Source organism: Metallosphaera cuprina Ar-4 (assembly GCF_000204925.1).
In the GTDB taxonomy this organism is placed as follows: domain Archaea; phylum Thermoproteota; class Thermoprotei_A; order Sulfolobales; family Sulfolobaceae; genus Metallosphaera; species Metallosphaera cuprina.
The window spans coordinates 1095761-1210264 of record NC_015435.1 but is presented as its reverse complement, the minus strand read 5'-3'; the positions used below and the strand labels follow the sequence as shown (position 1 = coordinate 1210264).

General features: G+C 44.7%; 114 protein-coding genes, 2 tRNA genes and 2 pseudogenes (2 of these 118 only partly in view). 52 read left to right on the top strand and 66 right to left on the bottom strand.

From position 1 onward, the window contains the following. On the bottom strand, window positions 1–257 hold the 5' portion of the coding sequence (locus MCUP_RS06245; protein ID WP_013737936.1) for a hypothetical protein. 238 nt of this gene lie to the left of the window's left edge; the window shows 257 of its 495 coding nt (coding positions 1–257); it begins with the start codon at window positions 255–257; its stop codon lies beyond the left edge, outside the window. 330 nt (window positions 258–587) lie between these two features. Then, window positions 588–1703, bottom strand: coding sequence for an MFS transporter (locus MCUP_RS06240; protein WP_013737935.1), 1116 nt, complete (start codon window positions 1701–1703; stop codon window positions 588–590). Window positions 1704–1966: 263 nt separating this feature from the next. Between MCUP_RS06240 and MCUP_RS06235 the strand changes: the two genes are divergently transcribed. The 8 genes from MCUP_RS06235 (at window position 1967) to MCUP_RS06210 (ending at window position 8849) form a co-directional block, all read left to right on the top strand. After that, window positions 1967–3403 (top strand): MFS transporter, encoded by a 1437-nt coding sequence (locus MCUP_RS06235; RefSeq protein ID WP_013737934.1) that lies wholly within the window; start codon window positions 1967–1969, stop codon window positions 3401–3403. 41 nt (window positions 3404–3444) lie between these two features. Then, window positions 3445–4146, top strand: a complete 702-nt coding sequence (locus MCUP_RS06230) for a hypothetical protein (protein WP_013737932.1) — start codon at window positions 3445–3447, stop codon at window positions 4144–4146. Between the two features lie 199 nt (window positions 4147–4345). Next, on the top strand, window positions 4346–5443 hold the full coding sequence (locus MCUP_RS06225; protein WP_013737930.1) for a DUF8744 domain-containing protein: 1098 nt from the start codon (window positions 4346–4348) through the stop codon (window positions 5441–5443). After that, window positions 5421–6029 carry a helix-turn-helix domain-containing protein gene (locus tag MCUP_RS06220; RefSeq protein WP_048057543.1) on the top strand — a complete coding sequence of 203 codons (609 nt, stop codon included), beginning with the start codon at window positions 5421–5423 and terminating at the stop codon, window positions 6027–6029. Before MCUP_RS06225 ends, MCUP_RS06220 begins: the two co-directional genes overlap by 23 nt. Window positions 6030–6229: 200 nt before the next feature. Next, window positions 6230–6385 (top strand): eL24 family ribosomal protein, encoded by a 156-nt coding sequence (locus tag MCUP_RS09875; protein ID WP_013737928.1) that lies wholly within the window; start codon window positions 6230–6232, stop codon window positions 6383–6385. Window positions 6386–6414: 29 nt separating this feature from the next. Continuing rightward, window positions 6415–7767, top strand: a complete 1353-nt coding sequence (gene merA / locus MCUP_RS06215; protein WP_013737927.1) for a mercury(II) reductase — start codon at window positions 6415–6417, stop codon at window positions 7765–7767. A 330-nt stretch (window positions 7768–8097) separates the two neighbouring features. Further along, a complete protein-coding gene (locus MCUP_RS10030; RefSeq protein WP_158305261.1) occupies window positions 8098–8235 on the top strand; it encodes a hypothetical protein in 138 nt (45 codons plus the stop codon). Between the two features lie 50 nt (window positions 8236–8285). After that, window positions 8286–8849 (top strand): class I SAM-dependent methyltransferase, encoded by a 564-nt coding sequence (locus MCUP_RS06210; protein WP_013737926.1) that lies wholly within the window; start codon window positions 8286–8288, stop codon window positions 8847–8849. A 26-nt stretch (window positions 8850–8875) separates the two neighbouring features. Here the strand turns inward: MCUP_RS06210 and MCUP_RS06205 are convergent, their stop codons facing one another. Next, complete coding sequence (locus tag MCUP_RS06205; RefSeq protein WP_013737925.1) at window positions 8876–9391, bottom strand: SLOG cluster 4 domain-containing protein; 516 nt, start codon at window positions 9389–9391, stop codon at window positions 8876–8878. A 432-nt stretch (window positions 9392–9823) separates the two neighbouring features. Here MCUP_RS06205 and MCUP_RS06200 point away from each other — a divergent pair, with 432 nt between their 5' ends. Next, the gene (locus tag MCUP_RS06200) at window positions 9824–10942 is read left to right on the top strand and encodes an MFS transporter (protein WP_048057756.1); all 1119 of its coding nucleotides are present in this window, start codon (window positions 9824–9826) and stop codon (window positions 10940–10942) included. On the opposite strand, the gene MCUP_RS06195 is transcribed toward MCUP_RS06200, so the two are convergent. Then, on the bottom strand, window positions 10928–14710 hold the full coding sequence (locus MCUP_RS06195) for a S53 family peptidase (RefSeq protein ID WP_048057542.1): 3783 nt from the start codon (window positions 14708–14710) through the stop codon (window positions 10928–10930). The two genes, MCUP_RS06200 and MCUP_RS06195, sit on opposite strands and share 15 nt — an antisense overlap. 454 nt (window positions 14711–15164) lie before the next feature. Next, window positions 15165–15662: a hypothetical protein gene (locus MCUP_RS06190; RefSeq protein WP_013737921.1), complete on the bottom strand. Its 498-nt coding sequence runs from the start codon at window positions 15660–15662 to the stop codon at window positions 15165–15167. 199 nt (window positions 15663–15861) lie between these two features. On the opposite strand from MCUP_RS06190, the gene MCUP_RS06185 reads away from it, so the two are divergent. After that, a complete protein-coding gene (locus tag MCUP_RS06185) occupies window positions 15862–16143 on the top strand; it encodes a hypothetical protein (protein ID WP_013737920.1) in 282 nt (93 codons plus the stop codon). Here the strand turns inward: MCUP_RS06185 and MCUP_RS06180 are convergent. Continuing rightward, window positions 16140–16925 (bottom strand): MBL fold metallo-hydrolase, encoded by a 786-nt coding sequence (locus tag MCUP_RS06180; RefSeq protein WP_013737919.1) that lies wholly within the window; start codon window positions 16923–16925, stop codon window positions 16140–16142. The two genes, MCUP_RS06185 and MCUP_RS06180, sit on opposite strands and share 4 nt — an antisense overlap. 394 nt (window positions 16926–17319) lie before the next feature. Between MCUP_RS06180 and MCUP_RS06175 the strand changes: the two genes are divergently transcribed. After that, a tRNA-Glu gene (locus tag MCUP_RS06175) sits at window positions 17320–17411 on the top strand. Window positions 17412–17827: 416 nt separating this feature from the next. Continuing rightward, a complete protein-coding gene (locus tag MCUP_RS06170) occupies window positions 17828–19081 on the top strand; it encodes a radical SAM family protein (RefSeq protein WP_013737917.1) in 1254 nt (417 codons plus the stop codon). A gap of 539 nt (window positions 19082–19620) precedes the next feature. Here MCUP_RS06170 and MCUP_RS06165 read toward each other — a convergent pair. From MCUP_RS06165 to MCUP_RS06150, 4 genes are all read right to left on the bottom strand, one after another. Then, on the bottom strand, window positions 19621–21660 hold the full coding sequence (locus MCUP_RS06165) for a type IA DNA topoisomerase (protein ID WP_013737914.1): 2040 nt from the start codon (window positions 21658–21660) through the stop codon (window positions 19621–19623). 4 nt (window positions 21661–21664) lie between these two features. Beyond that, window positions 21665–22507 carry a CBS domain-containing protein gene (locus tag MCUP_RS06160; RefSeq protein ID WP_013737913.1) on the bottom strand — a complete coding sequence of 281 codons (843 nt, stop codon included), beginning with the start codon at window positions 22505–22507 and terminating at the stop codon, window positions 21665–21667. Between the two features lie 81 nt (window positions 22508–22588). Beyond that, window positions 22589–24547, bottom strand: coding sequence for a protein kinase domain-containing protein (locus tag MCUP_RS06155; RefSeq protein ID WP_048057541.1), 1959 nt, complete (start codon window positions 24545–24547; stop codon window positions 22589–22591). A gap of 100 nt (window positions 24548–24647) precedes the next feature. Then, the gene (locus MCUP_RS06150) at window positions 24648–25418 is read right to left on the bottom strand and encodes an Lrp/AsnC family transcriptional regulator (protein ID WP_013737911.1); all 771 of its coding nucleotides are present in this window, start codon (window positions 25416–25418) and stop codon (window positions 24648–24650) included. Between the two features lie 133 nt (window positions 25419–25551). On the opposite strand from MCUP_RS06150, the gene MCUP_RS10080 reads away from it, so the two are divergent. The 4 genes from MCUP_RS10080 (at window position 25552) to MCUP_RS06135 (ending at window position 27749) form a co-directional block, all read left to right on the top strand. Next, entirely contained in the window at window positions 25552–25698 is a 147-nt protein-coding gene (locus MCUP_RS10080; protein ID WP_013737910.1) for a hypothetical protein, read from the top strand. 63 nt (window positions 25699–25761) lie between these two features. Beyond that, entirely contained in the window at window positions 25762–27009 is a 1248-nt protein-coding gene (locus MCUP_RS06145; protein WP_013737909.1) for a 3-isopropylmalate dehydratase large subunit, read from the top strand. After that, a complete protein-coding gene (locus MCUP_RS06140) occupies window positions 27006–27491 on the top strand; it encodes a 3-isopropylmalate dehydratase small subunit (protein ID WP_013737908.1) in 486 nt (161 codons plus the stop codon). Before MCUP_RS06145 ends, MCUP_RS06140 begins: the two co-directional genes overlap by 4 nt. 57 nt (window positions 27492–27548) lie before the next feature. Continuing rightward, the gene (locus MCUP_RS06135) at window positions 27549–27749 is read left to right on the top strand and encodes a hypothetical protein (RefSeq protein ID WP_013737907.1); all 201 of its coding nucleotides are present in this window, start codon (window positions 27549–27551) and stop codon (window positions 27747–27749) included. On the opposite strand, the gene MCUP_RS06130 is transcribed toward MCUP_RS06135, so the two are convergent. Together MCUP_RS06130 and MCUP_RS06125 are read right to left on the bottom strand one after the other, a co-directional pair. Further along, on the bottom strand, window positions 27735–28886 hold the full coding sequence (locus MCUP_RS06130) for a pyridoxal-phosphate-dependent aminotransferase family protein (protein ID WP_013737906.1): 1152 nt from the start codon (window positions 28884–28886) through the stop codon (window positions 27735–27737). The two genes, MCUP_RS06135 and MCUP_RS06130, sit on opposite strands and share 15 nt — an antisense overlap. A 165-nt stretch (window positions 28887–29051) precedes the next feature. After that, window positions 29052–29756 carry a hypothetical protein gene (locus tag MCUP_RS06125; RefSeq protein WP_237697970.1) on the bottom strand — a complete coding sequence of 235 codons (705 nt, stop codon included), beginning with the start codon at window positions 29754–29756 and terminating at the stop codon, window positions 29052–29054. 129 nt (window positions 29757–29885) lie between these two features. Between MCUP_RS06125 and MCUP_RS06120 the strand changes: the two genes are divergently transcribed. Further along, window positions 29886–30515, top strand: a complete 630-nt coding sequence (locus tag MCUP_RS06120; RefSeq protein ID WP_013737904.1) for a sulfocyanin-like copper-binding protein — start codon at window positions 29886–29888, stop codon at window positions 30513–30515. 22 nt (window positions 30516–30537) lie between these two features. Here MCUP_RS06120 and MCUP_RS06115 read toward each other — a convergent pair whose 3' ends face one another. After that, window positions 30538–30894: a hypothetical protein gene (locus MCUP_RS06115; RefSeq protein WP_013737903.1), complete on the bottom strand. Its 357-nt coding sequence runs from the start codon at window positions 30892–30894 to the stop codon at window positions 30538–30540. Window positions 30895–31032: 138 nt separating this feature from the next. Here MCUP_RS06115 and MCUP_RS06110 point away from each other — a divergent pair, with 138 nt between their 5' ends. After that, complete coding sequence (locus MCUP_RS06110) at window positions 31033–31512, top strand: hypothetical protein (RefSeq protein ID WP_013737902.1); 480 nt, start codon at window positions 31033–31035, stop codon at window positions 31510–31512. On the opposite strand, the gene MCUP_RS06105 is transcribed toward MCUP_RS06110, so the two are convergent. The 11 genes from MCUP_RS06105 to MCUP_RS06055 all read right to left on the bottom strand — a co-directional run bounded on the left by MCUP_RS06105 (window position 31509) and on the right by MCUP_RS06055 (window position 43733). Beyond that, entirely contained in the window at window positions 31509–31940 is a 432-nt protein-coding gene (locus MCUP_RS06105) for a hypothetical protein (RefSeq protein ID WP_013737901.1), read from the bottom strand. The two genes, MCUP_RS06110 and MCUP_RS06105, sit on opposite strands and share 4 nt — an antisense overlap. Then, entirely contained in the window at window positions 31903–32778 is an 876-nt protein-coding gene (locus MCUP_RS06100) for an SPFH domain-containing protein (protein WP_013737900.1), read from the bottom strand. The genes MCUP_RS06105 and MCUP_RS06100 overlap by 38 nt, the downstream gene beginning before the upstream one ends. A gap of 309 nt (window positions 32779–33087) precedes the next feature. Next, window positions 33088–33561: a hypothetical protein gene (locus tag MCUP_RS06095; RefSeq protein WP_013737899.1), complete on the bottom strand. Its 474-nt coding sequence runs from the start codon at window positions 33559–33561 to the stop codon at window positions 33088–33090. 29 nt (window positions 33562–33590) lie between these two features. Then, window positions 33591–34508 carry a mechanosensitive ion channel family protein gene (locus MCUP_RS06090; RefSeq protein WP_048057540.1) on the bottom strand — a complete coding sequence of 306 codons (918 nt, stop codon included), beginning with the start codon at window positions 34506–34508 and terminating at the stop codon, window positions 33591–33593. A gap of 33 nt (window positions 34509–34541) precedes the next feature. Beyond that, a complete protein-coding gene (locus MCUP_RS06085) occupies window positions 34542–34946 on the bottom strand; it encodes a DUF2299 domain-containing protein (protein WP_013737897.1) in 405 nt (134 codons plus the stop codon). Next, on the bottom strand, window positions 34946–35530 hold the full coding sequence (locus MCUP_RS06080) for an HAD family hydrolase (RefSeq protein WP_013737896.1): 585 nt from the start codon (window positions 35528–35530) through the stop codon (window positions 34946–34948). Before MCUP_RS06080 ends, MCUP_RS06085 begins: the two co-directional genes overlap by 1 nt. Then, window positions 35527–37002: a 4Fe-4S binding protein gene (locus MCUP_RS06075; protein WP_013737895.1), complete on the bottom strand. Its 1476-nt coding sequence runs from the start codon at window positions 37000–37002 to the stop codon at window positions 35527–35529. The genes MCUP_RS06080 and MCUP_RS06075 overlap by 4 nt, the downstream gene beginning before the upstream one ends. After that, complete coding sequence (locus MCUP_RS06070) at window positions 37002–37655, bottom strand: TorD/DmsD family molecular chaperone (protein WP_013737894.1); 654 nt, start codon at window positions 37653–37655, stop codon at window positions 37002–37004. The genes MCUP_RS06075 and MCUP_RS06070 overlap by 1 nt, the downstream gene beginning before the upstream one ends. 16 nt (window positions 37656–37671) lie before the next feature. Next, window positions 37672–38502, bottom strand: a complete 831-nt coding sequence (locus MCUP_RS06065) for a 4Fe-4S dicluster domain-containing protein (protein ID WP_048057752.1) — start codon at window positions 38500–38502, stop codon at window positions 37672–37674. Window positions 38503–38523: 21 nt separating this feature from the next. After that, entirely contained in the window at window positions 38524–42828 is a 4305-nt protein-coding gene (locus tag MCUP_RS06060) for an oxidoreductase (protein ID WP_013737892.1), read from the bottom strand. Window positions 42829–42872: 44 nt separating this feature from the next. Further along, window positions 42873–43733 carry a tetratricopeptide repeat protein gene (locus tag MCUP_RS06055; protein ID WP_013737891.1) on the bottom strand — a complete coding sequence of 287 codons (861 nt, stop codon included), beginning with the start codon at window positions 43731–43733 and terminating at the stop codon, window positions 42873–42875. A gap of 132 nt (window positions 43734–43865) precedes the next feature. On the opposite strand from MCUP_RS06055, the gene nrfD reads away from it, so the two are divergent. After that, complete coding sequence (nrfD, locus tag MCUP_RS06050; protein WP_048057539.1) at window positions 43866–44936, top strand: NrfD/PsrC family molybdoenzyme membrane anchor subunit; 1071 nt, start codon at window positions 43866–43868, stop codon at window positions 44934–44936. 18 nt (window positions 44937–44954) lie between these two features. Here the strand turns inward: nrfD and MCUP_RS06045 are convergent, their stop codons facing one another. The 3 genes from MCUP_RS06045 to MCUP_RS06035 all read right to left on the bottom strand — a co-directional run bounded on the left by MCUP_RS06045 (window position 44955) and on the right by MCUP_RS06035 (window position 47617). Then, window positions 44955–45857 carry a hypothetical protein gene (locus MCUP_RS06045; protein ID WP_013737889.1) on the bottom strand — a complete coding sequence of 301 codons (903 nt, stop codon included), beginning with the start codon at window positions 45855–45857 and terminating at the stop codon, window positions 44955–44957. Next, window positions 45858–46487 carry an IclR family transcriptional regulator gene (locus MCUP_RS06040; protein ID WP_013737888.1) on the bottom strand — a complete coding sequence of 210 codons (630 nt, stop codon included), beginning with the start codon at window positions 46485–46487 and terminating at the stop codon, window positions 45858–45860. Between the two features lie 128 nt (window positions 46488–46615). After that, window positions 46616–47617: a potassium channel family protein gene (locus MCUP_RS06035; protein ID WP_013737887.1), complete on the bottom strand. Its 1002-nt coding sequence runs from the start codon at window positions 47615–47617 to the stop codon at window positions 46616–46618. Window positions 47618–47791: 174 nt separating this feature from the next. Between MCUP_RS06035 and MCUP_RS06030 the strand changes: the two genes are divergently transcribed. From MCUP_RS06030 to MCUP_RS06020, 3 genes are read left to right on the top strand one after another with little or no spacing between them, the layout of a single operon-like run. Beyond that, window positions 47792–48766: an ABC transporter substrate-binding protein gene (locus MCUP_RS06030; protein WP_048057538.1), complete on the top strand. Its 975-nt coding sequence runs from the start codon at window positions 47792–47794 to the stop codon at window positions 48764–48766. A gap of 1 nt (window position 48767) precedes the next feature. After that, window positions 48768–49745, top strand: a complete 978-nt coding sequence (locus tag MCUP_RS06025; RefSeq protein WP_013737885.1) for a FecCD family ABC transporter permease — start codon at window positions 48768–48770, stop codon at window positions 49743–49745. Beyond that, window positions 49726–50382, top strand: coding sequence for an ATP-binding cassette domain-containing protein (locus MCUP_RS06020; protein ID WP_013737884.1), 657 nt, complete (start codon window positions 49726–49728; stop codon window positions 50380–50382). The genes MCUP_RS06025 and MCUP_RS06020 overlap by 20 nt, the downstream gene beginning before the upstream one ends. Here the strand turns inward: MCUP_RS06020 and MCUP_RS06015 are convergent. The 3 genes from MCUP_RS06015 to MCUP_RS06005 all read right to left on the bottom strand — a co-directional run bounded on the left by MCUP_RS06015 (window position 50377) and on the right by MCUP_RS06005 (window position 53943). Further along, the gene (locus MCUP_RS06015) at window positions 50377–51990 is read right to left on the bottom strand and encodes a PQQ-binding-like beta-propeller repeat protein (RefSeq protein ID WP_013737883.1); all 1614 of its coding nucleotides are present in this window, start codon (window positions 51988–51990) and stop codon (window positions 50377–50379) included. The genes MCUP_RS06020 and MCUP_RS06015 overlap by 6 nt on opposite strands. 112 nt (window positions 51991–52102) lie before the next feature. After that, window positions 52103–52471, bottom strand: coding sequence for a vitamin K epoxide reductase family protein (locus MCUP_RS06010; RefSeq protein WP_013737882.1), 369 nt, complete (start codon window positions 52469–52471; stop codon window positions 52103–52105). Between the two features lie 5 nt (window positions 52472–52476). Next, on the bottom strand, window positions 52477–53943 hold the full coding sequence (locus MCUP_RS06005) for a 4Fe-4S binding protein (RefSeq protein ID WP_013737881.1): 1467 nt from the start codon (window positions 53941–53943) through the stop codon (window positions 52477–52479). Between the two features lie 156 nt (window positions 53944–54099). Here MCUP_RS06005 and MCUP_RS06000 point away from each other — a divergent pair. From MCUP_RS06000 to MCUP_RS05995, 3 genes and pseudogenes are all read left to right on the top strand, one after another. Beyond that, window positions 54100–55089 (top strand): annotated as a pseudogene (locus MCUP_RS06000) (hypothetical protein); the annotation flags it as partial. Window positions 55090–55092: 3 nt separating this feature from the next. Further along, window positions 55093–55908, top strand: a pseudogene (locus MCUP_RS10210) (hypothetical protein); the annotation flags it as partial. Window positions 55909–55945: 37 nt separating this feature from the next. Continuing rightward, on the top strand, window positions 55946–56815 hold the full coding sequence (locus MCUP_RS05995; RefSeq protein WP_013737879.1) for a DUF929 family protein: 870 nt from the start codon (window positions 55946–55948) through the stop codon (window positions 56813–56815). A 370-nt stretch (window positions 56816–57185) separates the two neighbouring features. On the opposite strand, the gene MCUP_RS05990 is transcribed toward MCUP_RS05995, so the two are convergent. The 15 genes from MCUP_RS05990 to MCUP_RS05925 all read right to left on the bottom strand — a co-directional run bounded on the left by MCUP_RS05990 (window position 57186) and on the right by MCUP_RS05925 (window position 67734). Further along, window positions 57186–57398, bottom strand: a complete 213-nt coding sequence (locus MCUP_RS05990) for an SWIM zinc finger family protein (protein WP_013737878.1) — start codon at window positions 57396–57398, stop codon at window positions 57186–57188. A gap of 3 nt (window positions 57399–57401) precedes the next feature. Beyond that, window positions 57402–57749 (bottom strand): hypothetical protein, encoded by a 348-nt coding sequence (locus MCUP_RS05985; protein ID WP_237697969.1) that lies wholly within the window; start codon window positions 57747–57749, stop codon window positions 57402–57404. Beyond that, on the bottom strand, window positions 57742–58047 hold the full coding sequence (locus tag MCUP_RS05980; RefSeq protein ID WP_013737876.1) for a hypothetical protein: 306 nt from the start codon (window positions 58045–58047) through the stop codon (window positions 57742–57744). The genes MCUP_RS05985 and MCUP_RS05980 overlap by 8 nt, the downstream gene beginning before the upstream one ends. Before the next feature lie 109 nt (window positions 58048–58156). Next, on the bottom strand, window positions 58157–58948 hold the full coding sequence (locus tag MCUP_RS05975) for an Lrp/AsnC family transcriptional regulator (protein WP_013737875.1): 792 nt from the start codon (window positions 58946–58948) through the stop codon (window positions 58157–58159). Window positions 58949–59207: 259 nt separating this feature from the next. After that, window positions 59208–59840 carry a hypothetical protein gene (locus MCUP_RS05970; RefSeq protein WP_013737874.1) on the bottom strand — a complete coding sequence of 211 codons (633 nt, stop codon included), beginning with the start codon at window positions 59838–59840 and terminating at the stop codon, window positions 59208–59210. 18 nt (window positions 59841–59858) lie between these two features. Next, a complete protein-coding gene (locus MCUP_RS10185) occupies window positions 59859–59993 on the bottom strand; it encodes a hypothetical protein (protein WP_013737873.1) in 135 nt (44 codons plus the stop codon). Between the two features lie 96 nt (window positions 59994–60089). Further along, window positions 60090–60917 (bottom strand): twin-arginine translocase subunit TatC, encoded by an 828-nt coding sequence (gene tatC / locus MCUP_RS05965; RefSeq protein WP_013737872.1) that lies wholly within the window; start codon window positions 60915–60917, stop codon window positions 60090–60092. Beyond that, the gene (locus MCUP_RS05960; RefSeq protein ID WP_048057537.1) at window positions 60901–61254 is read right to left on the bottom strand and encodes a twin-arginine translocase TatA/TatE family subunit; all 354 of its coding nucleotides are present in this window, start codon (window positions 61252–61254) and stop codon (window positions 60901–60903) included. The genes tatC and MCUP_RS05960 overlap by 17 nt, the downstream gene beginning before the upstream one ends. A 26-nt stretch (window positions 61255–61280) precedes the next feature. After that, the gene (locus MCUP_RS05955; protein ID WP_013737870.1) at window positions 61281–61577 is read right to left on the bottom strand and encodes a twin-arginine translocase TatA/TatE family subunit; all 297 of its coding nucleotides are present in this window, start codon (window positions 61575–61577) and stop codon (window positions 61281–61283) included. Window positions 61578–61730: 153 nt separating this feature from the next. Further along, window positions 61731–62315 carry a hypothetical protein gene (locus tag MCUP_RS05950; RefSeq protein ID WP_013737869.1) on the bottom strand — a complete coding sequence of 195 codons (585 nt, stop codon included), beginning with the start codon at window positions 62313–62315 and terminating at the stop codon, window positions 61731–61733. A 270-nt stretch (window positions 62316–62585) separates the two neighbouring features. After that, window positions 62586–63611 carry a glycosyltransferase family 2 protein gene (locus tag MCUP_RS05945; RefSeq protein ID WP_013737868.1) on the bottom strand — a complete coding sequence of 342 codons (1026 nt, stop codon included), beginning with the start codon at window positions 63609–63611 and terminating at the stop codon, window positions 62586–62588. A 43-nt stretch (window positions 63612–63654) separates the two neighbouring features. Continuing rightward, window positions 63655–64308 (bottom strand): hypothetical protein, encoded by a 654-nt coding sequence (locus MCUP_RS05940; protein ID WP_013737867.1) that lies wholly within the window; start codon window positions 64306–64308, stop codon window positions 63655–63657. 2 nt (window positions 64309–64310) lie between these two features. Beyond that, window positions 64311–65033 carry an SDR family NAD(P)-dependent oxidoreductase gene (locus MCUP_RS05935; protein ID WP_013737866.1) on the bottom strand — a complete coding sequence of 241 codons (723 nt, stop codon included), beginning with the start codon at window positions 65031–65033 and terminating at the stop codon, window positions 64311–64313. 15 nt (window positions 65034–65048) lie between these two features. Next, the gene (locus MCUP_RS05930; protein WP_013737865.1) at window positions 65049–66992 is read right to left on the bottom strand and encodes a thioredoxin domain-containing protein; all 1944 of its coding nucleotides are present in this window, start codon (window positions 66990–66992) and stop codon (window positions 65049–65051) included. Between the two features lie 133 nt (window positions 66993–67125). Next, a complete protein-coding gene (locus MCUP_RS05925; RefSeq protein ID WP_013737864.1) occupies window positions 67126–67734 on the bottom strand; it encodes an InlB B-repeat-containing protein in 609 nt (202 codons plus the stop codon). 198 nt (window positions 67735–67932) lie between these two features. On the opposite strand from MCUP_RS05925, the gene MCUP_RS05920 reads away from it, so the two are divergent. Further along, window positions 67933–68775, top strand: coding sequence for a hypothetical protein (locus MCUP_RS05920; protein WP_237697968.1), 843 nt, complete (start codon window positions 67933–67935; stop codon window positions 68773–68775). 53 nt (window positions 68776–68828) lie between these two features. Here the strand turns inward: MCUP_RS05920 and MCUP_RS05915 are convergent, their stop codons facing one another. Next, window positions 68829–70109 (bottom strand): hypothetical protein, encoded by a 1281-nt coding sequence (locus tag MCUP_RS05915; protein ID WP_013737862.1) that lies wholly within the window; start codon window positions 70107–70109, stop codon window positions 68829–68831. A 297-nt stretch (window positions 70110–70406) separates the two neighbouring features. On the opposite strand from MCUP_RS05915, the gene MCUP_RS05910 reads away from it, so the two are divergent. Both MCUP_RS05910 and cutA read left to right on the top strand, forming a co-directional pair. Continuing rightward, complete coding sequence (locus tag MCUP_RS05910) at window positions 70407–70772, top strand: DUF2203 domain-containing protein (RefSeq protein WP_013737861.1); 366 nt, start codon at window positions 70407–70409, stop codon at window positions 70770–70772. A gap of 108 nt (window positions 70773–70880) precedes the next feature. Continuing rightward, the gene (gene cutA / locus MCUP_RS05905; protein ID WP_013737860.1) at window positions 70881–73067 is read left to right on the top strand and encodes a glyceraldehyde dehydrogenase subunit alpha; all 2187 of its coding nucleotides are present in this window, start codon (window positions 70881–70883) and stop codon (window positions 73065–73067) included. 74 nt (window positions 73068–73141) lie between these two features. On the opposite strand, the gene MCUP_RS05900 is transcribed toward cutA, so the two are convergent. Then, on the bottom strand, window positions 73142–74539 hold the full coding sequence (locus MCUP_RS05900) for a SelD-related putative sulfur metabolism protein (protein ID WP_373419055.1): 1398 nt from the start codon (window positions 74537–74539) through the stop codon (window positions 73142–73144). 165 nt (window positions 74540–74704) lie between these two features. Here MCUP_RS05900 and MCUP_RS05895 point away from each other — a divergent pair, with 165 nt between their 5' ends. Together MCUP_RS05895 and MCUP_RS05890 are read left to right on the top strand one after the other, a co-directional pair. Beyond that, a complete protein-coding gene (locus MCUP_RS05895) occupies window positions 74705–75106 on the top strand; it encodes a rhodanese-like domain-containing protein (RefSeq protein ID WP_013737858.1) in 402 nt (133 codons plus the stop codon). Between the two features lie 108 nt (window positions 75107–75214). Beyond that, window positions 75215–75838: a phosphoribosyltransferase gene (locus tag MCUP_RS05890; protein WP_013737857.1), complete on the top strand. Its 624-nt coding sequence runs from the start codon at window positions 75215–75217 to the stop codon at window positions 75836–75838. 17 nt (window positions 75839–75855) lie between these two features. Here MCUP_RS05890 and prf1 read toward each other — a convergent pair whose 3' ends face one another. Then, window positions 75856–76923, bottom strand: coding sequence for a peptide chain release factor aRF-1 (gene prf1 / locus MCUP_RS05885; protein ID WP_013737856.1), 1068 nt, complete (start codon window positions 76921–76923; stop codon window positions 75856–75858). A gap of 373 nt (window positions 76924–77296) precedes the next feature. Between prf1 and MCUP_RS05880 the strand changes: the two genes are divergently transcribed. Then, window positions 77297–77381: transfer RNA gene (locus MCUP_RS05880), tRNA-Leu, on the top strand. Between the two features lie 2 nt (window positions 77382–77383). On the opposite strand, the gene MCUP_RS05875 is transcribed toward MCUP_RS05880, so the two are convergent. Both MCUP_RS05875 and MCUP_RS05870 read right to left on the bottom strand, forming a co-directional pair. Further along, window positions 77384–78127, bottom strand: a complete 744-nt coding sequence (locus MCUP_RS05875; protein WP_013737855.1) for a sulfite exporter TauE/SafE family protein — start codon at window positions 78125–78127, stop codon at window positions 77384–77386. 31 nt (window positions 78128–78158) lie between these two features. After that, window positions 78159–78851: a mechanosensitive ion channel domain-containing protein gene (locus tag MCUP_RS05870; protein WP_013737854.1), complete on the bottom strand. Its 693-nt coding sequence runs from the start codon at window positions 78849–78851 to the stop codon at window positions 78159–78161. 346 nt (window positions 78852–79197) lie between these two features. On the opposite strand from MCUP_RS05870, the gene MCUP_RS05865 reads away from it, so the two are divergent. Genes MCUP_RS05865 through MCUP_RS05855 form a run of 3 tightly spaced genes read left to right on the top strand, consistent with a single transcriptional unit; the run spans window position 79198 to window position 81349 of the window. Next, window positions 79198–79737, top strand: coding sequence for a DUF998 domain-containing protein (locus MCUP_RS05865; RefSeq protein ID WP_013737852.1), 540 nt, complete (start codon window positions 79198–79200; stop codon window positions 79735–79737). Then, on the top strand, window positions 79734–80165 hold the full coding sequence (locus MCUP_RS05860; RefSeq protein WP_013737851.1) for a UCP014422 family protein: 432 nt from the start codon (window positions 79734–79736) through the stop codon (window positions 80163–80165). The genes MCUP_RS05865 and MCUP_RS05860 overlap by 4 nt, the downstream gene beginning before the upstream one ends. A gap of 23 nt (window positions 80166–80188) precedes the next feature. Then, window positions 80189–81349 (top strand): amidase, encoded by a 1161-nt coding sequence (locus MCUP_RS05855; RefSeq protein WP_048057746.1) that lies wholly within the window; start codon window positions 80189–80191, stop codon window positions 81347–81349. On the opposite strand, the gene ppcA is transcribed toward MCUP_RS05855, so the two are convergent. Next, window positions 81338–82867 (bottom strand): phosphoenolpyruvate carboxylase, encoded by a 1530-nt coding sequence (gene ppcA, locus MCUP_RS05850; protein WP_013737849.1) that lies wholly within the window; start codon window positions 82865–82867, stop codon window positions 81338–81340. The two genes, MCUP_RS05855 and ppcA, sit on opposite strands and share 12 nt — an antisense overlap. Window positions 82868–82922: 55 nt before the next feature. Here ppcA and MCUP_RS05845 point away from each other — a divergent pair, with 55 nt between their 5' ends. Further along, complete coding sequence (locus MCUP_RS05845) at window positions 82923–83357, top strand: peroxiredoxin (protein ID WP_048057745.1); 435 nt, start codon at window positions 82923–82925, stop codon at window positions 83355–83357. Here MCUP_RS05845 and MCUP_RS05840 read toward each other — a convergent pair. Then, entirely contained in the window at window positions 83347–84840 is a 1494-nt protein-coding gene (locus tag MCUP_RS05840) for a bifunctional ADP-dependent NAD(P)H-hydrate dehydratase/NAD(P)H-hydrate epimerase (protein WP_013737847.1), read from the bottom strand. The genes MCUP_RS05845 and MCUP_RS05840 overlap by 11 nt on opposite strands. A gap of 242 nt (window positions 84841–85082) precedes the next feature. On the opposite strand from MCUP_RS05840, the gene MCUP_RS05835 reads away from it, so the two are divergent. From MCUP_RS05835 to nurA, 5 genes are all read left to right on the top strand, one after another. Continuing rightward, window positions 85083–85628 (top strand): hypothetical protein, encoded by a 546-nt coding sequence (locus MCUP_RS05835; RefSeq protein ID WP_013737846.1) that lies wholly within the window; start codon window positions 85083–85085, stop codon window positions 85626–85628. Window positions 85629–85705: 77 nt separating this feature from the next. Then, window positions 85706–87184 carry a DNA double-strand break repair helicase HerA gene (gene herA, locus MCUP_RS05830; RefSeq protein ID WP_013737845.1) on the top strand — a complete coding sequence of 493 codons (1479 nt, stop codon included), beginning with the start codon at window positions 85706–85708 and terminating at the stop codon, window positions 87182–87184. A gap of 4 nt (window positions 87185–87188) precedes the next feature. Continuing rightward, window positions 87189–88337, top strand: coding sequence for a DNA double-strand break repair protein Mre11 (gene mre11 / locus MCUP_RS05825; RefSeq protein WP_013737844.1), 1149 nt, complete (start codon window positions 87189–87191; stop codon window positions 88335–88337). After that, window positions 88334–90913 carry an AAA family ATPase gene (locus MCUP_RS05820; RefSeq protein WP_013737843.1) on the top strand — a complete coding sequence of 860 codons (2580 nt, stop codon included), beginning with the start codon at window positions 88334–88336 and terminating at the stop codon, window positions 90911–90913. The genes mre11 and MCUP_RS05820 overlap by 4 nt, the downstream gene beginning before the upstream one ends. After that, window positions 90910–91899 carry a DNA double-strand break repair nuclease NurA gene (gene nurA / locus MCUP_RS05815; protein ID WP_013737842.1) on the top strand — a complete coding sequence of 330 codons (990 nt, stop codon included), beginning with the start codon at window positions 90910–90912 and terminating at the stop codon, window positions 91897–91899. The genes MCUP_RS05820 and nurA overlap by 4 nt, the downstream gene beginning before the upstream one ends. 104 nt (window positions 91900–92003) lie before the next feature. Here nurA and MCUP_RS05810 read toward each other — a convergent pair whose 3' ends face one another. From MCUP_RS05810 to MCUP_RS05800, 3 genes are all read right to left on the bottom strand, one after another. Continuing rightward, the gene (locus MCUP_RS05810; protein ID WP_013737841.1) at window positions 92004–92627 is read right to left on the bottom strand and encodes a class I SAM-dependent methyltransferase; all 624 of its coding nucleotides are present in this window, start codon (window positions 92625–92627) and stop codon (window positions 92004–92006) included. After that, complete coding sequence (locus MCUP_RS05805; RefSeq protein WP_048057534.1) at window positions 92620–93084, bottom strand: hypothetical protein; 465 nt, start codon at window positions 93082–93084, stop codon at window positions 92620–92622. Before MCUP_RS05805 ends, MCUP_RS05810 begins: the two co-directional genes overlap by 8 nt. 263 nt (window positions 93085–93347) lie before the next feature. Next, complete coding sequence (locus MCUP_RS05800; RefSeq protein ID WP_013737839.1) at window positions 93348–94157, bottom strand: CBS domain-containing protein; 810 nt, start codon at window positions 94155–94157, stop codon at window positions 93348–93350. Window positions 94158–94320: 163 nt separating this feature from the next. On the opposite strand from MCUP_RS05800, the gene MCUP_RS05795 reads away from it, so the two are divergent. Then, on the top strand, window positions 94321–94725 hold the full coding sequence (locus tag MCUP_RS05795) for a Fur family transcriptional regulator (protein WP_013737838.1): 405 nt from the start codon (window positions 94321–94323) through the stop codon (window positions 94723–94725). Here the strand turns inward: MCUP_RS05795 and MCUP_RS05790 are convergent. After that, a complete protein-coding gene (locus tag MCUP_RS05790) occupies window positions 94706–95623 on the bottom strand; it encodes a nucleoside hydrolase (RefSeq protein WP_048057533.1) in 918 nt (305 codons plus the stop codon). The genes MCUP_RS05795 and MCUP_RS05790 overlap by 20 nt on opposite strands. 158 nt (window positions 95624–95781) lie before the next feature. Here MCUP_RS05790 and MCUP_RS05785 point away from each other — a divergent pair, with 158 nt between their 5' ends. Next, complete coding sequence (locus MCUP_RS05785; RefSeq protein ID WP_048057744.1) at window positions 95782–97536, top strand: archaea-specific SMC-related protein; 1755 nt, start codon at window positions 95782–95784, stop codon at window positions 97534–97536. A 50-nt stretch (window positions 97537–97586) separates the two neighbouring features. Here MCUP_RS05785 and MCUP_RS05780 read toward each other — a convergent pair whose 3' ends face one another. The 3 genes from MCUP_RS05780 to MCUP_RS05770 all read right to left on the bottom strand — a co-directional run bounded on the left by MCUP_RS05780 (window position 97587) and on the right by MCUP_RS05770 (window position 99610). Next, window positions 97587–97913, bottom strand: a complete 327-nt coding sequence (locus MCUP_RS05780) for a hypothetical protein (protein ID WP_013737835.1) — start codon at window positions 97911–97913, stop codon at window positions 97587–97589. Window positions 97914–97945: 32 nt separating this feature from the next. Further along, on the bottom strand, window positions 97946–98440 hold the full coding sequence (locus MCUP_RS05775; protein WP_013737834.1) for a CBS domain-containing protein: 495 nt from the start codon (window positions 98438–98440) through the stop codon (window positions 97946–97948). Window positions 98441–98638: 198 nt separating this feature from the next. Then, window positions 98639–99610 carry a metallophosphoesterase family protein gene (locus MCUP_RS05770; protein ID WP_048057532.1) on the bottom strand — a complete coding sequence of 324 codons (972 nt, stop codon included), beginning with the start codon at window positions 99608–99610 and terminating at the stop codon, window positions 98639–98641. Window positions 99611–99794: 184 nt separating this feature from the next. Between MCUP_RS05770 and MCUP_RS05765 the strand changes: the two genes are divergently transcribed. Beyond that, the gene (locus MCUP_RS05765) at window positions 99795–100424 is read left to right on the top strand and encodes a 2,3-diphosphoglycerate-dependent phosphoglycerate mutase (protein WP_013737832.1); all 630 of its coding nucleotides are present in this window, start codon (window positions 99795–99797) and stop codon (window positions 100422–100424) included. Here the strand turns inward: MCUP_RS05765 and MCUP_RS05760 are convergent. Both MCUP_RS05760 and MCUP_RS05755 read right to left on the bottom strand, forming a co-directional pair. After that, a complete protein-coding gene (locus MCUP_RS05760; protein WP_013737831.1) occupies window positions 100377–101090 on the bottom strand; it encodes a D-aminoacyl-tRNA deacylase in 714 nt (237 codons plus the stop codon). The two genes, MCUP_RS05765 and MCUP_RS05760, sit on opposite strands and share 48 nt — an antisense overlap. A gap of 38 nt (window positions 101091–101128) precedes the next feature. Beyond that, window positions 101129–102007, bottom strand: coding sequence for an NAD(P)/FAD-dependent oxidoreductase (locus tag MCUP_RS05755; protein WP_048057531.1), 879 nt, complete (start codon window positions 102005–102007; stop codon window positions 101129–101131). 220 nt (window positions 102008–102227) lie between these two features. Here MCUP_RS05755 and trxA point away from each other — a divergent pair, with 220 nt between their 5' ends. The 6 genes from trxA to MCUP_RS05725 all read left to right on the top strand — a co-directional run bounded on the left by trxA (window position 102228) and on the right by MCUP_RS05725 (window position 105996). Further along, complete coding sequence (trxA, locus tag MCUP_RS05750; protein ID WP_013737829.1) at window positions 102228–102638, top strand: thioredoxin; 411 nt, start codon at window positions 102228–102230, stop codon at window positions 102636–102638. Window position 102639: 1 nt separating this feature from the next. After that, on the top strand, window positions 102640–103272 hold the full coding sequence (locus MCUP_RS05745; protein ID WP_013737828.1) for a hypothetical protein: 633 nt from the start codon (window positions 102640–102642) through the stop codon (window positions 103270–103272). A gap of 94 nt (window positions 103273–103366) precedes the next feature. Then, the gene (locus tag MCUP_RS05740; RefSeq protein WP_013737827.1) at window positions 103367–103744 is read left to right on the top strand and encodes a cupin domain-containing protein; all 378 of its coding nucleotides are present in this window, start codon (window positions 103367–103369) and stop codon (window positions 103742–103744) included. 77 nt (window positions 103745–103821) lie between these two features. Continuing rightward, window positions 103822–104070 (top strand): sulfurtransferase TusA family protein, encoded by a 249-nt coding sequence (locus tag MCUP_RS05735; RefSeq protein ID WP_013737826.1) that lies wholly within the window; start codon window positions 103822–103824, stop codon window positions 104068–104070. A gap of 62 nt (window positions 104071–104132) precedes the next feature. Continuing rightward, window positions 104133–104825 (top strand): TIGR00266 family protein, encoded by a 693-nt coding sequence (locus MCUP_RS05730; RefSeq protein WP_013737825.1) that lies wholly within the window; start codon window positions 104133–104135, stop codon window positions 104823–104825. A gap of 79 nt (window positions 104826–104904) precedes the next feature. Continuing rightward, window positions 104905–105996, top strand: coding sequence for a radical SAM protein (locus MCUP_RS05725; protein WP_013737824.1), 1092 nt, complete (start codon window positions 104905–104907; stop codon window positions 105994–105996). A 3-nt stretch (window positions 105997–105999) separates the two neighbouring features. Here the strand turns inward: MCUP_RS05725 and MCUP_RS05720 are convergent, their stop codons facing one another. Next, a complete protein-coding gene (locus MCUP_RS05720) occupies window positions 106000–106380 on the bottom strand; it encodes a hypothetical protein (protein WP_013737823.1) in 381 nt (126 codons plus the stop codon). A 344-nt stretch (window positions 106381–106724) separates the two neighbouring features. Here MCUP_RS05720 and MCUP_RS05715 point away from each other — a divergent pair, with 344 nt between their 5' ends. Next, a complete protein-coding gene (locus tag MCUP_RS05715) occupies window positions 106725–107663 on the top strand; it encodes a DUF973 family protein (protein ID WP_013737822.1) in 939 nt (312 codons plus the stop codon). Here MCUP_RS05715 and MCUP_RS05710 read toward each other — a convergent pair. Both MCUP_RS05710 and MCUP_RS05705 read right to left on the bottom strand, forming a co-directional pair. Beyond that, window positions 107660–108469 (bottom strand): cation diffusion facilitator family transporter, encoded by an 810-nt coding sequence (locus tag MCUP_RS05710; RefSeq protein ID WP_048057530.1) that lies wholly within the window; start codon window positions 108467–108469, stop codon window positions 107660–107662. The two genes, MCUP_RS05715 and MCUP_RS05710, sit on opposite strands and share 4 nt — an antisense overlap. A 73-nt stretch (window positions 108470–108542) precedes the next feature. Further along, window positions 108543–108950, bottom strand: a complete 408-nt coding sequence (locus tag MCUP_RS05705; protein WP_013737820.1) for a hypothetical protein — start codon at window positions 108948–108950, stop codon at window positions 108543–108545. A 148-nt stretch (window positions 108951–109098) separates the two neighbouring features. Here MCUP_RS05705 and MCUP_RS05700 point away from each other — a divergent pair, with 148 nt between their 5' ends. Beyond that, window positions 109099–110088, top strand: coding sequence for an alcohol dehydrogenase catalytic domain-containing protein (locus MCUP_RS05700; protein WP_013737819.1), 990 nt, complete (start codon window positions 109099–109101; stop codon window positions 110086–110088). Here MCUP_RS05700 and thiC read toward each other — a convergent pair. Beyond that, on the bottom strand, window positions 110085–111386 hold the full coding sequence (gene thiC / locus MCUP_RS05695; protein ID WP_013737818.1) for a phosphomethylpyrimidine synthase ThiC: 1302 nt from the start codon (window positions 111384–111386) through the stop codon (window positions 110085–110087). The two genes, MCUP_RS05700 and thiC, sit on opposite strands and share 4 nt — an antisense overlap. Before the next feature lie 142 nt (window positions 111387–111528). On the opposite strand from thiC, the gene MCUP_RS05690 reads away from it, so the two are divergent. Further along, entirely contained in the window at window positions 111529–112965 is a 1437-nt protein-coding gene (locus MCUP_RS05690; RefSeq protein ID WP_013737817.1) for an MFS transporter, read from the top strand. Between the two features lie 63 nt (window positions 112966–113028). Here the strand turns inward: MCUP_RS05690 and malA are convergent, their stop codons facing one another. Beyond that, a protein-coding gene (gene malA, locus MCUP_RS05685) for an alpha-glucosidase MalA (protein ID WP_013737816.1) crosses the window boundary here: on the bottom strand, window positions 113029–114504 show its 3' portion. 522 nt of this gene lie beyond the right edge of the window; only the last 1476 of its 1998 coding nucleotides appear in the window; the start codon falls outside the window, past its right edge; the stop codon is at window positions 113029–113031.

The window sequence follows — 114504 nt, the reverse complement described above, 5'->3', positions numbered from 1 at the left end:
ATCTCGTGTAGCTTGTTTAGCTTAGAGTTAAGGCTGGAGATCTCAGCCAATATTAGGTCAAACTTGTCTAAGTTTGGGGCATATCCCTTACTTCCCTTAAGGTTGAAAGACTTGACTTTCCCTTCCCTCTCTAATCTCTCTAACGTTTCAACAAGCTCGGACCGACTTTCAAACTTCCTTCTAAGCTTGGAGAGCGAAACTGGTTTACCGTTGTATAGTCTCTGGATCGTAGCTAAAACTTCGTCATCTCTGATCATGAACCTAGTATTAGAGCCAATCCTTTAAATAAGGTCCGGGTGAGTATTACGACGTAAGTGCTTAGGGTGAGAAGACCGTGTGAGCTCGAAATTCAAGCTAACACCGAATCGAAAGTTAAGTCGCTTACACGTATCGGTCTTCTCAGCTGATGGTACACCTATCAGGGCGCATCTACTGCTCTACTTACCTTTGAAAAGCCTTTAACCTTCAGAACTCCTCAACGCGTTTAATCCTCATGAACGAACTCTATGACCCACGTAGGTGATCTCAACGGCTGGAACTCAACGTCGACTCAAAGAGTTTAATCTAGCGAACGAGCCCTTCTAAAGTCAGTTCCTCTTGTTTATCTTCACGGTCTCTGGAAGGCCTATCACAGATATCAAAACCAAAAGGGATGAGATTAATAGAGCTGCGCCCAGGTCATCCTTTAATCCAAAGGGCATGAGTAAAACTAAGCTAACGCCAAAGCCCCCTCCTACCAATCTGCCAAGGAAGAAAACTGCGTTTGTCCAAGTGGCTCTGGTCTCAGGGGGGAAAACCTCACTCATCCAAACACCGAAGTAAGCGAAGAAGGAGGACCCTATCATCAACGCAATGATGGTCAAGGCGATGAGGATAGAGTTTAGACTAACTAGCATCACAATAGAGAACACAATCGAGATAGCTACGAAGACGAATGTGGTTTTCTTTCTTCCTAAACTGTCTGAAACCCTCCCTGCGAGAGTGAAGCTTATCATCCCTAGTATGAGAGCTATGGAAAGGATCAGAAAGGAATCAACTTTAAGCATGGATAGTACGGTGAAGGAGAGGGAGACCAAGGGAACTATGAACAGGAAGGATCCCACTGCGAATATTGAGCCTAGTATCACGGTCCTTATCAGATCTCTTGATGTGGACCCACGATAACTCCTATTCCTCCATCTGGACTCAGGTATGAGGAACCACAAGGCGAAGGAAAGGCAGGATATTAGGCCGAGAGAAAGGAAGTAAGCGTTAACGTTCTTGAAAAGGATAGCCCATATGAGACCAATGAGACCACCAATAAAGTACAACCCTTGCATTAAACTTCCTACGAGTCCTCTATATCTCGGAGGCGCTAACTCAGCAGCGTAAGCGTAGCTTAGTCCGTTCTCCCCGTTCACACCGAAGCCTATGATGAACCAAATCAAGTAAAGAAGAGGGAGCTCTCTTATCGCTATGTTCATGATGAGCGGTATCGTAAAGAGGAAAATTGAAATAAGTAGGGACATCCTTCTGCTCCACCTATCAGCTAGCATAGAAAGTAGCACACCTCCTATTGCCCCACCTATCCAACTCATGGGCACTGTGAAGTACACGCTACGGCCGTAAAGCGAAGCTAAGGTCGGCAGTACAAAGCTTATGGAGTAAACAGAGAGGGCTGCCAAAAGGAATATTAGAAGCAAGGAGACGATAGACTTTAACATAGCTAGATAATTGTTAGCCTTAAAAAAAGGATTTCTGATAAGACATCTATATCCGAGAGAACTTAAGTCTTACCTTTCGGTCTTCTCAGTTGATGGCCTATCATGGCCCATACGAAATCCAACCCCTAGCTTACCTCACGGTTCGTAAATGAAATCTTCGAACTTTTACTGGGCCGGAAGAACGTCATGGGACATTAACCTGATCATCAAAAGGTTAACAGTTTAACGATAAATGATTTAACCATATCAACAACTATATATCTATGAGTAGATCAATAGTTTTGCTAATACTTGTTTTAGGTACTTTAATGGCTGCGGTTGACTCCACGGTTGTCTTACTGGCCTTACCTACAATCACTACCGATCTGAGGACCAACCTTGATCTCACAATTTGGACGATCTTAATTTACCTTTTGGTAGTAGCCGTTATGACGACTCAGCTGGGTCGGATTGGAGATCTCCTCGGGAGGTCAAGGATGTACAACTTAGGATTCGGGATCTTCACTTTAGGTTCAGCGCTTTGTGGCCTATCGCCTACAGCGGAGGCGTTAGTTGCTTTTAGGGCAATACAAGCGTTAGGTGCTTCCATGCTTCAGGCCAACTCAGGGGCAATAATAGCAGACGTTTTCCCTCCCAATGAGAGAGGAAAGGCTTACGGCTTCACTTCAATAGGATGGAACGTAGGAGCAACTCTAGGTATAGTCGTAGGGGGAGTACTGACGACGTTGGTTGGTTGGAGGTACATATTTTACATTAACGTTCCAATAGGGATAGCAGCTGTCATCTTAGGCGTCAGATACGTTAGGGACGTTCAGAGAGCTAAGGCGCAGAAGCTAGACGTGCCTGGAATGTTACTCCTCCTCTCTGGACTATCAATGATAACTTATGGGGCCTCAGACGTAGCTGGAAGGGGGATAAACGCGTTTAACGGCCCCCTCATTGGTGCAGGAGTTATCATGATTGCTTCCATGTTGATTTACGAGAGGAGAGCGGAAAATCCCATAATCGACCTCAAGGCGTTTCAGAACAGGGTCTTATCGTTCTCCATCCTGGCCTCTTTCTTTCAAAGCATGGGCTACCTCTCCGTAGTGTTCGTGATCATAATGTACCTACAAGGGATAAGGGGCCTGAGCCCTCTAAACGCCTCCCTACTGCTAGTTCCTGGTTACGTTGTGGCTAGCTCCCTAGGTCCCTTCGCCGGTAGGCTCTCCGATAAGATAGGAGCTAGGATCCCTGCCTCCATCGGGATATCAATGATGATGGGAGCAATTTTAGTTTACTTAACCTTAACTCTCTCATCGCCTTTATACGTCATTATAATAGCTTCAGTGATAGGAGGTCTAGGATCCGCCATGTTTTACCCGGCTAACAACAGTGCAGTTATGGCTAACGCTAGGAGAGGATTTTACGGTGGAGCTAACGGACTACTGAGGACTTTAGCTAACCTCGGTACGCTATTCAGTTACGTACTGGCCTTAACAGTGGCCTCCCTTTCTATACCTCGTTACGTGGCCTTTGAAGTGTTCTTAGGCACTATTGACCTAGTTGGTGGGGTCGCAGGGTCTTTCTTAACTGGAATCAAGGAGGCGTTAGTCGTTGCGTTTTTCATCTTGGTCATAGCTTTGGTTCTCTCAGCCTCAAGGGGTAAGGAGACAAGGATGGAAAGGAACGAAGCTAAAACTTCTAACCTAAAAGCTTAGGATAACTATTTTTTAAGAACTCGTAACTTCATTAGGGTTTAATGCAGAGGACAAGAAATCACGGAGCTTACTTCATGATTATCCTAACTTACCTCCTCACGGTTACGGCTAGCCTAAAAACTCTAGTCCTGGTAATACTTCCCATCATGATCCTACACGCCTTGACGGTTGATCTAACCTACAGCAAGATGCTTGCTCGCAAACTAAGCAAGCTCGATTTGGTCTTAATGGGAGTCAACGCGATCCCCTACGTTTTCTTGTTCAGGCCTCTGCTTTTAATCCCTGCCTCGATTTTCCTACTCTCGATCATCCTCTCCTACTCTAAGGTAAACGTTGTACCACAAGTTCTAGGGACTTTAGGGCTCTCCTCCCTTTTACTTCCCTGGATTTCAATAGTGCGAGGGATCTCCCTGTTGGACGTTTCAGTTTACTTGATCTGGTGCTCTTACACTCTTGTAGAGGCCTTATACGTGGAGTACAAGCTCCCTTTTAGGAAGTTGAGAGCTAGAGCGGTCAAGATAGGGTGGCTGACCTCCATAGCTATCAACGCTTTGTTCGTTCCGTTCTTTCCACCTGTGGCGTTAACGTTGATCGAACCCAGCGTTAGGTTCCTTAGGCCAGGAAATAAGTTATCCAGCGCCACTGAGATCAAGGAGCTGGGTAAGAAGGGTAGCAAAAGGACGGGTCTACTTTTCACTTTACTTTTAATCATATTATTGATTTATCAATTCAAACCCCTTTGAGCTAGGTTTTATTTAAATAACGTAATCTCCAAGCCCAGCTTCATGTGTTTCTTCTTCATCGTTTTTAGGTTTCCTTTACAGTTCCCTAACGTCACGTTTTCACTAGCTCTCAGACGTGTGGTCCTGAAGTTAACTTTCACGAATTTACCCTAATAGATAGGGGGTCTAGTTATTATCTAACCTGACATGAACTCAGGTCATGAGACCGGGGTTACTCCTCCTGATCCAGGCGATAGGTCTTCTCCTGTTAGGTGGGGTTCCTGCTGTTCTGAACTTCATGGATGCGCAAGGCTTTCCATATCCTCTACCTACTGGTCTCTTCGGGTCTCACCCGTTCGTCATGGTATACGGGTTCTTTCTGCTCCTTATAGGCAATGAACTGCTTGTGGCTTTAAGCAGGGAGTGGAGGGGCGAAGTGGCCCCGTCTTGGATTATACTCACGTTCGATATAATAGTGCTAGTAGCCAACGCACTTGATATCCTGAACGTTCCCTTATCTTTCTACCTCGTGATCGCAGCCATGGTTCTGCTTGCCAACTACTCAAAGGTCTACCTCTCTACCTCTAAGATAGGGCTGAAGCCCACAGTATACAACTACATGCTTTTCTCAACGTTGATCATCTCCTCTATCGTAGCGAGCTTCCAGTCCGTCTTCTCCCTTCCTTGGTTAGGTTTAACGTTTCCAGCTTTAACCATCTTCGCAATAATGAGTCGGGACCTAGGTCTCGTCCTAGGCGGTAGGGTTATAAATCAGGACGAGATGCTCTTAGCTTACTTTTCGCTCTTCCTCGGTATCGTAAGCTTTGGAAGTTTATTTTCTCAGGTTCTGATTTTCATAGCTTGGGCGCTCTCACTCCATGCGTCTAAGATACCCTTTTCTAAGGGAAGACCTTACAGTAAGGTCGCCTTAACGATAGCCTGGCTATGGTTGCTGGCCTCAGCCCCACTTCAGTTAAACTACGACGCCTTCATTCACTCCATAGCTTTGGGGTTCCTGTTTAATACCGTGTTCGGAGTCGACTCAGTTTTAATCGACATGTTAATTGGAGTTGTGGGCAAGCGTGTCACCTTGAGGCCCTCTCCTATACCTTTGATCCTCCTCAACTTAGGGCTCATAATGCGCGTAGCCTTCGATTTAGGTTTAAACTCCCCAGTCTTTTACCTTTCTGCCCCATTACAAGGGGTGGGGATCCTCTCCTTTTACGTTTTGACCTTCAGACAGGTCCTCCCTCAGGTGAGAAAAGTTGATAAGGAAAGACCCCTTATGTTTAAGGATGAAAGGGCCGATAGAGGTTGAACTCTACGTCTTCAGGAGAGACTGCAGAGTTATGCAAGTTATGGGTGATAAACATTCAGTAATAGAGAAGGTAACGCCTAAGGCTGGGTTCACCGATCACCTGATTGAGACTGAAGTTAACGCCGAGTTGAAGAAGCAGTTAAGGGAGAGAGGAGTGAGGGTAATAAATCTAGGTGAGAGGAGGATCTGGGCTAGAGCCCCCAGCTGTTCAGCCTGTAGACTACTCAGCGGGTCGGACGCCATGATACTTAACGCCTGGCCTTTGAGTAGGGAGGAGATAATCTACAGGGTTCTAGTGCCTTCTATGGGTTACCTTAAGGACCTGCTCTCGCAGCTAAATAAAGAATCTATGAGGCCAAGGGTGATGAAGACTATGGAGGTCTCTTTGAAAAGCGAGAACGCTCTAACCGCTAGGCAACTTCAGGCCTTGATGTTGGCCTACAAGAAGGGGTTCTTTGACGTTGAGAGGAGGACCTCATTAACCGATTTAGCCAACGTTTTGGGAATAAAGCCTTCCTCTGCAGAGGAGTTGTTAAGGAGGGCGCTTCATAAGGTAGTTGGGGATTACTTAAAGGGTTTAGATTAGTTAACGTTCGGTTCTCACTTTTGGCTCTGGACCAAGAACGGTGTACGATAAGGTAATTAAACGTCGTTAGACAAGGTGTTTGGACATCAATTAATGTGATTTAGCGAATCTCGAGCAGGGTATCTGACACTATTTATGAACAGATATTCATATGAACAAATGTTTAAATAATAGAAAGGGTATAAGATAGTTGATGTAAAATGAGAATAAACTTAAAGAAAGATGAGGGATTAAGGTGTGAAAATTGTGGAATGAAATTGAATGAAAATAACATTTACGTTAGAATAATAAACGATAAAGAACATTACTTCTGTTGTTCCCACTGCGCTGATAAGTTTGAAAATAGCCTAAAGTGACACCTTATTGAGATTTAGCGGTGGATTGAATGGAGGATCTGGTTGTGATAGGTTACGGTGCTGCAGGATTCGCGGCAATTATAAGGGCCAACGAGTTAGGTGTGAAACCTACTTTAATTGGTTATGGAGAGATTGGGGGAACTTGCGTTAATGTAGGGTGTGTTCCCTCAAAGAGGATGTTGAGAATAGATGAGTTATATAATTACTCTTCTAAGATTGCGAATAGAACTATATTTCCGGATTTTTACGAAGCGTTTAAAGATAAGCGAGAGATCGTAGATTCATTACGTAAGGAGAAATATGAAGACGTGCTAAATTCCTACGACGTAAAGCTCTTAAAAGGTAAAGCCCATTTCGTTTCTCCAAATTCGATTAAGGTTAACGGAGACGTCATAGAGGCTAAGAGGTTTATAATAGCTACAGGCTCATCTCCAAACGTACCGGAGATAAAGGGGTTGGAAAAGGCCGGATTCTGGACTAATGTTGAGGCTCTATCCCCTGACAGGAAGATATCATCGTTAGCTATAATCGGTGGTAGAGCGTTAGCTTTAGAGTTCGCTCAAATGTATAAGAGGTTGGGCATAGATGTTGTAATTCTCCAGAGAAGTGAAAGAATATTACCAGATTGGGAGCCGGAGATCTCAATCGCCGTTGAAAATTACTTGGAAAAAGTAGATGAAATACCCATCTTTACGAACGTTAGGGTTAAGGAGATCGTGAGAGGCGGAGAGAGCAAGATTATAATAACAGATAAGGGAGAGGTCGAAGCTGATGAGATATTGTTAGCGACTGGAAGGAAGCCTAACGTCGATCTTAATTTATCAGCTGCGGGCGTCGAATTAAACGATAAGGGTGGTATAAGAGTTGACGAGGAGTTGAGAACTACGAATCGTAGCGTCTTCGCCGCAGGAGACGTAATAGGAGACTTGATGTTAGAGGCTTTGGCTGGTAAGGAGGGTTCAGTCGCTGCTGAGAACGCACTACTGGATTCCCATAGGAGGATCGACAGGCTTAGCGTACCGCAGGCCGTGTTTATAGAACCTAACGTAGCTAGGGTTGGTTTAACTCAGAGGGAGGCGAAGGAGGTCGATTATAGGGTAGTAAAAATGGAGAACGTAGCTAAGGCTAGGATATTAGGAGAGAGTCAAGGTTTAATAAAGATGATCATAGACAGGGAGTTTAGAAGAGTATTAGGTGTTCAAGCGTTTGGAAAGTACGCCGCGGAATTTATAAACGAGGCGGCCTTAGCCATTAAATTTAGAGCAACTGTGGATGATATAATTGATACAATCCACGTCTTCCCCACCATGAGCGAAAGCTTAAAGATAGCCGCGATGTCATTCAAGAGAGACGTAAGTAAGATGAGTTGTTGTGTAGATTAACTTCATGATGAAATTATTTTGTTTTTAGAATCTTATTAAGATATGTGCCAAACTAAGTGCCGGTAAGGGCTCCAAAAGATCCCTTTGACTCTTTCATCGCATTTTGACCTTGTGTGAACGTAGCTATAATCAGGTATTGCGATTTATTGATTTGAAGTGAGCGAAGCATGGCTATCAGTTTGTGTTACCTTGATTCCAGTTAGAGTCTGGTAAGGCGATTGATTATCGCATTAAAAGCGCTTTTTAGAAAAGTTAGATCGCTACATAATCGCAAAGGGCGTAGGTTAAAAGCCAGTGGGTCGATCAGATGCTCTACTCGTTTCGTGAAGCATGAACGAGTCTAGATGTGGTCGATTGAGGGAGTACGACGACACAAATCTCCTTGAAGTGGGCATCACTTTACCATTCCGTGGACATGAGGAGGTAAAATGTGGAGAACCCCATGAGCAGGTCTTCAATCCTAAATAGACTTACCTCTTAGGGTCAGTATTTAAATTTAGACGATATTTACATGATTTATGTCATCTCTCTATGAGAGCATCAAATCTTGGGAGTTTAAGCCTTACCGAAGGATGGGAGTTACTATAGATGAGGAGATGTTTTACGCTAAGGTTTTGGCCAGGTTCGTTGACGCTTTGATTCCTAAGAGAGTGTTGGACCTGGGCTGTGGTAATTGCCTCTTCACGCTCGTTTTGAAGTCCACTTTCCCCAAGATCGAGATAAGTTCTTTAGACCTTTGGAACGACGAGATGACCATAGGGGATGTGAAGGGTTACATGAAAGGCGTAGATGCGAACATCATTCAAAACCTCTTTCCCCTCCCATTCAGGGAAGGGAGCTTTGACCTGGTTTACGCCCCGCTTTACTTCTATAACGTAACGAGGGAGAGAAGGGACGAGCTTGCTGGAGAGGTTTACAGAGTGGTTAAACCGGGCTCGTTTGCGATGATAATAGACCTTGAGATAGTGAGGAACCTAAGGAAGTCCTTCATGAAAGTTGGTTTCAAAGAGGTAAACTACTACGCGAACCAGGGGGTCTTTTTTTCGCTCATGCAAAAGTCAGCCCCTTCTTTCTCCTCATAGCTCAGCTGAAACACGGCTCATCACGTTTAGCTTGTACCGTAGTATTTCCTACATATCTCCGCTCCCATCCTTTCAGGATCTTCAAAGTAGTTAAGCTCACCTAGGCCTCTGCTGTCCAGCTTCTCAGGGAAGGCACTATACAACTTATCAGTTGAGGTCCCGGTGTCTCTAAGAACGTAAACTGCCTTCCCCATACTGTAGGCCATCAATATCTCAGTCATAGTCCCAGCTTCCCCGCCCAGACTGACTAGTATGTCTCCTGACCTGGCTATGAAAACTGATCTACATCGAGGATCGCATCCAGTCTCTACCCTAATTATTTCGTTAGGCATTATGAAGTGCTCAGTTCCTTCAGGTAGGATAGCAACTACCTTGTTCCCCTGAAGTATGGACTCATCCGCGACAACCCTCATTAACCCCCAGTACCCTCCTAAGATTATTACAGGTTTGCTGCACTTAGAGATGGACCTTACGAACGCTCTGGCCTTCTGTTCCAACCCTGGATCCGGTTCATCGCTTAACGCAGCTACGCTAATTTGCATATTAAAACAATCAGCCCAGGGAATAAAAAGAGATCGTAAATAGCTTTAACCCTAGCTGAGGGGCTTTCTAAGCACGTCATGTGAAAGGGGCCCTATACGGTTTGCAGAAGTTCACTACTCTCCTTAACGTACAGTTCTGGAGTTAACGGTAAGCGAGGCTCTTGAGAGGAGGAATTTCAGAGACCTCCACGGTATACATTAATGTCAAGCTGTCGTTTATCTTTTGAGAGGTTCGAGTTACGCGCTTCCAGCGCGTTGTCATCTCGCAAACAAACGTAATGGGACATCTGGCGTTGGGCTCCTTAGCTTAAGGTTTCCCAACGTCGTTGAAGCCCATCACCCTAACCTAGAACCTGGATCAAGGGGGTTTAAAGGCCTCCTGATGCTGAGGTCGATCTCAAGAATTTATTTTCACTTTCTCAATTCATGAAGATGGATAGGCGATTTTTCCTCGCGATAGGTTTCGTTTCAATGTTGTTCTGTTCAGTGTATCAATACTCCTGGAACGAGTTCATGCCTCTCATGGTCAATCAGTTTCATGAGACCGCATCAGCAGTGGAGGTAGCCTTTGCCCTCTTCGTTGTGTTCTCAACATCGTTTCAAGTTTTGAGCGGGAGGCTCTCCGACATTAAGGGTCCCAGGTACGTTGGACTTTTCGGAGCCCTAGCCCTATCTTTAGGTCTCATTTTAAGCTCCTTCTCGCCCAACGTTCAGGTTTTCTACTTAACTTGGACTTTAGGAAGTATCGGGGAGGGGACTCTCTACGGGCTATCGTTAAACCTAGCGTTAAAGTGGTTCCCTGAACGGAGGGGCCTCATAACCGGCTTGGTATCTATGGGCTTCGGGCTCGGAGCAGCTCTATTCAACCCATTTATAGCTTTTGAAGGGGACTTCAGGACCCCAACGCTTCTCATAGGTCTCTCTGCCCTTCCGTTAGCCTTACTCTTCTCTTTAGCAAGGTATCCAGAGAGCTTGGAGGGTAAGGAAATTGGAGTAACGATAAGGGAGAGCAGGTTTTGGTTAATCTACGCGTGTTTCGCTCTGTCCTCCGTTCCCCTTCTAGTCATCTCATCCTCGCTTTCTCTCCTAGGAAACTACTTAAACGCTCTAGATTACACCGTTGCAACCGTCTACTTCCCTATAACCAGCGGTTTGGGTAGACCTCTATTCGGTTATTTAACCGACAAGTTGGGAAGAATAAAAGGGATAACTTACGTCCTGATAGGAAGCCTCGTTGGGGTATCCCTTACGCTCTCGGGGTACTTGAGGGAGGGTCCGGAGCTTTTGATAGGAGTCGCTTTGATAGGGATCACAGGAGGGGCCACCTTTCCACTTTACTCTGCTTTAGTTGGAGACATTTACGGGCCGAAGTACTCAGCCTCATCAACCTCAATTCTCTATACTGGGAAGATAATATCAGGCCTCTTAGGAACCGCTTTCTCCTTCTTTTTCGGGTTCAATCAGGATCTGGCCTTCATCCTCCTATACTTAAGTAACTTAGTTTCGTTTATAATATTAATGATAATTAAAAAAATTTCACTTTCTCCTTAAGGTTACACCTATTACCCCTATTATGGCTAAAATTAACGCAATTATCCCTAGAGCTATGCCGTAGTTCGCAAGCGAGTGAACGGACGATAGGCCGGATTGGACCGTGCTGTTCAGATCATTCAACCTCCCGTTAAGTGACTCTATTTGATTTGAGAACACTACGTGTTGCGTGAACGTGGTGTTAAGCCCGTCAGGCTGCTCAGCCACTACCTGAATCTCATGTGTCCCATCTGGGTAAATTAACGTGTTCAGAGTGACGTCATGGGTCCCGTTAGTGGTGAACGTTCCTATTACGTTACCGTCTAATTTGACTATCACCATGTTAACTTCTCCCTCTACTGAGATAGGGAAGCTAACGTTGCCCGTCAAGTTCTGATATGGTTTCAATCCTATCTGAACTGTTGGGAGGGAAGGGTAGACGTTAACTATCACGCTGTTCATGGGTGAGACTAATGACGAACCTGCGATTAGGTTCTGCACGATAGAGTTAACTAGGGTGACCGAGCTGTTAACTAGCACCAGCTTGTTCGCCTGCACGTCTATCATGGTCGCCTCAGTGTTAACTAGAGTCAAAGTTCCAGAGACGTTAGAGGATGAGATCGTAACGTGGCTGTCAACCAACGTGTTGTTACTTATGAACAGATCGTTGATTAATTCCCCGTTAACTCTAAGGGTTACGTTTGAGAACGCCGCGTCGTACGTTTGAACGGAGCTGTAGGAGGGATCGTTCTGGATTAGCGTGTAGGGCAGAACGAATAGGTTCCTAGAGTAGGATAGGGCAGTCGAGGTCTCCGCGCCGTACGCTGTGACTCCAGTCGCCAAAACGCGGAAGGGCTCAGCGTAATATGAATTTCCTAGGTAAGTGAAGTTACCCAATGAGAGGGTTGAAGGTAACGTCAAGTTTCCGGTCCAGAGCCCTAGACTAGAGTTATACCATAGGGGTATCTCCATTAACGTTGAGATCAAGCTGTATTGACCGCTTAACACCATAGGGAACACAGTGGCGGAGAACATCCCGTATTTTACCGGTTCACCGTTAACCGTTATGTTCGCCCTTACGAACAGAGTCGATCCTTGGATAGCGTAGTCCGAAAAGCTCAGCCCGACTTTCGCCTGATCGCCTACGTAAATTTGCCCGTAGTAGAAACCGGGTACTACCTGACCTAGCGTGTAGGAGTCGTATGACGCTAAGAGCAGGACCGTGTAAAGTCCTGGTCTGGCGTTGCTTGGAACCGTTAAGTAACCTAAGTATCCCGTAGTGGAGTAAAGGATCTGAGATTTCGACACGACGTTTCCATCGAATAAGAGCTCCGCGGTCAAGTTAGATCCCGTGGGTATGTTGCTTAAGGTAGAGGACGGAACGTTAGCCGGAGGAGTTAAGGTCCCTTGTATTATTATCTGTTGTCCAGGGTATACGGTCCCAGGTTCGGCTATGGTGGGAGGGAGAATCATAATTCCGGTCAGACCTATACCGTTGAATACGGCATCGTAACCGAAGGCGTTTGTTGCCTCGATCAGGAGGGGTCCCGCAGGTTCGTTACCCAATATTACACCGGTCCACGCTCGGTATACTGGATTGAAAGTTAGGGTGGTTTCGTTGACTAGCGTGTAGGAGTTGTTGGTGATGTTATAAGAGTAAACGTTCAGGTTGATTGACGTTAGATTAGAGAGCTGTCCGAAGACGTTCGTCACGTTAGCGATCACAGGTATACCGGTCCCGCTCCATACGGTGGAGTAAGGTGAAGGGAGGAGGAACTGAACGAAATACCCTGAGAAAGCTTCAGTCATCCCGTAACCGCTTCCCTGTGTGGATCTCCCCCACACGGTGATGAAGGTCACCCCAAGGTCGTTCGTTGGGACGGTAAATTCAGCTGTCCACTCACCAACCGATGGATTGAAGGTAAGAGGTAACGTCGTTACGTTCCCGTAAACCGTGCTCAAGGTGACGTAAAACTCCCCAGAGTTCACCATCGAGGAGTTCATGGTTATGTTAGCCTCAACTTTTATCAGCTGTCCTGGGTAGAATGTGTTGTTCGAGACGTTTACCATTATGGAGAGAGAGGGCTTGATCTCATTGTAGAGCGAGGCGAAGTTCCCCACGTTGAGCTGTCCAAGCCCCGTAACTAAGTTGTAACCGTAGGAAGCAGTCCACGGAATGTTGTAGCCGAAAGTTATTGGGTAGAAGACTTTCGAATAAGCGCTCTCCTGTAACTTATAGAGAGCGGGGTTGATGTTACCTAGTCTAGTGTGGTCGTATTGCATGACTATTGTTAGCAATCCGGCCATGAGGGGGGAAGCTTCGCTTGTGCCTCCAGATATTGCGGTGACGTTGTTAGGACAGACTATGAATATCCCTGGGTAGACATCTGCGTTAGCTGAGACGTCAGGGATCTCCCTCCCTCCTGGATAACCTTGAGGGGTTGTTAAGCCCCATTGATAGTAAGGCTTGGGTTCCACCTGACTTATCCCTCCAGTGCTCCCTCCGTAGTTGACGTTAGGTGGCACGAAACCGTAGTTTGACCAAGCCGTGACGTTAAATGTGAACCCGTTAAAGGTCAGGTAAGTTGTGGTTCCCCCTACGGCTGTGACAAACGGGGAGGTTGAAGGGTACCCTACAGACCCTAGTGGACCCGCGCTGTATCCGCTTCCTCCTCCGTCACCGCTCGACGCTAGGAAAGTGATCCCCTCAGCGTTCCCCAGGGCGTAATATTGATCCGTCTCCACCACGCATTGATAAAACTGAGATGAGGAGAAAGTTGGGAAGAGTTCGTCAGGTATTGAGAAGCTCTGCGAGAGCGTATCCACCGAGTCCTGAGAGACGATATTGGCGATAATCGATGAGAGCGGTAGGTTAGGGTTGGCCACGTAAAGGACGATGTTAGCTCCTGGAGCCATCGCGTGAGAGGACTCCACGTCCAGACTAATCTCTCCAGCCCAGTTTGTCGTTATCCCTAGGTTAGGATTGTAAGGTCCTATCGGTATTACGGAGAAGTTTGGAGGGGAGGGTATGTCGTACAGCTTATCAAAGTAAGAAAGCTGTTGCTGAACGTAAGGATCTCCGTAGAAATCAAGTATCCCTATGGTGTATCCGCTCCCATTTATTCCGTTGGAAATCAGGGAGGACACGTTGTAAACTCCCCTCAAGCTCGTCACACTGTAACCCTCAATTGGGCTCGTTACGTTGACTGAGCCTATTTTCTTAATCAGTTGATCTACGTCGTTCTGAGTGAAGAGAGTGGACGGGTGGGAGAATAGGATCGCCGATAAGTTGCTTGATATGACTGAGGCAGGAATTTTAGGCGTCCCGACGGAGGTGTAATAGTACGTTGTACCGTTATCGATTAGGACGTAGTGGACTCCTAACGCTCGGCTCAACTGGGACGCCGTACCCTCAACGACTATAACAGAGTTCGCTGCCGTAAACAGGACGTGAACGTCCTGGCTCCTTAAGTAAGACATGATTAGGTCGAACTGAGAGGTGGGATAGAACATCTCCTCAGCTTGTTTGGGCGTTAAGAACTTGTGATAGAGCGACGAACCTGGGTTGTTAACTTCCTCAGCGTAATAGTACAGTTCATTTAAGTTCCTCAGGGGAATGTAAATTGAGGCGATGACCTGGGCGTTTCCGATCAGGGGACCTTCGTGAAAGCCAGAGGGCAAAGGGTTCTCTGCAGGAGAGTACTGGGCGAAAGTTATGTTTATACTAGGTATTAAAATAGAAAAAATTGTTATCAAAAGAACTAATTGCCCTAGAATTGTTTTAACCATTGAGAAGATTGTTCTTAATAAGTTAAAATCTTTTTCATTTAATATTGAAAGATTAGAGACCGGGCTTACGTCTTTCGATTAAAACATAGGAACGTCTTGGATAAGGTAGCTTGAGTTCTCCTTGAGATCTAATGAGTTTTGGGAGTCTTAACGTAACGTGATGTTTAGCCTGATCTATCTCAGCAGGAGAACTCATAAAGGTCGGGGGAAGTTGGGAGCCTTCAATGTTCCCGTCCTCGTGATCATCTGAAGATTTCTCCTTTTTAAGTTAAAAACCCTTCATTGACCTAAAAGACGTTTAGATGAACGGTGATCATGTGAGCCACCTAAGAGGAATGTAGTTAATAACTGAGTTAAAAAATGGGTTTACGGACTAAGAGTTTGAGCGAGAAGGTAATAAATAAGGGATTAAAAAAGTTAGGGATTAGCTTTAGTTTTAGCTTATGTGTTATGTTTAAGTATAGCTGCTGTTGGTCAGTATGCCTTGTGTTGTTAGAATTGGTGAGAGACTGCCTTCAGTCAAGGCGATGGAGATTGGTACTGAACCACCGGTGTTAGTGTTAGCTAGAGTTAGTGGTAGATGAGTAACGCCAGATATAGAAATATTTACAACGCCATCATAACCTGCTGGAATAGTTAGTGGTTTAATTTTTATATTACCAGCTGTCGCAGTTATGTTAGCTACAGTAACGCTTTGTATCGTTGCTGGGTTACTCCCCGAATTCTTGATAGTAACATTAACAATTATAGTGTAGGGGCCACCACTTGGCCCTGTCACAGAAACCTGAGGAGTCCCTATTACTTGTGCCTGTCCTCCCGAGCTTCCGAACGAACCGAAGAGACCGAAGGCGAACACCGCAACGGCTAACGCTAACGCGACGCTAACTATTACCAAGATTAGAGCGGTTACGGCTCCTGATATTGCCCTTCTTGACTTGAGGATTCTTCCCATTTCTTATCTGGACTAATTAAGCAGTTTGTTCTATATAAATCTTTATTATTAGCTAACACAGAATACTAATCACAACTTAGCCCATAAAAATCCAAGGCTCAATTGCTAACCTAGAGTGCCCTTCTCCCAAGCAAGACGTAATCTGGAACGTTAACCCTACGTTAATCTACTTTATTATACTCGAAGCCTTACTTTTCATATGACTTGGAACTTCAAGAGCTCTAAAGTTGAGGTGAAGGACGCGCCTCTCTGCGTCGTTGACGAAATAGAGAGGCAACTTGAACCCCTTTTTAAGAAGGCTGGAATGAGAACGGGTCACGGTAGCGAGGCTCACAGGCTGGTGAGCGAGGTCGTGATAAAGGTGCTCCAGGAAAGGAAGGAAACGATAGATGACGTCAAGAGGAAATGGAACTTAAAGGAGGTAGACGAGATCATAAGGGAGATAGAGGCTGAGGCTAGGAGGAGAGGGCTAGGATCCTAAGCCTTGTAAACGACTCCCCTCTCCTCGACTCTGATCTCCTTAGCTACTTGGCTTAGGATCGACTTAGCGGTGATTGAGTTGAGCGTAACGTTAGTTGGCCTCACCTCACCTACCTTACTCATCAGCTTCACAACGACCTCCTCCGCCGTAGCTCCATACGATATGGAGTCCTTAACCCAGGACACGAGCTTCTCGGCGTAACTTATGTTAAACTCTAAAGTCTCGCTCATCTTCCTCTTCTCTTGGATCGGTCCGTGAGATATCACGACGTTGTTTAAGGACCTCATCATCTCCTTTATTACCTGAAGGGAGTCGAGGGCTGCCCAAAAGTCAAGGTAAAAGGGGAAAACGAAGGACTCCAAGATCTTCCTTCCGAAGAACGCGTCCCCAGCGTAAAGTAGGTTGTCTAAGATGTAACCCGAATGTCCTGGAGTGTGTCCAGGTAACTTAATGACCTCAACCTCGGGGTCACCTGACGTTGATATCTCGTCCTTAACCAGGTCGTACGTGAAGATAGGTGAGTCCTTAGAGGAAAATCCGTAAGTCATAACCCTCCTACCCAGCAGAGAGAGCGCCCAGAGGTCCTCCTTAGGTAAATATTTGACCTTGCTCGGTCTGAGCAACCCGGCTATGTGATCCATGTGACCGTGGGTTGCCAGTTGGACCTCCCCCTCTAAGTTTAAGGAGGAGAGCTTCCCACCGAGATCCACGACGACCCTCCTGTCGTAAACTAGAACGTTGGGACTGCCTGGGAAAACCTCAACGGAGTTAGAGAGCTTCATACAGATAGAGAATGAGATGAGATTAAAGTTCTTTAAATTGAACTAGTCACGTGAGATTGAGGAAGAGTTAGGGACTGAACGAGGATAGCTTAGAAGAGAGCGTTATTGGTATATGATGAACGTACGAGAGCGCCCCGGACATCAAGTGAAGATGGAGGACGCTTGGGACATTTCAGTGTAGGGAAAGACCTCCCCTTTAACGCCAAGCGAGCTGAAACCTAGTTCTTAAGGTAATCCCGTTAGAGCTCGTGAGCCAAAGTGGAGATAAAACTTTGAGAAGTCTCAAGGGAAGCAGGACGTGAGCACCTCTTGTGAGTTGGCTTAAACGGGGTTAGAGCCATCATCGAACTACCGAAAAGCTTAACTTTAAATCTTATACATCATGATTCATGATGCCGCGGTAGTATAGCCCGGTCAAGTTAGACGCCGAGAGTATGCAGGCCTCTCAAGCCTGTGGCCCGGGTTCAAATCCCGGCCGCGGCACCACTTTTTAACACAAGGAAGTGAAGGCGTTCTCAAAACCTGAAATTTCACTAAGACGTGTATTGGGTTTAAACCTTAAGGTACCTTTCGGCACTTGATTAGCCCGCGTTTCGACCTCAACGGGACTCTCATGAAATCCGACCGTGGAGCGCTCATCAACTCCACCAACGCAAACGGTTACCTAGGAGTGTCAAAGGAGCTTTTCGAGAGACCTTACAAACCTAAAGGACCTGACACTTGAGTTTAGAGTTCAGATGTATAGGAATTTATCTAGATTAAAATAAAGCGTAACGTTTCTTGATCCCTGTCTTTCGGAGATTGAGACCTTGAATTGACAGATATTGCGTTCCCTCCCTAAGGGCTCTGCAGAGTTTGTCAAGCTCTCCTTCCCTTAAATTCCCATTTTGTTCTCACCATTTATGCAACTTCTAAAACTCATGGAGGGCTACCCTGACATACCAAAGGAGGTAATAGTTAAGGAGGACGTTCTCCTTAAGGGATTGAGCTTCTCGGATTCGGCTCTGTCTCAAAGCTATCAAGAGAAGGCGTACTACCTCTTCACGTTTGATCCGGACAACCCCGAGAAGGTTAAGTCAAGAGGTAGGGTGATCCCTCAGGAGATCATGATCTACGGAGGCCCTCTGAACCTTAGGAACACGGTTATACAGTCTAGGCACTCTCTTTCCTCTCCCTATCGCGTTGACCTAGTCGAAGGAGAGCTCTACCTTCTTCTCAATGACGAACCGTTAGCTAGGGTTAAACTGGCGCCGAAACCTAGCTATTACGGTAGGACCCTAAGTAACGGGATGAGGGTTGAGGAAGTCGCCCCCGCAATTTACTGGGGAGAGACGGCCGACGTTACGGCCTTTAGGATTTGCGAGTACTGGAACGTCAATCAGCAGTGCAAGTTCTGCGACATAAACGAGAACTTCAAATCCTGGGGATATCTAAGGGATAAGCTGGGCGCCGTCGTCCCCCCGGACTTGGTGGCTGAGGCGGTGGAGCTTTCATCAAGTAGCGTTAAGAGATACCTCATAACGGGGGGAGCTATAAGGGACTACAAGAAGGAGGTCGAGTTTTACTTAAATTACGTGAGGAGAACTGAGGAGAGCCTGTCCAGAGATATACCGTTAAGGCTTAACGTTCAAGCCCTCAGACGTGAGGACTTGGAGAAGTTTTACGAGCTTGGGGTCGACTACTATCATCCTAACTTGGAGGTTTGGGACGAGAGGCTCTTCTCCCTGCTCTCACCTGGCAAGGAGAGAAACGTGGGGAGGGAGGAGTGGCTTAGGAGGACAGTAGAGGCTGTTAAAATCTTCGGAGTGGGTAACGTGAGCCCTAACTTCGTGGCTGGAGTTGAGATGGCGTACTCCGATGCCTTTCCGTACGGCTTTAGGAGAGTTGAGGACGCCGTAAAATCAACCTCTCAGGGCATTGAGTACCTTATGTCCAAGGACGTTACGCCTAAGTTCGACACATGGGGCTTAGAACCTAGATCCTGGTTAGGCATGAGCGGAGCTAAAGCTCCACCAGTTGAGTACTACCTTGAGCTTTACAGGTCTTACCTGGAGTTGAAGAAGAAGTACGGTATGCCCTGGCCCGGAGGTTTGGGGGAGGCCGGACCTGGAGTCTCTAAAGTTCCAGCTTCAGGCTTCATGGACGTTAGTAACTGAAAAGTGAAGCGAATTGTTGAAGCTTAAGGCTCCTAGATCCTTTAAGTGTAACTAAAAGTGTAGGCGGTTCGGTCTCAATCACCTCGAGTGAAGGCACCTTTATAAACAACTGTAACAAGTATAGCGCGTTAAATGAGCTCCTACAAGGCAATTGAACAACGCTCTTTCATGAACTTGAAACGATCAACAATTGGACACGCAAGCGAAAACGTGATTCAAACCTCTTTATTAACCCCTCGCTAACTCATGGGGCACCATCTGAAATCAGCGCCTTTTTTATTAATTCCTTAGCTACGTTCGTCCCTCTTAGGTCGCTCACGTGATTTAGCCCCTCTTGAACTAAACGTCCTTTGTTACGATCAATGAAGGGTTTCAATACAAAACGATCTAAGCTCGCGTGATGGGAGTGAAGGCTGGGGGGCTCACAACTTCCCCTGACCTTTACGTGCTCTCCGATCGAGTTAGAGAGGCTGAATAACACGTTACGTCAAGACTTAGACTTTCTCATACTTTCCAACTTCATTTGACGATCGAGGCTCTCAGAACTTGAACTTGACCTTCCCATCCTCCAGGTAAACTACCGCGCTGAACCTCTTCCCGCTCCTGGACTTAAACCCCCTCATCTTCAACTCCTTTCCCTCAAAGAGCGCCTTGGCCTGTTTGAAAGTTATCCTCTTCCCGGCTATCTCCCTCCACACCACGGACTTACACTTGACGCACTTCCATCCCCTTTCGAAAGCCCTCACCTCCCCTCCACACTTACACGTGATCCTTCGCTTAGGGAGGTACTCATCGAGGAATCGCTTAACCTCCTCCATCCCGGTTCCGGGCACCTCCACTCCCAAGTCCTTAGAGACCATCTTAGCTAGGCTCAACATCTCAGGTGTGGCCCTGTTCTCCACCTTAAACTCCTCCTTTAACAACTTGACGACCTCCTCCCTAGTGAACTCCTTTATCTTCCCGATGAACTCGTCATAACCTTCCCTTCCCCTCCTCTTAACGTAGATCTCTTCTAACTCCTTCTCCCACTCTGAGGTCATGTCGGGGCTCGTCACCTTACTCGAGGCCAGTTTCTTCACGAGTTCCCTTCCCTTCCCCGTAGACCTCAACGTCTTCCCCTCCCTCCTCACGTAATCCCTCTCTATTAGCGTCTCTATTATACCCGCCCTGGTGGCTGGAGTTCCCAACCTAAGCCTCTCCATCTCTCTTAAAAGCGTGGACTCCGTGTACCTAGGAGGGGCCTTCGTCTGTCTAGCCTCTACCCTCACCTCGTCCTTTCTAACGGACCCGCTCGGCAGAGGTATGGGGTTGTCCTCATGGGGGTAGAGCTCCATCCATCCTAACCTAACGTTTCTCTTCCCCTGAGAGAGGAAGATCTCCCCGTCTAACTGGAGGTATAGTCTCTGCACTTCGTACTCGTAGTCCTCCATGAAAGCCCCCAAGAACTTGCGTAAGACCAGATCGTATATCATCCTCTCCTGTCTAGGTAAGTCATCCTTGGCTTTGTCCAGAGGAATGATCGCGTGATGATCGGTCAGCCTTGAGGAGTCGAAGACCCTCTTCCCCACCCTATCAACCCTAGGTATCAGTTCCTCCCTTCCCAACCTTTTTAGAACTTCCTTAGCCAAACCCTTGTTGTTATCCCCTAGGTATCTGGCCTCCGTTCTGGGGTAGCTTATGAGTTTGAACTCTTCGTAAAGTCTCTGCGCCAGGTCGAGAGTTCTCTTCGCCGTGAAGCCGTAGAGCACGTTAGCCTCTCTCTGGAGTGAGGTCAGGGAGTGAAGGAGCGGAGGCCTCTCGCTCCTCTCCTCCTTGTCAACCTTCAAAACCCTAGCGAAGCTCTCCTTCTCCAGTTTTGACACAGTTCGCTCAGCCTCATCCTTCCCCAATCTAGCCTCAACACCATCTCTCAGCATCACCCCTTCAATCCCCTCAAACTTCCCTAGGATTACGTAATAGGTCTCGGGCTTGAAGCTCTCGATCTCCTCGTCTCTCCTCACTATCATAGCCAAGGTTGGAGTTTGAACCCTACCCACGCTCCAAACTTCCCCGCCTCCAGCCTTAAGGGTTACCAATCTCGTTAAGTTTATCCCCACTATCCAGTCCCCGTTCTGTCTAGCTAGGGCGCTAAAGTAGAGATCGTCAAACTCAGACGAGTCCCTCAATCTCATGAACTCCCTTCTCACCACCTCGGGCGTGAGGGCCTCAGACGTCCAAAACCTCAAAACCCTACCCTTAAAGCCCAGGTAATCCAGAACCTCCCTAACTATTAGCTCCCCCTCTCTACCCGCGTCCCCGCAGTTGACCACCTCGCTGGCCTTAGACAAGAGGGTTCCAACGACCTTTAACTGCCTCTCCTTCCCCGGTATCGCCTTGTACCAGAACCTCTCCGGGAAGAAAGGCAAGTCCTTAAGGTCCCATTTCCTTGGGGCTAGATCACCTATCTGGAGGAGATGTCCGTAAGTCCACGTAACCAGGTTTTCCCCTACTACGAGGTAACCCTCCTTTCTTACAGGCTTACCCAGCGCTTTGGCTATGTCTCGCGCGACGCTGGGTTTCTCAGCTATTATTAGCCTCAACTGGCTACACGCGAGCGTTTCTTCCCCTAACGTAGGGGAGATGTAGTTGGTAGTGTAAGGCTATGAGGAGGTCCCTCTCCGTAATTATCCCCTTTGCCCTCCCCTCCTTATCCAAGACCATGAGGGCTCCTATCCCCTTAGTTATTAGGAGAGCTGCTGCTTCGTTAGCTGACCTCTCCTCGTCTATCGTTATGACCGGAGTCTTCATGACGTCTTTAACTCTTCTGGAGAAGAAAAGCTCAGGTTCTAATTTCTCCACCATCTTAGCTGCAGCCTTCACGGCGTCGGCCGCGGTCACTATCCCTACTACCCTCCCTTCCTCATCTATAACCGGCAACCTCCTGAAGCCCCTCCTCAACATCTGCCTCACTGCCTGCTCTAGGAGGGTCTCCTTAAACACCGTGTTCACCTTGGGAGTGATGAAGTTCGAGATAGAGAACATTTGATCCAAGTCCTGAAACATGAGGAGGAAGTCCCTCTCCGTGACTATCCCCACGGGCCTCTTCAACATGTTCACAACAGGGAGCGAACCGAAGTTCCTCGTTACCATGATCGTGATGGCCTCCAGAGCGTCCTGGTTCTCCTCGATGACCATAGGGTTAACGGTCATGTAGTTTGAAACCTGAGAGACGCCCATCTTATAGATGTCAGCTTGAGTACAGGAGGTGGGACAGAAACTAATGAGAACTGAGAGTAGGTCCCTGGTGGAAAGCAGCCCCTTCACGACCTCGTCTGCGACTATGACCCTGCCCAAGCCCCTATCGTTGACCTTCTTGAACGCCTCCTTCAAACCGTCATTTACCGAAACCACTGGAGGGTTGGTTATCATCAAGGTTTTTACTAACATTTTTCAATACCCTACAATGCTTCTCTTATCCACGCTAATAAGGCTTTAATGAGATTGACAGAAAGCCTCCAGTTAACAAGGTTAAATGACGCTCTCCACAGGTAGGTTGTAATCGTATCTGGCTATGTTGATTAGATCCCTCTTGATCTGTTCCATCGATACCTCCCCCTTTAGTCCTGACGAGATGAGCTCCCTGAATTCTTGGGGAACGTAGTCCATCCTAGGCTCTATCGAATAGAAGTCCTTCAGGGCGTCGGGCCTCCTCTCGGGTGAGGATATGGCCTCTTCTATCTCCCTCTCCAACCACTCAGGATAAGGGAAGTTATTGGTTAACGTCACGTACAGAGAGACGGTGAAGGAGTAAACGTCCATCTCAGTTTCGGCTCTCCCCCCGAACCTCTGTTTAGGATGAGCGTAATAGGGGGTGTAGTGGATTACGGGAGAGCCTATCCTGATCGAGCTACCCAGGTCGGAGAGCTTAGGTGTGACCTCCTCCCTCAGGAGCTGAACCTCAGCCTCCTCACCGTACTTAGAAAGGGGCTTATCGAACAGAACGTTTGAGGGCTTTATGTCCGCGTGTACGAAGCCCTGTTTGTGTACGTGAGTGACTGCCTCAGCGACCTTCGAGTAGATTAGAGACACGACCTCCCCCCACTTCACTGAGTGCCTTAGGCTCGAGTACTCCTCATCGGCGAGTATCCTCCTCAAGTCCCCCCCACTCATGTACTCCATGACTATAGCGGGAGGTGAGCCGTAGTAGTCCGTCCAGTTCTCGTCGATGAAGTTAGCTAATATCCTAACCATGTACTTACTCCCTTTAGAGATCTCCTGCATCTTAGCCACCTCGTAAAGGAACTCGTCCATCTTGTACTCCCTCTTCATTACCTTTATGGCGAACTTCCTGGAGTTCTTCTCACCTAATAGGACGTAACCCATGCCCCCTCTCCCTATAACGGAATGTATCTCGTAGCCGTACAGAACGTAACCTATCCAATCGTCCGGGTCGAAGTCCACCCTGCTGGACGTAAAGGGTAGGGTCTTACTGCAGGCCTCTACCACGCCTTCCCTGCAGGCGTACTGATACTCCCTGATGGCGTGAGGAGGTGAGTTCAAGGCCTCGAAAGCCTTCCCCCTCAGGTAGGCCAGTGGCGCGGTCCTCCTCATCTTCTGGGCCTCGTCGAACGTTTCTAACGCCCTCTTGGGGTCTCTCTCTAGGAGAGTGGAGCCTAAGATTATCAGGTTCTGAAAGCTCTTGTTCCTCTTTACGGCCTCCTCAAAGAACTTGATTGCCTCCTCCATCTTGTTCTTCTTCAGGTAATGGAAGCCCAACCTAACAGCTGGAACGTCGTACGTGGGTAAGACGTTCAACGCCTCCATTAAGAGTTTGGGGTTCCCTTGCCTCTCGTACTCAGAGATGAGGGAGTTAGCCTTAGAGATTAACCTGGCCTCAAGCTCCCTATACTTCTCCTCAGAGAAGAAGGAGTAGATCTTCAAAGCCTCCAGTTCCCTCCCTACCCTCTCGTAGCACTCAGCGGCAGCCAGAGACTCCTCCGGGAACCTCTCGTCTAAGGAGGAGAAGACCTCTATGGCCTCCTCACATTTCCCTAACTTAGATAAGGAAATGACGGACTGTCTCATAACCTCCTTGTCCTTATACTTGTCTAAGGCGAACTTCACGACTTCGTAGCTGTCAAAGGAGTTTAGTATTGACCTCTTGTCGCCCCTCAGGAAAGGTCTCCCGTTAATCAGGTCGTAGGTTAACCCCTTTATTAAGGTAGGGGGGTTGAAGAGTGCACAGGCCGAGTCTGAGGACTCAAATATAGCTACGAAGTTGGGATGGAACTCCTTTAAAATCCCTGAGAAGTACTTTATCCTCTCGCAAGAGTAGAGGGGTACCTTCGTGAACTTTATCCTATCGTCTTGGAGCGAAACTACGTAACCCACTACCGGGTCCTTAGCCTTCACTCTTTCCCTTAACTCCTTTATCTCTCCATCGGACACTAGGAATGACTTATCGTTGAGTGTGAAAGCGAACGCCACACTTCATAGCTTGTGGTAAAACTTTATCAACAGTGCGGCTTAGTATTACCCAACAGTTTGGGAGTCAATCAGGGTTTTAGGAAGCTGTAGATTACCTAGGTCAGGAGCCCACGTCATAGGACTCGGCTATCATCAACTGAGCTTCAGGATCGAACTCTCTGAACTTCTTAATCTTATCTGAGACCTCCTGTATTGAGTTTCCTACATTTACGAAAACCCCAGCGTTCTTATCTGAGACCTCTCTAAACATCGTTGACTGGAAGAACTTCTTGGCTATTTCTACCTTCTTGGTGAACACGGCGTACATTATTATCCCAGAGCTGTTGATGTCTACTATAGGAACAAGCCTAATGAACTCCTTCTTGTATAGGTATCTCAAATGCCTTCTCACAGTCTTAGAGGAGACCTTTAGTCTCTCGCTGAGCTCAACGGGGGTCATAGTTGGGTTCTCCTTCAGCACTGATAGCAGCTTCATGTCAAATATTGAAGGATTGTAGGGAGTTTGTTCAGGGAAGTAAATCATTTCAGGCTCTCCAAGATCAGCAATCATATCATTTATCTTGCTCTTTAGAGCTTCCATAGAGTCCGCCTCCACTTCGTAAACGTTCAAGTGCTCAATGCAGTTAACCTTGAAGACGTATTCTCCTTTCCACTCCTTCACGTTGGGGAAAGATACGTAACCGTGGTACTTCCCGTAAAAGTTTGGATTAACGTAGAGGGCAACTCTCTTAATTATCTTATCTTTAGTCATCCTCTCAACCCTGTAGTTAACCGCAGGAGGGGAGATGTTAAGCTCCTTAGCTATCTTCCTTTGCGAATATCTGAAGTCCTTCATCAGGTAAAATATTATCTTTTTGTTTACTTCATCCATGAGTTACTACCTCAGAGTTATATAATATGACTTGTCCAAATTATACTTTTCTTTTGTCCCCAATTTAGCTAAGATTGAAAGCAAATATATCAAGGGTATCGCGCTTTAATACTTTTCGGAGGAGGATGAAATTATGGCCAGGAGAAGTTGCCCGGTATGTAAACAGGTCGTTGATGAGAAGCTTACTAGGGAAGGTAACGTAGTTACAAAGTCCTGCCCGAAGTGCGGAAAAGTGTTCATCTCTTACGAGATCGGTAAGGGCTACCTTTCAGCGAAATGAGATCGAAAAACGAACTTTTTTCTATGAAAGACTTATTTTGAGCTTATCTAAAGTTCTCTTGATATGACAGGTACTCTAACTGAAAAAATACTCTCTAGAGCCTCTGGAAAGGCGGTCTCTCCTGGGGACGTGATCGAAGCAAAGACCGACATCGTCGCTTTCCACGATCTAACGGGCTATCACGTGATTGAGGTGATGGAGAAGGCTAACATGGTGAAGATATTTGATAAAGCTAAGGTAGTTGTAGCTTTCGATCACTTGTCTCCTCCTCCAGACGTAAGGAGCGCTGAGATACAAGGTAACATAAGGAAGTTCGTTAGGGAGAACAAGTTGCCTAACTTCCACGATATAAACGTAGGCATACTGCACGAGTTGCTCATAGAGAACTACGCTTTACCAGGACAGGTTATAGTAGCTGCGGACAGCCACACCACGACCTCTGGGGCGGTGGGAGCGTTCGCTCAGGGGATGGGTGCCAGTGACGTTGCGGCAGCTGTGATAACTGGTAAGACCTGGTTAGTAGTTCCTAAACCGTTTAAGGTGAACCTAAAGGGAACTCCAGGGGAGTGGATAAACGGAAAGGACGTAGCTCTGGAGCTTCTAGGTAAATTCAAGGCGGACTACTTCAACGGGATGTCCATAGAGGTTTTCGTCGAGGACCCGAAGGCCTTCCCAATGGATTACAGGGCAACGGTGTCAAATATGGGGATTGAGATGAACGCTGACACGTTGATGTTCGTCCCCGACGCTGAGACTAGGAACTTCATAAAGGGGATGAGGGGAGTGGAAGTGGAACTCATCACTCCAGATAAGGGGGCGAACTACGAGGACGAGTACACTATTGAACTTAACAGAATGGAACCTTTAGTCGCGGCTCCGTACAGCGTAGATAACGTGAGGACTGCAAGGGAAGAGTCTAAGGTACCCGTTGATCAGGTTTACATAGGTTCATGCACTAACGGTAGGATATCCGATTTCGCGATTGCATCTAAGATACTAAAGGGTAAGAAAGTCAAAACCAGGTGTATCGCCATTCCTTCATCATACGAGATGTTTAAACAGGCCATGAACAGGGGTTACATAGAGGACTTGGTAAACGCTGGGTGCGTAGTGACTTACGGTACGTGCGGACCTTGTCTGGGAGGTCACTTCGGCGTTGCGGGTCCTGGAGAAGTCATAGTCTCAACGAGTTCAAGGAACTTCAGAGGAAGGATGGGAAGCAACGACGCTAAGGTTTACCTCTCTGGTCCCTCCGTCGCAGCTGCTAGTGCAGCCACGGGCTACATAACAGATCCGAGGGATCTTCAATGATAGTTGAGGGCACCGTGCTTAAGTACGGAGATAAGATAGACACAGACATAATCATCCCAGCAAGGCATCTGAAGTATACCGATCCAGCTTATCTAGCTCAACACGCGATGGAACCGTTGGACCCAGAGTTCTACAAGAAGGCATCTAAGGGCGTGATCGTGGTGGCCGGAAAGGTGTTCGGCATGGGTTCCTCAAGGGAACAGGCAGCGATAGCTTTGAAAGCTGCGGGAGTTAAAGCGGTGATAGCTGAAAGTTTCGCTAGGATATTCTATAGGAACTGTATAAACAACGGTCTGCCCTTAATAGTCTTACCTAACGTGACGAAGGAGATCAACGAGGGTGACTTCGTGAAGGTTAACGTGGAGACTGGAGAGGTTACGGTGAACGGGAGGACACTTAAGGGAAAGGGAATCACGGGGATGGCTCTTGAGATACTCAAATCTGGAGGGATAATGGACTATCTGAAGAAAGTTTCAGTTTGAGAGTGGGACTCAACTGAAATAATTCGGCTTTTAATCTTTTAAAACAATATTATCCACATGAAGATCACTTACTTCCTACTCTCCCTCGTTTTTTGGTGCTTCGACTTCCCTGTTAGTTTAGGTGTCTTAAGAGAGGTTTACGGAGTTCCCTCAACGTTCACGGTAATGGCCTTAGGATCCATAGATTACTTAGTTGAGTTGTTCGTGGTTTTAGCCATCTCTTCCTTGATAAAGAGGATTCGTTTAGGTGAAGGTTAGCTGTACCGCTCTAACTCCCTCTCCTAAGTTTACAGGTTCTCCGAGCCTCTTCAGGACCCTCTCTAACACCGCAATGGTAGTTATCACGTCGTTCTGGTTCACCCAACCCATATGACCTATCCTGAAGTATTTCCCAGCCAAGGCGGGGTGGACTCCAGGAGCTAACTCCAATCCCTCTGGTATCACAGCCTTGAGGACTTCTGCTGGGTTGACTTTCTTCACCATAACGGCAGTCACTGTGTTGCTGTAAGCCTCAGGTCTCTTAGCTACGATGTCCAGGCCCATACTTTCTATTCCCGCTCTTATACCTTGTGCCACCCTCTCGTGTCTCTTTATTCTGTTCTCAAGGCCCTCCTTCTCAATTAATTCAAAGGCCTTGGCCAACATAAATATCAAGTGAACAGGTAATGTAGCGAAGTACGATCCCTTTTCGTCCTCTAAGTTCCTCATCACGTCTATCCAGTTCTTCAGGTTGAGGTAATATCCAGCTACCGATTCGTCTGAGAGCCTCGAAACCGCCCTTTCAGACAGGACGAGAAGCCCAGCTCCGGGCGGTACGCCTATAGCCTTTTGACTCGCTGTGAGGTAAACGTCTATTGAAAGTTCTTTGGTCTTGACGCTCTCAGCCCCAACGCTGCTCACCCCGTCCACCGCTATCAGCTCAACCTTATCCCTTATTCTCTTAGCTATCTCAGCTATCGGGGCTCTGACGCCTGTGCTCGTCTCAACGTGAGTCATAGCTACCAAAGTGTACTTCTCCTCCTTTACGGCCTTCTCCACATCATCTGGCTTTACGTACTCTCCAGGCTCCGCCTTGATGACGTCAACCGCGACAGAGTACCTGTTAAAGATCTGCTTCCATCTGTCTCCAAACACGCCGTTCGAGACCACAAGTACCTTGTCTCCCCTCCTCAGTAGGGAAGTAACGCTCTCCATGGCTGAGGTACCTCCTCCAGGGATTATGAAAGGTTGGTAGCTCTGGTCCGCCCCCATTAGTTTCCTCAAGAACTTCATAGAGTATGACATAGCGTATATGAACTCCTGGGAGGTGAAACCGGTGTCACCTCTGAGTCCCGCCGCTAAAACTTCATAGTCTATTGTAACTGGACCGACATGCATGAGGATTTTTCTTGTCATAGGATAAGACCGAATTGAAGCCTTTTATCTCTTAGTATCCCATACGATTCGTAAGTGAGCGCTTGACGTCTCTGGAGAGCGTTTAGATTTCGTCCACCAAGACCTTAGAACTGGATCTCGCGTGTACATTAACCACAGATGGAAGAGTCTCGTAGTTAAGACGTTTTACGATAAAGTCGATTTGAAAGCTGATTTTCCGAGCTCACAAGCTCGCGTAGCCTTGGAGAGAACTCTCAAGTTAAGGTATAACGCCACGGAGGATATGATTGGGAGTCCGTAATAAACTAATGAGAAGTATGTGGATGAGGACAGCAAAGCTAGAATAGAAGGTGACAGTATTGGAAACGAAAGAGCAACGCTATACAGAACGATTGAGGGCAGGGCCAAACAACAGGAGGTCCCTGAAACGATCCCAAGAGCGGGAAGAGTTATGATGCTCCTCGCAGCTTTAGTCTCGGTTACGTTATAGAGCTTAAAGATCGCTCTGACGTTGAGCCCTAACAGGTTACCTAACACTGCTCCAATGAAAAGCGTGAACGGGACGACAATAGCCTCATATCCCTTGAATATAACCCAGAAAGCGAAGGCTTGGGAGACCCAAAGGGGGAAATAGACAGGTGGAGTAGGGACCTCGAATCCGAAACCCGCACCGATTACCTGATCTGAAGCTTGTTTTAAACCCCCCGGTTCAAGGATCCCCAAAACGAAGCTATAGAGGAACGAATGGTACAACAGGTAGATAACTAAAGTTAAGTAGTAGACCTTTCCTCTCCCCCATCCCACCTTTTTAAAAACCAGTATTCCCAGCCCTGTCCAGAACGAGAGGGAGGACAGTGCGGCCAGAGCTAGAGGAAGATTAAGTCTTTCCATTAACAAGAAGAGCACAAAAGAAAAAGAGATCAACGATAAGGAGTATTTTATCATCTCTACCTATAATCTCCTATTAAGGTTAGATGAATTTTGGTATAAGTTTTTATTTTCTTCCACAACCGAGAACTCATGAAAACTTGGATAATAGCTGTAATTGTTATTGTGATAATAGCTGGGGCAATAGCGTTCATTCTCACTCACGGTCCCCCTCACGCATCAAAATATATCAACACGTCAAACACAAGCTCGTCCTCTACTGAGGAGATGACTTCAACCAACGTGACAACTTCCAACGTAAGTAGTAACTCGAGTATGGAGGCCTTACCGCCGGGGGCAATTGAGCTAAATTATAACGCACAGAACAAGACGGTATTTATATATCTCTACGCCTCCCCGACCGCTGCAAACCCACTGAACTTTAACGGGACCACTGAGGGGCAGATGAAGATCTATATCCCAGAGAACTGGAGTATTCTCTTCACCTTTTATAATCCTGAGCCTGTAGGTCACGCCTTGGCCGTGGTGGATAACAACACACCGATTCCGAACCAAGTTCAGCTCTCACAAGATGGGAAGATCATCTTTGAGATTGGGTACAATGGAGGGTCAGGAATCTACAACGGGGAGACGGTCTCAGGTCTGCTTCACGATCTTCCTCCAGGCTACTACTGGATAGCTTGTCCCATTCCCAGTCACGCGGAGAGCGGTATGTGGGTGGACCTGATATCGACTAACGTAACGGTGCCGTATGAGGTATAAAATAAAGATAAAAAACAAAAAGTTAAGTTAACGATATTTGAGATAGCAAGGATTTGATTAATGATAACAACTTAACTATCAATCCTTCAACTATCTTTCTGTAGAAGAAGAGGATTACGTATCTCACCTTGAGCACAAAGTATATTTTCCTTCCTATTTTCTCCTGGTCATACAAGTTTTTTGCCAACCAAGAGGATGAAACTGAACTCCTTAAGTTCCTAACGAAGGATAGGAAGTCCTTCACCGTCATCATGAGCTCCTTCGTATTACTCTTCTTTAGCGAACTCACGTACTCCTCATATCTCAGCTTAAGCAGATTGGCATCCAATATGTCGTTAAACGATGGGTTAGAACTGTTGGGCGTGTAAGAGTTAATCATCTTAGATATATTGTTATTTAGTAATACAATTTAAGATAGGTGGCGTAATACGGAGAATGTAGGTCCTTTAAGAATAATCAAGGTTTACATATATTAAAAACCTATTATCATCAGATGTTCTAAGAGGAAAAAGGGGAAATGAGATTTGAACAAAGGGAAATGAGATGGAAAAGGTTTGCGGAGATATGCCTTAAGTTCAGCTCCGACACGTTTTACGACTATCCCTTATTTAACGCATTGCAGATAGGGGAGATTGAGACCGAGCTTGAGGAGATAGTAAGCCAGTTCTTCGTCGACAGGCTCGTCATGAAGGGAAGGCCGTATAAGGCTATTAAAGGAACTTTTTACTTTGATGATGAAGGGGCTACAGAAGGTTACGAGAACGGCACTATTGCGTTTCAGGTTATCTATAAGGACAGAGAGGAGTATGAGAGGGAGAAGGCTGAGATATTAAAGGGTCTCCAATCCGACCCTGAGGGGATAGAGGAGGCCGAAGTTTACGCTTTCATAACTTCTCTAATGGAGTTCACGCTCTATGCGTTTTTGAGGACAAGGTCTAAAGGGGAGCCCGATTGCTTGCAGAGGAAGAGGTGCTACATTTCGTTAAAGTACAGCTAACCCAAGCTTATCTGTGAGGCTAACCCTGCAATAACTCCATTAATTAAGTTAAAAGCTATAACCAAACCAATGTAAGCCTGAAGGTACCCAGTGCTTATTGCGTAAGGTAAAAGCGAAAGGATTAGATAACCGGCAGAGGTGTAAATAGCTAGGTTACGCGCCGAAGTCAACTCGCGAACTATGGCGTTACCTCTTATCGGAAGGACGAACAAAATCAGAGCCAAGAGTATTAACACTTGGACTACTCCCTCTAATGGAGAAACGATCAACGACCTTATTGGCGCGATGGAAAATTCGAAGGGTGGATAGAATCCCTTAACGATTAGGGAAGATAAAGCCATTATCACGGTTAAAACGAAGGAGTACCCTATCCCCGCTCCTATGCTCCAACTAAGCGCCCTTGGGTTGATCCTGCTCGTCCTTCTCAACCTCCTTTCCGCCCATTGAGAATTGAAGTAATCTTTGAGGCAAGTTAACCAACGTAGTGAGGTTGGGGTAATACGGAGTTCCTATGGCCATGTTTACGCTCGCTGGGTTTCCCTGCTCTGTTAAGACTCTAGCCAACCCCATCCTGACTGCCTTCTCAACCTCCAATCCAAGATCTCTAAGCTGGATTATCCTCCTTAGCTCTGGGTCCTCAGGGATAAGTCTGGTCACTCTCACTGAGATCAACTCAACCCCTAACTCTGCCAGGAACTGCTTTAGGGCTCCTGTGACCGCAACTGATATGTCCCCGAACTTCTTATATACGTCGACTAGCTTGACTTGGTTAAGTATAGAGCTTACCTCCTGATCTATTATTGGGGAGAGGTAGCTAGCTAGTTCACCGTCCTTAAAGAACGCTCCTGCGAACTGAACGTTGATCACGAGCTTTGACGGATCGGTAATCCTATAGTAAACTGCAACCTCATAGTCGAGGGGAACCAGATCATCGGTTTGGCTTTTACCCTGAATCCTAACCTCGTGCCTTGTGGTAGATACGAACAACGCTACGGTGTCAAATGGAAGTTGGTTGTATCTAAACCTTGACATGAATGAGGAAAGTGGGTTCTGCGGTGACTGAATGTTGTGAGTTCCAGGAGGTAGAACGGCTTGAACTTGCCCTTGAATTACCACCACGCAGTTCTCTGTAGGTTGAACGATAAAGAGAGACTTGGAAGTTATCTGCTCTTTAGGATAACGAAAGATCAGAACGTCAGGGGCCATTAGAGAAGTACCATCTTCCCTTTCGGTGCTTATTACTTGTCCTCTAAATTGGAGAGACATACTATAGCTTATTACTCTATATTTTAAATCTTTTCGAAAATTTTTGTACGTAACCCGGCTCAGCGGAGACGTCGATGAAGCTCAACCCACGGTTCCGGTACCTAACGATCATACAGTATCTAGCTTAGTGGGGACTTGACAACCATGACTTTCAAAGGAAGAGCTTTACAGCGTGAAAACTCACAGAAACTTAGCTCTAACCGAAGGTTCTCAAAATTTACAATATCCTGGAGGTTCTCGAACTAACGCTAGCCTATACGGGCATAAGCTTGCTCAAGCATTATCGCCTAAGAAATCGGTCCTGAAAGCTCATCTATACTCTGGAGGGAAAAACAACTGCTGTCTCTTGGAGATTATTTTCTTAAGTTGGTCTATCTTTAAGCTCACATCTTCTACTTTGCCTGAACTGAGGCTGTTGTAAACCTCCTCGGCTACGGTTACCATGTCTAGGTCGTTTTTAACTATCTCGTCCAGTGCCTCTACCGTAACTTTCCACCTGGAGTAGACGTCTGCACCTCCTCCTTGAGCTGAGGCTACGTCACCAATAACCGTCCTAATTTTAGACGCCAGGGTCTCTAACTTCTTGAGCTCCGGTGAGAAGGGGGAGGATGAGGCTATTTGAGCCTCTACCTCAGCAATCTTATTAAGGGTAAGCTCGAGCTTGTTCTTCACTGAGGACCTTATCAAAAAATCGTCTTGTCTGATCAGGTCCTTGGTTTTATATCCCCTATAACCCGGGATCATCAGTTGTAGCCTTTCCAAGGGGGTGAGCTCTTTAGTCATAAGTGTACAAGCACCTAGAAGTTAAAATTTTATCCTGCTTGCTTTACCTTTTCGGTTTGGTTTATCCCTTTTATTATCTTATTTACCCTTCTTATAACATCGCTCCTAACAGGTTCCTCATATATGGAACTGGACACTACGTCAATTCCTAGGACGAAGGTGGTTTGTGTTGCCTCCAACACCCTCACGATAGGGGGTTGAATCAATCCCTCCATATCGCTCAGTCCCTTCTCTATCCTCTCTATAACTAAGTCAGGATCCAAATCCTTTGATATCTCATATCTAGTTCTAACCTTCCTCCTCCAAGTCTTGTCATGGACGAATATCGCAGCCTGAATCATGATGCTGTTAGGAATCCTTAGCTCCACCATTTCATCCGTCTCGATCACCGTGTAAAGTAAAGTTATGTCCTTAACGGTCCCAGTGTAACCGGGAATTAGGAAATCGTTAGAGAAGTACTTTGGTGGGTAGGTGGGAAAATCCATTCCGTACTGCCAAGTTGAGACGGTTATCCTTTGCCCGACCTTGTAAGGTCTCGAGAAGAGAAGCATGATTCCTCCGAACACGTTAGATAGCACATCCTGGGACGCAAGACCCAAAACCAAACCCGCGAACCCACCAGCAGCCAGTGCGGCCCCAAGGCTAACCCTAAAAGCTGCTAAGAACCCGGCTATAGCTAATGCGTACCCTACCACCCTGATTATGAAGCTTAAGGACGAGGCGTTATCGACTCCGACAGTGTTGGAAAGCCTCCTCTTCACTAGGATAGAAAGGATGTATGTTATAGAGAGGATACCCACTACCCACACGATCAACTCCAGGTAAATTATGTAATCTCCTGGCAGGATACCTAAATTTCCTAGCATGTAGATCGCAGTTCCTATGACTACCATTGAGATGATCAACGAAATTGAAAAGGAGATTAACTTAGACTCTTTTTTTGACATAACTTACGTATAGATAAGAACTGGCAAAAAACATTACTTTAAAATCTCGAGTGTAAGTAGAGCCGAGTTCTTTATTAAGGTCACGTTATCTAAAGCCTGGTTCTTAGTTAAACCTTCACTGAACATTATCTTAGCTATTTGCACACTCTTAGGGTTTTTATCATCAGGGGTGAAGAAGAACTCAACGTTAAGCCTCAGGAGCTCTCTCTTAACTTCAGATATTAGCGAAGGTCTGTCCTTAAGTTTCTCCTGGTCTAACTCTAACACCACTGCGACTATGTAATAGGTCGACTCTGGAGTCGTCCTTATTACTGACACAGGGATCCCTCCAGTTGGAGGCGCTACCGTAAAGTGAAAGTACAACCCTCCGCTCGTTACCTTCTCGACCTTCATCCCGAGCTCCTTGAACCAGGAGAAGAGCTCAACGTCGGACGTCATCACGTGCACCTTAAGGCTGAGTCTCCCATAGTTGAGTCAACCTTGTGCTGAGCCAAACTCTCGGCTATGCTGATCAAATCCCTCTTCCTTAAGATATTGATGTCAAGAGGTAAGTAAGTATCGTTCCTCACCAAAGTCACCCTCATCATCAGGCTAGCCGGTAGAGCGTACTCTAGGTTGGATGTGACGAAGTTAGTAACTCCCAAAACGGTGTTAGCTCGCTTCGCTGAGAAGTCGAAGAACTGCCTAGACGGGATGTAGGCATTAGCGTCCTCAGATGAGATCACGTCCTGAACGAAAACGTCAAGGTTGTGCTTCATAAGTAAAGTCTTAGCTAAGAGCTTAGGCAAGTCGGTCACAAGGAAAAGCCTAGTTCTATAGCTTAGATCCTCTAAATAAAGGGAGTCAGGAAAGGGCTTAACTTCCTTGAGCAAGTCATGATCTTTTAAAATGGGTTTCATTAACTTTTCTATGGGGTAATATCTAACTCCTGATAGGGAGACCGTCACTTTCCTCAATTCGGCCATCTCCTTTATCGTGGAGAAATCGAACACTACGTCCAGGTCAACTAAGTAAGCTATCATTTCCTTCCACTCAATATCCTTTCAACCCATATTTTAGTTAACTCCTTTTGTTTACACTCGTTACACACGTCCGTGTATTTGGCCGTCCCTGAGAATCCTTGAGATATCAAGAGAGCGTCAACCTTACCTTTCACCTTCTCAGAACCTATAGGTTTCCCGCACATCCTACACTTAGAGACGTTAGTTCGGTTTACCACCTTTGGTTTTAGGTCGGCGATCCTGGCGAAACCCGTCACTGAAACCGCCTTCTCTGGGCAGTTCCTCACGCATCTCTCGGAGCCTATACAGAACGGAATGTTGTAGCTCAACTCAAGGAAGTCGTTTCCCTTCAGATCGGGAACTAACATCTGACAGGCCCTCACGCAAACGCCACATAGCACGCACTTGTTTGGATCTACCACGACGTTGTAGACTCCTGGGACCTCATCCTCTTGATTTAGCGTAACCTTCCTCCCCATCTCCTCTAGAGCCCAGATCAGTAAGGACCTCCTTCTAGCCCTGTTCAGAGGGATGTGGCTAGGTATCTCGGTCCTGCTCAGGTCCAGGAGAGGTGAGGACAGAGCTTCCTTGAGTTCCTCGCTTCCCTTCGCCTTCCTTACAGGTAAAGACGTTCCTGGGAACCTTGAGGGAATTTCATCTAACCTCTTCATCGCCAGCTCCACACTCTCACATTGTGACGATAAGTGAACTATAGGAGTTAAACCTGCAGCGTAGCTTGCAAGAACGAAGGAGTCTGAGAGCGAGGCTACGCAAGGCATGACGTAAGGGAAGAAACCCTCTGGGACGTCACTGATAATCTCCTCTGTGAAAATTATGGAAGCCGGTCTCTTGTAATCGGCTACAATGGTATTTATGAAAGATACAACCTGGTCAGTAGTACTCGTTGGGACCTCGAAGTATCCGAGGTACGAGACCCCTGAACAGTAGCCACACGCGGAGCACTTCTCTGGATAGCTCACTGATGGTCCCTCTGGGGTTTTAGTTACCAACCCTTGGGGACAAGCCTCTATCGCCCTGTTTATCTCCCTCTCCGCATGCACCTCGTCAAACAGCACCGGGTAAGGTTTGTACTCGTAGAGCCTCAACTTAAGCAACGATCTCCTCGACATAGAGGGGGACCTCGTGGGCTGCACTCTATATACAAGGTCCATTAGCTTGGATCTTATCGCGTAAGCCTTGATCAGTGTGTAAACGTAATCCACTCCCTTTCTCTCAAACCAAGAGGAAGGGAGGACCGTAATCGCTAGGGGAGAGATACCTACCCTCTGGTCCAACTCCTCCATCCATCTCTCTCTACCAAGTTCGTTGATTATCAGGAGGGACTTTACGTCGTTATCCTTCAAGTCTTGAATCAATGAATCTGTTACCTCTGCGGCGTAGCTCAGCTTCGCATCCTCAAATACCTTTGCGAGTAGCTCATCTCCGATTACCTCTCTAGCTTTTTTCGTGACTAAAAGCCCTGTGTTGAGCACTACCTCTCACCCAGGAAGTCCCTCTCGAACTTCAACCAGTTCGAGAGCTCCGAGCAAACAACCTTATATATAGAGGATCTAGGATCGTTAATCACATCGTTGATCCAGTCAGGAATCCAAGAGAACAAATGTGTAACGGCGAAGTTCTTTTGGTCCTGTACAGTCTTAAAGGCGTCCTTTCCAGAGGACCTCAGCTTGAACTCCTCCTCAATTAAAAGGGACATGAAGGCAAGAAGGGAAGATATGTGGTCGGGCTCTGGAGGGAACTGAGAGATCAACTTTGGAACTAAGTGCCTGGATCTATAAAACCTAATTACGTCGTTGTATTTGAAAGTAGCAACCTTTTCCCCCATCAATGAGAACAGTCTCTTGCTCTCCACAGGAATCAAAGGCTTCACTCCAACTCCAGCTATGAAGAGCGATGAGTACTCAATTAGGTAGTCGCTCCTTTTTGAATTTTCAATAACCTTCCTCACTTCCCTAACGTTTACTCCCGTCTCTTCGATGAATTCACCTAACTTCTCATCGATTAAGGAAAGCTTCTTCAGAAGATCGTTGAAATCTTCAGAGCTGAACTTATACAAGAAAAGATCGGAGAACAGATCGTAAGTTGCATGCCTCACGTTCAGAACGTCTAAAATAGAAACTGACATTAATCACACCAAAAAATTACGAGCTTGAGTTTGAACCCCCACCCTCTGTATAGGTAGAGTTGTTACCTTGAGATCCCAACTGTACTACCCCGTTTGACGTCCACACGTTATAGTACTCGGACTGGCTGAGCAATTCAACGTCGTTATCCGCAGCGTAGTCACTGTGCCACGGTAGATAACCGCTTGCTGGGTTCGCTCCCGTCTCAGGTCCCAATACGAAACCGCCCTTATCTACAAACAGGATGTTACCAGGATCTGTAGGATCCAATCTGTTCGCCCAAATCCTGGCTTGTACCATGCAGCCGTGTATGCAAGCCGGTATCCTCTCCTCTGGTGGAAGTGTAGGATCGTAAATCCTATCGAAACAGTGAGTGCACTTCTTTGTCACTCCCTCAATGTAGTCGAAGAACCTGTTCCCGTAGGGACAGGCGTAAATGCAGTACTTAGTACCTATACATTCCTCATAGTCCACTAGGACTATACCGTCCTGCGTTCTCTTAAAGGTGGCTCCAACGGGGCAGACTTCAACGCAAGGAGCGTTCATACAGTGGAAACAGTTGATTGGAATGTTGTAGACCTTAGTCTGAGGGTAGTTACCAACCTCTACGTACAACACCCTAAGCCAAAACATAACGTCCAGGTTGCCGTATGGATCCAGATCCGGCAGAGGTCCGAACATACCTGACGTGTTCCACTCCTTACATGACATTTGGCATCCGGCGCAACCGAAGCACTTGTTTAGATCAGTTATTATAGCGTAGTTTGCCACGGGGGTATAAGGTAGAGCGTGTTGAACTCCACCTTGTTTCATATTTAATTGAATTTGTGTGTTTTGAGACATATTTATCACCTCACGAAATGAGAAAAATCACCCTTGACTTTGGGGATCCGTTGCGAAACCGTACCTCACCTTGTACTGCCCTATTGTGTAACCAGGAGCTAACGATCCTGGAGATACGTAACTCCATATACTTGTTGAGGTCATGTTGTTAGCGTCGAACCTGAGATGAGGCACGTTAACTGGTTGAGCGAAGGTGGGTTGTGAAGGTGAGCTACTGACCGATATGGCACCGCCCATTTGGTTGATTATTGTAGCTAAGATGTCCTGGTTTGAGAAGTCTTGACCCATATAGACGAACCTGTTCGCTGTTACCTGAACCTGAGAGGAGGTCGACTTCCCCACTATCTTTATTCTACTGTCGTGCCAAGACGTTTGCCCAGTTATGGGGTCTAGGTACATTATCGGGAAGGCCTTATCGTTGGTAGGAGAGAGTTGTCCTCCTCTTGAAGGAGGCATGTAGGATATGTTGGCCCAGTTGTTTAACACGCTGTACTTAACCTGTGGAGAGTCGGGAGTCTGACTCCTAAATCCTGGTAGCGCCTGTGCCGAAACCACCACCCAGGCTGCTCCTGGCCTAGTAGCGTTATCCAAGAACGCTATAGCCGTCAAAGTTGTCCTTAAGCCACCGCTCCAAGGTTCGTTTATCGCCTCAAATTGGACCAGATCTCCCGACTTTATTCCCATACTCTGTACGTAAGGGTCTGCCGAGCTCAGCATAACCGGGGTGTAAGGCATTATCGCGGTTAGCCAAGGTACGGTAAACGACCACGAGTGATAAGTTCTGTCGTGTCTCCTGACGAAGAACGTCAACGGGTACTCGTTTAAGTTGATTCCGTCCGACGTGATGTTAGAGGACCAGGCGGGAGGAGGATAGTAACCGCCGAAAGGTCTGTGATAGTCTAGTAAATTCTTAGCAAGGGCAGTGCCGTAACTGTCGTTGGGCAACACGGATTTAACCTTTAAGTTCTCGTTACCCGTCTTGAGGTAATAGTAGTAATACGCCGCGTTGTACCCTGTCCACTTTCCTGCAGCGGCCAGCCTAAACTTCTGTAGGTACTCCAGGTATATCCTATGGACGTAAGGTAAGCCAATAGGTCCGTAACCTCCCGGCATGAAAGCTCCCCATCCTAGGAAGTAGAACATGTTAACGTTCCTCATGTACCTAATGGACGGAGGAAGTACGTAAGTCGCCCCTCCCTTGCCCACCTTCACGTATCCAGGATTTATGTCGCTTAGTGACATGTTAGGTGCGTACTTGTTTATTATGTCCTGTAGCTTAGCTTGAAGTCCTGGTTGGAACTTTACAGGTATCCTGAAGTAGTGCTCTATTCCAGAGCTCCTGTTGCTAGCTCCTATTTTGTAAGTCTGGGAGGTGGAAAATGTCTGACCAGTGGGTACTCCGCTCAATATCTGGTTAATCACAGTTTGTTGGTTAGAAGACGCTGGGACGAAGGAGGCGTAGAGTTTGAGCTGTTGTGGGTTTGGACTCTGTTTCCCACTTGAGTCAGTCAGTATGTACTCGAAGTTTTCACCGTAACCTGCCAAAAGAATACCTGATTTCAGAATGTACATGCCAGACGAGATCAAACCTGGTTGTCCTTGAGTAAGTATCTGCGTTCCGGAGACCGGATCCTTAAGGTTAACAGGGCTTATCAAGTTCCCTCCAGTTACAGGATCCTGGGTCGTGTAGTGCGGGTTGTCAGTTGGGTTAATGGACTTCTGTCCGGGATAAGCTCTCAGTACCCAAAGAAGCGTTAGGAGAGTGTCCCCTGTAGATAACACAGGGTACATTGATGGGAGTGCAGGCCAGTTGAGCGAGTCGGAGGGCCCCTGAGGTAGACTTGTCGGTCTATCAAAGGTGCTGTGAAAACCGTATATCTCTAGGAACGAAAGGTCAGGCATGACGAGATCTACTACGTTATTGGTCTCCTGCATGAATAGATCAAAGCTGATAGTGAAAGGAATCACATAGTTTCCACTACTGTCCTTTTCAGTAACCTTCTGAAGGAGATCCGTTAAGGTGTAGGCGTTATTCCAATAAGGAGACGTGATATACCACATCATGGCGTTAACGGTATATGGTAAAACCTGGTTCGGATACTTGTTGGCAAAGTAGGTTGTGTACGCAACGGCTGATATGGACCTTTGAGCGGTCAGAGGTATTTCCCAACTGTAACCCCTGTCTATCAATAGAGGTCTCCCGTTGCTCGAAATCACTAAGTCATCAGGTCCGTCAGGGTAACCGTACGGACCTGCTCCAACCACAGTAACGCTCTTAATGTCAACCGTCCCGTCGTTGTAGATGAGTTCGTTCTTGAGGAAACCAGACCTCGTCTTCGGTATAGTGAGATTTACACCGCTTATGGCAGACGCTACGGTTTGATCCATTTGAGGTGTATTAGCTAGCGGATGGGGAGGCACCGCATGTCCAGGGAAGTAATGGGGATATGGGTACTTGTACAGGTCAGCTCCAGGATTGTCCCAGGCCCCAAGCATGAGGACGAGGTAATAGAAAGCTGCGGAGCTCATAAATCCGTTAGCGTGCGCTGCTAAACCTCTCATGAAGTAAATTGAGACTGGTCTACCTACGATCGTATCGTGATACCGACCTAGATAGTCCACCCACTTTGCCGGTTCGTTTATTGACTTCTGGAAAGCTACGGTGGCCATCTCATTTGCGGTTCTCACTATGGTGTTGTGAGGTATCCCAGTTACTTCGGCTACGTTAAGTGCACCGAATTGAGGTTGCGAACTTGAAGGAGTGTACGGATCGTAGTTGAGCAGCTCAGCCCTTAAAAGTTCAAAGGCCGTAGTAACAGTCAACGTTATGGTTTCACTTGAGTTCAGGGCCTTGGGAACTGTGACCTGAATCGCAGGAACCTTTACCGAGGTTCCGTCCTTTAGCTTGTAGGGGACTTGAACCACTTTAGATTGTATGCTGGAAGGTAGTTCGTCTAATGTAAGGATAGGCATTACGTTCTTCTGCCAGGGAGTGTCAACGTATGAGTAAACGTTACCGTCGTTGCCCATTACAGCTTCCAACCAGGGATGAGAACTGCTGTATTGTTGATTGTTCACTGGCATCCTGAGGTGTAACCCTACGTTATTTCCTGCTGTGGGATCTGAAGGGTCTAACGAATCGCCGTTTTGCGGATTGGGATTTACGATAACTAGCCAAGACATGTTAGTGTAGTACCTTAGGAACTCCTCATCAATGTGAGGGAAAACTGCAGTGCTCGGTATGTCTCCTAAGTTGGGAATGGCCTGTACTTGTCCCGATGGCGAAACGGTTTGCATCAATAGCTGGCCTGAGGATGGGTTATAACTCGGCTGGACAGGCGTAAGAGTTAAAGGATTTAGTACTGTAGGCCCTTGACCAGTGGAGGCTAAGTACGCCTTGTACACGTAGAAGTGAAAATCGACAAGAGCCCTAATCCAACCCATAGCCAGAGCTCCATCCATGGCCGGGTTAATGAACAGATGCTCATCCGAAACAGAATAGAACCCAAACCTTTCAGGGGCTATAGTCAAGACTTTACCTCCGTTTTCTCTAATCCTTGCAATGATCCTTCTCATCCAGTTGGGGAAGTGATCTCCAGCCAACCCAGCAAGAACGAAGTACTGGGATCTCTCCTCATCCGGACCTGCGTACTCCCAAACTGGAGCTCCCGTGATGTACAGACCTGCTGTATAAACGTTCATGGAGCAGAAACCACCGTGCGCTCCCGCGTTAGCGGTACCGTAGTTCCCAGCGAAGAAACCTGCAGTAATACCAGGTATGAGTTGGTCCCTCCCTTGCATGAAAACTAAAGAGTGCGGATTTGTCTCCCTGATCTGGCTGAGCCCCTGGAAGTTTGAAACCCCAAGTTGCTGAGGCGTCACTCCTATGGTTTTCCAGCTGTTAGCTGATGCCCCGTTTACGAGAATATCGAATGCCGTATCATAATCGATAGCCACCCACTTACCTGTACCTCTATCACCAGCTCTCAATAACGGGTATCTCAACCTGGATGGGGAGAAGTAGTAATAGACGTCTGACGCACCTCTAGGGCATACGCCTCCATCGTTTATATGCCATCCTATAGTTCCGGTTATGAACCTAGGGAATCCTGTGGGCGTCCTCACGATTTCTAAAGCGCATCTCCCTAAACACTGGAAGCAGTTCGAGTAAACCACTTCGTCGCTGGGGTAATTCAAGGTGTAACCGTTTTCTGAAAACGTGTCAAAAATCCTCTTTACGACCGTGCTACCGCCCAAGATTATAGCAGTACCTAAGGCTGCTGCACCACTAACTTTCAGAAATTCCCTTCTTGAGAGCTTTAAATGGCTCATTATTTATCTAATAGTCGTTTAATTTGTTTACATTATTTAAATACTCACTTCATTTTTTCGATATTTCCATCTGGGTATATTTTTACGTTCAGCATGTTCTCCAAAACAGGTTTAAGCGATCGATCTAACTCCAGAGCCCTCTTGATCTCTTGAGTTTCATCCCTTCCCATCTCGTGAAGTATAGACGCCTTTAGTGCATGATAATTAGGCGCTTCGGCCTTCGAGAGGGCAAAATCAACGTAAATTAGAGCGTCATCAAACAGTTTCAGAGTAAAGTAGCACATTGCGGCGTTGTAGTAGTGCTCTGGGTTTTCAGGATCGTAGTGGGAGGCTATTTTAAATTCGCTCAGGGCCAACTTATGGAATCCAGTTTCATAGTATATCTTCCCCTTTAACGAGTGAAGTTTGGGATTCTCCTTATCGAAAGCTAGGGCTCTATTTATCTCGGACAAAGCATCCAACTTGAGTCCCATGTTGTAATAGGCGAAGGCTCTCATGATCCTAGCGTCCACGTTCTTAGGGTTTGTCCTTAGCACTTCTGCCAACTCAAGGTTGGCCTCTTCAAATCTGTTAAGCCTATATAGTATCCGGGCCTTTACGAAACGATATTCAGAAGAAAAGGGCGTGAACTCGAGTGCCGATTCGATACTCTCTAATGCCTCCTCTAACTTGCCCATCTCCTCCAAAATTTCCGCCTTAGTAGCTAGAATCGCGTAACTGAACGGAAACTTTTGAAGTCCAAAATCTAGCTCTTGTAATGCTAGGTCCTTTTTACCCATCTTAGAGTAGGCCTCGGACCTGATTAGATAGGCCTCGAGTAAGTCGACGTCCTTTAGAATCTCTATAACTTTTTCGTAACTTCCGTTCTCGAGTAAACTCTGTGCGATCTCTATTTTATCCTCCAAGCTCTCAACTTATAAGTCTCAATAGTTTTTAATCTGCTTTACGGTTTAGAAAAATATGAACGGTTAAACATATCGGCTCTCTGAAATGAAACTTTATTTAAATAATTAGTTTAAGGAACGAATCAGATAAATATGGGTCTATTCAGCGCTCCTTCTCCAGGGACGTCCTTCGGTATACAAGCTCCCATAATACAAATTAATCAATATCCAATGTGGGGAACTTACGTAGCTCTAGCTCTCTATTTCACTGAAATTGCAGGGATGCTAATGGCTATTATAGGCCTGATGGAGGTGACTAGGAGGTACGACTCCTTCACGAGGAGGGCCTCAGTCGTTGCGTTCATAGCGTCAATACTCGCTCTTGGCTTCTTCGACTTAGATCTAGGTAGACCTAACGCAGGGATTACTGCGCCCATGGCTGCTTTTGTTTACTTCGGGAACTCTTGGATGGCTAGAGGAATAGTTTTCGTTGGGGGTCTACTTCTATTTACTTTCCTCTACATGGTGGTAACGGTATTCAAGTTCAACAACAGGTTAATCCGTGGAGTTATAGCGATCCTGGGGTTTTTCGCTGGGATATTCTCCACTACCTACAGTGGGTTCGAATTGGCTGCAACCACCGGTGTACCTTTCTGGAACAACGCAGGCATACCTGCTTTATATCTAGCGGACGGAATCTTCGCCGCAACTGGATTGGCGTATCTGATAGCTCTCATAGGAAAGAGTGAGGACATGATTAGGGCTAGGGTAACTTTAACTAAGCTTCTTTTCTTCTCTAGCATAGCTGAGTTTGCTACCTGGTTCCTTTTCATGGCGTCTGTCAACTTCATTTACGTTTTCAACCAGGTGGCCTACAACTATTTACTATCCCAAGCTACGTTCTACGCTGATATGGCACTCACAGCGCTAACGTTAATAATATCTGGATTTGGTAGCCTTTCGATAAGCGGAGTCATATCTATGTTTGGAGCCAAGGTAGAGGCACCTTCAGGCGCGATGGGGAAAATGCCAGTCACGGACTTGCCCACAATGATAAAGTACGTCATGATCGCCGCTGCCATATTCGCTCTAGTGGGCGGGTATCTGACAAGAGCGGACGTACTGTTCGCGGGTCAATACGCTTATCAACTTGCCCCAATGACTCCTTTCCAAATAGTCACAAACCAACCCGTGCCTATAGGGAGCTTCGGTTGGAGAGGTTAAAAGTCAAAATGACTTTTTTTATTTTCTTTTTACTATTATAGAAGAGTCTTCTCTGCTTCCTGTCCTACCAATGAGAAAGGACGGGAAGCCTATCCTTTCACCTTTTGAGAGCGCCGATTCCACCTCGTTTTTCTCCCCTATCAGGAGGAAAAGATTCTCAGATTGAACGAAGTCTTTAGTAAATGGGACGACGTCCAATAGATCCGCGTACCATGGGGATGGGATTTCGAGTCTAACTGAGACTCCTAACTTTTTAAAGAGAGTGGGAAGGTAACTCAAACCCCTTCTAGTGAGATTGACAGGATATACGTTTTCGTCAAGCGTTAACGTAAGGGCAGCCCTCTTCATGGTTTCATCACTCATCCTCCTAAGCTCAGTTACGTCAACACCCCTCTTAAGGAAATAGTCCATCGCTCCGTTCAAAGCTCTATACAAGATCTTAGTGGAGATCAGTCCGCCCGGTCTATTTATCATCCCAACGTACATGCCTTCACTCACTTTTCTCTCTTCATAAATATCCCCCCATATGAACCCTGCTATTCCTTCAATCGTCTCCATTTCGTATTTTTTGATCCCCCATATTGTAATTAAGTTTTGTAACTGAGCTCTAAGTATATTTTTATTATTTTCAGGATATAGGACATCCACGAAGAGAAGCCCTTCTTTTCCTGCCACTACGTTAGAACTGATCTTAACTTTCCTTGTGTGAAGCCCTTCCTTGGTTGAAGGGTAAAAGAAATCGCAACTCTTGTCTGGTGAATTACCTAACTTTAGACAGAGCTCTACCTCTCCAAGTTCACGTTTAAAGAGCACAACGTTATCTTGATCCGTCCTCTGACATCCGCTTAAGATTATTGAGGGATGAACTCCCTCTTTCATTAACGTTGAGGCGTTTAGCAAAAACCTTTCTCTTAGATCCAATTAGACGCTACCCTTAGAAACCGCTTTCACTACCGAGTTTATTACTTGACACCTATGAAAAAGATGGACTCCATCCTCCTTACAGTCCGCAGCCAGAGCGTAAGGTTCTCCGTTCTGATCGAAACTAAGAACTGCCTTACATCCTGAAGGGAGGACAATAGAAGGAAAAGTTCTAAGGATGAACCTAGCCAACACGGTTTGAGATTGCTGATCTAACTCCTTAGCTCTAGGAAGCATTAGGCTCGCTACGGATAAAGGCTGGTTGAAACAAATACTCATGGGGGATATCTCAAACCTTCTTAAGAAATCGTGGAGCGAGTTTAGAAAACTTTTAAGCTCATCGGTTGAACCCTCATATTTCCACCCTTCTTTCAAGCCCTGTATAGCGTTCTCCTTAATCGACTGTCTCTTAGTGACGTAGTAGGCTAAAACTAGTCCTCGTGGGGTGATGGCGAACTCCCTTCCGTCTTTGGTTATCAACCCAAGGGACTTCAATTTAGCTAGGACTCTCCAAACCGTTGAGGCTGGAATACCGGAGACCTTGGAGAGCTTATACGATGAAATATGCGACAGCAAGACCATGAACTCCAATACCTCTATGTCCTTTGGGTCCAGAAAGATTACGCTCATCTAAAATGATTAATTTAAACTAGCTTATATAGTTTTTATTCGAAGAATTATAATGAAGATAAATTTTCTTAAAAGGGAAAAGAGCTTTTATCGACGTATAAGGCTATAACGTACTCAAGTACCCTTGGTCATTCTAACAATCGAGTTATATCCTTAAACCTGTCAGGGTTACCTAGTAAAATAAGGGTTTGACCGGGCCTAAGAACTGTGTTTTTTGAGAAATAAGGGTTTAACTTACCATCCTCGACGACTATTATCGGAATCACATCGTTAGGTAGGTCAGACAGCTTCGCTGATTTCTTGACGTCAAAGAATCCTACAACCATATCTGCCTTCCTATCCATCGTGAATATTACTCCCCCAACGTTCTTAGCTATGGAGGCTGCTGCTGTGATCCTTCCAATAATGTCCTCATACGGGATCACCTCGTCTGCTCCAGCGGTCTTAAAAACGTCAATTAAGGAGTCCTGTTTAACTACACAAATGGTGTTCAGGGGAGGGTTGATCTTCTGGACCTTAAGCGTCACGAGGAGGGTTTGAGTGTCGTCATCCATCGAGATAACAGCTGAGGACGCTGAGGAAATTCCGGAGCTTATCAAGTCTTTATCATCTTCAGGGTTTCCTAGTATTACTCTTTCCCCTCTTAACTGATCGAAGACCTCTTTTGAGCTCGTTAGTACTACGTACTCCTTTCCTAACTTTTCTAGTCTCTTAGCTGCAGTAACGACAACTCTGTTGTTACCTATTATAACTATGTGATCTTTCATGTGAGAACCCCTCCATCTTGCCCTAGCGTCGGTCCACGAGGACCTCTTTACGACAGTGTTCACCATAGACTGAATTATACTAGTATAAAGACCTACTGCCATAATTATGGTTATAACAAGGAGTAATTTCTCCACCGAAGGCATCTGATTTATATCCGGAGCGTATAGACCCACGGTGGTGACTACGTTAACTCCCGCGTAGATTGCAGATATCCAATCTAAATGCTGATAGGTCACGAATATTATGGAATTGGATAGCACCACTATGGCTAACATTACTACTTGAGGTAGTACTTTCCTCAACACCGAGTAAGGAGCTACCAAGATCTCCAATGCGTCAAGTAGGTATGACCTCATTCCCATATCTAACACTCTTCTCAAATTGTTGAGCACGAAGAGCTTGAAAAAAATGAATTACGCACTTCCTCACGCATCGTTTCAACATAAAATCATGAATATATAAACGTTACTTACCCTTAGCGGTCATCCCTTCACGGGAGGAAAAGTTTAATTATATGGATAGCCTATCCAAGATTTATGCAGAGGAGCGTAATCGTTGGCACGTCATTAATTGTAGTTGTCTTGATTGCGTTTTTTGCTTTCTACTTAATTCAAATCAAGCAGACTAACTTGTCGAGCGATCAAACTCAGAGAATAGTGTCACTTGCCCCCAGCGACACTCAAATCTTAGTTTCGCTTGGTTTAGGAAAGGATGTAGTAGCGGTAGACCAGTACTCGTACTCTCTCATTGAACTTCTAAACGAGACGAAATGCTTACCTCAAAACGTAACTGTGTTACAGCTGCAAGCAGGAAGCCCTCCAAACATTAGCGGATTAGTTCTCTTGCATCCTTCAATCGTCATTGACGAGGAGGGTCTTATAGGCAGTTACGCAACCCTCATAAAGAACGCGGGTTTACACTTGTTATTAACTAATGATGATTACGCTCAGAACTTCTCTCAAATAACGGCTTCGATTCTAAACGTCTCAAACCAAATTGGGGCTAAGTCTCAAGGGGAGAAACTGGTCTCATGGATGAACAATAAGCTTCAAAGTTTCTCTACGCAAGGTAACGTGTCAGTGGCTTACCTATTGTACATATGTCCTAACTACGAGTTCTACACAGCCGGAGGCAACGTGTTCATCAACGATATCATAACTAAAGCTGGAGGGTCTAACGTTTTCTCCAATCAATCTGGATATCCTCTCTTGGGTCCATCGTCCCTTGACCTGGCAAATCCTCAGGTCATTATTGCACAAGAGGTTTACAACATAAGCTATACGGAGTTCTTAATCTCTCACATGCCGGGAATAACCTCAACGAGAGCGTATCAGGAAAACAGGATATACGTTTTATCTCAGAACTTGCCAACAGATCTAATCAATGAGCCAGGGCCTCTCTCAGTTTACAGCGTTGAGATGGTAAGGGACATCTTAAACAACGCTTCACCTCACTATGTGAATTCGTCCTTTGTGTTAAAGGACTTAAACGTAAGCCTTCCGGTGTTTTAACTTGAACTATCTTAAATATCCTGTTCTTGTTCTACCTTTACTTTTCCTTTTAGCAACGATGTATGGCGAGGTGTTCATTCCTCCAAATGAACTCTTCCATCCTGAAGGTGCCTATGGTTACATATTGTGGAACATAAGGATTCCCACTGTAATTGCCTCGGCACTGATAGGTGCCACGCTGGCGATATCTGGGGCGATAATGCAACTTCTTCTACGTAACCCTCTTATGGATCCATATGTGAGCGGTACGGCCTCCGGTGGAGCGTTCGGGGCAGTGCTCTCTTACTTCCTTTTGGCCTTCAACCTGCCGTTCTCCTGGATAATCTACGTATCTCCGATAGTGGCATTCGTTTTCTCTATGCTTTCGACAACCTTTACGCTATTGATAGGAAGGAGGGCAGGGGTTTACGGTTTGGTAATAGGAGGGGTTGTTGTGTCTTACCTCTTCTCAGCTCTGATCTCCATTATGTTGACTTTTTTGGAGGAGAGGTTTCCAGAGGTTCCACCGCTAGCCTTCTGGTTATTGGGAGAGATAGAGGACGTGCCATGGACTTCTGTACTAATCCTCCTAATCATCGTGTTATCTCTAGGGGTTCTAGGGACACACACAGCTAGGATTATAGACCTGACCTCAATAAGTGACGATATGACCCTATCGAAAAACGTAGACCCGAACAAATTCAGGACCTTATGGGTGGTTCTAATTAGCCTTTCCACAGCCTTCATAGTATCCTTAGCTGGTATAATAGGGTTCATAGGAATAATAGTGCCCCATCTGGTGAGGCGATTAGGATCAGGTAGCGCGTCTAAGCTCGTTCCATACTCGCTAGTTTACGGAGCTATAGTGATGATAGCTAGTCAAATCATATCAGACGGTGCCCTAGGATTTAAGTTGCCCATAACCGCAATAACGTCCTTGCTCGCCTCCCCTATTATGATGTACGTTCTGGTGAAGGGAGTTGCTAATACAGGGAATTAGGGCAAGGATAGGCAACAAGTTAATCCTTCCAGATCATAACCTGGAGATCTCTAAGGGGGTGAACCTAGTGTTGGGCCAAAACGGTGCCGGAAAGACTACCTTATTAAGGTCAATAATAAGGGCCTTTTACGAAAGAGGAGGTCTCATAACTAGAGGGTACGTTCCGGCAGAGTTTTCTGCCCCTGAGATACAAGTTAGAGAAGTTCTTGTTTCCGGAACTAGAAACAACTTAGCAAGCTACGCGGAGTACATCCAATATTTTGGTCTCACCAATTTGTTAGACAGGTCTTTCTCTTCCTTAAGCACAGGTGAGAAGAAGTTGGTCCTGATAGCTAAGGCTCTGGTTGAGGGGGACTTAGTTATGATGGATGAACCCACCTCGGGGCTAGACGTTAAAAATCAATCTAAAGTAATGAGAACTGTAACCAAGCTGAAGAGTAGGAAGGACTTTATTATAGCAGTTCACGATCTAAACTGGCTGAATCAGGCTGATAGGGTCATACTATTAAAGAATGGAGAGATCATTTGGCAATCAGGTCCCCAAGAGCTTAGGGAAGACATCTTGGAGAAACTTTACGAAATTAGAGTAAAAAGAGTAGAAATAGATGAAAAAACTATATTTATCTTTGACCTATGAGTTGGTATAGTATTGAAATAGAGGGAAGACTTGATAGAGCGGTATCGCTATCACCCATCCGTAACTGTTGGTGAGGTACATTGTGTTACCTGCTATCACAGGGTTGACTATACCGAATCTACCTCCTACGTAGTATTGCTGCAGTAGGTCTCCGTTATGCGGGTTTAACACGTATACGTTAGGTCCGCCCGCGATCCACAACAAGTTATCATAAATGGTGGCGCTTCCTCTAGGTCCTCCAGGTGCTGTCGGAGGGAGGGATATACCGTTCAATCTAGTTTGCCAGATTATCCTTCCGGTGGAGATGTTTAAGGCGAACTCCGTCCCAAGGGATGGAGCCCCTACGAAAACCGTGTTATTGTAGATCATGGGTACAGCTCCCTTGAACGCTGGAGGAGTGTAACCTCTCCCCAGATTGGTAACCCACAAAACGTGACCGTTAGTAGCGTTAACAGCTAAGACCATGGTGTCTACAGTTCCGTTCGGTTCAGCGTTAGCTACAGTAGATTGCACAACTATCCCAAGGCTTTGATCCACAGCCGGTGGAACGTCTCCCATTCCAGTGTTAAAAGGCTTGTTCGGAGAGGGGAGCGAAGCGTTCCATACCATTTTACCTGTGATACCGTTCACTGCAACTAAAAGACCAAAGGGCTCGGTCAAACTTGTGAACCCCGCAACGAAAAGTGGCGTCCCATTAGGCATGACATAGTAATTTACGCTGCTCATGCTGTCGAAAAGACCAGGAATTGAATCCATCCATAAGGTTTGCCCTGTCGTAGCGTTAACCCCTACGAACTCTCCTCCTCCATCTGAGTAGGCTAAGATCCCGTCATAAACAGCCGGAGCTGGCATAGCCTCGCCCATAGTAAACCTCATCCAAAGTAATATACCGTCAGAAGCATTGAAAGCGTAAATCGCCCCATATGCCATTCCTCTGTGAATGGCTGAGTACTGTCCATTCTCGTAATGGACGAAATTAGCGAAGTTGAACCCAACGTCTCCAACCGTGACGTAAACTATCCCGTTATACACTATTGGGTTGTTCATTGCGTAGCTTGCCAAACCTGTGGCGTACCACACAACCTGACCGTTCAATGGGTTAACCGCAAATATGCTTCCTGGTCCGCTATCCTCCTCTACAAAGAGGAGGTTATCCGCTAGTGAAACTCCTAAAGGCTCACCAACCATTTGAGTTAACATTACCAGGGCTGATCTGGTACCCATTACGTTAGAGCCTGGTAGCATGTTTTCAGGGGCGCTCAGAGGTATCAGAGCTGCCCCAGCCATATGGGCAAAGTCCTGTTGCCAACTAACTCCCTGTATCAATTCGGTGCAAGTGGTATCCACAACTGCGTTATGGGACTGCCCTCCATTAGTAACCAACCAGCTTCCAGGCAGTCCTAGGTTTTGGGAAGTGGCGTTTCCAGGATAGTATGTGACCTTGACCTCGTAAGGGAAATATGTAGTGTTGTAGATATCATAAGTCCTCACAATGGGCTGAGGTATTGGGGTAATAACCTGTGATACTATCTGTGTTATAGAGGGCCCCAAAAAGGATCCAATTAAAAAGACTGAAATAAGGGCTATGGCGAATATTATTCTTTTCATTAGCTAGAACTAGAATCATAATCATTTTATACTTTTTTAATTTATAAGAGAAATTTCTGTTTTTCATCATTTTTTTAGAAACTAAACCGAAAGTATTTAAACTCAAGTATAATCAGGACATGAAGGTTATTCCTTGAAGTAGACAACAGGCCTGAGCTATGGTACAATATATACAGAGAGATCCTATCAAGAACTCCGTATAGACTAAGTAGAAGACAAAGACGGACCCTAAAATCCAGAGGTATCTTAAGGTAACGGTCTTATTCAAGATCCACAATGAGAGCGTGACAATGAAGAATAGGACTCCTAGAAGAGCGTCAGGTACTCCAAAAAAGTGAGAGAAGGGGCTGAACTCAACTTTCCCACAATCAATAGTGGATGAGATGTTACAATATGAGGGATTTCTTCCCTCCGATGTAACGTATAGTAGATATGCAGAATCCGCCAGTCCTATTGAGGATAGGACGACTCCCGCTTTCATATTGTTCACCTTAATGAGCGAAGTTTCGACATCATCTTTCTGATCGAGGCTCTACCGTCATAGATGAAGATGTTGTCATAAGGGCAGTCCTCAATGCACTCCCCGGCTCCAACGCACTTAAAGGCTTTGAACTCTCCCTTTTTGATGAAAGACGCTCTCATGTCAGTTAAACCGACTGGGCAAGCTTTAGCGCAGTCAACAGTCTTACATGAGAGGCAAGTTGATGGGTCCTTAACTTTTAGCTTGAACGGACCTAGATAGCTGAACAATTGATTATAGGTTCCCCAACCGCACAAACCGTGGTTAACACATGCGTAATCTCCAAAAAATGGAATAAGAAGGAATTGGATGTACCATACGAAGTTAAAATACAAAGAGGCTAAGAACACTGTAGGATCCTGATTCAATATCAAGATATGCAAATAGTTAACTTGATTTAGATAAGATATCACGGCGAACGCTAGAATATTTATCCATATCAAAACTGACGTGATTTTAAAAATAGGGCTCATCTTAGAGGTAAGAGTTTTCCTGCCAAGTTTCGATGACCTGTTAAAGGTTTTAAGTCCAGAGGCGAAAGTAAGCATGTAAGGAGCTGTGCAAGTCACAGAACAAATCTGCCGGCTTCCAAAGAGAAAGGAAAGAACTGCTGTTACAGCGTAAGTCCCTAGAATACCTACAAGAAAATAAGGAGCAACCGGACCAAAAGTACCGAATCCGTTAAACCAGGAATAGGGAATGTATGGGAAAACGTTCTGAAAAGGGGAAAAAGAAGGCAAATATATACTGTAGACCCAATAGGCAATGAACGTCAGTGTAAGTCTTATTTTATTCTCTAATTTCTTTGATTTGAATATTTTATATACTAAAGGTACACCTGTCCAGACACCCATCAGTATCATGAAGTTTGGAGATGATACTATTGCTGCGAAAGATAAAATGGAGTTCCATAAAAAGTTCAATCCAATCCAGGGACCTAAATTGCTCTCCTGTATTGAGGAAACTCCTAGGGTGTCAACAGAGAATAAAAATATGGAAAGGAAACCGATCATAATAACGTACAGAGAAACCAAAGGAGAGGAGTTCAATCTGACACGTAATGGTTTCAATACTATTAGATAAAAGGAATTAAGGAGGATAATTGAGGTAAGCCATAGCGTCGTAGAGATCTGTAAAGTTAAGGAGGATATTGAGAGTGAGAAGACCCATAACGGTGTTATTAGGTTTATTTCAGACGTAACGTTAGATCTCTTCATTATAGTTAGAAGATAATATCCTAATAGCCCGCTCAGGAGAAGCGAAGGTAATACATCGTAGCTTTGATAGATTAGAGTCAGAAAATTCGTGAAAGGAAACAAAAACGTGTAATCACTCCTGCTCTTAGCTAAGACGAAGCTGATTAAGGAAGAAAAGACTATAGAGAGTATCCATAACACTAGCATATGACTATCGTTAAACACTAACTCTAACATTGAATAAACACCTTCAACAAATTTAAACCATATACGAGAAAATTGATTATAATAGGTTCGTTAGAAAACTTCTAATAAATCAAGGAAGTTTCCCCCCCAAATCAGTTAGAAGATATCTTATTTACGCTTAATTACGATATCGCTTTTCTTAGCGCAATGAGTTCCAAAAAAGCTATATCAAACACAATTTTTGCTGCAGTAACTATTATATTAGTAATAGTTGCTGCAGTAGGTTTTGGACTATATCTAACAAAGCCTCCAACAACCAAATACGTCAACGTGACGCAACCAGTTTACATAAATAAGACGGTTCCGGTCTACGTTAACAAAACCGTCTACGTTAACAGGACTGTTGAAGTTCCTACACCTGCTCCTTCCTCTGGAGCGTTCATGAACGGTCAGGTAATAACTTTCCTTTATACTGCCCAATTCTCCTGCACTCCGTCATTAACTCAGTTCTTCCCTAATGAAACTCAGGCAAACCAAGTAGCTATGGGATGCGAGGTAGGTGCAGCCCCTAGCGCAAGTCAGTTACCTCCTAACGCAGCACCGGTATACGTTGTAGTTCCAGCCTTCGCTGGCCTATCAATATTTGGAGTTCAAAAGTTAGGCTCAACACCTCAAGGATATCCTGTCTTCCATTATAACGGGCAGAACTATACAGTCCTAACCCAATGCGGTGCCTCTGGAACAGAAGCCGGATGTGCCGATCACATGATGTACATTTACTCTCCCGTCTTCACCATAGTCGAGAAATATCTAGGTATAAACAACGGAGTATTCGGACTACCAGAGGGAGTACTACCGACTCCAGCTCACGATCATATAGTGACATTCTCAACTAACACCTCCATACCGTGGTACATAGTTGTAGTCCTTGACTTCAACCCCAACATATTCCCTAACCCATTGACAGGTCAATGCAACGCTATAGTTCCCTCTAACCAATCTGACCCAACAGCACTATGCCTCAACTCCTATCAGAACGTACAAAAGGCAATGAGCACATACGATAGCGCAGTGGCCTCAGCTAATCAGGGTAACCCAATATGGGAGGCTTTAGGTAAACCAGGAGTAGACGTTATATCCGCACCAAGCAACATGATACTATACTTCAGCGATCCAAACATCTATCCGTATCCGTCTCTATCTCAGGTTCTTCCTACACCTGCTGCTGCTCCTTCCTCTGGAGCGTTCATGAACGGTCAGGTAATAACTTTCCTTTATACTGCCCAATTCTCCTGCACTCCGTCATTAACTCAGTTCTTCCCTAATGAAACTCAGGCAAACCAAGTAGCTATGGGATGCGAGGTAGGTGCAGCCCCTAGCGCAAGTCAGTTACCTCCTAACGCAGCACCGGTATACGTTGTAGTTCCAGCCTTCGCTGGCCTATCAATATTTGGAGTTCAAAAGTTAGGCTCAACACCTCAAGGATATCCTGTCTTCCATTATGACGGGCAGAACTATACAGTCCTAACCCAATGCGGTGCCTCTGGAACAGAAGCCGGATGTGCCGATCACATGATGTACATTTACTCTCCCGTCTTCACCATAGTCGAGAAATATCTAGGTATAAACAACGGAGTATTCGGACTACCAGAGGGAGTACTACCGACTCCAGCTCACGATCATATAGTGACATTCTCAACTAACACCTCCATACCGTGGTACATAGTTGTAGTCCTTGACTTCAACCCCAACATATTCCCTAACCCATTGACAGGTCAATGCAACGCTATAGTTCCCTCTAACCAATCTGACCCAACAGCACTATGCCTCAACTCCTATCAGAACGTACAAAAGGCAATGAGCACATACGATAGCGCAGTGGCCTCAGCTAATCAGGGTAACCCAATATGGGAGGCTTTAGGTAAACCAGGAGTAGACGTTATATCCGCACCAAGCAACATGATACTATACTTCAGCGATCCAAACATCTATCCGTATCCGTCTCCATATGAATAAGACAATTTTTTTCTACCATAAACTTAGGTAGATGATAATGAAGATCAGTTTTCTGGTATTTTTTATAGTCGTGGTCTTATTTATTTCAGCTTTAGCCTATTTTAACTTACAAAAAATTGATTCCACCTCAGATCAAATTAACACGTTTGTATCCCCATCGGTAAACCTTCAATTAAAGCAGATTTCCGAAAACAGCTCCAGCTATGTGGAATATAATAATGAACTAGTATATACGGTTAAATACCAAAGTTCGTCTGAACTTACTTATGACGGTAAACCTGTAATAATTTTTGTAGGAGCCGAGTGGTGTCCTTATTGTGGAGCAGAGATATGGTCGCTAGTGATAGCCTTAAGCAGATTTGGAAACATCTCCGGTCTAAGATATATGGAGTCCAGTTCAACGGACATTTATCCGGACGTTCCTACTTTTACTCTTGAAAACCTGTCTTATCATAGCAATTATATTTCTGTACTAGCCTATGAGTATCAAAACAGGTACCATGAACCTTTACAATCAGTACCTCAAAATATATACTTAATGTGGAATCAGCTAGCTAATGGAAGCATACCTTTCCTAGACATAGCAGGGATCTATTATCAAGTCGGCACTACCAACGATCCCGGATTACTTAGCGGGCACAACTGGACTTACGTTATAAAAGAGCTCGGAATCAATGATACATTGTCACGTCAGATCTACTCAACGGCGAACTTGATAACTGCGGAGATTTGTTCAGTTGATGGAAATCAGCCCTCTCAAGTTTGCAACGCTTCTGCCGTTCAACATTATGAGAGCTCTCTAGGTGTTCAAGTTAGAACAGATCTTGGATATTTCCAATATAACTACATTTCTAGTTTGAATTTAGATAATTTATTACAACAATACGAAATAAAAAGGATAATTTAATTTGTTTGTTTTCAAGGAAGAGGGTTGTAAAATTAAGCTTTGTCCATTGTCAAATAAAATTTTTCCCCAACAGCGTAAATTCGACAGAAGGGTAATGACATATTAGTTAATAATAAATTAATTCATTTTTTTACATCTTTGAAAGACTTCTTATTGTCTTCACTTGAGCGTTTCTTTAGCCTTAATCCTGGTTATAAACTTTTATGTTATATGTTATCGATAATTGTTTTGACAGCGCTCTTAGATCGAGTAAGTTCTCAGTATATCATGAAGCCCTTGATTTATCCTTAACACTTAACTAGAGAGTATCCTTGTCCATTCCTTAAAGATATTGAGTTGGATCACCTAAGTTTTCACTTGTTCTAAAAAATCAACCAAATTTTACCTTGTTTTCATTTTTATACCTCATATATCTTACATACAATTTTGAGATGTGTTGGCATGGATAGGAACCACATTCACATTTGCCATCCACTATCCTTACGCCTTCTAATACAATCTTTACTTTAAATCCAGACAAAGAACATCTAGCTGGTACAGTCCCCTCAACCTCAACCTTATCTCCTAGTTTCCTAACAATCATGTCTCACACGAAATGATGTTTTTCTTGTTCCACGATCGTCATTATCTCTCCTGTTAAAGGGAAGTTTTGGACGTAGAATTCAATTGCTTTTGTCTCAACGTAGTTAATCACTTTTCTGATCACCCTATCTCCTAACAAACCTACTATCACTCCTAGGAAGAGGAGAAGGAAATACGTTGGGTACTCAAGCCAAGATCTCCTTTTTGCTCTAAAGAAATTCCAGTGTGACGTCTCCTCTTCGAGTGCCTTTCTGAACTTATCACTCTTCTTTACTACATAAATCCCTTTCGCTAATCCCGTGGCCCCAGCCTCTCCTAAGAGGGCCACTAGATTCTTGTCCAATTCATCCACCGATGGAAAGAGTGTCCTGAATGTTCAACAAGTCCTTCTTTACCAAGTCGTTCTCTAAACTAGAATATAATATACTTAAGCCAAGAATTATTGCGCCATATATCTCTGTAAAGTCCAACTCACTCAGGTTAGCATCCTCGTCCAGCTTGTTTTTCAACTCCCTCATTAGGTTTCTAATTGATAGAGCGTCCTCTCTGTCCTCGCCGTTCAATCTCCACGCCACTAACGACATGATGTAAATCGACTTCTTCAACCTTGTCCTAAAATCTCTCATTTCCTTCGTCTCTGTGAAGTTCATATGTTATAATTAGTCAGTTCTATCCTAAATACATTTTGCAAATTCACTCAAACTTTATACCTCAATATAATTATAACTTGTATAATAAAATCAGAATTGATTATAAACATCAATCAGCTACTAACCTCAGAGAACTCAATTGATACTGATAGATTATCATGACGTCAGCGTCTGGATCGTGCAACCTAGCCGAGTTGACGTAATTCCTAGTAAGTAACATGTTTTCAACTAGGCAGACGTTAATTCCGGCCTTACCGTCAGTTATTCTAAATATGGTGCACTGTTCCAAGGTCCCTGTTATTTTCTTTATGTCTCTCGAGAACATGGAAAACATCACTAGTCCAGATCTAGGGATATCTAGGATCGGATAAACCGCAAACACGCCTTTCTTAGAGAGGATTTTCAATCTCTTTGAAACTAGCTTTGAGGAGATACCGATCTTTTGTGATATCTCGCTCTCTGAAGCTCGTGGACTCTCTTTTAACGCTTCAATGATGTTTATGTCCAAAGGTTTGAGATCCACAGGTTCCTGTTCAGGAATGTATTTAAGTCTGGGTTCACCGAGAGTTTTAGACATCTTCTCCATTTTGTCCTCTAAATCTCTCACGCTCTTTCCTAATATACCGTAAACGTTCAACCATTCTACACATTTGAACTTCAGGAATATCCAGTCCGAATCGTAGTCTGTGTAGTTCACGAAGGCTAAGAATCCGTAATATTGAGAGAGGTAGGACGGATTTATGAAGGTTACGAAGCCCTTCAAGATACCCTCTTCCTCGAGCTTCTTGAACCTATAGTTTAAGGTTGGAGGGGTGATGTTCAGTTCCTCAGCTATCCTCCTTTGGCTTATCCTCCCGTCTCTAAATAGGAGATAAAGTATTTTTTTATCTACTTCATCCATCTATAATTTTTAAGGTTTGAGATAATTAAAATTTAGTATAGACTGTGTCCTTGGTTCCTTTTTATCTACTTCATCCATCTATAATTTTTAAGGTTTGAGATAATTAAAATTTAGTATAGACTGTGTCCTTGGTTCCCCATATTTAATAATTATTTAAAATTGCATCTTTAGTAAAAATTATATCACAGTACTAAAACCACTGAACTTAAATCCTACCTCATGAACGCTTGAATAGTTTTGTCTAAGTATGGGGGAGGATCTAACTCCTCGTGCAAACAACAGCCTCTATCGTTATGTTATCTCCTTTTAACGATTTGACTTCAGCCTTAATCTCATCCAGTATTGACCTCAAAAGGGGTAAGTACACCCTTTCAGATAAATTTTTACCAAAATAAGAAGCAAATATAATAAAGGTTCCACACGATCCGTTCTGTTTCACTATAACGTTTTGCGCGTTCGGTAAGGGAGTTATAGCTATGAAAAACCTTTTGACCAAACTAAGCATTTCAGATATATTATTAGGGGTATCTATTAGAAAATTGTGTTTAAAAAGAGAGAAATATATGGAAACTATCTCATTGGAAAATTCTGGATATTTTTCAATTATCTCCTGAAGAGAATTTAGAGGAAAGGGTACGAGTCCCATTAATTTAGAGGAGTAGAGGTCGCGGAATATCTCAACACGTTCAGCAAAGGAGTGTTCGGGAGAGACCTTTACCAAGGTTATGAGAGACTCAATAGCCTCATCAATGAAAGATTTCCAATCGCTTGTCTTTGATAAGTATCCTCTATCGATCATTTGTTTCATTATCTCCTTCAGCTCCAATTCATGTCTCTTATTGACAGGTAAAAGCACTCTCCCCTTAGAGTTATCGTTCTTTTTCTTTGACATCCACTATACCTACTTTGGTTAAAATATACGTTTTTTCCTGCTGTCACCCTTTACTTCTGATCTCGGTAGAGCTTGTTTCACCGCGTCTACGAGAAGTATCCCATAGGCCACAAGAGAAAGGATCAGCGTTAATATCTCGACCAAATGCTCCATAGGTATTAAGTTCTAAATTTACTCATTTAAACTATTAGACTTCAGTTATATACAAACCTTTCATATAATTTATAGGCTAAAAGGTTTTGTATACGTTTATATAGCGTTTGATTTCCTCCTTCTCTCTGCAAAGTAGGCAGCAATTACCCCTACGAAATAGAGCGTGGACAATGTAACTCCTATCGTCGTTTCGATCACTCCTCCAGTAGTTCCGGGAGAAATGAACCACGCTATAATAAAGGCCCCAAGAACTCCGTATCTCCAGTTTTTCCTCCAGCTACTAGCCTTGACTATCCCACCCAAAGTGAGAATGCTCATAACCAAAGGGTACTCAAAGGCCACTCCTACAGTAAGCATTAGCGACATGACGGTACTTATGAAAGCTCTCAGACTTAGCGTAGGTTCAACTCCCAATGAGGTAGTGTAAATGAGAACGAACTTCATCATGACTGGTATGATTATGAAGTAAGAGAAGCTAGAGCCCGCTGCGAACAGGATAAAAGCAGGTAAAATCACGAGCTTAGCCATTTTCTTCTCGTTCTCATAAAGCCCAGGCGAAACGAATCCCCATATCTCATGAACTATAACAGGGAGGGCTATAAACATCGAAAGGAAGAACGCCACATACGCAGCTGAGAATAGAGTGTCGAAAGGGTTAAGGTTCAAAAGCTGTATTTGTGGCGGGAGCTCGGTGTGGATGAAAAGCCTAATGAAATCTGAAGCTATACTATTGAAAAGATCAGGATAAAGTATAGGGAAGTTGAAACCTAAAAAGGATACTTCTTTAACTTCAAAAAAGAAAAATATCACGAAAGCTACGACAAGGGAGATCAATGCCCTCCTTGCTCTTGCTATCAGCTCATTAAGGTGATCTAGTAAGGGCCTCTCTGCAGTCTTCCCTATTTCATTAGTTCTTTCCGTCACCCTTCTTCAACCTCTCTACTTCGGCCTGTAGCTTCTTTATCTGGTCCTCCAGTTGTTTTATCCTAGGGTCCTCAGTTTGAGTCGGTCTAGGCCTGATTGCGGGTCTAACTTCTGGAACTTCCGAATCGAAGGAGAGCGCAGATCTTGTCTCCTGGGTTATATCTCCGCCTTCGGACAGCTCTCTCATTATTTCGTTCTTAAACTCGTTTTGTTTTTTCCTCAGTTCGGAAAGAGTTCGGCCCAGGTTCCTTACTGTACCAGATAAGTTCTTCTCCCCACCAAGGAGTAATATAGCTACTATAACCATGATTAGGGCATCGCTTAAGCTACCTATCACACCTGGGCCCCTCTTTAAAAAAAGGATTACTTAGAGTTCTGCTGCTTCTTTAGCTGTTCCAGCTGATTCTGAAGGTCTTTTATTTGCTTTTCTAACTCCTCTTGAGAGAGGGTCTTCTGTGTGTTCTGTTGGACGTTAACTTGAGGAGTGGTTTGAGATTGCATTTGATTTATTTCCATTTCCGCCTCTATTCTACCTTTCTTAAACTCACCTATTGCCCTTCCCATAGATCTGAAGAGCTCAGGAATCTTACTAGTACCTACGAACAGAACTAAAGCCACTATAATTATGATCGCTATATCTGACGGGTTCATTGCGACCATTTATAACACTCTAAAATATCATTTTAAGACCCTAGTTAAAAAACATTTCTTTATTAATTCTTCATCTTAAAAGAGGATAAATTAATAACGTGAATATAAACTTAGTTAATTTAACCGAGATCTCAACCCAGTCAACCTAAGCTTTGAGATAAGCTAATCTGAAAGTATTTTACTCAAGAATTCCCGAGAGAGTTTAAGGGCGACGTCCTCCTGCGATCTCTTTAACTCAAAGTAGAGACTTAGCCCTAGAGATATTCTCCTAAATGCCTTATCTAAGCTGCCTGAGCCGAAGTCTTGAAGTCTGCAGGCTATCTCAAGTTTATCCTCTAGGTTGATGAACTCTAGCCCAGTTGTGACTAGAACGTCATTAACTAGATCCATCCCTAAGAACACGTTGAGTTCAAGATCGGAGGACATTATAAATCCCTCCCTCACCCTAAACGTCACGAAGTCTCTCCAGTGATAAGGTTTCATTAGGACCTCCCTTAACCTGTCTATAGAGGGTATTCTGTAACTGAGGGAGCGGATTAATTCTGTAGGAATGAGATAAATAGGATAAACTAGGACAGCGTAACTGTCGAACTCTTTAGCTAGATACTCCCCTTCCTTTCCTACTAGTTTAACCCAACTATCCTCGCTTTCAATCCTGTACCTTGAGATTGTTTCTCTAAAAGAAAAGGGGTTTAGATGGATCTCCACCCTCACATCGTCAGCGGTGGTCCGCTCATCATAGCTCATGTAGTGCTCGACCTCATCATTCAATATAATAGAGAACTATTCACTTATCAAGGTTTGCTGTGCGATAAAAGTCCTATATGTGCAGTCAGTTATGTCCCTCTCGTCATCCTTACAATCACGGGGTAGAACTTCATCATCTATGTTAAGCTCACCTTAATGTTAAAAAGTTCTCAGTTCCCGCGAACCTCGTCAAAAGGCGCATTCAGGAACTTGCGGTCACAACTGATGATGGTCATGATCTGATTAAGTCAGTTTCAATGGAGATAACCTTCAAAGGTCATATGATACATCTCTCCATACGACTTTCCTTCTCCTAAAATTTGCAATGAGGGTAACCCATCCGAAGAAGAGTCCTAAAATTGAGGCTAATGAGGGAATGATAGATTTTTTGCCCAGATATCTTGACCTCGAGAGGTTCTTGGCTATCCAGAGCAATAGAGGAGTTAAGTAAATCCACTGTAAGGATAGAGCGAAAAGTAAAATGAAAGATATCATGAACGAACCGATGACGAGGAATGCCTTAGCTCCTCTGTTCGAGTACTTGACTATAGTTACGACCTGCCTAGCGGACCAACGTCCAATGTCTCTCTCATCGTAAACGTTAAGAGGGATGGCTAACCCATTAAAGGCTATCCTCCCTCCTCTCATTTTCACTATCCTCGTTAAAGTGCAATCGTCGCACCACTCCTTAGATAACTCATCGATCACCTCATTATCAATGAAGTCTCTTCGAAAGGCCATGGATCCACCCCAAAGGAACGTACCTCCTAAGGCTTGAGATTCGAAACCTAAGGTCCAAAAGCCTGCCCTTATTAAGTTCCTCAGACTCATCTTAACCGGATCAGGCCATGAAAAAGTTGTAACTGCAGTGTACTTATCTAAATTCCTCACCATCTCTCTAAGCCATCTCCTAGGGTAAAAAGTGTCGGAGTCAGCGAAGACAATAACCGGGTTACTTGCTTCCCTTATCCCTGAAAGCTGAGCCTTTATCTTACCACTGCACGAACAATCTCCTTGACTAACTACAACTTTAACCCCTAAACTCTTCAGCCGTTCAGCTAGCCATGGTTGATCAGGATCCACAACGTAAATAATATCATAACTACAGGGGAAGTCCTGATTTTTTAGCGAATTAACGTTTAGCTCAAGTCCAGGATCCTCCCCCCTAATGGGAACAATGATTGAGGCTGGAGAACAGAAACTTCCATCATATTTGAAGAAGGAGTTCTCCTTCAATATCTGAAGAAGTAGCAAAACGTCAGCTAGGATAGGTAAAGCAATTAAGGGCTCTATCATAGTCCGATAAGAGTTTTGGTTAACTAAAAACGCTAACTTGTATCTAAGGCGATACGAACGCCAACATGTAGCTCTTTATCTGCTGATGTATCTCAGACGTCGGCCTGTAGACGGAAAGCAAGTCTGTGAACTCCTGAACCGCTGAGTTCCAATTTATCCTGTCCTTAGATGCGTAAACTTCCCCCCGAGAGCTCTCTAACCAGTGTACGGTCCTAAGTCCGCCGTTGTTCGTTAAGACCGTCAGTTTTAATCTCCTTTCACTGGTGAAACCAGGCTTGTCCTTAAGGAACTCTCTACCGAGATCGAACTCAACGTAAGTGGTAGAGAAATCCAAGTAACGCCTCTCATCGAAGTATAGGTTACCTATATCCTCAACGCAGGTTTTGGGTAGGTCAATAGGTATACCGGTCATCCCGTAAAGGGAGGAGAGGTCCTCAATGACGGCTGGAACGAACTCCCTCAACTCGTCAGCAATTTTACTCTTAGCCTCATCTCCTTTGATCACAGAGAGGCCGTGAAAGTCAAATAACTTCCCGTTCTCAAAGCTCACTCTCTTGGAGTCGCTTAGAAATCTCAAGCTAAACTTCTTTTCATCCTTCTGCAACTCTAGTATCTTCCCCCTGCAGTTACATTGGACTAGCAAACTCTGAGGTGCGGCTGTAAGCTTGAAGCTCATCTCCTTGATCCATTCGCTCACGTTTATCCCCATTTCAACCTTGTTCCACCATCAACTGGAATGACTACGCCGTTAACCCATTCCGAATCTTCACTCATCAACCATGCAGCAACCAAGGCGAAATCTTCAGGAGGTGCCTTCTCTTCTCCCAACTTCCTAAGCTTCCTCCAATCCCTCTCAGGTTCGAAGTCTCCATCAATCCAGCTGGGAGCTATTCCTACAACTCTTATTTCCCTTGGAAGGAGCTCTGCCGCCAAAACTTCAACAGCCTTAGCTAGACCAGCCTTGGCTGAGGCGTAGGAAAGTTGAGACGAAGAGGCCCTATCTATCCCCCTCAGAGCTGAAACCAGAAGTATTGTCCCGCCCTTATTTATTAGGTCTATGAATCCTGAGATTGTTAAAAGAGGGAGCTTCAAGTGGTTATTTATCATGGAATCCAGGCCCTTAAGATCCTCTATCGTATCCTCTTCATAGCCCCCTATCATAACGGCCAACCCGTCTAGCGAGTTGACGTTTCTTCTCACTTTGTTCTTAAGTTCCTCAACGCTCTCTCTAGATTTAACATCTCCAGGTACGCTTATTACAGTACCGTACCTCCTCAACGAACTCTCTATCTCCTTGAGCTTACCTTCATTTCTAGACGAGATTATTACGGTTGCGCCCTCCCTCAGTAGGAAGTAAGCTAAAGCGTAACCTAGTCCTTTACTAACTCCAATAAGTAAGATGGTTTTTTTGCTGAATCTCATGAAATCTAATATTCTTTACCTGGATTTAAGTAATAACTTAATCTTCTCGGGTTCGTAAACAGGTAGGCTACATGAGTTTTTGATGCAGATGAAGGCTCTGCTCTTTTCGCCCTGATTTATCATGGCCCTAACTATGGGCCTCACAACGTCCCTGTTCTCCTCCTTCACCAGCTCAACCACTTTGAAAGGATGGTAAGTGAGCAACGCCTCCTTATGAAGGTTCTCAGCCTTTCCATCTCCTGAGTCCACTACAACCACATGCGCTATTCCGTTCAATAGCGATCCTAAGCTGTAAATTGCTCCAGCGTAGAATGGAGGACCTTGAACGTAATCCCCTATTATTGAGGATACGGTTTGTTCTGGTACCTCGATCTCCTCTATTTGGGAGAGGCTAATTAAGGCTTTCAAGGCTAGGGAGTTAGGAGATTCGTTAGGTGTGTCCATGTTAGCTATCTCGCTCGAACCTCTCCTCTCAACGAAACCTTGATTAGTCATGAAACCTTTAAGTTCCTCCCCCAACTCAGTAGCCACGTTCCTGTATCTCATCTCGCCTGTGAGGCTGTACGCTTTGATGCTTGCCAGGAGCGCTGAGGCGTAGTCCTCGAGTAACCCCTCTCCTCCACCGTTTAATCTTCTAGTTATCTTTCTGTTTATTTTGTTCACTACTTGAAGGGCTTCTTCTACACCATATCCTGTGACAGGGTAAGACGTTAAGAGCGCGTAAGCCATCCTGGTGTTGGGATATGTGTAAAGGTTGTCGTCTCTAAAAGGTCTCTTCCGTGTGGAGTCTCTGTACTCTCTTAAAGTCTTTCTAGCTAACCTAAGTTCATCAAGCAGAGCTTTCACGTCCTTACTTAATCTCTTGCTCAAATCGTTTAGGTCCTGCTTCACCCTGACCACTCCTCCTTCTAACGCCTGCTCTCCAACCAAAGAGAAAACCTTCTCAACTAGTTCCTTCCATTCACCCGAAGCTCTAACTAGTTCGTCCCATTTCCATATGTAATAACCTCCCTCAATATCGTCAACGTCAGCGTCCATGGAGGAGGCGAACCCTTCCTTAGTCCAAAGGTCCCTCAGTACGTACTCAACGGTTAACTTCAATCCCTCTAGAATTATAGGATCTCTCGTGTAAAGGTAATTATCATGATAGTCCTCTATAAGTTCCGCGTTATCTATCAGGAGTTTCTCAAAGTGAGGTACGTTCCACTCTCTATCGATCGCGTATCTATGGAACCCTCCGCCTACCTGGTCAAAGATCCCTCCATGAAACATTTTTTTCAAAGTGAACGTGGAGAGCTTTGAGCTAACCTGATCTCCTGTCCAGAAGGAGTAAGCCAACATGAGCTGATCAACTGTGGGGTGAGGGAACTTCATGGTGTTCCCTAGTCCGCCCTGTTCAATATCGTAGGACGAAATTATTGATGACATGGTTACTTCAACGGTATCGAAGTTAACTTGATTGCCCGAAGAGGGCGTGTAATCAGTTATAGACAGCGAGGACTCCCTTATTTTGTCCCTCTCTTCTTTCCATAACCTTGCTACCTCTTTCAGAAGTCTTGCCATACCTATCCTACCGTATGAGTCGACAGGAGGAAAGTATGTTCCTCCGAAGAACACCTCACCGTTAGGTGTCATAAAAACCGTGAGAGGCCAGCCTGACTCGCCCGTGATACTGGTTACAGCCCTCTGCAGCTTTCTATCCAAATCTGGCATCTCATCTCTGTCAACCTTAATTGCAACGAAGTGTTGATTTATCATGTTAACGATCTCTGGGTTAGAGTAAGTTTCCTTATCCATGACGTGGCACCAGTGGCACCACACAGCTCCTACATCAACTAAAACGGGCTTGTCCTCCTTTCTAGCCCTTTCGAAGGCCTCATCAGACCACGGATACCAATCTATCTCTTGGTTCGCAGATTCCCTCAAGAACGCACTCGAGCTGTTAGCTAGCTTATTCATACTCCATCCTAGAGAGTCTCAGCTTTTAAACAAGTTCAAGAAAAATAGCTAGGATGTTGAGGAAAAGGGCTTCTGATAGGTGACGTCAGTCTTCAGCTCTGAATCCTTCTCTTAGTGAACAAGTAAACCCCTCCTAATATAGCCCTCCTAATATAGCAAGGAAGCCTAAACTTGTGTAACTTATATCAGGTTCGACTCCGGATCTGATCGTATTCTTGGAGAACGAAACGGTAAGGTTAGTGTTGTTATATATCATCACCCATATCTGATTTCCTACCATCCCATTGCTCCAATTCGATACGGAGTAACCTGAGTTGGGAACCGCATAAAGGGTTATTAGGTCACCTGCTCTTACCCTAAAGATCTTAGTTCCGTTAACTTTTATGATGGAAGAGTTAGCAAGTTTGACGTTTAGGTAACCGTCCCCAAGAGTATTGACTTGTACAGTGAAATAAAGAGGTTCAACTGTAACGTTTAAGGTTGAGACGTTTGGGAGTAAAGTCAAGTTGTCTGTCTTAACTCCATTTACAAATATGGAGGAGTAAGGCATGATTGAACTAACGTAAACTTGTAGCGTTGAGTCCTGGACGTTAATCGTTTCGTTAGAACCTACGTAAATTACCGTTCCGTTAGAGTAAAGAATTACTTGGGCTGGCTCTCCGTAAAGGAACACGTGGAGAGGAGCGGCGTGAACGTTCATGGCCAAAAGTAGAGGTATTAGGAAAGCTAATTTCTTCGTCATAGTTTTCTGCTTTCCAGATGATGAAAAAGGAGAGTGAGGTTGGAGAAATTAATCTCGAAGGGTTTCAGACGCGGTTTTTTAATCGGTTTTAAAGATATAATGTTAGATGAGGATCCCAACCTTACCTGATGCGTGATGAAGGGTTGTTTCACCTGATATAATTGCAAAGTTATAACTTACGCTTTAACTTATCTCATCGTGTCTACTAGACTTTCTATAAACGGGAAGGACGTTCCGCTGAACGGTATAGTCAGGTTGAAAGGGAAGGGCAAATTTAAAGCAGCGCGTCTCATGTATTTTCTACTTAAAACCTTAAACCAAATGCCTAGATTGTATGGGATAACATCCCACGATCCAATAGAGACGTGGAGAAGGAACTTCGAGAGCAAGTTTGGCTCGATCTTAACGTCTCAAGTTGAGCCGGGTAGAATAAAGTTGGAGGGTCAATTCTCTCTAGATATGGAGAAGTTCATAATCAGAGGGAAGGCGACTGAGGGCGGAGTTAGCGTAAGCGTTGAGCTGTTGAAGAAACCTGAAAACGTGCCTCAGGGCATAAGAGGTATGGTTGAGGTAGACTCTTTCTATTTCGCAGATCTTAAGAGACCTAAACCTCTTTTCGTTCCTGGCTCAAAGGACGGGATACTTGCGGGTTTCCACAGGTTCCTAGTCCTTCAGGCTGAAAACGCTTCGGGCGTACCTAAGACTTTGGGGATAGTTTCAGAGTTTATCAACTCAATAGTCCTACCTCACGGCTACTCCACTACCCTGAGAGGTAAGAGACTTACCACAGACGAAAAGGAGGGACTTTTCCTTGACGGGGAGCCGCTCTATAACGTGGACCCTAAGTTGTTGAGCTTATTAAGTATGAGCTTGGCGCTCGAAATGTCTTCCGAGGATTCGATATTGATAATAGAGGACCCTGAGGCACATCTTGATAAAGAGGATTTGAGGGAACTGACAGAGTTGTTCGCGAGGTTCAAAGGTACGCTTATCCTGGCTACAGATTATGAGTTCCCCTCTGAGAGCTCGATTGAACTTTAACTCAGGTTGTTAAACACAACGCCGAGTTCATCAGGCAGAGCTTTGCGAGATCGTTATCCTTTATCCTTTAAGGTAATCATCTCCTTAAGGAGCATATCTTTCAAAGTGTTGATAAGTTTGTTATAATTGTCCTCTACTCTCCTCACTCTCACTCTCGTCTCCTTAAATTTCTCACACGATTTACACTTTATTATGAAATAGTTTTCCTCAAGCTTGATGTAGACATCCAAGATCTCGTCCATAACCTTTAGCCTCAAGTTCCTTCCAACGTTCAGATCTCTCATTGTGACCCCATTTAAAGAACTCAAGATGACTGCCTCAAAGTTTGTCCTTCCCACAGACAAAACGTAATTTTTAGTCATGAGGTAAGCCTCTAGAGAGATCTCCTTGCAAGCCTCTAGATTCTTCAATCTCTTGACGCATGAGAACAAGAGAGTACATCTTCCAGTGGTCATAGGGGATAAGAACGTCTGGAAAGAGGGGTACTCAAAGGAGATCTCCTCGTTCCTTCCACAATCAACTCTCATGTGCATCCTTTGTCCTCTAACCTTGTATTCAGCTATCGTCGAGCCGTTCACTTTGATCCGACCACGTTTCATCTCAACTTTAAACTTTGAACTCCTAGGTTCGACAGTTCTCTCCTCAATCAGAACAACAGGCCTATCCTCTGCAACTATCCCCTCAAGTGGTTTAGAGTGGTTAAAGTTGAAGTAACCTAACTCTCCGAGAGTTACAACGTGCCAATTCTCTAGGTTGTTGGCCATGTCAATTAGTTCTCCACCATGAAGAACTGTGGACCTGAGTTGTAGATAGGGCAACTGATTTAGCTTTCTGCAGATCACCGTCACTCTACTAGCGTGAACTTCCTCAACGTTTTGAATTATTTTAACACCTTTCGATGAAAGGATCTCCATCTCCTTAACGTTCGCAGGCAAAACCGAAGGATCGCGGAGGGATAAAATGAAATCTATCCGCAGTTGGGAGACCTTATGGTCAGGTAGGCTGAGAAGTCTCCTGTAACGAAATGGACGGAGATACGCTTCCCTCATTAGATCCTCTGACTTCTTTACGATGACCTGGTCCACCACTCTCGTTAAAGATCTGGTGTTGAAATTGGACACTATTATAACGTTTCTAGCCTTCAGGAGGGGACTCTTCGGGGGGTAAGTGGATATGTAAACTTTGTTCTCCACAATGGATTGGTTTGTGAAGATCTCAGACGAGTCTATCTCTTCGGTAAGGTACTCTAGAAAGGAGCGATCGTAGCCAGGCACTACAAATAAGGCCTTCCTTCCTTTGTAAATTGAGGATAATTCCCTTGCTAGTTTTTTCAATTTGAAGAGACATCGGATCTCAAGAGGTTTTAACTATTTCTTTATGTGTGCCCCCTATGAAGAGTAGTTAACAACCTAAATGATGGCGCTAGTCCCTCTCGGTACCAAAACCTCAGAGCGAGAAGCGTTTAAACCGTTGGGTAAAGATCCTCTAGGGATATAAAATTCACAATCTCATGGTCATAAGATGATGAACCTTACAAGGTCGGATAGATGAAGAGAGAATATGGCTGACCCACGTGATAAAATATCAAACCTAAACTTCATTTATTATGCTCTAAACCAAAGTTTCTAATTATGGAGTTCCCATATTTTGACCTGAAAACAGCTAGGGAGATACTGCCTTGGGTTAAGGGTAAGATAATGGAGCTGAGACAGGCCGAAATCAACGCTCAGAGAGCTTTAATTGATGGGAAAAAGGAGTTCATACAGAGTTACACGATAAAAATGGACTCTATCTTGAAGGAGCTCACGGAGAAAGGAGTTATCGTGAGGGACATAAGGATGGGGTTAGTTGATTTCCCAGCGGTTATAAATGACAGGCCAGCCTACCTGTGTTGGAAAACCGATGAAGACGACATAATCTATTGGCACTATACGGAGGAGGGTTTTAGAGGGAGGAAAATGATAACAGACAAGGACGTTATTCTTAGTTATCAATAATTTATTAGAAAGAATATTTCCTAATCCTAATTTAAGTTATAATTATGTAACTCACTAGGTTTTTAAATTCAGGATACTATTTTAACCCTTTTCTCATTACTTTAGTCTATGACTTACGTTGGCTCAAGGATAAGAAGGAAGGAGGACGAAAGGCTGATCTCAGGTAAAGGTAAGTACATAGACGACATAGATTCTCCAGAGTCCCTTTTCTTGGCAATATTGAGGAGCCAAGTACCTCATGCTAAATTGAAGAGAGTGGACTTATCAGGAGCCTTGATTTCGGGCGTAGTAGACGTTTTCGCCGGACTCAACATCAAGGTGGAAAACAGGCCCAGGAACTTTCCTATGGCTACGGATGAGATCCTCTATGAGGGTCAGCCTATAGCGGCTGTCCTTGCGAAAGATAGGTACGTAGCCTACGATGCCTTAGAGAACATCTCTGTTGAGTATGAGGAGCTCCCAGCAGTTACCGACCCAGTTCAGGCAATTGAGGAAAGGGTTAGCGCAGTCGAAGGAGGAAAGAACCTAGTTTATACAAAGACTTACGCTTCAGGCGATCCGTACTCTGCCTTAGAGAGGGCAGACGTTAAAGTTGAGGCTAAACTAGAGATCTCAAGGGTTTATCCAGCAGCGATGGAAACTAGAGGTATAATAGTAAATTACTCTCCTGATTATTTGACCGTGTACGCGCCGACTCAATCCCCTCACTTCATGAGACGTTACCTTTTGGACGCGTTCGGCGGACAAGTGAAGGACATAAGGGTTATACAGCCAGATGTGGGGGGAGCGTTTGGGTCGAAGCTTTTCCCCTATGCTGAAGATTACATAGCAGTTTACGCTGCGCTGAGATCAAGGAGATCTGTGAAATGGATCAGCACTAGAAGTGAAGACATCAGATCAACCTATCACGGGAGGGGACAAATCCATAAGGTAAAGGCAGGTGCGACAAAGGACGGTGTCCTAGTCGGTATAATAGACGAGCTTTACATCGATTTAGGGGCGGCAAGCCATGGTACCTATCTAGCTGATATAGCTGCGACTATGCTACCGGGTCCTTACTCGGTTAAGGACATAGTCGTTAAAGTGTTAGGAGTTCACACCAATAAGACACCTCTGGATCAATACAGAGGAGCAGGTAGACCTGAGGCTTCGTTCGTAATTGAGAGAATCATTGACATGATAGCCGATGAGGTGAGGATGGATCCTATAGATATAAGGCGTAAGAACCTGATCAGGACGTTGCCTTATAAGAATCCGTTTGGTCTCCTTTACGACTCAGGAGACTACTTTACCCTACTGGAGAGAGCGGAGAAGGTCTATCGTGAGATGGAAAGTAGGGCAAGGGACTTGAGTTCATTGGGACGGAAGGTAGGTGTAGGTTTCGACTTTTACCTTGAGCAGAACAACTTCGGACCTTGGGAGAGCGCGTCAGTTAGAGTCAGAGGAGACGGAAAAGTAGAAGTGATAATAGGAGCGGCCCCTCACGGTCAGGGGACCGCGACAGGTATAGCTCAGATCGTAGCGGATGAGTTAGGGGTGAATCTAGAGGACGTAGAGGTGAAATGGGGAGACACTGCGATGATTGGAGAAGCGTTCGGTACTTACGGAAGTAGGAGTTTGACTCTTGCAGGTAACGCGGCCATCCTGGCCTGCAATAAGGTAAAGGAGAAGGCGATGAAGCTGGCAGCTCAGTTTATGAGAAGTGACGTTCAAGAACTTAGATACGAGCAGGGGAGAGTCACCAACGTGAAAACGAATAAGTTTATGACACTTAAGGAGATAGCGGCCAGGTCTATGAGCGCTCTAGGCGGGGTCTGGAGATATAAGGAGGAACCAGGACTGGAGGGTACGGCCTATTTCGGTTTAAATAACTACACTTATCCTTACGGTAGTCACGTAGTGATGGTTGAGCTTATCGAAGGCAAACCTAAGGTGTTAGATTATTACGCTATAGACGACATAGGAAAGGTGGTCAATCCGTTACTTGCAGAGGGTCAGGTCAGAGGTGGAGTTATTCAAGGGTTTGGCGAAACAGTTCTTGAGGAGATCAAGTATTCTGAGTTAGGCAATTTGCTTACCGGTAACTTTTCGGACTATGCCATCCCAACAGCTTTTGAGGGGTTTAACATATCTTGGGATTACCTTGAGACAGGAAAGTCAGACGCTCCTTTACCGTCTAAGGGAATAGGAGAGGGTGCAACGATAGGTACTCCACCGGCCTTAATTAGGGCCATAGAAAGGGCTATAGGGAAGAGGCTCACTAAGCTCCCTATTAACGCAGAGGACATCATCTAACCTTTTTGTAAGATCTCACCACGGAAAAAGATATACTAGATTTATAATTAATTTCTGAGAACAAAAATATAAATTTAGTTCGCATCTCTCACTTTAAAGTGCTTCAGGATGTTCTCCCTATGAATCAGCTTACACACGTCTTTCTTAACATAAACGACTCCAGTTCCCTTCCTTAGGACCCTCCCAATTATCCTAGGTTCCAATCCCCTTTTGGTCAGGTCTTGCGCTATGTCATCTATCACCTTCTTTGACGCAAATATAACGATAGCTCCGTTCGTTCCTGCGGTCGAGTTCGGAATTATGAAGTTCTCAGTAGCGAACTCGCTTATCTCTCTATCTATAACAGGTACGTCGTAAAGGTCTACGTCAACCAACGCCTTTTCAGCGAACTCCTTTACCACGAATATCCCCGGTCCCGTGACGTCAGTGGTCATAGCCACGTGACTCTCAAGATCGAACTTTCCACCGAACTCAGGCAGGTGATTGTAAATGACCTCTGCAGAGTCAAAGTTAGGCTTCGTCATATAGTCGAGAGCCCTCTTCTTAGCTTCCTCCACCTTGTTCAAGGTTATTCCTCTCTCCTCCATCGTATCGATAAGTTCTGGTACCGTGAGGAGCCACATGTGAACGTTTATGGGTGTAAGCTCTCCGACCGGTCTAGTCACGAGTATCTCCATTCCTTCGTCTACCTTATCATAATACGTGGGAAGCTCATGATCTGACTTGCCCACAACTGTCGCCCCGATCATTAAGGTCCCCGTACTGGGCTGAACGTCAGTCAACAGCTCTACATTATATCTCTTCGAGAAGCGTTCAAAGTTGTTTAATAGCGTTTTCTTTAAATCTGGATCAGGAGCGTCAGCTACAGGTATCATTTTCAAGTCCTGGAAAGCACCTTTTGTGAAGAGGTCGTTAAGCGAGTTTGAGACTCCAACGTCGACCTGCATCTGAGATCCCGGATCGTCCAACGGGTCGACTATCTGGATCGTATCGTTATTTGAGAGCGTGTAGGACCTGAGTTCCCGTCCGTCTAATTTAAACAGATCTAGAATCCCAACTTCAGCCTTAGGGTTGGTAGTAACTATCGAGTGTCCCTTACCTACGATAAGTTTTCTCCTAGTTTTCACCCCAGTGTAAATCTTCAATAGGAAGTTTGCGAACTTTTCAGGATTTCCGGCCGTCTCTTGATTAACTTGAATCAGGCTAATTGCCCTATCTGCGTCAAACTCACCCCCATTTATTACCCTCTTTAGAACCTCGGACTCCCTGCTTACAAAGATGTCCGTGTCCTCCCTAGGCATCACCTCAATGTTGTTAGCTAGCAATTTCTCCTTAAGTTTCTCTAAAGCCGGATAAACCGTATCAATCAGATCGACCTTTACGGCACATCCTGTGGCTAAAGATAGGGGGTTGATGCCCATCTTCTTGTACTTGTTCAAATTGTCTCTGAATCTCTCAAATAGGTCGCTCATAGCCAAGCACTACTCAATGATCTCAACTTCAGAATTAAAAAACTTTCCTTAAATGCGAATTCTTTAAATAAAAACATTAAATAAAATTTCGAGAATTTTTTATGAAATAGGTTTTTCATCCTTTTCGAAGCTAAATATTTAAACCCCCCTTAACGATGTTAAAGTATGCAGATAATTGAGCAGTATTCCACACCCTTCTATAAGAACATCATAGATCTGCCCCCTTCAATGGTGAGGAAGCTGTGGAAGAAAGATCAGGTACTCATCTTGGACATAAGAACACCGCAGGAGTACATAGAGCATCACATACCGGGCTCTCTACTTATCCCAATGGACTACTTAGAGATCCTCCAAGAGTACTTCTCCGATAGAGAAGTAGCGGTAGTGTGCGAACATGGGAATAGGGCAAGGTATGCCACTTACGGCATGCCTCACATCTACAAGAGGAAGGCGATTTATATGATAGGAGGGATGGCGGGATGGATGTCAATGGGATACGAAGTTGAGAGCGGAATGGATGAGAACGGGACTAAATGGGAGGAGTGGTTAGAAAAGAAATTAAGTTAACATTTTATCCTTTGTATTAACTAAACTAAAGTTTCTCACCTGTTAGCTTTCTTAGGATAGTAAAATTGATAAGGAGGCTCGCTAAAGGGGTTAGGGGTTTCTCGAGATTTGCCAAAAATACCCGTAAAGGTGGTAAAGTGGGAGGATATAGTTAGAATGGCTGATAAATTAAGCGAAAAAGTGAAGGTGGAGTTCGTACCTGACGTCATAATAGCAGTGGCAAGAGGAGGACTGGTTCCAGCTAGACTGTTAGCCGACTCCTTAGGGGTGGTAGACGTGCTGTCCCTAAAGGTGGAGCATTGGGTCGTGACGGCGTCACACACTCCTGAAGCCAGGATAAAATATCCCTATAAGGTAGATCTGAGCGATAGGAAGGTGTTGATAGTCGACGACATAACCGACACTGGGGACAGTTTAATCTTAACTAGTAAATACGTTGGGGAGAACTTCACTCCTAGAGCTATGAAGACGGCAACCTTGCAACACATAGAGAGTTCTTCAAAGTTCAAACCGGACTTCTACGCTGAGGTAGTAACGGATTGGGCGTGGTTTATGTATCCGTGGAACTATTGGGAGGACGAGATAAACTTAGTTAGCAAGTTGATTGTGGAGAGGAAGACAAAGGACCTGGTGGACTTAGAACGAGCGTTCAAAGAGAGCTATGGAATCAACCCTCCAATTACTTTAGATAAAATATTCCTAGAGATGAAAAGAAGAAAAATATTAGAATAGAGTTTTAGATTGAACCGTCAGATTTTGAACCTTAGCTTTCCTACTGCCCCGTTAAAGGTCTTCCTAACCCACTCGGCCTCTGGTATCTCCTCTCCTACTAGGTATACCTTTGTTCCGTATCGCTCCGCCTCCTGCATTATCTTTTCGTTCTCTACGTTACCGTCATCAAATATTAGGAGACTATCCACTGCACCCATCTGCATTGCCTTACTTATCTCATCTTTACCGTATACTACTAACCCGTCGTCCTTTGCCAAATGAAACTTCAGTTCCTCTATTAAGTCCTCCACCTCAACGTACTTCTGGTTCCTTAGTAAGTCCTTAGACTTCATCACCATCTCCCTCAATCCTACCTCCCCTTGATAACCTAGGTCAACTAAAGGAAGGAGAACTAGTTTCTTCAATCTGTAGTCAATGTAATCCGAATCGTAAAACTCCTTTTTAGCGTATCCTGGTCCTCCCAAGAGGATCCCCTTCAATCTTCCGCTCTCAAGTATGGGAAGTAAATAACTGTTAACCTTCTCTCCAAAGCTCTTAAGGAACTCATGATAGAGCTCCTCTATGATCCTGTCTATCCTTCTTTGGCTCTGCCCTCCCATCATGTGCTTTCCTGGTACGTAACCTTCCATCTCCTCTAACACTTCTATCCTAGAACCTCTGAGTACTCCTATCGTACCTTGGTCTCTCTCAACTATAAGCAATCCGTACACTTCGGAGACTTCCACCATGTCCTCTAAAAACTCAGTGTGAAACTGCTTATCCGTTCTGTAGAAGTAAATCGTCACTTTCTCGGGAGGGGAGAACATATAGCATTTGAACTCGTCCGTGTCGAAGTTTTGACCGCAGAATAGAACTAGACCGTTTTCAGGAACCTTAGTTATCGGAACTAATCTATCAATGGCTGTCGTTATGGCAGACTCGACAGCGTCTCTGGTCCTCTTCAACTTAATGTTCTGAGAAATTGAAGCCTCCTGCCTCAGCATGTTGACTACGTCCGAGACCGGTCTTCCAGGAGGTATGTAAAGCGACAGCAGAACAGTAGCGGGAGCGCTCCATTTCTTTAACTCTCTGAGTAAAACTTTCAACTCCTGTCTACTTATTGAGTACTTGTCAAAGACTCATCCCTGATCGAGATCTTATTAGATTCAGGAATTTAAAAAGTTGAACATGCGTAAACCTAGTGCAGGCTAATTTTAATTTATCATATAAAATTTCATTTTAAACTACTAATATTGGAGAATTTTATCCATGCAAATCATCTTATGATAGATCCCCTAAACGTTACGAAATTAGGTGACATAAGAGGAGCCCTTAATCGTTAAAACGTGTTTCTAGACAATCTAGCAAATCGTCAAAAGTAGCTAACGCGGCAATGAAGCGGTTCAAGATCATTGATCACAGAACTATTCGTGGATACGAAAACGTTATTATTTGATTTCAATTGAGATAACATTATACGCGGGGGTGCCCGAGCTAGGCCAAAGGGGGTGGACTGAGGCTCCACTGGAGTAGTCCTGCGCGGGTTCAAATCCCGCCCCCCGCACCTCAAAATATCTTAGAAATTTCACTTATACATGTGATTACAAACACAGATCCTAGTATCTGGTATATTGTGCTAGGTTTCATCCTATTCGCTACCTTAGCGAACACCGTTCCAACGATTAAAGCCGTTGAACCTATAACAACCGACGCGTCAAGGTCGTAAACTCCTGACGCAACATATCCGGACACCCCACTGAGTGCCGAAAGGAACATAGAGAAAGTGGCGGTCCCTATCATCTCCTTAACGCCATAGTTGTAAAACGCCATCATAATTGCAATAAACATTATACCACCACTAGTTCCTATTGTACCTGTAAGTATTCCTACACTCACACTCAATAGAAAACTCAGGACGCGTGCGAACCTAACTTCAACTCTTTTGAAGGAAATGGAACTGGACCTTAGGAAAGACACGACGGCCATTACTGCTGCGAAAAACGTGAAACCTATCTCTAGGGGCAGAGGGTTTATCATAACAGCGACTCTTGATCCGATTTGAGCTCCTATAACAGCTCCCAAACCTAATAAAAGTCCAGTTCTGACTCTAACGTTATCGTACCTAAAATAGGTCAACACAACGGACACGGTTGTAATTAAATCTACTATCAAACTCGAACTCACTGCAGTCTGAAATCTATATCCTAAGAGGGTTAGACCTGGAACGACTATCAGGACACCAGACGATCCGGTTACTCCAACCAGAGCTCCAACTAAGACTCCTATTATGATGAAACCTAAAAGGTCCATGGGCTTTCCTCGTTTTTAAAAACGCTCAAAACTATTTATTTTGTTGAGAATTCGTTTCCTTTCCTTGCTCGTTCTGAAGCGTCTTGGGATAGAGGTAAATCTTGTTTCCAATGACAAGGTTGCTAGGAATGATTGCAACCGTGTTGTCACTCTTAGTTAAGTAAGTGAAAAGCGTAGTAACCTCCTCGACTATCCCTTCGTCGCCCGTAATCGAGACGTGGTCCTTTATTTTGAAAGGTCTAGATAGTAAGAGGAAGAGACCAGAGAGCGCCTGACCTAGTACCTGTTGTGAAGCGAATCCAACAACCACCCCGATGAATCCGCCTAGAGCAACTCCACTCGCACCTCCCGCCACTGCACCTGAGATGGCGGCAACCAAGGCCCCCACTCCGACTATTCTGAACACGCTCCTTATTGAGGCTGAGGTCGAATGGTCGTACTTTAGCCTTAGGTTCCAATAAATTACGTTTATGAACGCTTGAATTATAAGGTAACCGAACGCTAAACTTAGTAAAACATTGACGTATGGTTTATAACCGTCGAGAGATGAACCGGACAACGTTACGATAAAGTTTAACCTTATGGACTCCAGGAAAGGGAAAAGGAGGTTGTTTACCAACGCTTCAACTACGACGAAAACTATTATGTAAGCGATGAGTTTAGCCGTGCTTTCCGCTATTTTACTCCTGATTTCCTTCTCAGAACTTACGTTTTCCTCTTTCAATCAGGATCACATGAATAGAGGCATTAACAGCTCTTATAAGGTTTCAAAATTGATTACTCAAATCGAGGGAGATCAAGGGCCAAATGAGACGAGTTTAATAAGCGTCGTTGGACTTAATCTATACCCACTCGTTAAGTACGAGTTTAATACTAAAGGTTTAGATCCGTAAAGTCAACCGTTACACAGTTGGATCAAACGACAATCCAACCGAGAAGAGACGTGAGGCATCAAGGCTAATTTGGCGCCCATCGATGTTGGATTTTAAAACTGTTTTAAATAATTTAACCCTAAGGGAACGTTGATAATTTGTTTTTTATTTTTATAAACAATAAGATCGAGAAGACTTATGAGAAACCTAGCTATTGGTGGGTCCCTCCTGGTTTTGGGGGTGACTCAGTTCTGGATCCTCATGATGATGGCGGAGGAGCTCTATCCAGGATATAATCTGGACTCAAATTACATCAGTGACCTAGGAGTTGGTAGGACGGCTCCAATATTTAACGGATCTATAGTAATTCTAGGCATCCTAGTGGTATTGAGTGGAGTTTTCATTTCAAGTCGTTTGTTGTCAGCGTTCTTCGTCATGGGTGGTTTAGGCATGATGGGAGTTGGCATTTTTCCTGAAACCACGGGCTATCCTCATCTAATCTCTGCGTTCTTGGCGTTCCTCTTCTCCTCTCTAGCTTCTTTTCCCGCGTTTAAGTTAGCATATGGCGTATTAAGGTACTTGTACCCGCTATTAGGTCTCATCTCATTAGTCTTTTTGGCCCTCTTCGTGACTCACAGCTACCTCTCCATTGGTCCTGGAGGGGTGGAGAGGTTTATAGTACTCCCTGATTTAATATGGAGCATATCGTTCGGAACGTCTCTGGTGAGTCGAAAATGATACTAAAATCACCACCTAGAATAAAGGTGTTAGAGGCATTAGGCTCAATTGCAGACGGTAGAGTGAGGAAAGCGAACGATCATTACCTCGTTGCCTCATCTGAAGGAGATAGGGAATACACTGTGAGAGTAAATGGAAATAACGTGAGTTGTGACGATAACGGAACTAGGTACAGGAACTACGTAGGTTACCCTATAATCGCCGTATTGATGATTGAGGGTAGACTTCCTTTTGATCAGGAGTTGGCGAACTCCTTGAGAGGGATACCGTGGAGGAAGTTGAACGAGGAGATGAAAAGTTACTCCAAAGTCGAAGAGTTAGTGTTAAAACGGGCTGAGGAGAGAGGTATCTCAAGAGCCAGAATAGAGGAATTTGTTAACAAGGTGATGGAAGACGTTCGAAGACTTAGACTCAACAAAGTTACCTGAACCCCTCCCGAGGATAGATGAAAATGTCATTAGAGAAATTGAATTCAGTTTATAACGCTTTCATTACCACCTTTGAGAAAAAGGGGGGAGACGGCCCGCTCGCAGGCTTAACGTTCGGTGTGAAGGACGTTATAGAAACTGAGGGGATCAAAACTACCGCCGGTTCAAGGATATTAAGGAATAACGTACCTAAGAGGGACGCCTGGATAGTTAAGGCCATATTGAGTGCTGGGGGTACCATACTAGGCAAGACTAACACACATGAGTTCGCAATTGGGGCCACAAACACTTCATCCCTTGTAGGACCGGCCAGAAACCCGAGAGATAAGGAGAGGATAAGTGGAGGCTCTAGTGGAGGATCTGCTGTGGCCGTAGCTTTAAATATGGTGGACGTTGGAGTGGGCACGGACACCGGGGGATCTATTAGGATCCCTGCCTCGCTCTGTGGGGTTATTGGATACAAACCTAGCTACGGAGTTTTTCCTACGGAGGGAGTTATACCTTTTAGTTGGAGTCTCGATACCATAGGGTTTCTAACTCGCGACCTGGAAACTTTATGGATGACTATAAAAGGAATTTTGCCCGCTAGCAAAGTGAAATATTTCCTGCAATACGTCAGGTCAAGTCCTAGAGTGGGACTCTTCATGTTTGACGAAACGACCAAGGACGTTTTAGAAAAGGTTTTAGAGTTCTTCCCTAACTCTAAGGAAGTTAACCTGCGCCTTATGACTAAGTACGGAAGTCAGGTGAGGAGAATCATAGCTGGAAGTGAAGGAGCATCATATCACACCACTTGGTTAAAGACAATGAGGGATATGTACTTTCCTGATGTTTTGAAAGTCCTAGATTCCGGTCAGAAGACCAGCGCCGTCGATTACATCAACTCATTGAGGATGAGGAAACTGATTTTAGAAGAGTACGTAAGGACCTTTAACGATTTTGACGTGATAATCTCACCCACCACCAAGATAACAGCTCCTAAAATATCAGAGGTATTGGGTAAAGAAGCGGAGTTCAGGGACGGCTTGGTTTCAATAACAGAGCTGTTTAATTTGGTTGGAGCACCTTCAATTAGCGTTCCAATAATGGAGAGACAAGGATTACCCATAGGAATTATGATCTCAGGGAAGCCTTTCAGTGACGGAGTGGTGTTAGGTCTAGCTAAACATATGTTACCCAACTGATCTCCTTATCTCAGCCATCTCCTTTAAGTACTGTTTCACTTCCGCAAGCCTTTTCTCCTTTAGCGAGAGGATAGCCAACTGTGAGAGGAGTGCGTGCTTTTTAGACTCGTAACTCCTTGGTCCGACCTTTATCCCTAAGGACTCTAAGTACTTAATGTCCTCATCTATCCTTCTTGATAAATCCTCGCTTAGGAATCCGTGAGAGACTAAGCTATTGATGGCCTCAATGTTAATGAACTCTGAAGCCTTCTGTAAGTCATTTTTCATAAACTTGTAGTTTTCCTCCAGAACTTTCCACTCCCTCTCTGTAAGATCACTCAGCACTGAAACCCCTATGACTTCAGGCGGCAAGCCCAAGCTGTAGAGCGACCCAACGAAAGTTATTGCCCTTGGAAGGATGACCTTACCGGTGCTCCTCGCATACCCAAAAAGGCTTATGTGAAGTTTCCTCGCTCTCCTCCTAGGTAAGTAAAGCGCTATTGAGTTTATCAGGTCAGCCATTCCCTCTATAACGGGCTGATAGCTGGAGGTGTACTTATCGGCTATATCCCTTATTGTCTTCTCCTCCTCATCAGTGAGCACCTTGGGCTCTCTGGGTTCCTCCTTATTTATGTGAGATATGGCTCCCTTTGCTTGCTCCTCCGAGTAGTCGTATTTGAAAGCCGACTGAACGGTATAGGTGTAAACTCCTTCATACTCCTCTATCACTCTCTGATAGTTCTCTGGGCTCAAATGTCCCCTAAAAGGCAACGATCCTACTCCTATAATGGGGAATATCTGGATCCCTTTCTCTCTTGAGAACTTATATGCGGTACTAAGCGCTAACTTGGCCAACAAAACAGCGGTTAGCATCCCGTAGTTCATAGCAGGATCCGACCTAGCTATGAACAGCCTCATGTAAGTGGGCTTCATCGCGTCATAATAACCCTCTAAGATACTTCTTGTGTTAAGTAACGAATCCTTATCCTCTATGAGGGGAATCACTTCAACCCTCTTCGGATGTATCTCCCCTACGAGATCCTTCACGTAAACCCCTTGATAAAGCTCTATGTTCTCTTCCATGGCCACAGCCTTCTCATAATACTTTGCAACCGAGATCACATCTATGGCGTTAGTTGTGAAAGGTAGTATAACCTCAAATACGGGGACGACTTTCCTACCGTAGAACTTCTCCGCCACATCAAACGTTATAGGTATGCTTTCCATGGTCTCCGCAAAAACCTTCCTCTCGGCTCCCTCTATCTTTGGGTTCGGAACTCTATAAGTTAAGAAGAGGTCCTCTCCCAAGACGTTATTTTTAAAGTACTCACTAAAGGAGGAAAACAGTTTCCTAACCACGTGGGTGTCCACATCCTTACCCTCAGCGTCCCACATAACCTCATGGACCCCAAGATTGGAGAAGGCGTAGTACGCTTCAAGAACCTCCGAATCCCCCTCTATGACCTCATCTTTAACCCACTCTGGTAAGTGTGCGTTATCTGGGTGTTGAGTTGACATGGTTCTGGGTATGAGTCTCATTTGGGCGGAATAAGATCGTAATCTTTTAAGGTTTCCATTATACATTGTTACTATGATAGATGTAGGTCAAACCGCACCTGATTTCGAGGCTGAAAGCTCGATAGGAAAGATTAAACTCTCAGAACTGAAGGGGAAGAAAGTTATCTATTTTTATCCGAAGTCCTTTACGCCGGGTTGCACTAGGGAGATACAGAGGTTCGTGGAGCTATACGATCAGTTTGTCGCAAACGGGGCTCTGGTTTTGGGGATCAGCGTAGACTCCGTTGAGACTCAAAAGAGATTTAGTGAAAAGTATAACGCCAAGTTCCCTGTAATCTCTGATAAGGAGAAGAAGATCTCAAGCGCCTACGGTGTGCTCAACGAGAAGGGCACGAGCGCACAGAGGGTGACGTTCATAGTAGATGAGCGTGGTGTAGTGAAGGCGGTCCTAAAGAACCTAAAGAGGGCTGAGGATCACGCCGACAGGGCTCTGGAGGAGGTCAAGAAATAACCCTTTTATAGATTTTTTGTTTAAACGAGGTTATAGGATCGCCTATTACCATGGCTATTTTAGATACTACGTCAGAGGCGGTTATGTGAGCTCCCATCTCCTTGAAAGCTAAGGTACCTGCCAAACCGTTCACGAAAGCTCCCAAGCTAGCTGACGTGAATGGGTCAATGCCCTGAGCCAGGAAAGTGGCTATTATCCCCGTTAAGGTATCTCCTGTTCCTCCGACGGTCATTCCAGGATTGCCAGTCTTGTTAAGTTTGAACCTCCTTCCATCACTTACGATATCCAAGTAACCCTTAAGCAGAACGATGCAGTTACACTCTCTCGCTTTGTCCACTACCTGATTGATTCTCTCCCTTTCGCGCTCCCTCTGGTCCTCTCCGAAAAATATTTTAAACTCTCCAGGATGTGGTGTGATCACAACCATATCGTTTAACTTCGACCCCTTCATGATCTTAAGTCCGTCAGCGTCCAAAACTAATGGTTTCCCCTTCTCAACTATCTTATTAACTAGGGCCGGTACAGCTCTCACGGTCTCGTCAGCCAGACCTAAGCCAGGACCTAAGACTACTGAATTAACCTTGTCTATCCACTTATCTAACTCGGTTAGGTTATCCTCGTTGATGTTCTTACCCGATAACTTCACTGAGATCAAGTCAGGTGAGAGGGACGAAATTATCTCCGCGGTCCTCTCAGGTGAGGCCACGTAAACCAAATCGGCACCAGTTCTTAAGCTAGCTAGTGCGGCTAACGCAGGAGCTCCGGAGAACGTCTCGTTGCCCCCTATTACTAGTACTCTCCCCCCAGCTCCTTTTCTACTTTTCATAGGTCTAGGTCTAACGTTAACAAGGATATCTCCAGGTCCAACATATAGCGAAGCCTCAGGAGGAATTCCTATCTTCTTTATTACAAACCTGAACTCTCTCTTTAATAGGCCGGGCTTAACGTCGTGAAAAGTAACCACCAGGTCAGGTCTTACGTACTCTCCGAGTTCCTCTCCTAGATCAGGATCAATCCCTGAAGGTACATCAATAGATACCTTGAACCCTTTGGACTTGTTGAAGACCCTTATAGCCGAGGCGAAAGGCTCTCTGATCCTTCCCTTTACCCCAGTCCCTAACATGGCGTCTATCAGTACGTCAGCCTTAACTTCTCCCAACAGGTCATCAAAACCTAACATAGTGATAGAGTAGTCCATGTTCTCCACAGCGCTCACGTTAACCATCCCGTCCTTATGTTTCATCTCACCGAGAGAGATCACCGTAACCTTGTTTTCCCTCTCTGCAAGATGCCTCGCGGCCACAAGTCCATCCCCACCTTTACCTCCATGACCTACGAAAACTACTACCTCTAAGTTCTTTCCCAGTTCTTTCTCGATCTCATCTGCTACAGATCTTCCAGCGTTCTCCATGAGCTGTAGAGTGGAAACGCCTAAAGCCTCAGAATTTATCTCTAAGGCCCTCATCTCTTGAGTGGTAATCATATGAGAAGAAATCGCTTCTAAGTAATATCTTTTCAGTCTCGAGTTACTTAATCACGAATCAATTTTGGAGTCATTCATCATCTAAGCTTAAATATTACAATAATAAATAAGATTAACTCTGGTCTAATTTTAATCAATGTCGTTCGTTTTAATTTTCTTATTGATTTTATATGTCAAGTATTATTATGTTCTCTTATCAAGGTTTATTAACTAGCTATAAATCGTTATATGTAGTGATCTATATGACTCTCGGAAAGGAAACCGAAATGGGTTTAAAGGAGCTTTTCAAGGCGAACGCTGAGGACTACATGCTCCTCAGCCTGCTTGCAGACAAGCTACAGAAAGCAGGAAAGGTGGAGGAAGCTAAGATTCTAATGGAGAAGGCAAAGGTGGAACTAGGTCACGCAAGAGGGATATTTGAAAAGTTATATCAACATGCTGGAAATTCAATGCTCAACGAGTTCACAAGGGAGGAAGCTGAAGAACACGTTAGTGAGTACAACAACGTTGCTATGAAAGCTAAGGCAGAGGGACACATGGACGTAGAGGCTATGTTGTGCGCTTATGCGGAACAAGAGAAGGACATAGCCGAGGCAACTAAGAGGGTATCTTCAATGCTCAACGAGTTCACAAGGGAGGAAGCTGAAGAACACGTTAGTGAGTACAACAACGTTGCTATGAAAGCTAAGGCAGAGGGACACATGGACGTAGAGGCTATGTTGTGCGCTTATGCGGAACAAGAGAAGGACATAGCCGAGGCAACTAAGAGGGTCGCTAAAGCTCTTTAAATCTATTTTTTCTTTCGAAAAGTATTACTTTTCTTCACCCGATATAGCTTTTAATTTCCGTTTAACTCTATTTTCTAATGATTATCGGTTACGTAATAGGAGAGGCATCACCTCAGGAAGCTTTGATGCTCGCCGAGAAGCCTGTGAGAGTTGGGCGTTACGTAGTGCTAGAGTACGATGGGATTAAGGTTCTGGGTTTAATCACGTACGTGAGTCGAGGTAGTCCTCTCCTTGACATTACTTTGAACGACATTAAGATAGTTCAGAAAATGAAGGACCTGGACACCTCAATACCTCAATTCGTTAAGGCCGTCATCAAACTACTTTACGACATGAGATCAAAGTCAATTCCAGACCTACCTCCTGGTCCTGGAACGCCCGTGAGGCTAGCTGAGGAGGAGGAGCTCTTAGAAATTTTCTCGGAGGGCGATATTGTAATAGGATCTTTAATTGGGGTCAACATACCTGTTAAAATTAAGGTCAACTCGTTATCTCGTCATCTCGCCATTTTAGCTGCAACGGGTAGCGGAAAATCTAATACCGTGGCTGTCCTCTCTCAGGCGATCGCGTCAATAGGTGGTTCCGTAGTAGTGTTCGACTATCACGGTGAGTATTACGGGTCCGATATAAAACCATTAAATAATATAGATCCAAAATTGAATCCATTATATCTCACTCCTAAAGAGTTTGCTACACTTTTAGATATCAGATCTAATGCTCATATACAATATAGATTTTTAAGGCAAGCTTTCACAACGTACGTTAACGAGATAAGGGAGAGGATGAAGGACGGTAACGTAAATTACGCGGAGCTAAACAACTCATTCGTTTCAGATATAGAGAAGAAGGTTGATGAGATCGCGGCAGACGAGAAGCAGAGATCACAAAAAGACGCAGCTGATGAGGTTAAGAACAAGATAGAGGAGTTTGCTGATAAGTATGGGGACATAGTTGATTTGACGGTGTCAGACATAGTGTCCAGATTAAGGCCTTCATCGGTCAACGTTGTGGACATAAGTAGGATGGATGAGGAGTCAATGGACGCGGTAGTCTCTCACTACTTAAGGAGGATCCTCGATAGCAGAAAAGAGTATAAACATAGAAAAACGGGCTTAGGTTTTCCAGTTGTTACGGTTATTGAGGAGGCGCATGTATTTATTTCGAAAAACGATGACACACTTACCAAATATTACGTTTCTAAGATATCAAGGGAAGGGAGGAAGTTCGGGGTGAGCATGGTCATAGTTAGTCAGAGACCCAAAGGCTTAGATGACACTATATTGAGCCAGATGACGAACAAGATCATCTTAAGAATGGTGGAACCAACGGACAAGAAATACGTGCTGGAGGCTAGCGATAACTTGACGGAGGATCTGGTTGAACAGCTGTCCTCTTTAGGAGTTGGAGAAGCTATAGTGATAGGTAACCTAGTGAAGTTGCCAGCTTTCATAAAGATCTCTAAGTTCGCTGGCAACTTGGGAGGATCAGATCCAGACATATTGGGAGAGTGGAACAAGTTCATGAAGTCTATAAACGTAGACTCCGAGTTCGGATGAGAGGATGCAGTTTCTTCACATATCTGACACTCATCTAGGGAGTAGAAGATACAACAAGGAGTCTAGGGAAAAAGACGTTTATGACGCCTTCTCGCAGCTGATGGAGTCCGCCGTTAGAGAGCACGTGAAGGGAGTAATACATACAGGGGATTTGTTTGACGTCTACAAACCCGGGAACAGAGCGTTAAAGTTCTTCATAGATAAGGTCAAACTCCTGAGAGATAAAGGCATTGAGTTCATTAACATTCCGGGCGATCACGACACTCCTAAAATTAAGGAGGAGCTCTACCCTCAGAGGCTTCTCTGGGAGTCACTAGGACTGATCAAGGTCTTAATGGGAGATCAAGATCCTAAGTTTTATGAGATGGTGGAGGACGGTTTGAGCTTAAGGATATATGGGGTTAGACACATGAACACTAGCCTAAAGGATAAGCTGATCTTCACCCTTAACTCGCTTAAACCGGAAGGAGACAGGAACGTCTTAATGATTCACCAAGGGATAAGAGATATTCTCCCTTATCAAGGCGCGTGGCAACTGGAGATAGGCTCCTTACCGAAGGACTTTCAATATTACGCGTGCGGCCACATCCACACTAGGGTAATTCAAGACCTTCCGGGTGGAGGGAAGCTCGTGATATCCGGCTCACCTGAGATAATTAGGGAGGATGAAATAGAGGGTTGGAAGAAGTACGGTAAGGGAGGATTTCTAATCGATTTGAGCAAAAAAGAACCTACAGTTCAGAGCATTAACGTTGATGTCAGACCACAAGAGGTGATAACTCTGAACGTGAACGATATTGACAACGAGTTAGTTAAGCTGAGGCAATCCTACTCAGGTCTGAAAAAGGAGCCCATCCTTCACATAGTACTGGAGGGGGATTCTATAAAGCGGGACTACGCTATGAAGAAGATATCTAAAAGCCTTAGTGGACTCGTAGACTTCTATAGGATATACAAGGATAACACGGTAAGTGTGGGCTCTAATCAGGTTAAGGTAGATGAAAGGAGCACTATCACCGATCTGATAAGGAGTTACCTCAAGTCTCAAAGTTATTCCGATAGCGAAGTCGAATTGATATTGGACGCCATAGATAAGTATGATTCGGACGAGGCTGAATCCATACTGAGGAAGTTTGCAGAGATGGGAAGATGAGGATAGAGAGTGTAAGTTTAAAGGACTTCCTTAGCCACGATAGGACTCAAGTCAACTTTAAGGGAGAGATCAACGTCATTATAGGACAGAACGGTGCAGGTAAGAGCTCAATAATTGACGCGATAACTTTCGCCCTTTTCAAGGAAGCTAGGGAGAACGTGTCGGAGTTGATTAGGAAAGGTAGTAAGTCGGCCGAAGTCGAGTTAATTTTGAAAGAGGGGTCGAACTCCTTTAAGGTAGTCAGGTCCATCCCAGCCTCTGATTACTTTTATGAGAACGATAAGCTTTCCGCGAGACAGAGTAGGGAAGTCGACAAGAAGGTTGAGAGTATAGGGTTAAACAAGAAGGTCATGTTGTCAACGACTTTCGTCAAACAAGGGGAAATCGAGAGCGTCTTTGAGGACCTTACAGGCGTCCTTAAGAAGGTTATGATGATAGATAGCTTGGAGAAGCTCACCTCATCTGACGGTAAGATCAAGAGGTTAATAGACGCCTACGAGGTAGAGATGAAATCTTATCAGAGATATGAAGACGAGTTGAAGAGGGTAAGCAGTGACATTCTGAGTACATCCTCGGATATAGCCACTCTCGAAGCGTCTGTTAGTAGCCTTCAGGACGAACTTCATAGACTGCACGAGCTAGAAGACATTAAAAGTAAAGAGGTTGCGACTCTTGAGGAGAAGTTCAAAGTTTACACAGAGGTGAGGACTCAGCTGGAGACTAACAGGAGGGAACGGACTCAAATCCTAAACGAGCTCGACTCATACAAGGACCTAGATTCTCAGTTAGCTGAGAGTCAAACTAGGCTCAAAGAGCTTCAGGAGTTAACTAAGAAGAAGGACCTTATATCAAAGCTAGAGAGCGAAACCAAAAGGTATCAGGAGTTAAACATCGTGTTGAGGGACGAGATGAAAAGGAGAGACTCAATAAAGGCTAACTTAGACCTTAAGGAGAAATTGGAACCTTACCATAAGGAGTACCAAGAGCTCTATCAGAAACAGAGGGACTTAAGAGAAGCGTATGAGAAGTTCAGGGAATTAAGGGCCGCACTTTGTGAGAGAAGGCGACAGAGGGATTTAAACTCGAAGAAGTTAGCTGCAGTCAAGCTAGTCAGGAAGGCTGAGGACTTGGAGAGAGAGCTCAGCTTAATGTCCGCGGAAAGAGACGAAGCGCACAACGAAATCAGTCGACTTGAACTCGAACTAGTCCAGATAAGGAAGGGCAGAGAAGCTTTGATCTCAGCTAATGAAGGGAAGTGTCCTGTTTGTGGAGGACCGCTGGACGAGGCTCATAGGAAGGAGCTTATTGACAAGTACGATAGGAGAGAGAGGGAAATCGTGGGCGAGATGGAGAGCTTACAGAGAAAGTATGAGTCGCTAAAGAGGGAGGTTGAGATATTGAATAAACAACTCAGTGAGGCTAGATCGAATGAGAGCTTAATTAAGACGATCCAAGAGAACTTAGAGGGTTTGAACCAGGAGATAGCTCAACTTGAGGCAAGCCTGAGCGAGCTTACAGAAAAGGCTAATCAATACGAACTAATAAATGAGAGATTGGAACACCTCAAGGAGTACGAAGACGAGTACAACTCAGTTAGAAGTTACAAGGAAGAGGACTTGTATGAGTTGGAAGAGATGTTAGCTACTCACGAACATACGTTACACGACGTCAAAGAGGAGATCAACAATCTTAAACGAGAGGTAGGTAACTTAACCAGAGATCAGATAGAGAGGGCTGAGCTCGAGTTACAAGAGGTCACTAATAGGTTAAACGAGTTAAATAAAAAGAGAGGAAAACGTGAGGAGTTAGTTAAAAGAAGGTACGTCCTAGAAGAAAGTATAGAGAGGTTGAAACAAAAACTTGACGCGTTAAATTTTGAGGAGGAGGAGTTGAGAAAAGCTAAGGTGGAGTTGGACTCAATAAGGAGGCAAGTTCAAACAGTCGAGAGGGACTTAGGCGAAAAGAGGGGGAAGCTGGAACAAATGAGGATAAGTTTGAGTAATCTAGAGAGAACAAAGAGGGACTTGGAGACTAAGCTTTCAGAGGCGAACAAATTGAGAAACGAAAAGGAAAGGCTAGAAAAGTTGCGACAAGTTCTATCCGAGAGCAGGCTTCAGTCCTTTCTCATATCTACATTGATCAGTAGGATAGAAAACAACCTAAATGACATAATGTCGATGTTTAACATGTCATTTTCAAGGGTTACAATACGCATGGGTTCCACGAAAGGTTTGAAAGGTAAGGTCGAGATCAAGGTTTACACTCAATCAGGACAGGAACTACAGATAGGGTTGCTTAGTGGGGGCGAAAGGATAGCTCTTGCCTTAGCCTTAAGGATAGCCATCGCTAGATCATTGATGGGAGAGCTAGGCTTCATGATATTGGACGAACCTACCACCCACTTAGACTCCGAGAGGAGGACCGAGTTGCTTTCCATAATAAGGGACTCCATGAACGTGGTTCCTCAAATAATCGTGGTAACTCACGACGAGGAGGTGTTGCAGATCGCTGATTACGTCTTGAGGGTTGAGAAACTAGGTGACGTAAGTAGGGTCAAGGAGGAGGTGATCCAATGATCGACAGAGTCTACCAGGAGTTAGTCACACGGAGGTCAGACCTGATAGGTAGGTTAAACGTATTTCAACGCGATCTAGATACGGACTTGGAGCTCAAAGTCAAGAGAAGTTGGAACGAATTCTCTCCCTCCTCAGCTAGGGCTAAGAAGCTTGTCGCCGTGGACGGTGGACAATTCGTTAAGGAGCTCAGGACCGGAACCGTGTTTGTGCTGAACGTGGAGGCTCTCATTACGGAGGGAGTTAGAATCGTGGGAGCTGAACAGGACGTCAAATCTGGCGTGTTCAGACCCGGAAACAAAGCCAAAGAGAGGGTGGGAGAACTCATGGCGTTAATGGAGCTCATGGTAGCTCTAAAGGCCGGAACAAGTGGCGAACTCATACTAATGGATGGAAGCCTGAGGAAAAAACTAGGAGAAGTTAAGCGATTTAACGGGAGCTTCAATGAGGGAGAAATACGTTCTCTGGAGGAAAAGGATGAAGACTACATGTTAGATCATATAATTTACGAGAAGCAGGCCTATCTGGCGGAACTTATTAAAAGGTTCGGTTCTAAGGTAGTGTGGATATCTAAGGTTAGCAGATCTAGGGATCTGTTCCATCACGAACTTTCTGATGTGGCCGTTTTAGAGATAACGACGAGTTCTCCTGGTTACTCATCGATCGTATGCGGTCCATTAACTCGAACGAGAGTGGAGGAGGGAGACGTTAGGAGGGGCTTAGAAGATAAGGAAGTATGCAGCTTTTACGCAAGGTTAGATCATGGAGAGAGAGTTTTAAGGATTGACGTGATAGGAGTTCCCACTCCGAAATTTATAGAGAGCTTGCTCCAGGACCTTTATTCGGTGTCAATTAAGGGATATCCATACCCTTTGGTTAGGGTACACTACGACGTTAAGGTTTCGAGAGACGATAGGAAGAGGATAATTCACATGCTCAATTTGACTACGAGAAGAAGCGTAAGTTGGTGGCCTAATCAGTTCTATTGACTCATGAGGCCATCGATGAAAATTAAAATACAGGTTAGCACCTCAGATGTAAAGATAGATTTTAAAAATCATATTGATTGAGTTTTATTACAAAGACCTCATCTTTATCTAGAGTGGTTACTGAGGCCTGGACCGTCAGGAGGCCTAACTCCTCTCACGCACACATACGCTCCGTCCTCCCCTATGGGTTCCTCTCTCACCTCCTGATCCGTTGGTCCGTATTTCAGTACGGAAGCTATTTTATCTATGACGAAGTGCTTCCTGACTAGAGTTAGAAAATCCGCCTTACTAATGAAATTTGCTTTTGAGTAGTACTTATGTCCCCTCTTCCCTAGGTTAGAGTAGAATTCGCCCCAGCTGGAGTCCGCCCTCACGATGCATCCAATGAAATATCCCCTAGTAACTCTTTTAACCTCCTTAATGAAGTCCTCAAGGTTGTCAAGGAAACATATTGTGACTGACGAGAAGGTACACGGGAACGCTCTCTCCCTAAACGGAAGGAAATGGGCGTCCGCCAAAACCCTATCACCCTCTACCGATCCTAGCATGAACTCTGATAAATCCAAGGAGACAACGTTCCCTTTTATGCTCTCATGAAATACTGAAGGTCCGGATCCTATATCAAGACAATCCCTTGGGTTAAGAGATTCTATAGCCCTTCTCTCGTTTTCGTAAGTCAGCTCATGCGTTTTGTACCATTTCAAATATCCTTCGGGGTCGTCAAACATGGTTCTCCTCCTCGTATTTTATTAATAACTTGATCAGTTCGATTTTGGATTGAACCTCATTTAGTATAGATATCAACTCCTGTCTCCTCCTCCTCAGTACTATAGAGGAGTAGAGCATCTCCGTCGTCCTGCTTTCTAGGTTGTATATCTCCCTTTCGATTCCGTTCCTCATAGAAACGTAGTCTCTAAGGAGTTGAAGAAGAGACGTGATGACCTTACTCTCCGCGCCAGAGGAGTAGTAAGGACAAAGGTAACACATGATCGGATGAGGGACTATTCGATCAGATACCTCCCAAGATACGAGCACCGGATCCTTAGTCTTCACGACGTTACAGAACTTACCGTCGTAGTAACTGCACTTGGAACGTTTGTTTACACCCTCTTGTAAAACGCCCTGAAAATTGGGTAGCCTAGAGGAAAGGTATATATCTATTATGAGGGACCTAAAATTTTCCATGTCTACATGTTATGTACCAATACACAAAATTAAACCTTAAGTCAATTAAGTGGGATCTTAGGTTAACTCATAACTTTAGGTTTGATGTGTAGCTAAGGGATTAATGTTGTAAGTTAAACAGTTTTATGTTAAGATTTTATATAGAACTACATCATTTATTAAGACTTCTATATAAAATAGAAGTGAGAAGTTTAAAGCCATCACTCTTGATGATTGGTTTTTCGAGAAATTATTTTGTTCAAGAAACTATGACAAAAGGGATATCAAAAGGTTGAGGTGTACATCTTTATCTCAAAGAGGTACTTTTTCACGCTCTGGTCCATTAGAGCTCTCACGACATCTGTCGTCGTTACAATTCCCGCCAACTTCCCATCCTTCTCTACTATTGGGATCCCCTTTATTTTCCTAGAGGCCATAAGCCTGGCCGCGTTAGCCATATCCTCGTTGCTGTCTACAACTATAACGTTAGGACTCATCACATCCCTCACCTCTATCTTACTATCCTTAAACTTAAGGGCGGGCGCTACGTAAAGTAGATCGGTTGTGGTAACGACTCCTACTACCCTCCCGTTCGTCTGAACTACCAATCTGCTAAGGTTGCTCGAAACCAGCCTCTCAACCGCAACGCCCAGCTTGTCAGAGGGCTCTATCGTCACAACCGGTGAGCTCATCAACTCCCTCACCTTTTGTAACCCTTTGACTTGAGAGGCGTAAAAGTTGCTCAGATCGCTTTTTATGATCATCCCGACAGCCTTCTCCTCCTCGTTACAGACCGCGAGCAACGGTTGTTTCTTATCTATCATTATTTGCGCCGCATCGAAGGGATCTATGCTTGGATTGACGCATATCACGTCTTTCCTCATAACCTCAGATAACATTACCTCCTCCAGGGACCTCTCCTCTCCCATGCTGTGAACGAATTTAACTATGTCCTTTTGCGTTATGATGCCTATAGGAGAACCGTTCTCGTCTATAACTATCGATTTCGGTATACTCTCCACAGCCATCAATTTCGATGCGTAGAGTAAGTTATCGAAAGGCCTCAAAACCACAACTTCCCTAACTATACCCATAATTCATTTGTTTCAGCTTTAGCTTAAAACTCTTTTTAGAACAGTAGATCGTTACTTTTGTTGAAACCTTCGAGATCCTTGACGCCATTTTTATCAGGTTCACATTGCAGAAAGCTCTTGGAGGGACTAATTTTAATTACTACAACTTAATAATGATTCTTTGATGGAAGCAGAAATAGTTGAGATGTTACGAACCAAGGGATTGAAGGTGACCCCACAGAGGATAGCCGTGATTAAGGAAATGATGAGAGGTGGACACTTCAGTGGAGAACAGATATTCAGCGAGTTGAAGAAAACCGAACCAAGCATAAGCCTCTCAACAGTTTATAACGTGCTAGACACCCTGGAGAAGGCAGGCATAATTAGATCCTTTGAGGCAGGCGGTAAGACCTGGTATGAGGTTAGGATGGAACCTCACGTAAACGTTTACTGTGAAGATCTAGGTGACGTAATGGACGTAGATTTGGACCTCTCATCAGTTCAAAAGGAGCTAGAGGGTAGGGGGATAGAGCCTAAGAACTTAAGCGTAATTGTGTATGCAGAATGTTCTAAAATGAAGAAAGGGTAAGTAGCAGTTCGTCCTTAAACTTGTTCGAATCCGCCCTAAGCACTAGGTTGCTGTTTAGGTTATCTTTACCATACCAGTCTATCAGCATACCACCCCTTGAGGTGGAGCAAAGCTCAACGTTCACTTTAAACCTCCTTTGTTCCGTTATTGAGGAGTTGTCATACGCTAGGTAGACCGTTAAGGAGTCGGGATGAACGCTTCCTCTGTTGCCCTGTTTAATGGAGTATTCAAGCAAGGTTTTGTTAACGTTGACGAAGAAGTTAGACAACTTAGTACCCATTTTCCTTATTCTACCCCACGTCTCCAGATCTATTAAGCCGTAGTCCTCCGCAGTTTCCCACGGTACGATAGTAACGTCAAATCCAGCATCCAGGACTATCTTAGCGGCCTCAGGATCAACCCAAAAGTTGAACTCCGCTAAGGGCGTGGTGTTGCCTCTAGTCAGTGCGCCCCCCATGATCCAAACCTTCTTGATCCTATTTACTATCGATCTATCTCTCAAGTAAGCTAAGGCAAGGTTAGTTAATGGTGAAACGGCCAATATTTCAATCTCTCCAGAGAACTCCTTGGATAACCTGATTATAGCGTCTATTGCATGTTCACTCTCTGGCTTCTTCGCCGGATCTTTAAATTGCCATCCCCCCATTCCGTTACTTCCGTGTACCTCCTCTACGGTCCTCCACGTTCCTAAAATAGGTCTATCAAAACCTAAATAAACGGGTACATCTTCTCGGTTTATGTACTCCAAGGTGAAGAGAGCGTTTCTTATCTGATCCTTGAACTCCACGTTACCTGCTACTATCGTGACGCCAAGAAGCTCAAACAGCCTTGAAGATAGCATAATGGCGATAGTATCATCAGAGGCCGTATCCGAATCTATTAGAACTTTACGAGCCATGTTCTAAAAAAGCAAAATTGTTGCTCTTATTTTTAGTTCATCTTGAAAACTCGCCTTAAACCTCGCTAGGCAAGGATGAGGCGACCCATAACTCAGTGTTTGTTAGATTGAAATTTTTGAGAAAATTTTTTTAAAGGACGAAAACACACTTTCGTATGATGAGAGTTAGAATTAGGAATATAGGTGGGATAACTACACCGCTCGACGTTGATTTGACTAAAGGAGTTAACGTTTACACCGCACCTAACGCTTATGGTAAGTCCTCACTATCTAAGGCTTTAGTTTCCTTGTTAACCTCAGAGATTACAGCAGAGGACCTTTTGAACGTTTTCTCCGACACTGGATACATAGAGGTGAAGTACAACAACAAGGAGTACTATAGGAGGATCGTGAGATCGAAGGGAAAGATAAGCGAAAACATTAACCTCATTATGGACGACAAGAGGGCGCTTATGCTATCATTCTTCTCACCTGAGAACAAACTGCTTAACCAGATCTTGGGAGGTCAGGAGCAGATCGAGTGGTTCATTTCGACTACATCAGAAATAGAAAAGATAAAGCAACTGAAGTTAAACGTTGACCAAAAGCTCAAACTCATCAGGGAAGAAAACGAGGAGCTTAGGAACAAGTATAAGGACGCCGTCACAATACAGGCCGAGATAAAGACAATTGAGAACGAAATAGAGATGATAAAGAAGGAAAACGAGAGCGATAGGCTGATAAATAGCACTACGCAAACGATCTCCGTCACTAGACAGAACAAGTTGCTCGAGCTTAACTCAAAGATAGAGCAGAAGAAGAAGGAGCTTTCAGATCTTCAAAATAAACACATGAAGCTGGAGCTTGAGATTCAACAGAAGGAGTCTATGATTAAACCTGAAATAAAGAAAATCTTTGAAGACCAACTAAATCAAATTGTTCAAGACCTTCAGAGAAAGACCGGCTTGAGGAATGAGACTGAGATAGGTATAAGGGTGTTAGAGAGAGTGTTGGACGAAATAAAGGAGGCTGAGAAGGAGCACCTGAGCACATGTTACGTATGTGGAAGTCACGTCGATCCGGAAAACTGGAGGACTAGAATTGACATAATATCAAACGAGCTGAGGCTAAGAATGAACTCGCTTGAGGGAGTGAAAAGAGAGATAGACGAACTGAACGGAAAGAGGGACGAAATAACGAGAAAGCTTGCTGAATTTGAAGGCGTTAGGAACGAAATAGAAAGGCTAAGAAGCAAGAAGCAGGAGCTCATAGCTAGGATGGAAATGGTAAAGGATCAGATAGGCGAACTGGAGAGACAAAAGAGGGAGATGGAGGACAGGTTCAACAAGAGTTCAGAGGTCATTAGGGTTATGGGGCAGGAGGATGCGGTATCTAAGAGGTTGAATGAGCTTCTAAACAAGAAGAGTCAACTTGAATACGAACTTGCCAGCCTTGGCATACCTACATCTACGTTAAACAGGATAAAGGAGAAGGAGAAGGAAATCGAAGAGCTGGAGGCTCAGTCGGAGCAGCTTCAAAAGGAGTATATAACTAGGTTATCTAGAGCTAGAGAGGAGTTCACAAAGATCGCGAACTACTTAATGAAGGAACTGGAGTTTAATCTAGAGGCTGAGATAACACCTGACTTTTCACTGGTCGTCAGGAGGAACGGGACTCTTATGGACTTGAGGAAGCTCTCCTCTTCAGAGAGGACCTCTTTAGCGTTGGTTCTAGTTATAACCGCAATAAAGGCTTACTTTAAGACCCCGTTCTTCATCGTGGACGAATCGTTCATGACGTTCGACCAAAAACGCTTCCAAAAGTTGGTTGACTACCTTAAGGACCTAACTGACTACATAATAATAACGAGAAGCGATGAAAACGTAGCTCTGGTGAAGCAGGATAGAGAGGAGAGCCAGGTTACTCCAGCGTAGCCTTATTACAAAGCTCACTCGTGTGAAATAAGACAGTAAAAAATTAGGTCTTAAGGGCTCCACGGGATCTCTAGCTTTTTCATGAGCATCTTATTCAGGTCGGTTCTAACGGCCTCATTGACAGCCTCCGGGGTATTCGCTATCGGAGTGAACCAACCAACTGAGGTTGTCATACCCAGCTCCTCTGCCCTGTCCTTTAACCACATTGCCACCGCCAAGGCCGCCATAGTGGGTTTAAAAATCACTATTGATGGACCTATAGATGAGCTAGAGATCTTTACAGCATGTCTTGATATCGTTTTCCACCTGGTTTTAGTTATAATCCTTACGAGCTCTTTCGCCCTATCTTTTTCTCCTATAGCATAAAATATTATCATATGTAGAAAACAGCTAAAACCGTCTTAAAAAATTAGCTTGAACCCGTGCCACAATTGCAGTAGCCCATTTCGTCTATCTCTAGTCCACATACGGGGCACGTCACACCCGAAGACTTAACTTCTGTCCACTCTTTTCCATATTGTAAAAAATGGTTATCAGAGAGCGCCCTAGCTAGGTCTCTAATGGAGACAATCCCTATCACCTTTCCTTCCTTTCCTATAACTGGGAGATGTCTAAATCCGTTCTCGAGCATGATGCCTACGGCTTCCTCAACTGAGGTTTCCTCAGTTACCCCTTTCACAGACGAGGTCATGTAGTCCTTAACCTTTCCATCGAGCCTGCGATCAGCCATAGCCCTCACGACGTCTCTCTCGGTTACGATCCCCACTATCTGACCTTGATTATCTACAACCAACATCGAACCAATGTTGTGGTTTTTCATCTCCGTGGCAGCTGAAACTATAGTGTCTTCCTCTCTCACGACTCTTATTATCTTATTAGCGACCTCTGAAACCGTTCGGGTCATAATAAGTATTGTCACGCTTGGTCATAAAAACCTTTTGATTCTTTATACATATAAAAACATCTTAAACAGTTAACGGTTCACTACTAGATGTTATTCAGCTAGATTGACATCTAGTAAAAGTCTATATGTAAATGGTAAATACACGAATTAATACTCTTCACGAATAACGTAACTAGCTCCAGCTCTAGAAACAGGACGTCATCCTATTATGAACTGATGAGCCTTAATTCTCCCCTTCTCGAGTATTATGTAGGCAGCGTGCAATATGCCCTCATTGTGTTCGCTACCCGGGTTTAAAACGATCGTCCTCCCTATCCTGTCGAAACCTCTCGACTCATGAATGTGTCCGTGGAGGCCGAGCAACGGCTGTTCCTCTTCCAGGACCTTTCTGACAGAGACAGACCCTACGTGATTCATAACGATCTCCCCTCCCTTCATTACAGGCTTCAAATCTGGAGTGAGCAGCGGAGCGTTATCTAGGTTAGTATTGTAAGGAGGAGCGTGAACGTTAAAGATTGCCGTTTCCATGTTTTCAATCTTCTTAGCCTCTCCTTTTAACACTTCGTAAATCTTCTCCTCCGGCATCTCCCTAGGTGTGTTCCAGGGCGTTGGGTTAACGTAGCCGAACGAAATCATCTCGTGTTCCCCTAATTTCACAACCTGTCCCTCGCACTTTCTCATTACTTTGCTCTCCTCTATAACGTCAAAGAGATAGAGAGGGTCGTCATTACCTAAGTTAACGTAAAGTGGGATTTCGGTGTCCTTCAGTTTCTCCTCAGCTATTCTACCCCAGTTCCTCAATACCTCGATCATGGAGTTCTTGAAAGCCTCGTCTACCTTCCTTTTATCCGCCTTCATCTCCTTTAGACCTCTCTTATCTACTATCGTGTAGTAGTTGCCTTGTTTCCTGATCTCGTCTGTTATCTGCTTCAAACCCTCTCTTCCTACAACGTTTCCGTTTATCTCAAACTTTCCTTCGCCTAGTTCGACGATTGGAGTCAAAGACTTGCCTGCTATATCTCCTCCAATTATGAGGTAGTTAACCTTGTATATCTTCCCCGCATTAAGAAATTTTTTGAATATTGTATCAGATCCGTGAATATCCGTGGTGTACAATATCTTCAGCTGTGAGTTAGATTCACTTGGGTTGTTCCTTTTGAATAGGCCCACATAAAACGCTTCAGTTAACTGAATTTAAAATTATCTAACATAAAACTGAAAATTATTTTCGCAAGTTTAACTGGGTTTAATTTAACTCGATTAAATCATGAGAGGAGAGACTCTTCCTTACCGAGAGGGGCTCAATCTCCGGATAACGTCAACTTATATAATTATTAAGTATAAGTTTTAACAAATGACACTTGTAATATTCGTTAGACATGGACAGAGTACATCAAACATCAACAAGATACTCTCTCACGATGTGAACAACTTTCCATTAACCGACGAGGGCAGAGAACAAGCTAAGAGGGCTGCCCAGGAGCTGAAAAAAATAAAGACAGACGTTATCTTTACCAGTCCAATCCTCAGGGCATATCAAACCGCGACGATAATAGGAAACGAGCTGGGCTTGATTCCAGTTATCGATGAAAGGCTTAGGGAGAGGTGGTTAGGTGAGTTAAACAACAAGAGGTTTGATCCAAGCGATCATTGGAAGCTGAAGGTAGCTAAAGGTCAGCTGGACGTTAAGAACCTGGAACCATGGGATAGCCTGAGGAAGAGGATGATTGAGTTCCTCCACTCCTTAAACCAGGAACAGGTAGTCATAGCCGTGAGTCATTACGATCCCATTAGAGCTGTTCTCGGTCACATCTTAGATTTAGACGACGTTTCAGCGCTAGGCATCTCAATACCCAACGCTAGTTTAACCGTAGTTGAGATGTCCACTACGCCTAAAATACTGAGCATCGGATCTCCAATTCTTTCGGTCCCCCTGTTATCTAAGCTCAATAGATATATTATTAGAACTGAAAACGTGGGTTAGAAGTTCCCTCTTATTTCGTGGGATACTATCTAGTATTGCAGTTTTAGGTCTAATAAGGTTCCGTTCTATGCTCTGAAGAACTACGTCCGAGTTTAATTCTGATATATAATGTTTTGAAATTATATGTGAAATACATCTCCTTGTTGATTCCGAGGAAGCGACCTTAGAGTAGTGGGGTCCTCCATATATTAAGACCGTTTCTGAACAGTTCAAATCCTCAGCCCTCTCTATCCCCTTGAGTACGGCATCCACGAGCGAGGAGACGATCCTCTCGTTGCTCCACATCCTCTCATCGCTTCCAACCTCAACGAATGTGATGGGATAAGGTAAGTCTGTAGGACCGTGATGAGTCGCCTCAATGACTTTCTCCACATCTACACTAATCTCTAGAACTGAGCGAAATATTGAAGTTAAAAGTCTAGGGTTTGCGATACCTAAAGTTTCAGGCCTTCCGCCCATGGTGTTCTTACCTGGGTTCCCGGGATGATGTAAAGTCAGTGCTGGCCTTAATGTGGAACTCTCGTGTCTGCAAATCATTACTATTGCATCTCCTTTGGCGTAATTGAAATTTGTCACGTCCTCGTCAACCTCTTCGAACGCGTAACCTAACCTCTTTACGGTAAGTCCAACCGGGTCCTTAGACGATATCAAAACTCTAACGTTCATGGAGAACTTAGGTAGCTACGTAATTATTAACTGTTATGTCATCCCCTCATCATGTCCTTTACCCTCTTAGCTAACCAAGGGGCTATGGACCAGCCGAACCTGTACCCTGTCACTAAAATCGCGTTATCGTATATCCTCTCCAGGATTGGGACGTTGCCTCTTGATACGGCTCTGAATCCAACTCTGATCTCGATAGGGTTTATTACTTTTTTTAGATATTTGCTAAATATTGTAACTGTTCTATCCACCTGGTCCCTATCTATTTCCCATTTGTTTGAGGGATAAGAGTCACCGTTAAGTAAGGAGTAACCTTCACCTTCTACCCCGAGCCTGTCCTCTATTAGGAGGACGTTCTTCATGCCCAGGGGAGGAGCGACGACAACGTGACCCTTAAGTCCATCTAAGGCTATCCTACCCCTAAACAGCCCTCCCTCATCCCTTCCTATTGAGAAAACGTAGTAATCAGCACGCATTTCCCCAACGTTAGTTTTAAGAGAGGTAATTTGGTTGTCCTTCACCTCTATCCCAGTTACGTTAGCCGTTTTCACGTTCTTGGACAGCTTTAAGAGTAAGTCTCCACCGTTCACGTGAAGAGCCTTTCCTACGATTTCGCTCTCGCTATCCAATAGAGGCTCAACCTCTTTAGTCTCCCTCGGGGTAAGTACCTTATCTCCTTTTGGCGGTGTCCTCAAGATGATCTTCCATGAGTAACTTACGTTTAGTTCCTCTGAGATCTTCACGAACTCATTGGCCGAACTGTCACATTCCTCCTTAAGTTCTCCACAAAGCGGAGGCATTACGTTCCACAGACTACTAAGGGAGTTCTTAGGTTCTCCGTACTTGTCTATGACCTGCGCATCATTGAGATAGCGAGATATCAGCAGTCCCGTTATACCACCACCAACTATCAGGATCATAAAAGATTTAATTAGTTATTATATTTTAAACTATACTAAACCCTAGGTCAGGTCGTTCTGGTTTCTCCTTGACTTGACAACGTTATGGAACACGTGAGGAAGACTTTTGCATTCGCGTTAGTCTTATAATATTTATAATTTATTATATTTTCGTTCATGCTTACATTTTTTACCTTTCTATAATATAAACTTTTTAAACTAGCTTTCTTAGGTACTATTCATGAGTTCAGAAAACGATCCGGAACTGGAAGCCTTACTAAGGAAAAAAATTAAACAGATGATGAGTGAAGCAAAGGATATGGAACAAAAAGAATTCGTTCAACATCTGGACTCAAACAATTTCGATGATTTCTTGAGGAAGAACAAGGTGGCAATAGTAGACTTCTGGGCGGAATGGTGCGCTCCATGCCTTATCTTAGCCCCTATTATAGAGGACTTGGCAAAAGACTATCCTTCAGTTGGTTTCGGAAAGCTTAACTCAGACGAGAACCAGGATATTGCGTCCAGATATGGGGTAATGAGTTTACCTACGGTAATTTTCTTTAAGGACGGCGAACCGGTCGATGAGGTGATTGGGGCAGTACCTAGAGAGGAGCTCGAACTGAGACTGAAGTCGTTACTTGGTGACTGAAATGAAGGCTTTACTTCTAGGGGTAGATGGGTTAAGTTACTCCAGTTTCATGAAGTGTAACCCTAGGTTCCTCTTGACCTTGTTCAGTAGCTCCTTCAGGGGAGTGGTAGTCAACAAGAGACCTCAGAACCAAGTATCGTCATGGCTTTCTGTTCTTGAAATGAAGAACGTCCCTCCTAATGAGGTCTATGTGCCTAAGGAGTTGACCCTGATAAAAGAAACTGGGGCTATACCAATAAACATCCCCATAACCAACCCTACATACGGGCGAATTAGTTTGAAGATAGGCGAAATAAACCTTCAAGAGGAGGTAAGTAAAGTGACTGAAGTTATCCTCTCATCGTTAAAAGAAGGGCCGGTTATAGCTGCGATCACAGGTTTAGACTTCGCCTTACATAACGGAGTTGACAAATGTCAAGCTTACTCTACCATAGACGCAGCAGTGAGGAAGCTTGTTAATGCAGTAGACGAAGTGATATTATTTTCACCCTACGGTGAGCCTAAGTCTTCAAAAGAAGGAGATCACGAGGATTATGGGGTTTACCTGGGAACTGTCCAAAGGCCAGCTGAACACGAAACGGTAAAGCTTCCTGAGATAGGTTACCTGTTCTTGAAGCTAGTGAAAGGCGGATAAACCTCACGCTTCGACCCCGGTTCAGGTCGAGAGAAGTTGGAAACCAGCCCGAGAAAGCCTTACCTTTTTAACCTCATCAAGACCATCATGAAATATGGAGTACTACATATCTAACTTCTCTAATGTCAAGAAGGAAGAGGTTAAGATCAAGGGATCTAAGGGATCCTTCATTCAATGGTTAGTAACGAAGGATCACGGAGCTCACTACGCTGTGAGGAGATTTACTCTAGAACCGAACGGGGTCATAGCGCCTCACGTACACAAGTACCAGGAAACCGTGATAATACTCAAAGGCAGCACTAAGGTCTGCGTAGGGCGTGAAGTTAAGGAACTTCACGAGAACGACTTCATATTCATTGATTCTGGAGTAGAGCACGCTTTCTATAACGGGATGGATCCGTTGGAGTTCATTTGTATAATCGATTACGTCGACGACATGTCGATCCATCCAGTAGATCGTAGCTGTATTTAATATATTTCATATTAGATTTATGAAACTCTCCCCTTTTAAAGAGATTATCTTTTAATTTATCTAAAACTATCACACTTATGGAGGAAAAACTCAGGAGTGGAAAGCCGGATTACGTCCTGGATTTAACAGGAGAGTCATGCCCGGAGCCTCAGATTGAGATAGTTAAAAAGCTAAACTTGATGAAGGTAGGAGAGGTTCTTGAGGTCGTAAGTGACGAGGAGCCAATTGATGTAACGATCCCAATGATATGCAAGACCCACGGATACCCTTGTTTAACCCTTAAGGAGGGTAGCTTATACAAAACGAGGATATTGAAGAACAAATGAGTCAGGCAGGGAAGGCTCAAAAGAACTATTAAATTTATTTCTTAGGTTTTAAAGCATAGGACATGCCTCAATATAATATATTAGGAGACGATCTTCAGTACTTGAGGGTTAACTTAGCTCAGGGTGAGCAGTTTTACGCCGATGCCGGACACACGGTAATGAAGAACGTTACAGTGAGCATGCAAACGAGGATGAGGGGAGGGCTTTTAGGAGGTTTAAAGAGGGCATTAACGGGAGGAACTTTCTTCGTCACGGAGTTCTACGGTCCAGGTGAGCTAATCCTTTCTGGGATATTCCCTGGGAAAGTAGTTCCCATTTCCCTTGAGGGGAGGCCGATTCTCGCTGAGGCTCACTCATTTTTAGGGGCGGAAAGCACGGTGCAATACGATTCTACATTAGCCAGGCTCACCGCTGGCTTGTTAGGAGGAGAGGGTCTATTCTTAGCTAAGTTTAGTGGAGTAGGAAACGTTTTCCTTCACGCCTACGGAGGACTGATAGAGAAGTACCTATCTCCAGGTGAGACCATACAGGTTGAGGCCTCTCATCTAATGGCTTTCGAGCAGGGTATGAACTACTCGGTTCAACTAGTGGGAGGGCTCAGGTCTATCTTGTTCGCACATGAGGGCTTGTTTTTCGTTACGATAACTGGACCGGGTAAGGTGTGGCTGCACACTCTCACTGCCGAACAGTTAGTGAGTGCGTTAATACCATACCTCCCATCGGGTCAACAGGGCGGATTTGGATTCAACATATGAGACTTTTTTCCCAGAAAGGCCCTCATTGTCATAACTTAAGTAGCCTGGTGAAGATATAAATTGGATCATAAACTATTAAATGATGATTTTATCAGCTGATCCTGTCACATTTCACTCATGGTGGAGGAGGTCTAAATATCCTCCATACGGTCTAAGGAAAGTTGAGGCTATATCTAAGGGGAAGATAGTCCCTCCTGAGAGGCTCTGGAAGGAGAGGATTGACGTACTGGGGATCTACGTTAACGATCCTTTAGGTAAGTCGGAAATAGGCACGGCCATATCGAGGATATTAAAGAGAGATCCTCCTTATGTTGCCTCCTTTAAGAAGTTTAGGCAATCCGTAATCAAGATGAAAGAGGAGAGAGGCTTTAGAGTTATCGTTGGAGGTCCGGGAGCGTGGCAGTTAACTGAGGAGGGCTGGATAGACTCCCTCCTGATAGGGGAGGCTGAGGAGAGCTTTAATGAAACGCTTGTCAAGAACGGAGTTGTTCAAGGGAGGAAGGCAGAACATTTCGTTCCTATCTTGGGACCTTCCTCCATGGCAGAGGTCGAAATAAGTAGAGGAGAAAGGAAGGTGAGCGAGGACGTAGTGTTAGCCGAAATGGAAGTTCAGGGCCGAGCCCACGGAAAGGTGAACCTTATAACACAGGACATAGCTAGCTACGGTAGTGAAGAGGAGGTTGAAGAAGTTCTTCTCACAGCTAGCAAGTACGGTAAGGTCACGTTCTCCAACGTTAACGCCATCACAGCGCTTCAGTTTAACTGGAGTAAGGTGAAGGAAGGGCTACATTTAAGCCGTGAAAATTTCCTCACTCCGGTTTTGAACTCGATAGCTGGTTCCTGCGTTTACTCCTTGGACGCAGAGGTCGTGAAGGTCCTCAATAAGAGCTTCATTTATCCTGTAATTTACGTACCTGAGGAGGTCACTCACGAGTTCCTAAATTATGACGACATAGTAATACCACTCCCTCAGACGGAGAGATATTACGAGGTGCTATACGCTGCTTGGATTCACGACAAAAAATACGTTAAGTTCCCCTTCTCCTATGTAATGGATTACGTTCTGAGGAAGGCTGTGGAGACTAAAGGGGAGCACCTGAGGAGGCTCAACAAGATGGGTACATTGAGGGACTTCCTCCTCGCATCCATATTTAAGATGCTTTCTCCTTAAACTTCAAAGCTTAGAGGACAGTTGAAAGTTATATGACGAAAGCAACTTCGATAGGATCAACTTAGCGTTCTCCGTTTCACCTTTCTCCAACATTGCTAAAGCCTCCTTAAGTGAGGCTAGGAACCCTCCTAAGGAAGGAGATAGAGTACCATCCGAAATGATGACTACGTCCTCATCGTATTTAATAATTTGATAGGTTTCGGCGTCGTCGTCAACGTACTTCATAGCTACTGCGCTCTCATCTATCTTGACTATGATCACGCCTACGTTATCTCTTCCTATGATTGTTTTACTTCCGGCCTTAACGCAGAAAAAACCAGGTGGAACTTTCTTGCAATTTAACTCTTTATCTACAAGTTCCTTAAGCGTGAAGATCTTTGCCATGTATTAGGTTTACCCTAATCACTTATATATATTATTATGATTAAAATACCTCTTAAAACAGTTCAAATCTAGGGTTTGAATCCCTCACACGTAAGCGCCTCTCCTTCCCTAACGTGCAAGTCCTGAGATTCAACTTACTTCAACTCCTTCGCGCTCTATCGCTGTGTCAAAGTTGAGTTAGGAATGCAGTTTGCGCTTGCCCAACGTAAAGTTCTCGACGGAGCCCTCATGTTAAAAGGGTTTCCTAAACTTGAACAATGAGACCTGATAGAGATCGCAACTAGGTTTACAGTCCGGCTAAAAGCTACAAAGACCTTTTTAACTGGATAAGGGGAATCTTCTCGATGGAACCATCAGAAGAGATCAAGGCTTTGAACACGCTGAAGCTTTCCGCTCTCATCGGCATAGTGTACTCCGTTATTGATATTATTGAGCTCATAATATTTTTATATACTGGAATTTTTACAATTTCAACACAACTTTCAGGTCTAACGTTCTTATCAAGCCCATACGTCTTCGCTTTAGTAGCCGTATCAGCCATCATTGTAATAGCTCAAGTTTTTCTGAGTTGGCGCGGTTTCAGGATCTTGAGGCGTCTTAACATCGCGAAGGAAGGATATACTGGATCTAAAATGCTTTTGATAGCCAGCATAATCGACTTCATAGTAATCTATCCTTTCCTTGAGTTCTATTTGATTCCTAAGGTGCTCCCTATCTTAAAGCAGATCCAGGCAACCAACTCGGATGCAGTGAGGCTCTCTAGTTCGGCTCTGAGCTCACTCTTACCTTTAATTGCCTCCTACTTTGTTCTGATTTTAATAGGGGGAATACTCGGGATTGTGGGACTCGTCCTAATAGTAATCCAGGAGTTTAAGCTAGGTTCTAGATACGAGGAGGGATCGTTGAAGCTTGGGTCCATACTTCAGATAATTCCAATAGTCAACCTAGCGGCTTTCGTTCTGCTCTATGTAGGCTTTTCGAGTTCAATGAGAAAAGTTGGGTCTAGTCTTCCGCCTGTATTAGCGTACCAGGTAGGTTTAGGTTCGCTCTCCCCTGAGGGGATCGCCCAGTTCAGTCTCTTCTCTGTGAGGGCAATTAAAATAACTAAATTAAAGCTTAAGGTAAAGGATAACGTGATTGAAAACTCTAAGGTTATAGAGTTGAACCAAGGGGAGAACCGCATTGTAACGGACTTCGGTCCCCTCGAGCTTCAGAAAGGAAGTTACACTTTAGAGTTGACTTTGGAGAATGGGGAGGAAGTTAAAGTCTATCTAATTTATTAGTTGGTGTTCTCCTCTCTCTTAGTCTCGAATTGCACCGTAACGTGGGTTATTGAGAACTTGTCCTTCAGTATTCTCTCCACTTCCTTTCTCTTCTCCTCTATCTCACCTATGGTGGTGTTCGAGTTCTCCAATATGTGTAACGTTGCTACTCTCTCATGGGGACATATGCTCCAAACGTGTATGTGATGAACCGTAGCGAAGAACGGGCTCAAGCTGGACTGTACTTCCCTTACGTCAATCGGAGACCTCTCCATTAACGTATAGTAGCTCTCTTTGATGTTGGGCAAACTTGTAATAAGGACAAAGGCCAACACCACAAAGGAACCTATAGGGTCTAAAACTTTGATCCCTGAGAGCGATATTAAGATACCGATGACGAAACCGGCTAAGTAAGTTAAGGAGTCCAAGATCGCGTGAAGGCTGACTGCCTCCTTGAGCGCATCCCCTCTTTCTGTAGAGGAGATCAACGCGAATATGAAAGCCACAAAAGATGATATTGTTAATATCAACGGGTTATCTGATAACCCTAAAATAAGGAAAACTAAGGATATGATAACGCCTACAGCTATTCCAATGATTACTACTATTATGTTCAACACAGAGTATATTGCTTCCAACCTGTGCATGCTATAGGTGTACAGATTATCTCTCCTATCTAAAAGGTTAGAAGCCCTTAGGGTGAGAGTTACAACGAGAGCATCAAGGATAGAATGAATGGCCTCAGAAGTGAGTGTAGCACTCTTACCTAGGACGGACATAATGAGCAAGAAGGCGGTGATGCTCCAGAACCCCAGTAAGCCTCTCATACTTTCTAGTTTGTTGCATATGATAAAAACTTTCTTTAGGACAACCCTTACTGCATTATGCAAATTATGTTTCTTAATAGCTCGTCAATTTCAAATAACCACCTGGGGGGATCCCAACCGGGCCGTAAAAGACTGGTAAGGTTACGTTTTGAACAACGTTATCTATCACCACGCTTACGACAACGTTTGATCCGAATTTAAATACTGTATTATTCTCCAAAATGAAAACTCCGTTAGGAATTGTCTGATTAGCGGGTGAGTAGCTCTTTCCATATATTGTGACCTCCTGGAACGGCCTAAAGTAAACTAGGTAAACCCTATCGTTGTAAAGGTATATCCCCGGCACTACGGTGACGTTTAAGTTCTGAATTTTAGTGTCAACGTTTTGAACGTTAGGGGATGACTTGGATATGAAGAACGCCATCAAAGTAGCTATAACGACAATGAATAACACTCCTAAAAGTACTACCTTGATTTTCATGGTTTAGTTGATGGACGGATTCCCTTATTACTTTATCTTTGGGCAAAGTTAACTCTTGACTTCAAATTTCTTTAATTTGTTATTTAAAAGTTAAAGCTCTCAATTATCTCACGAAAGATTTAAATTACCTTTTATATTTGCTTTATCTATGAAAGCAGTTCTCTTCGAGAAATCGGGTTTAGAAAACCTGAAGGTATCAGAAGTTAAGGATCCAGAACCAGGACCCCATGAGGTGGTCCTAAGGGTTATAGAGTCTGGGGTCAACCCAATTGACTACTTCGTTGTAGTTGGGATCCCAGTTAAACCAGTTCCTCACATACCAGGAGCTGAGGTGTACGGCGAGGTTGAGAAGGTAGGAGATCACGTAAAGAACTTCAAGCCAGGTGACAAGGTTATAGTTTACAATAGAGTCTTCGACGGCACCTGCGATATGTGTATAAGAGGGGAAGAGATGCTTTGTAGGAACGGTGGGATAATGAGTTTAATAACTCAAGGAGGATGGGCAGAGAAGTTTGTTGTTCCTGAGAAGAATTTAGTCAAGGTTAATCTAGACCCTAGGTTAGCGGCAAGTTTGCCGGTTGCGGCTTTGACCTCCTATCATGCGCTCAAGGAGACTGGAGTAGGGCTGGGAAAGGTAGTGGTTGTGTTTGGAGCCTCAGGAAACACAGGGATGTTCGCAGTTCAGTTAGCTAAGAGGATGGGCGCTAAGGTCGTAGCGGTCTCAAGGAAGGGTTGGTTGAGGGAGTACGGGGCGGACGAACTCGCTGAGATCTCAAACGTTAGGCAAGTAGTTGAGAAGGTCAGCAACGGAAGGATGGCTGACGTTGTAATAAACTCTATGGGAGCGGGAGCCTGGGACGCGTCTCTTAGCGTGTTAGGAACGAAAGGTAAGTTGGCTCTCTTCGGCACTCTAACAGGTAATGAGGTGAAAGTAGACCTTTCAAGGATATACTCATCTCACGCCGAGATCGTTGGTACTACGGGTGGAAGTAGGGCTGAACTGATGGAACTGGCAGGCCTTTGCTCCGATTGTAAGGTGAAGGTTTACAAGGAGTATTCTCTAGAGGAATCCGTTGAGGCTCTCAAGGCCCTCAACTCACAAGGAAGAGACGGCAGAGTCATGTTAAAGATAAGCTAGCTTTTTCCTCTCTCCTTAATTTTTGTAACTCTCGGTAGAACTAAGTAAACGCAGAGGTCACCACACATGGTGCATGAACCCATGGGCCTCTCCTTATACTGGGTGTAGATCTTGATGGCCCTTTCCTTGTCTAACGTAAGCGAGAACATTTTACTCCAATTTAAAGATGATCGAGCGGAACTCATCTCCTCATCCACTTTCCTTGCTCTATCCCCTAGCTTAACTATGTCCCCCACGTGAGCTGCGATCTTGAATGCGATCAACCCTTCCTTAACTTGTTCAGGGTTAGGTAAGGATAAGTGTTCTGAAGGGGTTAGATAACATAGCATGTCAGCACCTTTAGAGGCCGCCAGGGCACCTCCTATAGCGCCGGCGATGTGGTCGTATCCGGCAGCCACGTCAGTGGGGAGTATCCCAAGCACATAATAAGGTTTACCGTTGGTTAGTTCCTTTTCAAGTTTAACGTCCATCTCTATTTGATCTAAGGGCATGTGACCTGGTCCCTCAATCATGACCTGAACTCCCGCCTCGTTCGCCTTCCTTGCCAACCTCGCGTTATTGATGAGCTCAGCTATTTGAAACTCATCGTGAGCGTCAGGTATGCCTCCTGGTCTGAGAGCGTCACCTAAGCTAAGCGTGATATCAAACTCCTTAGCTATCTCCAGAAGATAGTCGAACTCTGAGTAAAGTGGGTTCTCCTTCTCGTTGTATAGAGACCACGCAGCCATCACTGTCCCTCCTCTGCTCACCACTCCAGCTACCCTCTTTCTTTCGTTCAGTCTCTTGGCCAACTCTAGTGTTATCCCTGTGTGCACTGTAATGAAGTCCACGCCGTCCTTTAACTGAGTCCTAATTACGTTAAATATGTCATCCTCAGTGAAGTTCACTACATATTTCCTCTTGGAAACCATTTCGTAGTAAACTTGATAGATTGGGACCGTACCCACCGGCATCTCAGCTTTCCTCAAGACCTTCCTTCTCATCCCGTCTATGTCTCCCCCATCTGTTAGGTCCATGATTGAGTCCGCCCCATACTCGTTGGCGATCTGGACTTTCCTCATCTCTTCCTCCTCATTGTAATGATCCGTTGAGGCCCCCAGGTTAACGTTGACCTTAGTGAACAACCCTTCCCCCAAAGCGGTCAGTCTCATTAGTTCCCTGTTAACGTTCTTTAAGATGACAATCCTTCCGGAGGCTACCCCGTTCCTAATTTTTTCGGGCGATACTCCCTCCGCGTCCGCAACTTTCCTCATCTCTTCCGTTACGTTCCCGTTCTTTGCGCTCTGGATTTGTGTCATATATAAGTTGATTATGAACCTGATTATAAGCGTTTTCCTTTAACCGGATAGAATTATTCTAGAACGACTCGTTCAGGCACTTGAGACTTGTGAAAAAAAGATATATCGAAAACTATTAATATGCTAGCTCTTTCGATATACTATGGACAAGAAAGCTCAGGAGACTTTACTAATACTCCTATCTGTTTCCCTCCTAGTGAACTACGTTGAAACGATGGTCGTCCCAGCTGTACCGAAGATCCAGCAGGACTTCAGCACTACGGAGACTTTAGTGGCGTGGGTCACCTCAGCCTTCACTATTGTTGGAGCGGTTGTATCTCCGATTTTTGGAAAACTAGGAGACATTTACGGTAAAAGGAGGATGTTCTTACTTTCGATGGGCTTTTACACTGTTGCTGTAGTTATGGCAGGGTTTTCTCCCAACATATACTTCTTAATAGCTGCGAGAGCGTTACAGGGGTTGGGCTTCGCGGTGTTCCCATTGAGTTTGGCCATAATTACTGACGTGTTGCCCCCAGAGATGATCGCTACGGCTCAGGGTATAATTAGCGGAACTATGGGAATAGGTACTGCCTTAGGTCTAGTAGTAGGAGCGTTTATCGACCAAGATCTGGGCTGGCAATACGCGTTTCACATAGCGTTCGTCATATCTCTGTTGCTGTTCTTCCTAGCGGTAAAGATGGTGCCTCATACGGGCGTCAGGAAAAAGGCTACAATAGACTACGTTGGGTTCTCCACACTTACCGCAGGAGTGACGCTTATCCTAATCTACTTGACTCAGGAGTCCAGTTGGGGCTGGTTCTCCCTTCAGTCACTATCCCTACTGATACCAGGGATAGCGTTCCTAGGGGCGTTCGGGTGGTACGAACCAAGAGCTAAGAGTCCGGTTATAGAGCTTAGGTTATTGAAGATAAGGAACGTGTTAGCGGCAAACATAGCTGGGCTGGTGTCGGGTATCATGATCTTAGCGTTGTTCTATGGGATAATATATTATACACAGCTTCCGCATCCATTTGGCTTAGATCTAGACGTGATCTCTGCCGGTCTAACTCTTGCCCCCTCCACCTTAGTTATGTTCATAATAGGCCCGTTGTTAGGTAGGCTTATCAACAAGATAGGACCAAAGCCTATCCTAGCTATCGGCTCCTTAGTGATGATGCTCGGATTTTACATGTTAATAGTTAACAGATCTACACCTTCAGACGTAACAATTGACTCTATGGTGGGAATGGTAGGACTACTCTGCCTAATGATACCCATAGTGAATATGATCTCTGTATCCCTTCCTCAAGAGGATAGAGGAGTCGGGATAGGAATGAACACGCTGATAAGGAACATAGGAAGTGCTGTAGGTCCAGTGATAACTACCTCGATAATGTCAAGTTATCAGGGGGCCTTCGTCCTACCTTTTGACGGCACTTACATGGTAGAGATTCTACCTAGCTCAACTGCTTTCGACCTTATCTTCACAGTTGGAATCGTGATGGCGGTGCTTAACTTAGTAATCGCCATGACTGTGAGGAACTATAGGTTCCAGGCTAGGGAACAGAAGAAGGCTGTGTTAACCGAAGCGAAGTAATTTTTTCCCTCTTTACGCCCTTCGTTCGCAGAGCTTCTCTTAGGCTTCACAGTTGACGTAAGATCACTGCCCTAAGGTTTCTAAGTTGACGCTCTTAACTTCCTTCCCCACACTTATCGTAATCCATCCGCTCTTTCCATTGATCATCAACGAGTTCAGGTATCTAGGCGTTTCAAACTTTAGCTCATCGTCCTCAATCGATATCCCGTCGAAAGGTATATGAGGTCTACCACACACTAAAAGGTCACTGTTAGAGAGAGGTATTATAGAACCTTCCCTTACGTATATGGGAAGCTCGTCCTCGGTTCTCACCCATCCGCTCAGTTCCTCACCCGTCCAGAAATCCACCCACTTCTCCCTCGGTAAGTAAGCGGTTCTACTTTCCTCCTTAGTTACGAGAGGGGCGTACAATAGGAACTTACCAATCATGTACTCGTCATCTATCCTATAGGAGTCCTCATCGTCTTGAAACTCATAAAAGAGGGGTCTTAAAATAGGATGACCTGTAGCATGAGATTCCTTTGCCAAGGAGTACAAGTAAGGTAAGAACCTATGTCTCACTTTAAAGACGCTCCTTACTTTCTCCTTATACAGCGAGGGTAGGTAAATGGGCTCCGTGTCGATTCCGTCTTTGTTTTTGTGCGTCCTAAACAAAGGAAAGAACATCGCTATTTGAAAGTGTCTAACGAGGAGTTCAGGTGAGTTATCTATTTCAGGGAACTCTCTACCTTGAAAGCCTCCGATGTCCATCCCAACGTAAGGCACACCTGATATAGAGAGCCCTAAAACGAGCTGAAGCTGAAGTTTGAGCTGATCCCAGGAGGACGTGTTATCGCCAGTCCATATCCCTGCGTACCTTTGAATGCCCGCATAACCCGATCTGCTCAAAATGAAAGGTTCCTTCCCAGCTCCTTTCATCCCTTGATAGGTCGCCATGGCCTCATACAACGGATAAGCGTTCCTAACCCTTTCGTGTCTGACAACCTTACCTCTAAGCTTATGCATAACCCCTCCTGGGAAGACGTAAAGCTCAGGGTTCTCTTTAAATGAGAGAGGAGGTTTGATTACCTCCCGAACTTGAAACAGTTTGGTGAAATCCGTGGGCTCGTTCATGTCAAGCCATATACCGTCCACACCTGAAGAGATCCACTCCTTGATTAAGTTAGCCCACCACTCTCTAGTTTCCGCCATGAAGAAGTCGGGGTAAACGCAGTTACCTGGCCACAGCTTCCCAACGAAGAGATCTCCTCTATCGGTCTCACAGTAAAGCCCCAAGCCCGATCTGAACACCGAGTAACTCTGATCTACCCTAACGCTGTGGTCTACAATAGTTATTATCTTTGCCCCTCTGGAGTGAACTTCTTTTATGAACTTGTCTGGATCCCTGAACCTTTCAGGATGCCAAGTGAAGAGTTTAAACGCGTCCATAAAGTCTATGTCTAAGAACACGGCTGATACCGGAAACCCCTCTCGATTCAAGGAATCTATCAACTCAACTATTCTCTCTTGAGGATAATAGGAGAACCTCGAGATCATGTA

Coding starts and splice junctions, on each gene's coding strand:
- MCUP_RS05745 (WP_013737828.1), top strand. CDS start 102,640: ATGAAGGCTTTACTTCTAGGGGTAGATGGGTTAAGTTACTCCAGTTTC.
- MCUP_RS06005 (WP_013737881.1), bottom strand. CDS start 53,943: ATGTTAGAGTTAGTGTTTAACGATAGTCATATGCTAGTGTTATGGATA.
- MCUP_RS05855 (WP_048057746.1), top strand. CDS start 80,189: ATGTCATTAGAGAAATTGAATTCAGTTTATAACGCTTTCATTACCACC.
- MCUP_RS06220 (WP_048057543.1), top strand. CDS start 5,421: ATGAAAGGGCCGATAGAGGTTGAACTCTACGTCTTCAGGAGAGACTGC.
- MCUP_RS06110 (WP_013737902.1), top strand. CDS start 31,033: ATGAGATTTGAACAAAGGGAAATGAGATGGAAAAGGTTTGCGGAGATA.
- MCUP_RS06240 (WP_013737935.1), bottom strand. CDS start 1,703: ATGTTAAAGTCTATCGTCTCCTTGCTTCTAATATTCCTTTTGGCAGCC.
- MCUP_RS05775 (WP_013737834.1), bottom strand. CDS start 98,440: ATGACCCGAACGGTTTCAGAGGTCGCTAATAAGATAATAAGAGTCGTG.
- MCUP_RS06100 (WP_013737900.1), bottom strand. CDS start 32,778: ATGTCTCTCCAATTTAGAGGACAAGTAATAAGCACCGAAAGGGAAGAT.
- MCUP_RS05990 (WP_013737878.1), bottom strand. CDS start 57,398: ATGATTGTTAGGAAACTAGGAGATAAGGTTGAGGTTGAGGGGACTGTA.
- MCUP_RS05710 (WP_048057530.1), bottom strand. CDS start 108,469: ATGAGAGGCTTACTGGGGTTCTGGAGCATCACCGCCTTCTTGCTCATT.
- MCUP_RS06140 (WP_013737908.1), top strand. CDS start 27,006: ATGATAGTTGAGGGCACCGTGCTTAAGTACGGAGATAAGATAGACACA.
- MCUP_RS06160 (WP_013737913.1), bottom strand. CDS start 22,507: ATGTTAGTAAAAACCTTGATGATAACCAACCCTCCAGTGGTTTCGGTA.
- MCUP_RS05805 (WP_048057534.1), bottom strand. CDS start 93,084: ATGGAAAATTTTAGGTCCCTCATAATAGATATATACCTTTCCTCTAGG.
- MCUP_RS05780 (WP_013737835.1), bottom strand. CDS start 97,913: ATGATAATATTTTATGCTATAGGAGAAAAAGATAGGGCGAAAGAGCTC.
- MCUP_RS06235 (WP_013737934.1), top strand. CDS start 1,967: ATGAGTAGATCAATAGTTTTGCTAATACTTGTTTTAGGTACTTTAATG.
- MCUP_RS06030 (WP_048057538.1), top strand. CDS start 47,792: ATGCAGAGGAGCGTAATCGTTGGCACGTCATTAATTGTAGTTGTCTTG.
- MCUP_RS06195 (WP_048057542.1), bottom strand. CDS start 14,710: ATGGTTAAAACAATTCTAGGGCAATTAGTTCTTTTGATAACAATTTTT.
- MCUP_RS05930 (WP_013737865.1), bottom strand. CDS start 66,992: ATGAATAAGCTAGCTAACAGCTCGAGTGCGTTCTTGAGGGAATCTGCG.
- MCUP_RS06090 (WP_048057540.1), bottom strand. CDS start 34,508: ATGTCAAAAAAAGAGTCTAAGTTAATCTCCTTTTCAATTTCGTTGATC.
- MCUP_RS06040 (WP_013737888.1), bottom strand. CDS start 46,487: ATGAGCGTAATCTTTCTGGACCCAAAGGACATAGAGGTATTGGAGTTC.
- MCUP_RS06205 (WP_013737925.1), bottom strand. CDS start 9,391: ATGCAAATTAGCGTAGCTGCGTTAAGCGATGAACCGGATCCAGGGTTG.
- MCUP_RS06085 (WP_013737897.1), bottom strand. CDS start 34,946: ATGACGTCCGACGTTGAGCTCTTCTCCTGGTTCAAGGAGCTCGGGATG.
- MCUP_RS05730 (WP_013737825.1), top strand. CDS start 104,133: ATGCCTCAATATAATATATTAGGAGACGATCTTCAGTACTTGAGGGTT.
- MCUP_RS06180 (WP_013737919.1), bottom strand. CDS start 16,925: ATGAAGCTCTCTAACTCCGTTGAGGTTTTCCCAGGCAGTCCCAACGTT.
- MCUP_RS06115 (WP_013737903.1), bottom strand. CDS start 30,894: ATGATTAACTCTTACACGCCCAACAGTTCTAACCCATCGTTTAACGAC.
- MCUP_RS05705 (WP_013737820.1), bottom strand. CDS start 108,950: ATGAAAATCAAGGTAGTACTTTTAGGAGTGTTATTCATTGTCGTTATA.
- MCUP_RS06125 (WP_237697970.1), bottom strand. CDS start 29,756: ATGGAAAGACTTAATCTTCCTCTAGCTCTGGCCGCACTGTCCTCCCTC.
- merA (WP_013737927.1), top strand. CDS start 6,415: ATGGAGGATCTGGTTGTGATAGGTTACGGTGCTGCAGGATTCGCGGCA.
- ppcA (WP_013737849.1), bottom strand. CDS start 82,867: ATGAGACTCATACCCAGAACCATGTCAACTCAACACCCAGATAACGCA.
- MCUP_RS05715 (WP_013737822.1), top strand. CDS start 106,725: ATGGAACCATCAGAAGAGATCAAGGCTTTGAACACGCTGAAGCTTTCC.
- MCUP_RS05865 (WP_013737852.1), top strand. CDS start 79,198: ATGAGAAACCTAGCTATTGGTGGGTCCCTCCTGGTTTTGGGGGTGACT.
- MCUP_RS06010 (WP_013737882.1), bottom strand. CDS start 52,471: ATGAAAGCGGGAGTCGTCCTATCCTCAATAGGACTGGCGGATTCTGCA.
- MCUP_RS05690 (WP_013737817.1), top strand. CDS start 111,529: ATGGACAAGAAAGCTCAGGAGACTTTACTAATACTCCTATCTGTTTCC.
- MCUP_RS06035 (WP_013737887.1), bottom strand. CDS start 47,617: ATGGGAATGAGGTCATACCTACTTGACGCATTGGAGATCTTGGTAGCT.
- MCUP_RS05875 (WP_013737855.1), bottom strand. CDS start 78,127: ATGGACCTTTTAGGTTTCATCATAATAGGAGTCTTAGTTGGAGCTCTG.
- MCUP_RS05950 (WP_013737869.1), bottom strand. CDS start 62,315: ATGAGCTATGATGAGCGGACCACCGCTGACGATGTGAGGGTGGAGATC.
- MCUP_RS05720 (WP_013737823.1), bottom strand. CDS start 106,380: ATGGCAAAGATCTTCACGCTTAAGGAACTTGTAGATAAAGAGTTAAAT.
- MCUP_RS06230 (WP_013737932.1), top strand. CDS start 3,445: ATGCAGAGGACAAGAAATCACGGAGCTTACTTCATGATTATCCTAACT.
- MCUP_RS05860 (WP_013737851.1), top strand. CDS start 79,734: ATGATACTAAAATCACCACCTAGAATAAAGGTGTTAGAGGCATTAGGC.
- MCUP_RS06200 (WP_048057756.1), top strand. CDS start 9,824: ATGGATAGGCGATTTTTCCTCGCGATAGGTTTCGTTTCAATGTTGTTC.
- trxA (WP_013737829.1), top strand. CDS start 102,228: ATGAGTTCAGAAAACGATCCGGAACTGGAAGCCTTACTAAGGAAAAAA.
- MCUP_RS06225 (WP_013737930.1), top strand. CDS start 4,346: ATGAGACCGGGGTTACTCCTCCTGATCCAGGCGATAGGTCTTCTCCTG.
- MCUP_RS05740 (WP_013737827.1), top strand. CDS start 103,367: ATGGAGTACTACATATCTAACTTCTCTAATGTCAAGAAGGAAGAGGTT.
- MCUP_RS06095 (WP_013737899.1), bottom strand. CDS start 33,561: ATGACTAAAGAGCTCACCCCCTTGGAAAGGCTACAACTGATGATCCCG.
- MCUP_RS06145 (WP_013737909.1), top strand. CDS start 25,762: ATGACAGGTACTCTAACTGAAAAAATACTCTCTAGAGCCTCTGGAAAG.
- MCUP_RS10030 (WP_158305261.1), top strand. CDS start 8,098: ATGAACGAGTCTAGATGTGGTCGATTGAGGGAGTACGACGACACAAAT.
- MCUP_RS05995 (WP_013737879.1), top strand. CDS start 55,946: ATGAAGATCAGTTTTCTGGTATTTTTTATAGTCGTGGTCTTATTTATT.
- MCUP_RS05945 (WP_013737868.1), bottom strand. CDS start 63,611: ATGATAGAGCCCTTAATTGCTTTACCTATCCTAGCTGACGTTTTGCTA.
- MCUP_RS06150 (WP_013737911.1), bottom strand. CDS start 25,418: ATGGATGAAGTAAACAAAAAGATAATATTTTACCTGATGAAGGACTTC.
- MCUP_RS05895 (WP_013737858.1), top strand. CDS start 74,705: ATGCAGATAATTGAGCAGTATTCCACACCCTTCTATAAGAACATCATA.
- MCUP_RS10080 (WP_013737910.1), top strand. CDS start 25,552: ATGGCCAGGAGAAGTTGCCCGGTATGTAAACAGGTCGTTGATGAGAAG.
- cutA (WP_013737860.1), top strand. CDS start 70,881: ATGACTTACGTTGGCTCAAGGATAAGAAGGAAGGAGGACGAAAGGCTG.
- MCUP_RS05735 (WP_013737826.1), top strand. CDS start 103,822: ATGGAGGAAAAACTCAGGAGTGGAAAGCCGGATTACGTCCTGGATTTA.
- MCUP_RS05975 (WP_013737875.1), bottom strand. CDS start 58,948: ATGGATGAAGTAGATAAAAAAATACTTTATCTCCTATTTAGAGACGGG.
- MCUP_RS05790 (WP_048057533.1), bottom strand. CDS start 95,623: ATGGCTCGTAAAGTTCTAATAGATTCGGATACGGCCTCTGATGATACT.
- thiC (WP_013737818.1), bottom strand. CDS start 111,386: ATGACACAAATCCAGAGCGCAAAGAACGGGAACGTAACGGAAGAGATG.
- nurA (WP_013737842.1), top strand. CDS start 90,910: ATGATCGACAGAGTCTACCAGGAGTTAGTCACACGGAGGTCAGACCTG.
- MCUP_RS05725 (WP_013737824.1), top strand. CDS start 104,905: ATGATGATTTTATCAGCTGATCCTGTCACATTTCACTCATGGTGGAGG.
- MCUP_RS05765 (WP_013737832.1), top strand. CDS start 99,795: ATGACACTTGTAATATTCGTTAGACATGGACAGAGTACATCAAACATC.
- MCUP_RS05760 (WP_013737831.1), bottom strand. CDS start 101,090: ATGAACGTTAGAGTTTTGATATCGTCTAAGGACCCGGTTGGACTTACC.
- MCUP_RS06130 (WP_013737906.1), bottom strand. CDS start 28,886: ATGACAAGAAAAATCCTCATGCATGTCGGTCCAGTTACAATAGACTAT.
- MCUP_RS05835 (WP_013737846.1), top strand. CDS start 85,083: ATGACTCTCGGAAAGGAAACCGAAATGGGTTTAAAGGAGCTTTTCAAG.
- MCUP_RS05935 (WP_013737866.1), bottom strand. CDS start 65,033: ATGAGATTCAGCAAAAAAACCATCTTACTTATTGGAGTTAGTAAAGGA.
- MCUP_RS06070 (WP_013737894.1), bottom strand. CDS start 37,655: ATGTCAGTTTCTATTTTAGACGTTCTGAACGTGAGGCATGCAACTTAC.
- mre11 (WP_013737844.1), top strand. CDS start 87,189: ATGCAGTTTCTTCACATATCTGACACTCATCTAGGGAGTAGAAGATAC.
- MCUP_RS05925 (WP_013737864.1), bottom strand. CDS start 67,734: ATGACGAAGAAATTAGCTTTCCTAATACCTCTACTTTTGGCCATGAAC.
- MCUP_RS05810 (WP_013737841.1), bottom strand. CDS start 92,627: ATGTTTGACGACCCCGAAGGATATTTGAAATGGTACAAAACGCATGAG.
- MCUP_RS05820 (WP_013737843.1), top strand. CDS start 88,334: ATGAGGATAGAGAGTGTAAGTTTAAAGGACTTCCTTAGCCACGATAGG.
- herA (WP_013737845.1), top strand. CDS start 85,706: ATGATTATCGGTTACGTAATAGGAGAGGCATCACCTCAGGAAGCTTTG.
- MCUP_RS05785 (WP_048057744.1), top strand. CDS start 95,782: ATGAGAGTTAGAATTAGGAATATAGGTGGGATAACTACACCGCTCGAC.
- MCUP_RS06015 (WP_013737883.1), bottom strand. CDS start 51,990: ATGAAAAGAATAATATTCGCCATAGCCCTTATTTCAGTCTTTTTAATT.
- MCUP_RS05800 (WP_013737839.1), bottom strand. CDS start 94,157: ATGGGTATAGTTAGGGAAGTTGTGGTTTTGAGGCCTTTCGATAACTTA.
- MCUP_RS06170 (WP_013737917.1), top strand. CDS start 17,828: ATGCAACTTCTAAAACTCATGGAGGGCTACCCTGACATACCAAAGGAG.
- MCUP_RS05700 (WP_013737819.1), top strand. CDS start 109,099: ATGAAAGCAGTTCTCTTCGAGAAATCGGGTTTAGAAAACCTGAAGGTA.
- MCUP_RS05795 (WP_013737838.1), top strand. CDS start 94,321: ATGGAAGCAGAAATAGTTGAGATGTTACGAACCAAGGGATTGAAGGTG.
- nrfD (WP_048057539.1), top strand. CDS start 43,866: ATGGGTCTATTCAGCGCTCCTTCTCCAGGGACGTCCTTCGGTATACAA.
- MCUP_RS06190 (WP_013737921.1), bottom strand. CDS start 15,662: ATGGGAAGAATCCTCAAGTCAAGAAGGGCAATATCAGGAGCCGTAACC.
- MCUP_RS05910 (WP_013737861.1), top strand. CDS start 70,407: ATGGAGTTCCCATATTTTGACCTGAAAACAGCTAGGGAGATACTGCCT.
- MCUP_RS05980 (WP_013737876.1), bottom strand. CDS start 58,047: ATGAACTTCACAGAGACGAAGGAAATGAGAGATTTTAGGACAAGGTTG.
- MCUP_RS06185 (WP_013737920.1), top strand. CDS start 15,862: ATGACTTGGAACTTCAAGAGCTCTAAAGTTGAGGTGAAGGACGCGCCT.
- MCUP_RS06060 (WP_013737892.1), bottom strand. CDS start 42,828: ATGAGCCATTTAAAGCTCTCAAGAAGGGAATTTCTGAAAGTTAGTGGT.
- MCUP_RS05970 (WP_013737874.1), bottom strand. CDS start 59,840: ATGTCAAAGAAAAAGAACGATAACTCTAAGGGGAGAGTGCTTTTACCT.
- MCUP_RS06080 (WP_013737896.1), bottom strand. CDS start 35,530: ATGATAGCTTACTTAGTTGACCTGGACGTAGTGTTCGATTTCTCCACG.
- MCUP_RS06120 (WP_013737904.1), top strand. CDS start 29,886: ATGAAAACTTGGATAATAGCTGTAATTGTTATTGTGATAATAGCTGGG.
- MCUP_RS10185 (WP_013737873.1), bottom strand. CDS start 59,993: ATGGAGCATTTGGTCGAGATATTAACGCTGATCCTTTCTCTTGTGGCC.
- MCUP_RS09875 (WP_013737928.1), top strand. CDS start 6,230: ATGAGAATAAACTTAAAGAAAGATGAGGGATTAAGGTGTGAAAATTGT.
- MCUP_RS06135 (WP_013737907.1), top strand. CDS start 27,549: ATGAAGATCACTTACTTCCTACTCTCCCTCGTTTTTTGGTGCTTCGAC.
- MCUP_RS06210 (WP_013737926.1), top strand. CDS start 8,286: ATGTCATCTCTCTATGAGAGCATCAAATCTTGGGAGTTTAAGCCTTAC.
- MCUP_RS05955 (WP_013737870.1), bottom strand. CDS start 61,577: ATGGTCGCAATGAACCCGTCAGATATAGCGATCATAATTATAGTGGCT.
- MCUP_RS05840 (WP_013737847.1), bottom strand. CDS start 84,840: ATGATTACCACTCAAGAGATGAGGGCCTTAGAGATAAATTCTGAGGCT.
- MCUP_RS05900 (WP_373419055.1), bottom strand. CDS start 74,539: ATGAGCGACCTATTTGAGAGATTCAGAGACAATTTGAACAAGTACAAG.
- MCUP_RS05755 (WP_048057531.1), bottom strand. CDS start 102,007: ATGATCCTGATAGTTGGTGGTGGTATAACGGGACTGCTGATATCTCGC.